Here is a 112514-nt window from a genome sequence, read left to right on the forward strand (position 1 = left end):
ATCAGGAATAGACCCAGAATAAACAACAGAATGATTGGTGACACCCCCAGACGCGCACTGCCGGTTGCGGTTGTTGCAATCCCGATCAACAACGGGGCCGCAAAAGCGGTCGCGCGCCCCGACAGACCATAAAGACCAAAGCTTTCGACCGGGGTTTCGAGGTCGGTGTGGCGCACCATCATCGAACGGCTGGCCGATTGCAGAATGCCTCCCATGCCACCGATCAGCACACCACAGCCAAAGAAGACGAGGTCAGGCAGGTTGGATCCGTCAGGCAGGCCGATGCCGTAGATCTGCGTCCGGTCCATCGACACCACTGTGACGCAGACAAAAATCAATACCCAGATCGCCACCAATATAACCGGCTTCGGGCCGTATTTCTTGTCTGCCTTCCCCCCGATCCACGCAAAAACGGCCGAGGCGAGAACGCTGACGATCCCGAATACTCCGATCTTGATCAGATCCCATTCCAACACCAGCCGCGCATAGACACCACCAAAACTGTACAGCCCGTTCAGCGCGTCGCGATAGAACATGGACGAACCGAGGTAACTGGCCAGACTGACGCGATAGCGCAAGTTAGACACTGATTTCGACAACAGGCGCAGCGCCTCACCCACGCTTCCTTTCCTGTCTATCGCCGCATCATCGCGGACCCACAGGAAGTACGGCACCATGAACAGAATGAACCAGATTGCGGTAAAGGGGCCGACAAAACGCGTGCCTTCCCGGGTGGCGGCATCCAGACCAAAGGCGGGCGTCATCCCGATCAGGGTTTTGCCGTTTGGCTGTTCCACAAACAGCGCCAGCATGATCGCCAGCGAAATCAGTCCGCCAAAATAGCCAAAGGCAAAGCCCGAGCCCGAGATCTCGCCCACTTCGCTGTCATCACCCAGATCGGGTAGCTGCGAGTTGATGAAGATCAGCGCATATTCCGCGCCGACGAAGCCAAAACCGAAAGCCGACAGCATCAACCACATGTTCGAGCCATCGGGCATCGTGTACCAAAGCGCCGCAGACCCGACCGCATACATGACCGAAAAGGCAAATATCCACGGGATGCGCCGCCCCGAGACATCCGCCATCGCCCCTAGAAGCGGCGCGCCAAAAGCGATGATCAACCCGGTGATCGTCAGACAGTTCGCCCAAACAGTCTGCGCGCGCGCCGCAGCCGCCTGCGCATCCAGCCCTTCAGCGGTGAAATACCCGGCGGCGACGCCTGCGAAGTATGGGCCAAAGACAAAGGTGACCAGAAGGGTGTGGTAGGGTTGGCTGGCCCAGTCGAAGAACCACCAGCCCCAGATGCGCCTGCGCTTGGATATTTCTGCCATCTCTGCCCCTGTTTATCGTTGCGATTATATGACTGAGCTTTAATTCAAATCGCAAGCGTTGAGTGCCAGACACTTGCTCTTTGTCGCCATGGTGCTTAGGTCTCGGCCAACAAGAATACGGAGAACCCATGCTGTCGCTGATCCAAATCCTGCTGCTGATCCTGGACATTGTCTGGTTCATCATCCTGGCCCATGTGATCATGAGCTGGCTGATCAACTTTCAGGTGCTTAACCTGCACCAACAGCTGGTCGCGCAAATCTGGTACGGGCTGAACCGCCTGTTAGAGCCTATCTATGGCCCGATCCGGCGCATCCTGCCCAATATGGGCGGTCTGGACCTGACGCCGCTGGTGGTGCTGATCGGGGTCTATGCGCTGCGGATCATCCTGATCAACAACGCGGTCTATTTCTACTGACCTCTTGTTCCCCGATTCCGACTGTGTGATTGTCCTTTCAAGAGCAGTCAAATCTTGAAACAGGGCACCCCCGCACATGTTCGACGCCGCGCCTTTGCTGCGAGATGTCTTTGGATTCGATGAATTCCGCCCCGGGCAGGAAGAGATTGTCGATGCCGTAACCGCCAGCCAGAACGTGCTGGCGATCATGCCCACGGGTGGCGGCAAATCCCTGTGTTTTCAACTGCCTGCCCTGCTGCGTGACGGGGTGACGGTGGTGATCTCGCCGCTGATCGCGCTGATGCGCGACCAGGTGCGCGGGTTGCAGGAGGCCGGGGTCGAGGCCGGTGCGCTGACCTCGGGCAACACCCCCGAGGAAACCGACGCCGTGTGGGAGGCACTCGAGGCCGGGCGGCTGAAACTGCTGTATATGGCGCCCGAGCGGCTGGCGGCGGGCTCGGCGCTGGGCATGTTGCGGCGGATCAATGTCAGCCTGATCGCGGTGGACGAGGCCCATTGCGTCAGCCAATGGGGCCATGATTTCCGGCCTGATTATTTACGGATCGGAGAGTTGCGGCGCGCCCTGAACGTGCCTCTGGCCGCCTTCACCGCGACCGCCGACGCCGAAACACAGGACGAGATCGTCGAGAAACTGTTCGACGGCACGCCTCCGCGCAAGTTCCTGCGCGGCTTCGACCGCCCGAACATCCACCTGGCCTTTGCCGCCAAGGACAGCCCGCGCAAGCAGATCCTGGATTTCGCCGATGCGCGCCGGGGCCAGTCGGGTATTGTCTATTGCGGCACCCGCAACAAGACAGAAGTGCTGGCGCAGGCGCTGCGCGAACAGGGCCACAGCGCCTGCCACTATCACGGCGGGATGGAGGCCGAGGACCGCCGCATCGTCGAAACCCGCTTCGCGCGCGAGGACGGGCTGATCGTGGTGGCGACCGTGGCCTTCGGCATGGGCATCGACAAGCCCGACATTCGCTGGGTCGCCCATGCGGACCTGCCGAAATCCATCGAGGCCTATTACCAGGAGGTCGGCCGCGCCGGCCGCGACGGCGGGCCGGCCGAGACCCTGACCCTGTTCGGCCCCGACGATATCCGCCTGCGGCGGTCCCAGATCGACGAGGGGCTGGCGCCACCCGAACGCCGCATGGCGGATCATGCCCGGTTGAATTCTCTACTTGGGCTGGCCGAGGCGCTGGAATGCCGCCGCCAGACCCTGCTGGGCTATTTCGGAGAACAGGCGGCACCCTGTGGCAAATGCGACCTGTGCGATACACCGCCCGAAGTGTTTGATGGCACAACACCCGTCCGAATGGCCTTGTCCGCGATTCTTCGTACCGATGAGTGGTTTGGCAGCGGTCACCTGATCGACATTCTTCTGGGGAACGAGACCGACAAGATCCGCGCGCGCCGTCATGATGGTCTGTCCACCTGGGGCATCGGCAAGGAATGGTCGCGCGCGCAATGGCAGGCGATATTCCGCCAGATGATGGGGCACGATCTGGTGCGCCCCGACCCCGAACGCCACGGGGCCTTGCGGATGACCGAGGCCGCCAAACCAATTCTCAAGGGCGAGGCAAAGATCAACCTGCGCAAGGACGCCCTGCGCAAGGCAACCCGTCGCCCCGCCGTGAAAGCCATGGTGTCCGATGAAGATGCGCCCTTGCTGTCGGCTCTCAAGGCCAAAAGACGCGCTTTGGCAGAATCCGCCCGGGTCCCGGCCTATGTCATTTTCCCGGATCGCACCCTGATCGAAATGGCGGAAAAGCGCCCCATGACGCTGGACGAGATGGCCCGGATTGGCGGCGTCGGCGCCAAGAAGCTGGAACGGTATGGCGACACCTTCCTTGAAGTGATCGCGGGCGAGGCCCAGGCGTTGCACCCGGCGCGCCGCAAGCTGGCCGGTCGCGATCAGGGCGACATCTATGACCGCTTGCTGGAAGTACAGTCCCAATTGTCCCGCGGTCCCGACGGGATAGACAAGCCTCTGACCTGCTCGGCCTCGCAACTGGCAAAGGTGGCACAGATGCGCCCGGATGACCTGCGCGGGCTTGAACAGGTGCTGGGCGACCGGCGTCACGAAAGGTTTGGCACCGCCTTTCTGGACGTGCTGCGTGGGGCGGGCTAGATACGTCAGAGCAGGTAAGAAAAGAGGGCAGGTATGCTGGTAGTGATTTCTCCGGCCAAACGGCTGGACTGGACAGAGCGGGACGTTGAAGTCACACAGCCCGATTTTCAGGATGATGCGATCAGACTGTCCAAAACCGCGCGCAATCTGACCCTTGGCGATCTGAAAAAGCTGATGGGTCTGAGCGATGATCTGGCGCGTCTGAACCGCGATCGCTATCGTGCTTTTTCCGACATGCCAGACGCCGAAGCAACGCGCCCGGCCGCGCTGGCCTTTGCGGGGGACACCTATCAGGGTCTGGAAGCAGCTTCGCTTGATCCTGACGAACTGGCATGGGCGCAGGATCATCTGCGCATCCTCTCAGGTCTTTATGGTGTCTTGCGGCCACTGGATGCGATACAGCCCTACAGGCTGGAGATGGGCAGCAAGCTGAAAACACGGCGCGGCAAGAACCTGTATGAGTATTGGCGCGACCAGCTGAGCAAAGCTCTGAACGCACAAGGCAACGTGATCGGCAGCGACGTTCTGATCAACTGCGCCAGTCAGGAGTATTTCGGCGCCGTGGACCCGAACGCTCTGAAATTGCGCGTCATCTCGCCGGTTTTCATGGAAGACAAAAACGGCACTCCGAAAATCGTGAGTTTCTTTGCCAAAAAGGCGCGTGGCGCAATGGCGCGATATGTCATTCAGCACCGCCTGACCGACCCCGATGCCCTGCTGGATTTCGAAACGGGCGGTTACGCGTATCGTGCTGACCTGTCGGAAAAGGACAAACCTGTCTTTGTTCGACCTTATTCGGCCTGAGACGCTGACAGCCTGATTGATGTTTCCTTCCACGGTTTCGGGCCGTGGGTCCGAGCGAGGGGCCAGCCCCTCGCGCTCCCCGGGATATTTTCAGCCAGATGAAGTGGGATTCTGGTGGTGGTCACTCATGGGTGCATGTTCCTGGGCGAGGTGATTGTCCATGACTTCGCTTACGCCATCCGGTTGGTGTTGCAGGATCATTTGATGAATATGGTTTTTGCGCAGCGGTTTCGTCATGTAGTGATCCAACCCCGCGGACAGGATACCCTGATCGTCACCGGCCATTGCATGAGCCGTCAAGGCCACGATCGGGACATGACGCCCTGTTTCGACCTCAAGCCTGCGGATTTCAGCAGTGGCCTGTTTGCCGTCCATTTTTGGCATGGAAATATCCATGAAGATCAAGTCCGGGTCAAACTCCTGAAAGATCTCAACGGCTTCAATTCCATTGGACGCAAATCGCAGGTCTATATGCAGGTCTTTGACCATCTTTTTCAGGATCAGCTGGTTGGTAAGATTGTCCTCGGCCGCAAGTACTTTCATGCGCCTTGTTTCCAAGACTTTGGTTTCTTGGCCGTCAGCGACGGGTTTTCGCTGCGTCGAGCGACGTTCCGGCGGCGGAGTGTCCTTGAGAGCCACGAGCCTGGAATACAACTCGGCCCTGGGGATCGGCTTCTGCAACACACCGTCGATCAGTTCGCGGGCTGGGTGCGTGTGGATCAGGGATGGATTTGCAGACATCACGATGACCGAGGCGTCGCCCCACCCACGGTCTTTGAGGGTGACGGCAAGATCCAAGCCATCCATATCCGGCAGATCATGGTCGCACAGGACAAGTTCAATCGCGTCATGCATTTCTGCCAGCGCCTCGGCCCCTGACGCGCAAACCGTCACTTCGGCTCCTAAACGGCCAAGTTGTTTCGCCAAGATGGCACGGTTTACGGCCAGATCCTCGACCACCATGACGTGTTTCACGCAATCCGCCAGTTTCGGAGGTTCGGGCTGTGGGCCTTCTGCCGTGGGCAGCGACACCCTGAACCCGAAACAGGACCCCTGACCCGGTTCGCTTTCGACCCAGACCGAACCGCCCATCATGGTGATCAGGCGCCTGCTGATGGCAAGACCCAATCCGGTACCTTCAAATTGGCGATTGCGTTCATCTTCGACTTGATTGAACTCACCAAAAACGTGGTTGATCTTGTCCGCATCGATACCGATGCCGGTATCTTCGATGGCAACATGGATGTCGCATGTCTGAGCCTGGGCATGCGGAACGCCTGTCACACGGACCAGGACATGCCCTTCCGTGGTGAATTTGACTGCGTTGCCGACCAGATTGGTCAGAACCTGCCGTATTCGGCCCGGATCGCCCACGAAAAGGGTGGGCAGGAACAGGTCGTAATCCACAAGCAACGTGAGCCCCTTGTCACGCACGCTTGGCTGCAACAGCATTGCGACTTCAAGAATGCAGCGCTCCAGATCGAAGGGTTCAGGGTGCAAAACCAATTTGTCCGCCTCGATCTTGGAGTAATCAAGCACGTCGTTGATGATAACCAACAATGCCTCACCCGAATTGCGGATGGTGTTGACATAGAGCCGCTGTTCTTCGTCCAGCGGAGATTCATCAAGCAGTTCGGCCATACCCACGATACCATTCATCGGCGTGCGGATTTCATGGCTCATATTGGCGAGAAAGGCTGATTTGGCCCTGTTGGCCGCTTCCGCCCGTTCGCGGGCAGCCTTCAGTTCTGATTCGTGCCGGACCGACGCGGTGATGTTGAGCGCCAGGCTGACCACGTCACCGCCGCTGCCACGCTGATCGATCAGGCGGATGTAGTGACCGTTCCACAGTTGCATGACGATCGGAGGTGGATTGGCCCGATTCCAGCGTGCCTGCATTCTGGCCTGCCATTCCTCGGCAGTTTCGTCACCGGTATCGACAATTCCTTCGGTGGTCAGCAATTGCAGAATGCGCTGGTAGGAAATCCCCGGCGCCACCTCATCCAGCCCTTCAAACACGCTGAGATATGCAGCGTTTGCGCTAATGAGCCTGCTGTCGCCGTCAAAGAATGCAAACCCGTCCTGAATCGTCTGGATCGAATGCCAAAGGCGGCGTTCGGCAATCTCGATCTTGGCATGAGCGACGGTGAGATCGGATTTGACCTTTTCGTTTTCGCCACGAACGGTTTCGACTTCGGCCTGAGTTTCACCAATGCGCCTGGTCAACGCCATGGCGTGTTGGCCCAGTTTGCGATTGGCAGCCGAAAGTTCGGCCTGTTTCAAGGCAAGCATTCGTTCGGCTGCCAGACGCGCACGCCGTTCCTGTGCCAGTTTGTTTGCAAGACTCATTTTGATCGATTCCGGGACGTTCGGATCTCAGCATCGCGACAGAGAATGAAAAACTGTTTAAGCCGTTGCGCTACAGGCGCGCGCCATGCAAGGTTGAGCGCAAAGAGGAGAGCACGATGCACCGCTTTGTTTTTATTTCAATAACTTACACAATTTGCCTTCTGATCCTTCCCGCTGCCGTTCTGGCGCAGAGTGCAGTGCCCGAGTTCCGCTATGTCACCTCTCGGGACACGGATTTTTACGGGTCGGATCTGGATCCGTTGTTCGACACCGATCTGAAGTCCTGTATTCAGGCCTGCTCGGCCAACGCGCAATGTACGGCGTTCACCTACAACACTCGATCCGATGCCTGCTTTCCCAAAAGTGGCGTGAACCGACAAGAGGCGTATCAAGGCGCATTGTCCGCGCAAAAGGTGCCAAGCAGCGAACAGACCCTAACCTTGGGAAAAACGCGCGCACAAGCGCTGAGCGTCCTGAGTTCTGGCGATCTGGGGCATGCAAGAAAACAAGCCCGCGGTCTGGGATTCCTGCACCCGGCAGGGGGGTATGATCTGCGGGCCGTTCTGGATGCGGCGCGCGACACGGGCAGTGTCGCACAAGCGATGCAGTGGACCGGTGTCGCCGTGTCGCTCAGCGACAGCGCGGATGTTTGGGTGGAATATGCGCGCCTGCTGCTGGCCATGAACCCTTCGGGTTGGAACGAGCGGCGCGACCTGCGCAACCGCGCGCTGAATGCGTCGATCAATGGCTATCTGCGCGCCGAAACCCCCGGCACCCAGATCGCTGCCCTGGTGACCCTTGCGGACGCCCTGGAAGAGGTTGAGCGCGGGCGCGACATGATTCCCGTTCTTCGGTTGGCCGAGCAGGTGCAGCCGCGCGAAGACGTGCTGACCGCATTGGACAAAGCGATCGGCAAATACGGTTTCCGCGTGGTCGACAGCTCGGTCGAAAGCGATGCGGCAGCCCCCAGGATCTGTATCGAATTCTCGGAATCACTGGTCAAGGCCGGGGTTGACTATGATCCCTTCGTTCAACGTGACGCCGACGGGCTGGTCGTGCAGGCCGAAGACAGCCAGCTTTGCATCGATGGGGTCGCGCATGGCCAGCGTTATCGCCTGACGCTGCGCGAAGGCTTGCCTGCCGCCTCGGGCGAAGCACTGAATCGCAGCATCGAACTGACCCATTATGTACGCGACCGGACGCCTTCGGTTCGGTTTCCCGGACGCAGCTATGTCCTTCCGAAATCTGCCGACGCAGCCTTGCCCGTCGAAACGGTCAATGTCACCGAACTTGACCTGACCCTGCGGCGGGTCAGCGACCGGAACCTGTTGCGGGCCGTGCAACAGGACTTTTTCGGCCGCCCGCTCAGCGAATGGCAGGAGGAAGAATTCTCGGACCAGATTGCCCAAGACATCTGGACGGGTACTGCCGAGGTTTCAAACCAGTTGAACCAAACCATGACGGCACGTCTTCCCATGGCCGAAGCGATCTCGGATCAACCTGCGGGTATCTATGCATTGACCGCCCGGGTTCCGGAGGCCGATCCCTATGACGATCCCGGCGCAACGCAATGGTTTGTGCTTTCTGATCTGGGGATCAGCACCGCCTTGGGCACTGACGGGCTGCACGTGACCGTGCGCGGGCTAAGCGACGCGGCACCGCGCGAAGGTGTCGAAGTTTCGCTGATCTCAGGGGCGAACGCCGTCATCTCATCGGCACAGACCGATGAAACCGGCTATGCAAGGTTCGATCCGGGCCTGACACGCGGCAAGGGGGCCAGCGCGCCTGCTCTGGTGACAGCGGCAATCGATGATAGGGATTTCAGCTTTCTCTCGCTGACCGATCCTGCCTTTGACCTGTCGGATCGCGGCGTTGAAGGGCGCGCACCGGCGGGGCCGGTCGATGTCTTTCTGACCACCGACCGAGGTGCCTATAGGGCCGGCGAAGTGATCCATGTCACCGCCCTGTCCCGCGATGGCAAGGCGCAGGCCATCGAGGGCCTGCCTCTGACGGCGATCCTGTATCGCCCGGACGGGGTGGAATACCGCCGGTCTGTCTCGGATGGCGGTGTTGCCGGGGGCCATGTCTTTGCCCTGCCCGTGGCCGCAGACGTACCGCGCGGCGCATGGAAAATTGAAATCAAATCCGATCCAAAAGGCGATGCGCTGGCGCGTCAGACCGTTCTTGTCGAGGATTTCCTGCCCGAACGGATCGATTTCGAACTGACCCTGCCCGACGCACCCCTGCGCCCCGGCGACAGCCCACCGCTCTCGATCGACGCGCGCTATCTGTTTGGAGCGCCGGGGTCGGACCTGAGCATCGACGGGCAGGTCATCGCACGCCCGGCGGACACGGTCCCGGGCTACGACGGATATCGCTTTGGTCGCTATGATGCAGAAACCTCGATCAAGAGCACATATTTCGGAGACACGCGCACAGACGCGACGGGGCACGCGACCGTAGCAGTCAAAATCCCCGTGTTAGAGACTGAGGGAAAGCCAATCGAGGCCGAAATCATCGCCCGGCTTGCCGATGGCTCAGGCCGCCCGGTCGAGCGTCGCCTGACCGCGCCCGTCCTGCCGCCGCACCCTGTTATTGGTGTCAAACCTCTGTTCGACGAAGTCATTCCGGAAGGCACCGAAGCTGCATTCGAGATCGTTGGCCTGTCTCCTGAGTTGACGCCCATTCCGATGCATCTCCGCTGGACGCTGAACAAGATAGAAACGCGCTATCAGTGGTACCAGCTTCACGGCGACTGGAACTGGGAACCGACAACGCGCCGCAGCCGTGTCGCCACCGGCGAAGTGGACGTCTCCTCTGACCCTCTGACACTGACCCAACCGGTGGAATGGGGGCGCTATGAACTGGTGGTGCAGCGAGTTGACGGAACATATACCGAAACCGCCGTCGATTTCTATGCGGGCTGGTATCAGGCCGCCGATGCATCGACCACGCCGGACCGGCTTGAAATGTCGTTGGATCGCGACAGTTATCGCATCGGGGATACGGCGAAGTTGCGGATCGTGCCCCGCATGGCCGGTGTCGCTCAGATCGAAGTCCTTTCGAACCGTCTGATCCACCGCCAGATCGTGGAGGTGCCCGAAGGGGAAACTCTGATCCCGATTGAGGTGACCCAGGATTGGGGCGCCGGGGCTTATGTCACCGCAACCGTGATCCGCCCAATGGATGTTGCAGCCGGTCGGAACCCGGCGCGGGCGATGGGCGTGGCCCATGCCAGCATCGATCCAGGGGACCGCAGACTTTCCGTAATTGTCGATGTGCCCGAGGTCACCGCACCTCGTCAGACGCAAAAAGCCCGTATCAGGGTCGAAAATACCGTGGACGACGAACCGGTCTGGCTGACGCTGGCCGCCGTCGACGTGGGCATTCTGAACCTCACCGGGTTCAAAAGCCCGGACCCGCAAGGATACTATTTCGGGCAACGCCGCCTGGGTGTTGATCTGCGGGATGTCTACGGGCGACTGATCGACGGCATGAACGGAGCCATGGGCACAGTGCGCTCGGGCGGCGACAATGACAGCGGGATGCGTCGCCAGTCTCCGCCACCGACACAAGACCTGATGGCCGTGTTCAGTGGCCCTGTCGAGATCGGCGCGGATGGAGAGTTTGAGATCGACATTCCCCTTCCTGCCTTCAACGGAACCGTCCGGCTGATGGCCGTCGCGTGGTCGCGCAAAGCCGTCGGTCAGGCCGAAGCTGAAATGATCGTCCGCGACCCGGTGGTTGCTACCGCCAGCCTTCCGCGCTTCCTTGCCCCGGGCGATCAAAGCCGGATGCGTATTGAGATCGTCCATGCGGATGGCACATCCGGAGAAATGGCACTTGGCCTGACCGCCTCCGATGGTTTGGAACTGGGCGCGGCACCGGCCAGCTTTGTGCTGGAGGACGGTGGCAAGGCGGTTTTCGAGACCCCGATCACGGCCAGCGCCATCGGCGATCCTGAAATCAGCGTATCGATCACCACACCTGATGGGCGCGACCTGTCGCAAACCCTGCGCATGCCGGTGCGGGCCAATGACCCGGTGATTGCACAGACGCGGCGTTTTGCCTTGGGCGCAGGCGATAGCTTCCTGTTTTCGCAGGATGTGTTTGACGGGTTCCAGCCGGGTTCGGCCAAGGCCATCCTGTCCGCCGGAGCGTTGGCCAAATTCGACACGCCCGGTCTGCTGGATCAGCTGAACCATTACCCCTATGGCTGCACCGAACAGATCACCAGCAAAGCGCTGCCGTTGCTGTACCTGTCATCCGTTGCGCAAGCCACGGGGCTGGGTGATGGCCCGGTTGTAGATCAACGCATCGCCGATTCGATCCGCAGTATCCTGACCCGTCAGGCCGCAAACGGCGCCTTTGGCCTGTGGCGCGCAGACAGCGGGGATTTCTGGCTGGACGCCTATGTGACCGATTTCCTGTCCCGTGCCCGCATTCAGGGGCATCCCGTGCCGGACCGGGCGTTTGCTCAGGCGATGGACAATCTTCGGAACAGGGTCAATTCCGCGCCTGATTTCGACAAAGGCGGTCAGGACATAGCCTATGCCCTGATGGTTCTTGCGCGGGAAGGCGCGGCCTCGATGGGCGATCTGCGCTATTACGCGGATGTCAAAGGGGATGCCTTCGACACCCCTCTGGCGGCGGCGCAACTGGGCGCAGCTCTGGCCTCTTACGGCGACCAGACCCGCGCGGATGCGATGTTCAACCGTGCCGCGCGGATGCTGGATCGGCAACAGAACCAGCAACAGAACGTCTGGCGCGCTGACTACGGCACCCACCTGCGGGATGCAGCGGGCTTGTTGAGCCTTGCCCTGGACGCGGGCAGCGAGGCGATTGACCGCGATGCTTTGATCCAACGGGTGAGCACGGGCCGCACGCCGCTGTCCACTCAGGAGGCCACGTGGTCATTGCTGGCGGCGCACGCGCTTGTGTCTGACCCAACGGGGTCGGGCTTGATGGTCAACGGGGCGCCGGTTTCCGGTCCGTTCGTGAAAGTTCTGCAATCCGGACAGGCGGACGAGATCAACGTCACGGCCGCCGACGGTCAGGCGACGGATATCACCTTGACGGTCACAGGCATCCCTGAGATTCCGCCCGAGGCAGGCGGCACCGGCTATGCAATCGAACGGCGGTATTACTCGATGGATGGCGATCTGATCGATTCAGACAGCTTTGCCGTGGGTGATCGGTTCGTCACTGTGCTGCAAGTTACACCGTTCGAAAACGGCGGTGCGCGGCTGATGGTGAACGATCCACTGGCCGCCGGGATCGAGATTGACAACCCAAGCCTGCTGCGCTCGGGCGATGTCCGCTCGCTGGACTGGCTGGATCTGTCCGACGCCACCCATACCGAGTTCCGCTCGGACCGGTTCCTGGCCGCCGTTGATTTGTCCGGTCGTGAAACCGTGACGCTGGCCTACGTGGCGCGCGCCGTGACACCTGGCGTGTTCCATCATCCGGCGGCCTCGGTCGAGGACATGTACCGCCCACAGAACCGGGCGCGGACATCTACCGGACGGGTCGAGATCCAGTGACCGGCCATGCGCCATACCCTTGTTTGGGTGGTCGTCATGCCTAAGCGGTCGCGGCTCTTGTTTGCGCTGGCCGGAGCACTCTACTTGACGGCACTGGCACGGGATGGTGTTGACCGCTGGGTCGATGCCACAACCCTGCCTTCCGTTCTGGCTGAAACTTCAGTCGAGATGCGGGACCGGAATGGCGAGCTTTTGCGTGCGTTTCCAGTCGAGGATGGCATCTGGAGGCTGCGGCCCGGCGCAGTTGACCCGGATTTCATCGCAATGCTGATCCGGTACGAGGATAAACGGTTCTGGACCCACGCCGGAGTGGACCTCATCGCGATGCTGCGGGCTGCGGGGCAAAGCCTGTGGAACGGGCGTAACGTGTCGGGCGGGTCCACCCTAACCATGCAGGTGGCGCGGTTGATCGAAGATGGCCCAACCGGGCGCTGGAGCGGGAAATTTCGCCAGATCAGAGTCGCATTGGCGTTGGAGCGGCGTCTGAGCAAACAGCAAATCCTGAACCTTTATCTGACCCATGCCCCCTATGGTGGCAATCTGGAAGGGCTCCGTGCCGGCGCCCGCGCGTGGTTTGGAAAGGACGCCACGCGGCTGACCCCCGCACAAAGCGCCCTGTTGGTTGCGTTGCCGCAATCCCCCGAGGCCCGGCGCCCGGATCGCAAGCCAGAAGCTGCCCGACAGGCCCGCGACCGGGTTCTGAACAGGCTGGTGCGCCACACCGTCCTGACCGATGCCCAAGCGCGCGCGGCCATGACCGAACCCCTTCCGGATCGGATGACTCCGTTTCCACGCTTTGCACCCCATCTGACTGACCGTGCAAGGCGGCAAGCACCCGCAATCCAGGCCTTCGATCTGACCCTGGATGCCGGATTGCAGGCCCGGCTGGAAACCTTGGTGGCCCAGGCCGCCACCCGCGTCGGACCACGCGTTTCCGGGGCTCTGATCGTGGCCGACCATCGCAGCGGCGCGGTTCTGGCATCGGTCGGATCTGCCGGGTATCAAGATGCCCGTCAGGGGTTCGTGGATATGACCCGGGCCGTACGATCGCCCGGATCGACCCTGAAACCTCTGGTCTACGGGCTGGCCTTCGATCAGGGGCTGGCCCATCCCGAGACCCTGATCAGCGACAGTCCAGTGATGTTTGGCCGATACGCACCGCGCAATTTCGACGGCGCCTTCCGTGGCGATGTCCGGGTGCGGGACGCCCTACAGCTGTCGCTGAACATCCCCGTCGTGCGCCTGACGAATGAGCTGGGGCCCGCTCGGTTGATGACGGCTTTGCGGTTGGCCGGGTCAGAGCCACGCCTGAATGGCGCAGCACCCGGATTGGCGATTTCTTTGGGTGGCGTGGGGTTGAGCCTGCACGATCTGGTACAGTTTTACACCACTCTGGCAGCTGGCGGAACAGGCCCGATCCTGCATCATGACGTTCTGGCAGACGCCCAGCGCACCCGGCGCGTTCTGTCAGAAAGCTCGGCCTGGCAGGTTTCCGACATTCTGGCCGGGATTGCGCCACCGGCAGGCGGTGCGACAGGGGCGCTGGCCTACAAGACCGGCACGTCTTATGGCCACCGCGATGCCTGGGCCATCGGCTTTGACGGGCACCACGTCGTAGGGGTCTGGCTGGGCCGCGCCGATGGAACGCCTGTTCCCGGTGCATTCGGGGGCGACCTTGCCGCACCCCTGTTGGCCGAGGCGTTCAACCTGTTTAAACCCGAGCTCACGCCCTTGCGCCCACCGCCGCCTTCGACTCTGCTTGTCGGCGCGGCCCAATTGCCTCAGCCGTTGCAGCGATTTCGCCCCCGCACGACAGCTTTCAAGGATGATCCCTCGGCGCCGGACCTGCTGTTCCCGCCCGATAACGCCGTGTTAGAGACATCAGGAGCACCTCTGACGGTCAAACTGCGTGGCGGCGTCGGGCCGTTTTCCGTACTGGCGGATGGCGTGCCGGTGCTGACCGGGCAGCGGCGACGAGAGTTCGAAATCCCCAATCCGGGGACCGGCTTCACCTCACTTGTCGTGGTGGATGCGCAAGGTCAATCCGACAGGGCGTCAATCAGGATCGATTAGCGCCGCCCCTCGCGCAGCCAACCGCCCAACAGGAAACCTCCTGCCAACAGCAAAACCAGCCAAGGTGGCAGCAGACCCGCCTGGGTAACATCCCGCGTCTCATAGGCATCGCGCGGGGTCAGGCCGATCCAGCCCCGACCAGCCGCCGGGCGCCCGGCGCGCACGTTGCGGATCGACGGCAACCCATCTTCCACCCGGATCACGCCGCCCCTCATGCCGGCCAGAACCGGTTCAAGAACATCCCCCGTTGCGATGGTGCGTTCAAACTCCTTCGGCGCGGCGGGACCAAGCCCGATCACGGCCATGTGGTCACCTTCCTGCAAACGGTAAAGACCAATCTCGGGACCATAGTATTGCGCTTCGAACCGCCCCGGAGAGACCTCTTGCAAGGTGATTTCCAGCGTTTCGCCGTTCGGGCGCGTCACAGTCACCGGACCCACATCATCCCCAAGCGTCTGTCGAATGATGCGCATGGACTGGCCGTTGGCTTCGGCCCACAGCGCCTCTTCCTCGAGTTCGGGTTCCTTCATCATCCAATGGGCCAGCCTGCGCAAAAGCTCCAGTTGCGGGCCGCCACCCTCAAAGCCACGGCTCCACAGCCAGGCATGGTCCGATGCCAGCATCGCAACACGCCCTTCTCCCACTCGGTCCAGAACCAGCAGGGGGCGTTCGTCAATGCCCGTCATCAGAACCTCGCCCGAGCGATGGTTCACATCGATCTGGCGCAACCAGGCCCCCCAATCCTCGGAATCGCCAAGATTTGTTGTCACCGGATGGCGCTGACCCAACGCGCTGACCTTCGGAACAAAGCGTTCCTCGAAGACACGCGCGGACGGTTGCGCCGGAAGGATCGGCGCCAGCGGCGACCGGAAAATGCTGTCAGCTCCGGCGAAATCGGGACCGGCCGCAATCAGAACGGCGCCGCCGTCATTGATATAACTGGTGACGTTGTCCAGATAGATCGCAGGCAGGATGCCGCGCCGCTTGTAGCGGTCGAATATGATCAGATCGAAATCGTTGATCTTTTCCAGAAACAACTCGCGTGTCGGGAAGGCGATCAAAGACAATTCGTCCACCGGCACGCCGTCCTGTTTCTCGGGCGGGCGCAGGATGGTGAAATGCACCAGATCGACCGAGCTGTCGGATTTCAAAAGATTGCGCCATGTGCGCCCGCCCGGATGCGGCTCGCCCGAGACCAGCAGAACGCGCAGGCGATCCCGAACGCCGTTCATCTGGATCAGCGTGGTGTTGTTGCGGTCGGTCAACTCGCCTTCGGCCAGGGGCACGGAAAACTGGATCACGTTGCGCCCGCCATGAGGCAAGGTGACAGGCAGTTCGACATCCCGACCGATTGGAATACTCAGCTGCTGAGGCTCACCACCGTCCACGGAAATCTCCAACGGCGCTGTCGCGGCACCCGCGGGGGCTGCTCCGCTGTCTTCAACGCGCAGGGTCAAAGTCACCGATTCACCGATGATGGCAAAAGCAGGCGCATTTCGGACGATAAGCCGGCGATCCCAGTCGTCCGCACGCCCGGTTTGCAGCAGATGCATCGGCGCCGGCAATTCCGGGGCCTGATCGGCATCGTGCACGATCCCGTCCGATACCACCAGAATGCCCGCGATGCGCGCACGCGGTTCTTCGGCCAGGGCCTCATTCAGGGTGGCCATGACCTGCGTGCCCTCATCACCTTCACCGTCGCCGACCCGAATGCGGCGCAGTTCCGTATTGTCCCGCGCCTCGATCTCGGCGGCCAGGTCTTCGGCGGCCTGCGCCGTTTGTTCGGCCCGGTCCGAAAGTGTCTGGCTGGCGCTTTCATCCTCGATCATCAAAACGATATCCGTCAGCGGCGCGCGGTCCTCGACTTGATAGACCGGACCGGACAGTGCCGCGATGACAACCAGGGCCGCCAATCCCCGCAGGGCCCAGCCCGACAAGCCGCGCCACAAGGCCAGAGCTACTCCGACAGCGGCAATCGCCCCCACAGCAGCCAAAAGCGGCCACGGGATCAGCGGGTCGAATATGACGGTTCCGGTCATTGTCCCAACCTGTCCAAAAGAGCGGGCACGTGGACCTGATCGGATTTGTAATTCCCGGTCAGCACGTGCATCACCAGATTGACGCCAAAACGATTGGCCAGTTCGCGTTGCCGTTCCCCGGCATACCCACGACCGACAGGCAAAAGGGCCTGGCCGTTGCGATCCACGGCCCAGGCCCCGGCCCAGTCATTGCCGCCGATAACCACCGGTGTCACGTTGTCATTGAGGTTTCGGAAAGGCATCCCTTCGATCTGTTCTGCATCCCCGGGTGCAGCTTCGACCCAGACTTCTGCGCCGGAATAGCGGCCCGGGAAATCCTGGAGCAAATAGAATGTTCTGGTCAGGACGTGATCGCGGGGAATCGGCTCTAATGCAGGGATATTCAACGGTCCGGCCAGTTGCTGCAACTTGCGGCCATTCGGACTGGATGCGCCGAAACCGGCAATATCCGCATCGCGCGTATCAAACAGGATCATCCCACCCGAACGCAAATAGGCGTTCAGTTTGATATACGCCTCGGCCGAAGGTTGCGGCTGGTTCGGCGTAATGGGCCAGTAGAGAAGCGGAAAGAATGCCAGCTCGTCTCGTTCCAGATCAACGCCGATTGGGTCCGCCGGTTCGACAGAGGTGCGAAAGAACAGGGTTTGCGCCAAGCCCCGCAATCCGGCCTCGGCAATATCGTCCACCTGCGTCTCACCGGTCAGCACATGCGCCAGCACAAGCTCGTGCGTTGCGGCAAGGGCAAATTCGGTATCTTCGGACGTCTGCGCCTGTACGTCCGGCACCAGCAGAAAAGCGGCCAGCGCGGCAGCCGCCGTTCGCGCCAGACCCAGCCTGCCCGACAAGGCCAGCGAGGCAATCACGTCAACCGTCAGCAAGATCAGTGCGAGGCTTAGTAACAGGCCACCAAGCGGGGTTTCCGTGCTGACCTCCTGCCCTTTGATCGGCACATTGGCGGGCCAGGTCACCGGGCGCAGCTCGGTTTCTTCCGAGACCACGTTCAATGCCAGCTTCTGCTTTCCGCTTTCATAGAGACCCGGACGCAAATCTGGCCCGATCCGGCCCGAGATCAGCTGAACGCCATCCACACCGGCCAGGGTTCCGGCATCTGACAGGGCGCCAAACCCGTCCATGATCTGAACCGGCTCCCACGTGGTGCCTTGCAGTTGCGATTCTTGCCGCGACTTGGCTGCCGAAGCCACGGCCAAACGATCCAGCATCTCGACGAACAGGCCCGACAACGGCAGGCTGGACCATTCGGCATCCGCAGTGACGTGAAACAGCACCACCTGCCCAAGCCCCAAAGCCTTGCGTGTCACCAACGGAGTCCCGTCGGACAGCGAAGCAATCACGCGATCCGCCAAGTTAGGGTCTGGTTGAGCCATGACTTGGGTCGAAACAACCACGTCCTTTGGGATATCCAGGCCGAAAAACGGAGAGCTTTCGGGGAATGGAGCCAGCGTCTTGGCTTCGCCCCAGCTCATCGCACCGCCGACGGATCGTCCACCGCTGCGCAGCCGCGCCGGCAACAGGGTGTCTTCGGTGTCCCTGCCCAGATCGCTGGCCGCCATGCGCGGACCGGCAAAACGCAGCAGAAGCCCGCCCTGTTCGACCCATTCGATCAAAGCGGCCTCTTCCGGCTCCGACATCTGCGCCACGTCCGACAGGACGATCACATCCGGGTTGGCGGGCAGAACCTCAAGCAGGCCGCCATCGACAAAATCCGCGGTCGGGACCAGGACCTGCGTCAGGTAATGCAGGGGTGACAACAGCTCCAGCCCTTCACGGTTGCGGGTTCCGGCAATCAGCGCAACCTCGCGCCGGCGCAGACTGTCATCGGTCAGAGTCACGGCTCCGGCGGACCTTTGGCCCTGTATTTCAAACCGCGTGATACGGGCGCGCAATTCCGACGGCAGCGCCAGATCGGCCTGCGCCGTGGTTTCGCCGGCTTCAAGGGTCAGCTCAACGGAATGCAGCACCCGGGCCGTACCCGCCGGATCACGGCCTTGCGCCAGTACCGTCACGCGGTCTTCCGGTCCGGGGCCCGCGCGCTGAACGGTCAATTGGATCAGCCCGTCCTGATAGGCCGCAGGCCGGATCGCAACGGGCCGGGAGGCCGCCTGATAGACCGTCACATCTCCGCGCGCCTGAAGGCTGGACACCAGTTCAGCGTGGTCTGCATAGTCCAGCCTGTCACTGAACCAATGGGTATCAAATCCGCCGTCAACGGCGTTCAACGCGGCAATGGTCTGAACAATCTGATCTGCATTCGGCTGCCAGGGGTTCGGGGTCAGCCCAGGCAAACGCCCGCGCCACGCTTCCGCAGCCTGAAATACCGGTGTTTCCGGTTCTGTCAGGCGCAAAATTGCAACCGTTCGGCCCGCGCGCCCGGCCTCCGACAGTTGCGTGTCGATTTGGTCAAGTGTCGCCGGCCAGCGCGCGGCTCCGGCCCAACTGGCGTCCAGCACCAGCAGCAGCGGCCCGGTTCCGGTTTCATCCCGTGACGGGTTCAGAACCGGCCCTGCCAGCCCGATGATGATCGCAGCCGCCGCCAGCATCCGCAGCAGCAGCAGCCACCATGGGGTGCGGTCGGATACGCTTTCGTCATCTTTCAGGCCCAACAGCAGCGTGACCGCCGGGAACAAGCGGCGGATCGGTGCCGGCGGAACCGCGCGCAGGATCAGCCACAGGATCGGCAGAGTCAGAAGACCCAGCAACACCCATGGCACGGTAAAGCCGATGCCCGCCAGAACCGTCATCGCGTGCCCCCATCCAAGGCCCGATAAAGCCATAAAAGAGCCGCTTGTGCGCTGTCGCCCGTGTGGTGCAGGCCCAGTTGCCAGCCCGTCGCTCGGCACAGTTGCCTCAGCGCGTCCTTGCGATGCGCCAGGCGTTCCAGATAACGGTCCCGCAGCTCGGCGGCCTTGAGCGTTTCGTGTCGGACAGACCCTCCGACGCTTTCGAAAATGGTGCGCCCGCGATAGGGAAACGACTCCTCACCCGGATCCAGCACTTGCAGAACCACGCCGCGCACGCCACGGTCGGCGGCTTTGGTCAAGGCAAGTTCAACCTCATCCATGGGGCCCAGAAAATCCGAGATGAACACGGCGCGGGCATGAGGGATCATGGCGCGGTGTTCGGGCGGGGCGTAATCCGCTTGATTATCCTCGGACCAGGCCTGCGCCAGCCGGATGATCTGCGCATTGCCGCGCCGGGGCGGCAAGGTGGTGCCGGTCAGACCTACGCGTTCACCGCCGCGCACCAGAAGGATGGATGTCGCCAGCCCCAACAGCCGCGCGCGATCCGCTTTGGTCGGCAGGGTCTTGTCGGACGCAAACCGCATCGAAGCCCCCTGATCGACCCATAACATCACGGATTGCGCGATCTGCCATTCCCGTTCACGTACGAACTGCTGATCCCCCCGCGCCGAGCGGCGGTGATCGATCATGCGACGGCTGTCGCCGACCTGCGCCGGGCGGTATTGCCAGAAATCATCCCCCATCCCGGACCGCCGTCGACCGTGGTCGCCCAGCAGAACGGTTCCGGCCAAGTGCTCGGCCCGCGCCAAGAGGGGCGGCAGCCGTGATGCCTCGGCTTCGGATCTCTCGCGAAGGGTCAGCTCGGCATTCACGCCGCGGCCTCGGTCCGGATCAGCCCGACAGCGGTCGAGTCAATCAGCTCTGCAAGGCTGTCACCACGCGCCCTTGCCGCAAAGTTCAGTGCCATCCGGTGGCTGAGCACCGGGCGCGCCATATCCAGAACATCCTCGGCATTTGGTGCCAGGCGTCCCTGCAACATGGCACGCGCCCGCACCGTCATCATCAGCGCCTGCGCGGCACGGGGGCCCGGACCCCAGGCCACGGTTTCGGCAACCCGTTCGGACACACCGGGTTCTTCGGGGCGGAAGGCCCGCACGAGATCAAGGATCAGTTCAACGACGGATTCTCCGACCGGCATCCGGCGCAACAAGACCTGCGCAGCCAGCAACTCTTCCTTGCTGAAAATCTGATGTGCCTCTTCCTCTTCAACCCCGGTCGTGGCCAGCAGGATATCCCGCTCGGTCTGGCGGTCGGGGTATTCGACGTCAATCTGTACCAGGAACCGGTCAAGCTGGGCTTCGGGCAGCGGATAGGTGCCTTCCTGCTCAATCGGGTTTTGCGTTGCCAGCACGTGGAACGGCGTACCCAATGAACGGTCCTCGCCCGCCACGGTAACGGTGCGTTCCTGCATCGCCTGCAACAGTGCCGATTGTGTACGCGGGCTTGCCCGGTTTATTTCATCCGCCATTAACAACTGACAGAAGATCGGGCCGGGAATGAACCGGAAATGCCGGCTGCCATCGTCGGCAGTGTCCAGAACCTCGGACCCAAGAATATCGGCGGGCATCAGATCGGGCGTGAACTGAATGCGGCTGCCATGCAGGCCCATCACCGTCGACAGAGTCTCGACCAAGCGTGTCTTGCCCAAACCCGGCAGACCGATCAACAGGGCATGGCCGCCGCACAAAAGTGCGGTCAGCGTCAGGTCCACGACCCTCTCCTGCCCGATGAAGCGGCGGGTGATCGAGGCCTTGGCCTCTTGCAGCTTGTTTTCCAGCGCTTCGATCTCGGCTACGAGGTCGGCAGGTTCGGTCATGACTTTCCCTTCCGTGGACTATTATGATTGAAGTGTATCGCGCTGAGAGGAAATGGCAAAAGCAATGAGCGGACAAAAACCTGTGAAACCGTCGCCAGATGGTCTGGCGGCATCGGTCAAAGCGGCCAAAACCAACGGTTTACCGCCCGTTCACCTCTGGAATCCTCCGTTTTGCGGCGATCTGGACATCAAGATCGCAAAAGATGGCACATGGAGTTATTTAGGCTCACCCATCAACCGTTTCGAGCTTGTGAAGCTTTTTTCCTCAATTCTTAAGAAGGAAGGCGGCAAATACTTCCTCGTCACCCCGGTCGAGAAGGTGGGAATCACTGTCGAAGACGCGCCGTTTGTCGCTGTGGATTTCGACCGGGACGGGGATGGAAAGGACCAGTCCTTGACCTTCACAACCCATGTTGGCGACAGGGCCGTGGCCGGAGTTGATCATCCGATCCGAATTGTAATCGACCCGGAGACAGACGAACCCTCACCCTACATATTGATCCGCGACAACCTCGAAGCCCGCATAGATCGCAAAAGCTTTTACCGCCTCGTCGAGATCGGAACGCACCATGACGGCTGGTTCGGTGTTTGGTCAGGCGGGCAGTTCTTTGGCCTGATCCCTTCAGCCGACCTGAGCTGACCGTGGCGCGCGATCCTGTGCCAGCACGACAGCCATTGCAACAATGCCCGCACCCAGTGCCCGGGTCCAGTTCCATTCGTCCCCCAGCATCAGCATGATCAGCATCACGTAGAACGGGGCGACATTGATGTGAAAAGAGGCCAGCGCCACGCCCAGCTTGCCGACGGAGGTGATGAAAAATACCTGGCTGAGACCCATGGAGATAAGCGCATAGATCATCAGCATGCCTGCCTGCTGCATGTCGAACGCAGTTGCAGGCATCACGTCCAGACCAAACTGCGCCGATCCGAAAACCAGCAGCGATGCCATGGCCAGCCCTCCGACAAAGGTGATCGTCGTGCGTCCAGTCTGGCTCAGTTCGGCGAAATCCCGGGCGGTTGCCATGCTGGCCCAGCAAAATAGCACCGTTGATCCAACCGCACAGGCCGCGCCCAGACCCAACTGGGCCGGGGCCAAGGCGCTGGTGGCGATCAACCCGCCGACAATCGATACAGCTACGCCCAGCGCAAAATTCCACTTAAGCCGGCGTGTGCCAGCAGCCAATTCAAGCAATGTGGCCACCAAAGGTGCGCAAGAGACGATGATTGCCACCGTTACCGGGTCGGTTAGCTTTTGCGCCAAGATCAACAGGAACATTCCTAACCCGATTCCAAGGCCGCCGACGGTCATTGCATGACCCCAGCGGGCTGAAACAACCCGGCGCGGCCCGTCCAGAATCACCCAGACCGGCACCATCACCAACACGGCCAGCGACAGTCGCGCGGCCAACAGGGCGACGGGCGGCCATGTTTGCAACAGCACTTCGGCCGCCGGAAACCCGGCCGCCCATGTCAGCATCGATGCCACGGCCAACCCGTTGCCCGACAAGGCAGAATGCTGTCCCGCCGGCGCAGAAAGGCTGTTCCCGCGGACGGGGTCTGGGCTCATCGCCATCGTTTTCAAACCTTCCATTGGCACGGCGTCAGAAAATTGATTCGCCGCAATGCAGGAAGCGTTTCCGATTTCATCGGGTCGATCTGGTCGAATTTCGACAAACTGTCGTTTTCTGTCACTTTCACAGAAATCAACGCGCGGATAAGGTCGGGCCACCAGAAATCCATGGGCCGCCTATGCCAAAATTCGCCGCGAATATCTCATTGCTCTTTGCCGAACTTCCGTATCTGGATCGGTTTCAGGCAGCGGCAGATGCCGGGTTCCAGGCGGTCGAGATCCTGTTTCCGTACGAACTTGCTGCAAAAGAAACCCGGCGTGCCTTGCTGGCCAACGGGCTCGAACTGGTTCTGATCAACGCGCCCCCGCCGAATTATACCGGTGGCGCACCGGGTTATGCCGCCATCCCCGGCGGTGCGTCCCGGTTTCAGTCTGATATCCGCCGCGTTCTGCGCTACGCTCAGGTGCTGCGGCCGGGCTTCATTCATATCATGTCCGGATACGCAGCCGGGACGGATGCGTTGGACTGCTTCGTGCAAAACTTGCAGTGGGCCGCCGATTTCGCACCGCAGCAGACTTTCACGATCGAACCCCTCAATCCGATGTCCCAACCCGGCTATTTCTTGAACGACTATGATCTGGCGACCGAGGTACTGGGCCGCGTGGATCGCCCGAATGTCGGTCTGCAATATGACAGTTTTCACGCACATATGATCCACGGCGACGCGCTGGCCGTCTGGGAGCGTTTTCACCCCAGTGTTGTCCACGCCCAGATTGGGGCCGCCCCCGAACGTTCTGAACCGGGGCGCGGGCCTACGGATTTCGCGCAGCTTTTCGCGGCAATGGATGATGCTGGTTACAGCGGTTGGGTCAGCGCCGAATACGCGCCTTCTACGGCTCGAACGGATGCGACCCTGGCTTGGATGCGACGTTGACGCCGTTCATCGGGCTGGAATTCGCTGCCCGGATGACGCACACAACAGGCAAACCGTTTTCGAGGATGCCCGATATGATTCCTGCCCGCTTTGCCCATGCCATCTTTGGACTGATCATGTCAGGGCTGATGTCGTGCATTGTCACCGGGATCGCTACGGTCAAGGCAGTTGGGTTCCATCCTGAAACGCTGGGTGACTGGATGGCGTCCTGGGCCTTTTGCTGGCCTATCGCGTTTACGGTGATCCTGGTCCTTGGACCTTCGGTCAAACGTATGGTCGAAGGGTGGGTCAGGCCACAGGGCTGACCCGGAAGGCCGACCTGGCGCTAGTGCGCCTCGGCCCAGTTCGCACCCTGGCCGGCATCCACGCTCAGCTTCACATCCAGTTTCACTGCCGGGTCCGAGGCACCCTCCATCACCGCGCGCGCCACGTCGATCAGCGGATCCACGGAATCCTCGGCGACTTCGAACAACAGTTCGTCATGGACCTGCAACAGCATCTTGGCGGGCAGCCCGTTGATCGCACCCGGCATCCGCACCATCGCGCGCCGGATCACATCCGCCGCCGTGCCCTGAATCGGCGCGTTGATCGCCGCCCGGCGCGAAAATCCTGCATGCGGCCCCTTGGCGTTGATCTCGGGCGTGTGGATCTTGCGCCCGAACAAGGTTTGGACATAGCCGTGCTCTTTGGCAAATGCCACCGTGTCATCCATATATTGGCGAATGCCCGGAAAGCGTTCAAAATAGCGGTCGATGAAACCCTGCGCCTCGGCCCGCGGTATGCGCAGGTTGCGCGCCAGGCCGAAGCCCGAGATGCCATAGATCACACCAAAGTTGATCGCCTTGGCCTGACGGCGGATGTCCGGCGTCATCTCGTCCAGTGGCACGTCGAACATTTCCGACGCGGTCATGGCGTGGATGTCCAGCCCATCGGCAAAGGCCTGTTTCAGGGTCGAAATGTCGGCGATATGCGCCAGGATGCGCAGCTCGATCTGGCTGTAGTCGAGGCTGACCAGAACATTGCCCGGCTCGGCGACAAAGGCCTCGCGGATGCGGCGGCCCTCCTCGGTGCGCACGGGGATATTCTGCAAATTGGGGTCGGTCGAGGCCAGACGCCCGGTATTCGCCCCGGTGATGGCATAAGACGTGTGCACCCGGCCCGTGTCGGGGTTGATATGGGTCTGAAGCGCATCGGTATAGGTCGATTTCAGCTTGGACAGCTGGCGCCAATCCAGCACACGGCGCGGCAGTTCATGCTCGGTCGCCAGATCTTCCAAGATATCGGCCCCGGTCGAGTACTTGCCGGTCTTGCCCTTCTTGCCGCCTTCCAGGCCCATCTTGTCGAACAGGATCTCACCCAACTGCGCGGGGGAACCGACATTGAAATTCTCACCCGCCAACTCGTGGATTTCAGCCTCTAAACCGGCCATTTTCTGGGCAAAGGCGTTCGACATACGGCTCAGCACATCACGGTCGACCTTGATGCCATGCATCTCCATCTCGGCCAGAACCGGCACAAGTGGTCGTTCGAGCGTCTCGTAGACAGTCGTCACCTGCACCCGGTGCAATTGTGGTTTGAACAGTTTCCACAGGCGCAGCGTTATATCCGCATCCTCGGCGGCATAGGCGGTGGCCTCGTCGATCGGCACCTTGTCGAAGGTGATCGCAGATTTGCCTGACCCCAGCAGCGGCTTTATCGGGATCGGCGTGTGGCTGAGATACCGTTCCGAGAGTGTATCCATACCGTGCCCGTGCTCACCGCCATGCATGGCATAGGACATCAGCATCGTATCATCGATGGGGGTCACATCGATACCGTGACGCCGGAAAATCTTGGCATCGTATTTCATGTTCTGCCCGATTTTGATGATCGACGGATCCTCAAGCACCGGCTTCAGCAGCGTCAGCGCCTCATCCAGCGGCATTTGCCCTTCAGCCAGCGCGTCCGACCCGAACAGATCATCCGCCGCGCCATCGTGGTGGGTCAGCGGGATGTAACAGGCTTCGCGGGCCTCGACACAGAGCGAAATACCGACCAGATCGGCGATCATTTCATTCAGACCGGTGGTTTCGGTATCAACCGCGATCCAGCCTCGTTCATGGGCCTGATCGATCCATTTTTGCAAAGCCGCTGCATCACGGACACATTCATACTTTGCCGCGTCAAACGGGATCGTCTCGGCCTCAACTTCCTTGGACGCAGGCGCCGGAGCGTCGGCGATGGCCGGTGCTTCGGCCCCCAGCTTGTCGGCGATCCGTTTGGTCAGTGTGCGGAATTCCATATCCGCCAGAAAACCCAGCAGGGTCTCGGCATCGGGCTCTCTCACTTCAAGGTCATCCAGCGTGAAATCCACCGGTGTGTTCTCGTCCAGCTGCACCAGTTTCTTCGACAGTTCGATCTGATCGCGCTTTTCGATCAGGGTCTGCCGGCGCTTGGGCTGTTTGATTTCTTCCGCGCGATCCAGCAGCGTTTCCAAATCGCCATATTCATTGATCAGGAGGGCCGCCGTTTTAACGCCAATGCCCGGAGCGCCCGGCACATTGTCAACGGAATCCCCGGCCAGCGCCTGAACATCCACAACGCGCTCGGGGCCAACTCCAAACTTCTCGATCACGCCGTCCCGGTCGATACGCTTGTTCTTCATCGCATCCAGCATCTCGACGCCGTCACCGACCAACTGCATCAGATCCTTGTCAGAGCTTACGATGGTCACGCGGCCCCCAGCCTCGCGCGCCTGCACGGTCAGGGTGGCGATGATGTCGTCGGCCTCATAGCCTTCGAGTTCCTTGCAGGCGATATTGAACGCTTTTGTCGCCTCGCGGGTCAGTGGAATTTGCGGGCGCAGGTCCTCGGGCATCGCTTCGCGGTTGGCCTTGTACAGGTCGTACAGATCATTCCGGAATGTGTGCGACCCCTTGTCGAAAATCACCGCCACATGGGTTGGCGCATCCGGCCCGGTGTTCCCTTCGACATATTTCTGAAGCATGTTGCAGAACCCGGACACCGCCCCAATCGGCAGACCATCCGACTTGCGGGTCAGCGGAGGCAGCGCGTGATAGGCCCTGAAAATAAAGGCCGATCCGTCGATAAGATGCAGGTGACATCCTTTTCCGAAATTGCTCATGCGCGCGCTCCCTGTCGGTCAGGGATGGTTCTGCCACAGGGTCGCGCGGGTGACCAGCCAAGAACGCAGCCTAACCGCCAAACAATCCCGAGAAGACGTCAGAGAAACTGTTCAGCAAAGCCATGATCACCAACACCCCCAGCAAGGCAAAAAACGCAAAGGCAAAGAACTGGAACAGGATTGCCCCCGTACCTATAACCATTCCGGCGATGGCAGGGCGCCGCTTTTCGTGACGCAGGATACCAACGGCTGATATGACGATCGCAAGCCCGCCAAGCATGGCGACACCGATCCGCAGGAAATCATCCAGATCGCGGGCGCGGGCAACGGGTTCGGGCTGTTCCATCCCCGCAGCGGCCCTCAGGGTCGATTTGCCGATCTCGGCCGCCAGTTCGCCCAGCGACACACCCGCAGTCTGCTGAGGTGCAAAGGGCCCCGCCCAGAATACGAACAACGCAGCAAACAACGCCAAAGACGCGATGCAGAACCCAACCCAGCCGAAAACCGGGTTCACATTGTCAGTGGCCGAAATTCCGGTCATCACGTATCCCTGCTTTGGTTGCGCCAAAGCACTAACATGAAAACCGAGGCAAGATTTGGGCAAAACCCGGTTGGTCGGGCAATCAGCCCTGTTCACGGCCCTTCAGCACATATTTGCAGTCGCAATAAGGGCATTCGACCCAGCCCGTATCCTCGGGGATTTGCAGCCAGACGCGCGGATGGCCCAATGCGCCTTCGCCGCCGTCACAGGCGACACGGGCGGTTTCGACGATCTTGGTTTCCGGCGCTTCGATGGTCACGGCTGGCGATCCTTCTTCGGTTGTCGGCCTCGCGGGCATGTATTAGGTGCGTTTATGAGCGATGAGCAATCCGGGGGCAAGAGCCACATGAGCGATGCGGCAATCAGGATCGAAGGTCTGCGCAAGACCTATCGAGGCGGCAAGGGTCAGCCTGAGAAACACGCGCTTAAAGGCATTGATTTGACTGTTCCCAAAGGTTCGGTTTTCGGACTGCTGGGCCCGAACGGCGCCGGGAAATCGACCCTGATCAATATTCTCGCCGGGTTGGTGGTGAAGTCCTCGGGCCGAGTGTCGATCTGGGGCTTCGATCAGGATCAGAATCCGCGACAGTCCCGCGCCGCCATCGGCGTTATGCCGCAGGAGCTGAACCTTGACCCGTTCTTCACCCCGCGCGGCGCGCTCGAGGTGCAGGCCGGGCTCTATGGCGTTCCCAAATCGCAGCGGCGCAGCGATGAAATCCTTGAACTGGTCGGCCTCAGCGACAAGGCCGAGGCCTATGCCCGCACGCTGTCGGGCGGGATGCGGCGGCGGCTGCTGCTGGCCAAGGCGCTGGTGCACCACCCGAAAATCCTGGTGCTGGACGAACCCACCGCCGGCGTGGACATCGAGCTGCGCCAGATGCTGTGGGCCAATGTGCGCAAGCTGAACCAGCAGGGCATGACCATCATCCTGACCACCCATTATCTGGAAGAAGCGCAGGAGATGTGCGACCAAATCGCCATCATCAACCACGGTGAAAAGATCGCGCAGGACAGTACCGCCAACCTGCTGGGCCGCATGGACAGCCGGACCATGGTCATTGTGCCGGACACCCCGGTGGTCGACCTGCCGGTGACCGAAGGCGTCGAGGCCAGCTTACGTGAAGACGGCAGCCTTATACTGCAATATCGCAGCGCCCGGACCAGCGCCGAGCAGGTTCTGGAATCCGTCCGGGCGGCGGGCATCCGCATCCGCGACGTGCGCACCGAAGAGGCCGATCTCGAGGATGTGTTCCTGGCCCTGACATCCTCGCGCACCGACGATGCCCCGGCCGACGATCAGGACCAGCCGCGCCGGGGCATGCACCGGGTCAAGCTCTAAGCCCGGTCTATCCGCGCTTGGTAGCAGTTGTTCCGTGCCGATCTGACGTGAATATAGGCCACGTCCGGGCGGGTAAAAATGTCGCTGACTTTTGCGTCGGTCTGATCTTTGGGCGTGATTGCCCCGGTGCCATAAACGATCCGGTCATCCGGTCCATACCCCTTGATCAGATAGTCGGGTGCACTGGTCAAAATCTCGGGCAGGGCGTCGCCTTCATAGCGCTCGCAAGGCGTTGCGCACAGAAAGATCGGCCCTGTTTCAGCGTATGGATGTGGCTCTAAAAAGGGGCGATGCGCCAATATCAGCATCTTTGCGCCTTCGGGAATGTTCTTCAGACAGTGGCGACAGGGATTGCCAGCCCCCGACGAAACGGCGCGCTCGGGCGCGGCGCCATATGCATCAGGCTGACCTGCCTGAAGGGCGCGGACTTCGTCAGTGGGCAGAGCGGTGATCTTGAACATATCAGGTCTCCTTTTTCTGCAAGCATGCGCGCCTGGCCTGGTCCAGACGACCCGTTTCCTGCGCAAAGGACTCGAAAAAGAACAAAACAAGAATATAATGACGAATCGCCATGTATGCCGAGCTGTCGATCACGTCGAACTTCACCTTTCTCACCGGGGCCTCGCACCCCGAGGAGTACATGGAGCGCGCCGTCACCCTGGGCCTGCCCGCCATCGCCATCGCCGATGACAACTCGGTGGCGGGCATCGTCCGCGCCCACACCCAGGCGCGCGAGATCGCCCGCAAGGTGCGTGAGCGCCGCGCGTGGGAGGAGCAGAACACGCCCATCGGCCCGCCCTGCCCCGATCACATCCCGAAACCGCCCTCGTTCCCGGTGCATGTGGTGCCGCGCCTGATCCCGGCGGCACGGCTGATTTTTACCGATGCCCCGCCCGTCACCGCCCTGCCCATCAACCGGCAGGGCTGGGCCAGCCTGTGCCGCCTCCTGTCCACCGGACGGCTGCGCGCGGCCAAGGGCGAGTGCATCCTGCACCTGTCCGACCTGCTGGAATTTTCCGACGGTCTGCACCTGCTGCTCTGGCCACAGGCGGGCCGTCCGACCGGCGGCGCGAGCGGGTGGCGGACACAGGCGCAACAGCTGACACGCCGCTTTGCCGGGCGCATGCATCTGCTGATGCATCCCCGCTATGACGGGGCGGACACGGCATTTTTCCATTTGTTAGAGGCTGAATCGCATCATCTGGGCCTGCCCACTCTCGCCAGCGCCGCACCGATGATGCATCACGGCTCGCGCCGCAAGCTGGGTGATGTGCTGACCGCGATCCGCCTGCGCCGCAAGGTGGACGATCTGGGCCGCCACGCGCTGGCCAATGGCGAACAGCGCCTGCGCTCGGAACCCGAGATGCTGCGCATCTTCAAGGGCTTTGAGGGCGCCGTGGCCCGCGCTTATGCGCTCAGCCAGGAACTCACATTCTCGCTGGACGAGCTGCGCTATGAATATCCCAGCGAGGGCAGCGACAAGGAAACCCCGACCCAGCGCCTGCATCGGCTGGCGCATGAAGGGTTGAAATGGCGTTATCCCGCCGGGGCGTCCGAGAAAGCCAAAAAGATGCTGGCGCATGAACTGACGCTGATCGGCAAGCTGAAATACGAACCCTACTTCCTGACCGTCCGCGACATCGTCCATTTCGCCCGCTCGCGCGGTATCCTGTGCCAAGGGCGCGGGTCTGCGGCCAATTCGGTGGTCTGTTTCTGTCTCGGCATCACCGAGGTCAGCCCGGAGATGGGCACCATGGTGTTCGAACGTTTCGTCTCCGAGGCGCGGGACGAGCCGCCCGACATCGACGTCGATTTCGAACATGAACGCCGCGAAGAGGTGATCCAGCACATCTATGAACGCTATGGCCGCCACCGCGCGGGGTTGTGCGCCACGGTGATCCACTATCGCGGCAAGCGCGCCATCCGCGAGGTGGGCCGCGCCATGGGCCTGACCGAAGACACGATTTCCGCCCTGTCCTCGCAGCTGTGGGGGTTCTTCTCGGCCTCGGGGCTCGAGGCGGAACGGATGCGCGAAATCGGCCTCGACCCCGAGGATCGGCGCCTGAAACAGACTCTAACACTGGTGCATCAGATCAACGGCTTCCCCCGCCACCTGTCCCAGCATGTGGGCGGATTCATCATCACCGAGGGTCGTCTGGACGAGCTGGTGCCCCTCGAGAATGCCACGATGGAGGACCGCACCGTCATCTGCTGGGACAAGGATGACATCGATTCCCTGGGCATCCTGAAGGTCGATGTTCTGAGCCTCGGCATGCTGACCTGCATCCGCAAGGCCTTTGACCTGATCGCCCAGCACCACCAGACGAGTTACACGCTCGCCACCCTGCCGCCCGAGGACCCGGCGGTCTATGACATGCTGTGCCGCGCGGATTCGGTGGGCGTGTTCCAGGTGGAATCACGTGCGCAGATGAACTTCCTGCCCCGGATGCGGCCGCGCAATTTCTATGATCTGGTGATCGAGGTCGCCATCATCCGCCCCGGCCCCATCCAGGGCGACATGGTGCATCCCTATATCCGCCGCCGTAATGGTGAGGAAGAGGTCAGCTTCCCCTCGGACGCACTGGGCGAGGTGCTGGGCAAGACGCTGGGCGTGCCGCTGTTTCAGGAACAGGCGATGCAGATCGCCATCGTCGGCGCGGGCTTCACCCCCGAACAGGCCGACCGGCTGCGGCGGTCGCTGGCGACTTTCAAGAAGCATGGGTCCGTCAGCGAATTCCGCACCCTGTTCCTGCGCGGGATGCAGCGCAACGGCTATGACGCCGAATTTGCCGAGCGGTGTTTCTCGCAGATCGAGGGGTTCGGCTCCTACGGCTTCCCCGAAAGCCACGCGGCCAGCTTTGCGCTGCTGGTCTATGCCAGTGCCTGGATCAAATGCCACCATCCGGGCATCTTCGCCTGCGCGCTGCTGAATTCGCAGCCGATGGGGTTCTATGCCCCCGCCCAGATCGTGCGCGATGCGCGCGAACATGGCGTGCAGGTGCGCCCGGTCTGCATCAATGCCAGCTTCTGGGACAACGTGATGGAGCCCGACGGCCATGGCGGGCTGGCCCTGCGGCTGGGCTTTCGCCAGATCAAGGGCCTCAGCGAAGAGGACGCCAGCTGGCTGACCGCCGCGCGCGGCAATGGCTATCATCAGGTTGATGACGTCTGGCGCCGCGCGGGCCTTGGCCCCTCGGTGATCGAGCGTCTGGCCGAGGCCGATGCCTTTGCCGCCTGCGGCCTGACCCGACGCGAGGCCTTATGGCAGGCCAAGGCGATCGCCACCGCCCGGCCTCTGCCGCTCTTCGCGCAGGATCTGGAAGGCGAGGCGCTGGACGAACCCGCCGCCCATCTGCCGCAGATGTCGCTGGACGAACAGGTGGTCGAGGATTACGTCGCCACCCGCCTGAGCCTGCGGGCACACCCGGTGGCCCTGTTGCGGCACCTGCTGACGCCGGGGCAGCGCGACAATACCACCTCTGTCACATAACGCCGGAACCGCCTATCTGCCAAAAAAACAGAGTCGAAAACAGGCCACCATGACCAGACCAACCCTTCCGCCGCGCTTTCCCGCGACGCCCGAGCAGATCAACGCACAGGTTCGCGCCTTTTACGCCCGTGTGCGGCAGGACGCGGTACTTGGCCCGGTATTCGCCAACCATGTCACCGACTGGCCCGCGCATGAGGAAAAGATCGCATCCTTCTGGCGCAACGCCATCCTGTTCGAGCGCAGCTATGACGGCAACCCGCAGCGGGTGCATATCGAACGACCGGACGTAAAGCCCGAGATGTTCGCCCATTGGCTGGACCTGTTCGAAGAGGTCGCCACCCAGACCCTGCCCCCGGAAACCGCCACACCCTGGGTCGCTCTGGCGCGCCGCATCGGTGTTGGGATGAAGGCCGGGGTGCAATCGGCCCGCCAGCCCAAGGACGCGCCACCGATCCTGCGTTGAGCCCACGTCATGGCTGCCTTGCTATGTTAGCGGTAAATTAGGGGCTATGCGGGTCGAGGAAATAGGGTTAGTCAGAGACAAGACAGCCCCTTTTGCGCTGCCCCTTCACATCGACACATCACCCGAGGCCGACCCATGAGCACTCAGAACACCACCCTCCGGGGTCTTGGCTATGCATTCGCGGGCTTTGCGGTCTTTGCCACCCATGACGCGCTGATCAAGACGCTGGGCGGGACCTACTCGGTGATGCAGATCATCTTTTTTGCCACGCTGTTTTCCTTTGTCCCGATGGCCGTGACGATCTTGACGGACCGGACCACGGGCAACTTTCGGCCGCATCACCCCTGGTTGGTGTTGCTGCGCTCGGGTCTGATGGTCACGGCCATGTCCTGCGCGTTCTATGCCTTTTCGGTCCTGCCCCTGGCCGAGGTCTATTCGTTGCTGTTTTCTTTCCCGCTGATCGTCACGGTCCTGTCGATTCCGATACTGGGCGAAGTCGTCCGGGCCCAGCGCTGGGCTGCGGTTGGCGTGGGTCTGATCGGGGTGCTGATCGTTCTGCGCCCCGGCGCAACGGATATCACGCTCGGCCATCTGGCCGCCCTGATGGCCGCATTCTGTAGCGCCTTCGCATCGGTGCTGGTTCGCAAGATCGGGAACGAGGAACGCTCGGCCGTCCTGATCCTGTATCCGATGCTGCTGGCGATCGTGGTCATGAGCCTGGCCCAACCGGCCGTTTATCAGCCGCCGTCCCTGTTGCATCTGGCCATGATGGCGCTGGTCGGCGTGTTTTCCGTGATCGCCCAACACCTGATCATTCTGGCCTATCGGGCTGCGCCTGCAGGCGTCATCGCCCCCAGCCAGTACAGCCAGATCATCTGGGCCACGATATTCGGCATGATGTTCTTTGGCGAAACGCCCGACATGTGGGTCGCAGTCGGAGCCAGCATTATCATCGCGTCCGGTGTGTTCGTTGTCTGGCGCGAGAGCCGGGCCAATGTATCGCCGAACAAGCCGGTTCTGCGCGTCCGCTCGCCGCGTTCCGACACCGGCGCCTCGGCGCGGCCGGGCTCGTAGGGCGGCCGCTACTGATCTTTAAGCCTGATCTTCCGGCCACCGTTTTCGCCTGTTTCCTCGAACTTCCCGGTGGCTCGTACCAAGTCGCTCAGCCGCTTGAAGCCATAGGTTCGCGTGTCGAAATCCGGATAGTTCATGCCGAGCTGACTGCCGACCCAGCCAAGGCCCGCCCATCCGTCCGGTTCCTCGGATTTGAGCACGACATTCCGGATCAACTGATAAGCATGGTTCAGCTCTTGTTTGGCAGAGGGCTTCTTAGCTTTCTCCGGGGAATCGTTCGCCTGCACCTCCTCCTTTTTGATATTCTCGATGTAGATGAACCGGTTGCAAGCCGCGACAAAGGCTTTGGGCGTCTTTTCTTCGCCGATCCCGAACACGCTCAACCCTTGTTCTCGTATCCGGCTGGCAAGCCGGGTAAAGTCGCTGTCTGACGACACCAGTACAAACCCACCGAACCGGCCGGAATGCAATATGTCCATGGCATCAATCACAAGGGCGATATCCCCGGCGTTCTTGCCAGTGGTATTGGCGAATTGCTGGTGCGGTACGATGGCGTATTCCGCCAGTTTCTCGGCGCTCCAACCCTGCGGCGTACCGCCCGAGAAATCTCCGTAGATCCGGCGCAGGCTTGCCTCACCCAATGTGGCAACTTCTTCGAAAATCTCGGCAACATGCTTTGCCGGAACGTTTTCGGCGTCAATCAGAACGGCCAAGCGTTCCGTTGCTTCAGTGGTCAATTTAGTCACTCTATTCAAATATTTATCAATATCCTGAAGATAGGAGACAAAAAGGGCGGGTTAAACCCCGCCCTTGCAATTTCTGGGTGTCAGTAAATCACCACCGACCGAATGCTTTCGCCCTTGTGCATCAGGTCAAAGCCGGTGTTGATGTCGTCCAGACCCATGGTGTGGGTGATCATCGGGTCGATCTCGATCTTCCCTTCCATGTACCAGTCGACGATCTTGGGCACGTCCGTGCGCCCACGTGCGCCGCCGAAAGCTGTACCGCGCCACGACCGGCCTGTGACCAGCTGGAACGGACGGGTCGAGATTTCGGCCCCCGCGGGCGCCACGCCGATGATGATCGACTCACCCCAGCCTTTATGCGCCGATTCCAGCGCCGCGCGCATCACGCCGACATTGCCTGTTGCATCAAAGGTGTAATCCGCGCCGCCCTTGGTCAGGTTCACCAGATAGGGCACCAGATCGCCCTCGACCTCGGACGGGTTGACGAAATCGGTCATGCCGAACTTGGTGGCCATCTCGACCTTGGCGGGGTTCAGGTCGACGCCGACGATCTGATCGGCCCCGGCCAGACGCAGGCCCTGGATCACGTTCAGACCGATCCCGCCCAGACCGAACACGATGGCGCGGCTGCCGATTTCAACCTTGGCAGTGTTGATCACCGCGCCGATGCCCGTGGTCACGCCGCAGCCGATATAGCAGATCTTGTCGAACGGCGCGTCTTCGCGCACCTTGGCCAGTGCAATCTCGGGCAGAACCGTGTGGTTCGAGAAGGTCGAGCAGCCCATGTAATGCAGGATCGGATCGCCATCCAGCGTCGAAAAGCGCGAGGTGCCGTCGGGCATCAGCCCCTGGCCCTGCGTCTCGCGGATGGCCTGGCACAGGTTGGTCTTGGGATGCAGACAGTATTCGCACTCGCGACATTCGGGGGTGTAGAGCGGGATCACGTGATCGCCTGGCTTCAGGCTGGTCACACCCGGGCCGACCTCGACCACCACGCCGGCGCCCTCGTGCCCCAGAATGGCCGGGAACAGGCCTTCGGGGTCGGCGCCCGACAGGGTGAATTCATCCGTATGACAGATGCCAGTGGCCTTGATTTCAACCAGAACCTCGCCCGCCTTTGGGCCTTCAAGGTTCACATCCATCACTTCCAAAGGTTTGCCCGCCTGTACGGCGACGGCAGCACGGGTACGCATGGTACTTATCTCCCTGTCACTTTTGCCCCGACCCTGCGTCAAATACAGGGTGTTTTCAACTGTGCTTTCTTGGCAGGTTGGCTAATTGTTTGATATTGCAGAAACGACATTGCCAGAATGAGGAACGCCAATGCACCGTTTTTTACCGATCTTTATCTTTCTGGCGGCCTGCGCAGACACAAGCGTTCCGCAGGATGTCGCCACCACCTCAGAAGACGCTCCTGTTGATCTGGCATTTTGCAAGGGCGAGCCCTTTGCCGAAACGGTCGGTCAGCCCGTGTCGACGATTCAGGCCGATCTTCCCGAACGGTCTCGTGTTTTGGGCCCGGATGACATCGCCACACAGGATTACCGTATCGACAGGCTGAACGTCTATGTGAACGACGCTGGTGTTATTCAGCGTCTGACCTGCGGGTAAGCGTGGACTCGGCAGGTGATTCTGGATTAAGAACAAAATAAGAACATCAATGATGCCTGCCGATGCCCAAACGCCGAATTCTTTCGCTGTGGTTTCCCCGTCTGGGGGCCGAACGGCTGGTCCGCGCCGCGCGGGGCCTGCATGCCGGGCCTTTGGCCGTTGTGGCCGAACAGTCGAACATGCAGATCGTCACGTCATTGAATGCCGAGGCACAGGCCGCCGGATTGCGCGTGGGTCAGCCGGTACGCGATGCCCATGCCATGTGCGCCAGCTTGATCACCCGCCCTCGCAACGCCCCGGTCGAGGCTGCGTTTCTGACCGCGCTGCGCCGCTGGGCGGGCAAGTTCAGCCCATGGGTGGCCGAAGAGGCCCCCGATGGCCTGATCGTTGACCTGTCGGGCTGTGCCCATCTGTTCGGCGGTGAAGAGACCTTGCTGAGCGTGCTTGAGACCGACTGCGCCGACATGGGCCTGAGCGTGCAGATGGGTATCGCCGACACGCTGGGCGCGGCCTGGGCGCTGGCCCGCTATGCCGGGCAAGAGGCCACGTCTTACCGCAACGGCGACGCCATCAACCAAGAGGCCCGCGCCACCCGCGCCCGGGCAAGCAAGCGGCGGCACTGGACCAGGGGCGGGGCCGCGCCACAGGTGATGGCGCTGGGCGGTGGCGCGCGGATTGCCACGCCGGGGCAGGCCTATGGCGCGCTCAGCCCCCTGCCCATCGCGGCGCTGCGGCTGGACGATCAGACCGTGGCGCAACTGAACCGCCTGGGCCTGCGCCGGATCGGTGATCTGCTGGGCCAGCCGCGTGCCAGTTTGGCACGGCGGTTCGGCCGCGGGCTGGTGTTGCGTCTGGATCAGGCGATGGGCAGCGCGCCCGAGCCGGTCTCGCCCGCCCGTCCGCCACATCACTTTGCGGTGCGGATGACTCTGCCCAACCCGATTGGCCTGGTCGAAGACGTGATGGCCGCTGTCGATCGGATTCTGCCAACGCTCTGCACCAAACTGGAAGAGAAGGGGCGCGGGGTCCGCACGCTGCGTCTGGAAGCCCACCGTGCGGATCAGGCCGCTGAAATCATCGAGATCGGCCTGGCCCGTCCGACCTATGACAAAAATCGCATTCGTCCTTTGTTAGAGATGAAAATTGACAAGATCGACGCAGGCTATGGCATCGACTTACTGCGGCTTGAAGCGATCCAGACAGAACCCATCCACGCCCGTACCATCGCCGGTCATGCCGAAGCGCGCCGCGCGGCCCGCAACCGGCTTGAGGGCAATACAGCCGTGGATGACCTTACGGCCAAGCTGGGCGCGCGGGTCGGGCTGGACGCGATCACCCGGCGGCATCCTGCGGCCTCTCATATCCCCGAGAAAACGGCGCAAACGCTGGCGGCGGCCTGGTCGGAACCCGCGCGCGACTGGCCTGCCCCGCCGCGCCCCCGCCCCTTGCAGATGTGGCAGCCCGAACCCGTGATGGCCCCGGAAACCCCGAATGTGCCCTGCACCTTTCGCTGGCGTGGACGAGATTGGCGACTGGCGCAGGCCACCGGCCCGGAACGCATCGCGCCGGAATGGTGGCTGGATGACCCCAACTGGCGCAGCGGAGTACGCGATTACTGGGTGGTGGTGACAGAACAGGGAGAGCGCCTGTGGTTGTTCTATGGCCACGGAGGCGCGATGTCCGCCGGCTGGTTCTGTCAGGGGCAGTTTTGTTAGAGTCTATTTTCCACGATAAACCAGCAGATCCGGCAGACAGTCGATCAGACGAATGCACCAGGAAAACGGTGCCGGAAAATCCGTACGGAAACGACGACGCGCCATCGCCTTGACCACGCGATCCGCCGCATCCTCGGGCGACATCAACATCGGCATCTTGAAACCGTTCTTCTCGGTCAGGCGGGTCTTGATGAAGCCCGGATTGACGATACGCACCGTCACGCCCGTACCTGCCAGATCATGCCGCATCGTCTCGGCCAGAGAAATCAGTGCGGCCTTGCTGGCGCCATACCCGATGGCGGCGGGTAGCCCGTGATACCCGGCCAGTGACCCGATCAAAGTAACCTCTCCCTGGCCTGCTCGGACAAAACCCGGAACGGTTTCACCCAGAACCCGCAGCGCACCCAGATAGTTCACATCGCTCATCCTGAGCGACGCCTCGGTGTCCCATTCGGCCGAACGCATGGGGTCATACGCACCTGCATTGTAAACCAGCCCGTCGACATGCCCCGCCTCGGCAACAGCCGAACGAACAGAGTCTAACTCGGTCACATCGCACCGGATCGCGCGCGCATCCGGCAGTTCAGAACACAGTTCGGACAACCGCTCAAGATTGCGCGCAGACAGGATCAGGGAAGCACCCTGTTGGCCGAGCGCATGCGCCAAAGCGCGACCCAGCCCTTCGCTTGCGCCGATGATCCAAATGGTTTTGCCGTCAAAGCTGCTCATGTGTGGGCCGATTCAGTTGTGTTTCACCATAATACGGCCTCGCATCCGCTTCGGATCAAAACGGTGGCGCAGGTCACGGAAGCTCAAACCAGAAGCCACAAGGTAGTGCATCTGTTAAAAACTTCTAATCGGATTGATCCACTTGTGCCTACCCTGCGTATCTTTTTGTAAACTGTCACATAAAGAGGCTTGAATGTTCGACGAACCCCGGGGTGTACGGAAGAAAATCGCGATTGTAGGTGCAGGCATTTCGGGACTTTCCGCCGCTTACTATCTTTCAGAAAACAACGACGTGACAGTCTATGAGGCCGAACCTCGGCTTGGTGGCCATGCCCGCACGGTGATGGCCGGAAAGAACGGGGATCAACCGGTCGATACGGGCTTCATCGTCTTCAACTATGCGACATATCCCTACCTGACCCGGCTGTTTGATGAGCTGGGCGTGCCCGTGATCGAAAGCGAGATGAGCTTTGGCGCGACAATCGACAATGGCCGCATTGAATACGGGTTGAACAATCTGCGCACACTGACCGCTCAAAAGCGCAATCTGGCGCGTCCGGCTTACTATAAAATGATCGCTGATATTCTGCGGTTTGGCAAAGAAGCCCCAGAAGCCGCCAAGGACGATGACACCACGATTGGCGAATTGGTGGACCAGCTGCGGCTGGGTCACTGGTTCCGGCACAATTATCTGATGCCGATGTGCGGTGCCATCTGGTCTACGCCGGTCGAGTTCGTGGATCAGTTCCCCGCACGCTCTTTGGTGCAGTTTTTCCGCAATCACGCTTTGCTGGCAAGTGGTCGCGCAAACCAGCATCAATGGTACACGGTCAAAGGCGGCAGCATAGAGTATGTCCGCCGGATCGACGCGGCCCTTCGTGCGCGGGGGGCAGAAATACGTCTGGCCAGCCCTGTTCAGAATGTATCCCGTGACGAGATGGGCGTCACCATCCACAGCCAGGGCGCCGTGGATCAGTTCGATGAAATCATCCTGGCCACCCATTCGGACCAGTCGCTTTCCATTTTGGGTGATGGCGCGACCCCCGCGGAAGCCGCTGCATTGGGCGCAATCCGCTACCAGCCCAATACGGCCATATTGCATTGTGACCCAGGTCAGATGCCAAAGCGGCGCGCCTGCTGGTCAAGCTGGACCTATCGTTCGCAAGCCGGAGATGTGGGGGTAACCTACTGGATGAACCGGCTTCAGAACATTCCGGACAGTGACCCGCTGTTTGTAACGCTGAACGCTTCATCAGAAATTCCCGCGGAAAAGATCTATGACCAGGTCGAATTTGCCCATCCGGTCTTCGACAAGGCCGCCCTGAAGGCGCAAGGGCAAATCCGCGAGATGCAGGGACAGAACCGAACTTGGTTTGCCGGTGCTTACAACCGGCACGGATTTCACGAAGACGGGATAGCCAGCGCGATGCATATCGTTGCTCGAATAAATGGTGCCCCGCAAACCATCGGAGCTGAAAATGGCATTCCTGGGAAAGACCCGGCCCTATCTGTTGCCGCTGAATAAGGCGATATGGCGCACAGCGTTTCTTGCACTTTCCTTGCTGATCCCCAATGGGCTGGTCGCGTCGCCGGTCACGGAAGAACTGAACGATGCCCAACTGCGCGGAACCGCGACGTTCCGCTATCTGGGTTTGCCAATCTATGACGCCAAACTCTACACGCCCAAAGGTGCGCCGTTCAGTTGGAGCGAAGATATCGCCCTGCAACTGACCTATCGCAAGAACATCAAGAAGAAAGCGCTGGTCAACTCGACACTTGACGAGATGGACCGCATCGGCCGTTCAGCACCCGTTCGCGACCAACTGAACCGGTGTTTCAAAGCCGTGGCAAAAGGGGACAGTTATCTGGCGGTTTCTGATGGTCCCGATAAGGTCAGTTTCTGGCTGAACGGGCAAAAGACCTGCACCATGGCGTATCCGGGCATCAAGCGCAGTTTCATGTCTGTGTTCCTGGGAGACAACACGCGGTCCGCGTCCTTCACGCGCAGGCTACAGGGGCGGTGATGCGCTATCCCCGGGTCAGTCTCTATGCGTTGATGCTCGCTGCGGCGGGTATCCCGCTTTATATCCACTTGCCGCGCTTTGCAGCCGTGAACCTGGGTATTGGCCTTGGGGTCATTGGTACGGTGCTGCTGGTGATCCGTTTGGTGGATCTGGTGCAGGATCCGCTGATCGGTTGGGCAATCGACCGATGGCCCGGCGGCCAGCTTGCATTTGCGGCGATGGCGGCTTTGGGGCTGGCAATCGGGTTTCCCCTGCTTTTCAATCTGCCGCAGGGTGCCAGCGTGCCGGAACTGGTCGCGATCCTGATCTTGCTGTTCTCGGCGTACAGCCTGGGAACCATTCTTCTGTATGGTCGCAGCGCAACTCTGGCGAAGCGAACCGATCCGAAAGAGCTGATGACACTGGCCGCCTATCGTGAAGGCGGGCAGTTGACCGGGGTGGTCATCGCAGCCAGCGCTCCGGCCCTGTTGGTTGCTTTCGGGGCACACTCCCAAGGCTACCCCGCATTCGGAGCGTTTCTGGGGCTGCTCTCCGTTCTGACCCTGATACTAACAATCCCGATCTGGCGGCGCAGACCGATCACCGGATCAGGCCTGTCCTTTGCAGGTCTGGGTCAGGCCGGTGGCTTGCGCCTTCTTGCGCTGGCTTTGGTCAACAGCCTCCCGGTTGCCATAACCTCCACCCTGTTTCTGTTTTTTGTGGAAGACCGGCTGCAACTGCCGGGCAAGGCGGGTCCTTTGTTGATCCTGTTCTTCCTGAGCGCAGGCGCGAGCGTCCCACTCTGGGCAAAGCTCAGCAACAAAATTGGCCCGAAACAGACTCTGATTATCGCCATGCCGCTCTCGATCGCCGGCTTTATCGGCGCCGCCACACTGAGTGCAGGAAATCTTGCGGGGTTTGCAATGATCTGTCTCGCCTCGGGCGCGGCGCTGGGCGCGGATATGGTCGTGTTGCCGGCCATGTTCTCGATCGTCCTTACCCGGGCCGGGCTGAACGCATCAGCTGCGTTTGGCATCTGGTCCTTCGCTGGCAAACTGGGCCTCGCCCTGGCTGCCTTTTTCACTCTGCCGCTGCTGGAACGCAGCGGTTTCACCCCCGGTCAAACCAATTCCGCACAGGCGCTGGATACACTCAATCTTGCCTATGCTGTGCTGCCCTGCATCCTGAAAGTCGGAGCGTTCGGGATGGTGTTGACCCTGCCCACCGAGGTCACAAGCAAATGAATGCTTTCACCGTCATCCTTCTGGTCCTTCTGACCGCTGTCTTCATCCGTGCAAGGCTGCTGAGCTTTCGCGCGCAATCGCCGTCCGATTACAGTGGCACCGGGCCAGATTTTTCCCTGAAAAAGCACCTGAACGGAGAGATCTTGTCCGAGGGCCTGATCTATGGCCCCAACGGCAAAATGTCGAACAGCTTTGTCGCGCGCATGTCCGGCGAATGGCAAGGCAACTCGGGCACGCTGACCGAATACTTCACCTATTCCAACGGAAAACAGATGACCCGCAAATGGTACCTGACGCTGGGAACCGGCAACACGTTCACGGCAATGGCGGATGATATCGTGGGCGAAGGTCGGGGCATCATCTCGGGGTCCACGGTGAAACTGACCTATCGTATCATTCTGCCAGATGACGCTGGTGGACATACGCTGGACGTCACCGATTGGATGTACCTGACAGAAACCGGCGTCATCATGAACCGGTCCGAGATGCGCAAGTTTGGCGTCAAGGTCGCGGAACTGATCGCCACAATGCGTCCAAGCCCCAGATCGAAACCGATTCATCCAAGTGGGTCAAACGGGTATGACGCGACTTCGGAAGGGAAACCGTTGCAATGATCACCTTTCGCTCTTTCATCGCCTGCATTGCCATCGCAAGCCTTGCAGTTTTGGCGGCCTGCTCCGGCAAACCGAAGGTACCAAAAACGTTTCTGTCGGACCGACAGTTGAACCTCGAGGAATTTTTCGAAGGCAAAACAGTGGCCTACGGTCAGTTTCAGGATGTTCTGGGAAATATCCCCCGCAGATTCACGGTTGATATCGACGGGACATGGGACGGCGAAACCCTGACCCTGGTCGAAGACTTCGTCTACGACGATGGCGCGACGGAACAACGCATCTGGACATTGACCAAAACCGGAGAGGATACGTGGACCGGTACGGCGCCTGGCGTACTGGGTACCGCCAGCGGGATTGAACGCGGGGATACGTTCAACTGGAAATACAAGATCGACCTGCCGATCAAGGACGGGACCATGCGTGTCAAATTCGACGATTGGATGTGGCTGCTGGATGACGACCGTCTGCTGAACCGCGCGTATGTCTCACGCTATGGCGTCCGTCTGGGTGAAGTCATTCTGTTCTTCGAGAAGAAATAGGGCCGCCAGGCCCGGTTTCATCACAAAAGTCAGTAGAAAATAAACTCGTCCACCAATGCTGTCGTCGATCCCTTGACCTCACCGGCCGTGTTTGCCCTTGGCCCGTCCGAGGCTGCGCCCTCGGCGCGTTCGCCGCCCTCGACCTTCAAGCGCGCGCGTTCTATCTGCCCCCAGAGGAAAAACAGACCATCCCGTTTTCCCATGAGGCGCGAAGGAACTGTTGTCCGCAAAACACCTGTTTTCGGTTTTGGCATCTGCTCTCTTACTGCCTCCGGTGTTTTCCACCATTTTCGGAAAACGTAATGGTTTTTCCCGAAAAAGACAATTTTTTATAGACAAAATGAGGTTTTCTACCGGCCGTTGACAGGGTGGACTGACAACTCTCGCATGACGGATATTCGCATTCTTCACCTGCCCCATTGAAAGCCAGCACTATCCCAAACGGATCAACTTTACGCAAAAGGGCCTGCTGCAAACCTCCTTCACTTGGCCCGACACTCTCTTTTTCAGCCATGCTCTGGCGACGCGCAGCGTTTGGTTTCTGATCAGAGCAGCCGGCCTTCGCCGTCGCGGTTGGGGGTCAATTTTACGGCGCGGATGTCAGACGTGGCCGCATCCATCGCAAGGCCATCGGCCACCGCAAAACGCCATGCTGGCGGGCCTGCCACGCCCCTGTGCCAAGGACTGTGGTCCCGGCGCCGTCCACTCTGCCGGAATATTTCTATGTCTGTTTTGAAACCGGAAATGTCGCAAGCATTTCAGCGCCCAAGCGGGTAAAAAGTAGGCTGCCATCGTGAGGTGCCGCTGTTTGATTCTCAGACAGCGGAGAATTGGGAAGCCGGTGGAATTCCGGCACTGCCCCCGCAACGGTAAGAAAGGTCAGGTTCGACAATCAACCACTGGGACGAGGATCCCGGGAAGGTGTCGCAACCGGGTGCAAGCCCCTTTCAAGTCCGGAAACCAGCCTTGCAGATATGTCAAACCGCGGGTGGCGGTGGGGGCACGGGTTTCGGACGTGGTCCTCGCGCGCCTCCGGACGGTTCCTCCCTGTCATCTGCCCAAGCAATGCCGCGGGGCGCGGCAGGAGAGCCAGAAGTGAACAATGTCCAAAACCTGTTGGCGCGTCGAATCCCGGGCTATGCTCTGGAACGGGCCTTTTATACCGACCCCGAGATTTTTCAGACCGACCTGGAAGCCATCCACTATCGTGAGTGGCTCTTTGCCATTCCGGCCTGTGAACTGGTGAAAGCCGGCGACTATGTAACATACAACGTGGGTGCCTATCGCATGATCATCGTGCGCGGCGCCGACAACCAGATCCGGGCGTTTCACAACACCTGCCGCCATCGCGGCTCGATCATATGCAAGGCGGCAAAAGGCAACGCGCCGAAGCTGGTTTGCCCGTATCACCAATGGACCTACGAACTTGACGGCTCATTGCTGTGGGCTCGCGACATGGGGCCGGAGTTTGATCCCAGACAGCATGGTTTGAAGACGGTTCATTGCCGCGAGCTGGCCGGGTTGGTTTACATCTGTCTGGCGGATGTCGCCCCGGATTTTGACACGTTCGCCAATATCGCGCGCCCGTATCTTGAGCCGCATGATCTTGCGAATGCCAAGGTCGCCTTCGAAAGCACGATCATCGAGAACGGCAACTGGAAACTGGTCTGGGAAAACAATCGCGAGTGCTATCACTGCGGCGGCAACCACCCTGCGCTGTGCCGGACCTTCCCTGATGATCCGGGCGTGACGGGGATCGAAGGCGGTGAAACCCCAGCCTACATGCAAGCCCATTTCGACAGGTGCCAGGCAGCGGGTATGCCATCGCAGTTCTACCTGCACGAGGACGGCCAATACCGTCTGGCGCGGATGCCGCTGAAAGAAGGCGCCGAGAGCTATACGATGGACGGGAAATCCGCCGTGCGCCGCTGGTTGGGCCGGTCGCCCTTTGCGGATGCGGGATCGCTTTTGAAGTTCCACTATCCGACCACGTGGAACCACTTTCTTGCCGACCACTCGATTGTTTTCCGCGTCACGCCGATCAGCCCGACAGAGACCGAGGTCACGACCAAATGGCTGGTCAACAAGGATGCCGTTGAAGGCGTTGACTATGACGTGAAACGTCTGACCGAAGTCTGGGTCGCCACGAATAACGAAGACCGTCAGGTGGTCGAGGACAACCAGCAGGGCATCAACAGCCCGGCCTATGTACCCGGCCCGTATTCAGCCATTCAGGAATCCGGCGTGCTGCAATTCGTGGATTGGTATTGCAACACAGTTTCGGCCCGCCTGGCGCCTGACTCCATGGCGGCGGAGTAAGGCTGATGAAAGACCTGAACACGCTTTCATCAGCCGTCTGGCAGGATGGAGAGATGCTGGAATGTGTCTCGGTCGTGCCCGAGATGCCGAACACCGCCAGCTTTTCGTTCCGTGCCCCCTCGGGGGCGCAGTTCGCCTATCACCCCGGTCAGTTCCTGACGCTCGAGATTCCGGCGCCCGGCCAGCCCGGAGGCGTTGTGCATCGCACCTACACGATCTCATCGTCGCCGTCGCGGCCGCGGTCGATCACCATCACCGCCAAAGCGCAACCCGACAGTATCGGCACGCGCTGGATGCTGGACAATCTTCAACCCGGCATGCGGATCAAGGCCATTGGGCCTGCGGGCCTGTTCACCAACGCATTGAGCGATGCGCGCAAGTTCCTGTTTATCTCGGCTGGCTCAGGCATCACGCCGATGACGTCGATGACCACCTGCATGTGGGACGAAGGCCGCGATCTGGACGTTGTCTTCATCAACTGCGCCAAAAGGCCATCCGAGATCATCTTCCGCCAGCGCTTGGAACAGATGGCCAGCCGCACGGATGGTTTGGACCTGAAGTTCGTGGTGGAAGAGCCGGACCGCTACCGCCCATGGACTGGATATCAGGGTCAGTTCAACCAATTGATGCTGGGCCTGATGGCGCCGGATTACCTTGAGCGCGAAGTCTATTGCTGCGGTCCTGAGCCCTTCATGCAAGCGGTGCGCGACGCGCTGGCCGGTCTTGGTTTTGATATGAACAACTACCATCAGGAAAGCTTCGGCGCGCCGGTGGAAACCAAGGCGGATCAGCCCGAGTTGGATGACGTTGTTCTGGACGACGACAGCAGCGCCGAGATCCTGTTCGCGACCTCGGGCGTGACGGCCAAGGTTGCCGAGACCGACACGGTCCTTGCCGCCGCCCGCTCGGTTGGCCTGAACATTCCGTCAGGCTGTACCTTCGGCGTATGCGGGACCTGCAAGGTCAAGAAAACTGCCGGCGAGGTCCATATGGTCCACAACGGAGGGATCTCGGAAGACGACATCGACGCGGGGTACATTCTGGCCTGCTGCTCGAACCCGATCGGCAAGGTCGAAGTCGAGGTTTAGGCGCTTCGCATCACGATCAAAGCCGCAGCGTGGCTGACACCCGCTGCGGTTTTCGGTGCGGTTTTTCAGTCCGTTGCGGAATCCGGGCCGGATTGGGTCGCCGGACGTCCGGCGCTTTCCCGCCATCTCACAGACGCGGCGCAAGCATCTGCCTTTGTCCTCGCCGGCCATCACGCTGTCATCGAAAACGCAAGAAGAGAGAGCCCCACAATGCCCGTGGCTGTTCCCTGCGGCCGATCCTGAGCACCCTTACAAGAGTTTGAAGAGGTTCTGGCGGTCAGTCAAAAAGACAGCACACCTGGAAAACCAACGAAAACATGATCACAGGCACGCGCCTCGTAGACGACCCCTTGCGGCGAGCAGCAGAAGCTGATGACTTCATCGTCCGCAGACCGGTTTATCAATCATGGCAGTGGATAATGTGTTCGTCGGCGCGGTGTCGAAGCTTGGGCCCGGAGCCAATACGCTAAGCTTGTCCGAGAGTAGGTGTAAGCGATTGGATGAGTGTCATCAGGCCAGAGAACCCATTCACTCAGACGCACCAAAGCAGCGTTGATTCAGTTGATCTATCAGAAACGGGTACTTTGCGCGCTGTCCAACTGTTGCTTGCCCATAGCAAGACGGACAGTACAGTGCGTTACCCGGAATGGACGCGAACAGCAGCCGAGACTTACATTTTATTGGTCAGAGGCTGCCCCTGATGTTCCTCGAATCGTCAGGGTTGCAGAATACTCGAAATGACGAACTGGCATTTCAGGTGTTCGCATGCGGTCCAGAAGGATCTCGGCCAATCGCGTACCCAATTTTTTTGGGTTGATCGCCATTGTTGTGAGGCCCGGCGTCGAGACGGCGGCATCTTCGATGTCGTCGAAGCCTACTACTGAAAAGTCACGCCCGGGTTTCAAATTGGATTGGATCAAGCCAAAGCATGCCCCAAGTGCAACAACATCGCCATTGCAAACAACGCCTGTTACCTCAGGGTGTCGCTGACGAAGTGCGGTGATTGCTTCAACACCAGAGCGTTTGGTTTCTTCGCATGGCCAGATAACCGGATGCACGCCGCCCAATTTTCCCAAGGCACTCAGATAACCGGCAATGCGCTCTTCGCGCACAGACGTCTGTTCGGTTCCACCTAAGTAGGCGATGTGCCTGTGCCCCAAATCAATCAAGTGTTGTGTCGCCTGCACGAGGGCCTCTTTGTTTAGAACACCAACGTGATCCAGAGACTGAGACACCTTTCGCATGAATGTGACAGCAGGAACACCGTGAGCATCCAGAAGCCCCATGGCGTCCCCGCTGGTGTTGAGTGCCGGAACCCAGATCAGACCACGTCGACCAAATCTGATGCAGGCTTCCAGAAGGCGGTCCTGGCGCTGAAGGTCTCCTTGAGCATCGAGGACCGAAACCATAAAGCCCTCGGCCTCCAGCAGGTTAACAGCGCCGCTAACGACCTCTGCGTTGAACGGGTTTGCCAACTTGTTAAGGATAAAGCCGATTTCGCGATTGTCGCCCGATCGCATTGTGGCCGCAGCGTGATTTGGAACGTATCGAAGCCGCTTAGCTGCGCTCAAAACTTTTTGACGCGTTTTTTCTGAAATTCGACCTGTGTCGCGCAAGACCTGACTAACAGTTGGTACTGACACGCCAGCTTCTTTGGCAACGCTGGAAAGGGTGGGTTTCTTCGCCATGGATGAGTTTTTACAGATATAACGTTTTGTCTATTTTGCAGTCGAAATCGAATACTTCAAGTAAAATATGGGAATATAAACGGGCTATCTGACTTGACTCATGATAAAACGATATATCATAGTGCCAACATTCGCCATAGACTGATCCAAGATTGTCGGCGAGGGAGGGAGGTTGCCAGATTTTGGCCAGCCTCAGACAAACGGAGGAAAACATGTCCATTCAATCGAAACTTGCGGGTGCCGTATCAGGTTTGGCTATTCTTGTTGGCGCAGCTGCCGTACAAGCCGAAACTCTGTTCTGGTCGACCCAAGCCCGTCCTGCTGAAGAGGCGCAAGCAATGCGGGCCGAGGTGCTTGGTGGATTTGATGGCGAAGTTGATTACCAGCCAAACGAAGATGGCCCTTGGTTGACCCGGCTCCAAGCCGAGTTGCAGGCGGGCTCGGGAAGTATTGATCTGCTGGGCTCTTTGCACGGCAACTTCTCGGCAATGAACCCCGATGATCTGATGGATCTCAGCGATCTGGGTGTGATGTCGGCGTCGGACACTTTCAACGATCTGGCTAAGCTGGGAACGGACAGCCTGCAATACATGCCGTGGATGCAAGCGAGCTATATCATGGCCGCCAACAAGGAAGCGCTGCAATACCTGCCAGAAGGTGCAGACATTAACGCGCTGACCTATGACCAGTTGATCGCATGGACAGCCAATGTCGAACAAGCGACTGGTCAGAAGAAATTCGGTTTTCCGGCTGGGCCCAAAGGGCTGAAACACCGTTTTTTCCAAGGCTATCTTTACCCGTCCTACACTAACGGTGTCGTGCGAACGTTTTCTTCGCCCGAGGCTGTGACCGCATGGGAGAAGTTCAAAGAGCTTTGGAGCCATACGAACCCTGCATCAACCAACTTCTCGTTTATGCAGGAACAGCTATTGAACGGAGATGCGTGGATCGTCTTCGATCACACCTCGCGCCTGGCGCAGGCATTCAATGAACGCCCCGATGATTTCGTCGCCTTCCCGGCACCTGCAGGTCCGACCGGCCGTGGCTTCATGCCTGTTCTGGCAGGTGTTGCCATCCCGCGCACCGCGCCGGATGCAGAAGGTGCCAAAGCTCTGGTAACTTATCTGATGCAGCCAGAGACCCAGATCGCAACTCTGAGAGCCACTAACTTCTTCCCTGTAGTTGACGTCGAGTTGCCAGACGATTTGCCGCCTTCGGTAAAAGCTGCCGGTGAAGCCGTTGCCAAGATGAGCGGTTCGGCAGATGCCAATCCTGGATTGTTGCCCGCAGGTCTGGGCAGCATGGGCGGTGATTTCAATCGTGTCTACGTAGATACGTTTGAACGCATTGTTCTGGCTGGCCAGCCCATCGAGCAAGTCTTGGATGATCAGAAGAAACAGCTTGAAAAAATCATGACTGAAACCGGCGCGCCCTGCTGGGCACCTGATGCGCCTTCGGAAGGCGCGTGCCCGGTTGAGTAAGACCTTTCCAACGTTCGGGCCGCTGAAATAGCGGCCCGGCTCCCCAGCATTTTCCCAACTTGAAGGAGCGGTCCGATGGAAGCGCGGCTATTGCCATACCTTCTGATCCTCCCGGTGACTCTGTTTCTCTGCCTGTTCTTTCTTTACCCGTTTGCGTTGGTGGCGCAGCAGGCTTTTGGAACCGAGAGCGGTTTCTCACTGGATAATTTTCGCGAGGTTGTGAACTACTGGAAGTTCCCGATTTCAATGAAGAACACTTTTCTTCTGGCAGCGGCTGTGGTGCCGATCCAGTTGGCCCTTTCGCTTCTGATGGCCACAATGGTCACGAAGATGCAAAGGGGACGCGATCTGGTTCTGTACATTTGGACCATCCCGCTGGGCATTTCGGACCTTGCAGCTGGTATCATCTGGTTGGCAATCTTCGAGCAGTCAGGCTTCCTGAATTCGATGATGGTGGGATTGGGTGTCACTGACCAACCTGTGAGTTTGCTGAGCTATCAGACCCCCTGGATTGTATTCCTTGCGATTATGCTGGCCGAGATTTGGCGCGCAACCGCGATTATGCTTGTGATCCTTGTCGCAGGCATCGGCTTGATACCCAAGGAATACTACGAGGCCGCAGACGTGTTTGGAGCCTCGCGCTGGAAGCAATTCACGCGGATCACCCTGCCACTTTTGCGCCCATCGCTGCAAACGGCCCTGGTCCTGCGCGTCATCCTTGCCTTTGAGGTTTTTGCCGTGGTCGCCGCCCTTGGGGGCACGATTTTCCCGGTGCTTATGGGCGAGATCTACGCCTATCAGTTTGATCTGCAAAATGGAGGTGCGGCAGCAGCACTCGCGATCATCGTTCTGATTATCTCGATCGTCTTCACTCTGATCATTATGCGCGCCTTGCGCGTCCCGAAAGGAGCCACGATATGACGGCTGTTGCAGACGTAGTTGCCCCCGACGCGCGTAAGGCGGGCAAAGGGCTTTACCGGGCCGGGGTTATCCTGCTGTGCGCCTGGGTGATCGTCCCGCTCTACCTGCTGTTTGTGAATACGATGTCCTCACCGGATACTGTGAACAGCTTCCCCAAGAGCTTCCTCCCGGAATTTGACATGGGATCCTTGGAATTCTTTGCGGGGTTCCAGGGAATGCTGGCGGCACTGTGGAATTCAGTTGTGGTTGCTTTGATGACGATGGTGATGTCCATCGCGATCGGAGCCCCGGCTGGGTACGCCCTGTCACGGTTCGACTTCCGGGGGAAGGAACTGTTCCGCCTGTTGATCCTGCTGACACGGGCTTTCCCACTGCCACTGCTGGCGTTGCCTCTGGCGGTTCTCTTTATCCGCACGGGTCTGGATGACACAGCCTTCGGTCTGGCCCTTGTCCACACCACACTGGCAATCCCCTTTGCGGTGCTCATAACCTTTTCGCTATTCTCAGGCATTCCGCTTGAGCTGGAAGAAGCGGCCTGGACATTGGGCTGCACGCGGCTGACCGCCTTTACCAAGGTGATCCTGCCGTTGGTCCTCCCGGGGATCACGGCCTCGGCTATCTTTGCCTTCGTAATCTCGTGGAACGAGGTTTTCGCGGCCGCCGTTCTGACCATCGAAAACCGGACGCTTCCCGCGTTCCTGTTGCAGACCCTGGGCGAAGCACCGCTGCATCTGAAATTTGCAGGCGGGTTCATTCTCGTGGTGCCTGCACTGATTTTCATCTTCGCCGTGCGCAAATATCTCTTTGCCATGTGGGGTATTGCCAACCGCTGAGCGGTGGCTGAAAGGAAACTGTTATGGCTGAAATACAGATCAAAAACATCGCCAAGAACTTTGGGTCCTACCAGGCTCTGCACGACATCAACCTAACCATCTCAGATCAGGAATTCATGGTGCTTTTGGGTGCTTCAGGCTGCGGCAAGTCCACGCTTTTGCGTATCATTGCGGGGCTCGAGACAGCGACCACCGGCGAGGTCTGGATCGGTGGTCGCCGGGTGGATCACCTGTCGCCAAAGGATCGCGGTATCTCGATGGTGTTCCAGAATTACGCGGTGTTCCCGCATCTGACTGTGTTCGAAAATATCGGCTTTGGTCTGCGGATGCAGAAACTGCCCGATGAGGAAGTCAAACGTCGGGTCGAACGCACCGCTGGATTGATGCATATCGAGCAGCTTCTGAAGCGCTATTCGGGCGAGCTGTCGGGTGGTCAGCGCCAACGGGTCGCCGTTGCCCGTGCATTGGCGATGGAACCGGATGTGATCCTGATGGACGAGCCGCTGTCTAACCTTGACGCATTGTTGCGGATGGAGATGCGGGCCGAGCTGAAGGGTGTTCTGGCTGAAAGTAAAACCACAGCAATCTACGTGACCCACGATCAGGTCGAAGCTATGTCCATGGCTGACCGGATCAGCGTCATGCATCAGGGAAAGATAGTTCAAGCCGCCTCGCCTATCGAGGTGTACCGGGATCCAGCGGCCGAGTTTGTGGCCAGCTTTATCGGCAATCCGCCAATGAACTTCCTTCCTGCCGAAGCAGCGGGTTCCGGGCGCTGGAATGTGGCGGGGCAAAACTTTGACGGGCCGGCAAACGGCAAAGAACTGAAATGGGCGATTCGACCGGAAGATCTGCGCATTGCAGATCAGGGTTTCGGAGCGCGGGCCAAAGTTGTGGAGCCTCTGGGCGCGCATTTGCTGGTGACTTGCGATGTGGACGGGCACCAATTCCGCGCTGTGCTGGATAGTGAGCTCGACGTGAAACCCGGTGACGTACTCACCTTGGCGCCGCAAGAGGGTCGCGGACGCTGGTTTGACCCCAAAACAACTCTGGCCGTTGCGTAAAGGAGAACCACGATGAGCCAAGCGCTGATCGATCAGGCCTGCAAAGTAATGGAAGGCAACGACCGTGGCAGTTATACCGTGCCTACCCACGGTCTCTATCCCTTTCAGTGGAACTGGGATAGCGCATTGTCTGCGCTAGGCTTTTCGCATTTTGACTTGGACAGGGCTTGGGTCGAGGTCGAGACCCTAATGGCCCATCAGTGGGAAGACGGTATGGTGCCCCATATCGTATTTCACGAACCCGATGACGGCTATTTCCCCGGTCCTGACGTCTGGCAAACCGGCCAATCTGTGCCGACGACCGGTATCACCCAGCCGGCGGTTGCGGGTCTTGCCCTGCGCAAACTCTATAATCGGGCCGAAGACAAAGCCGCCACCCGGACGCGGCTTGCTGAACTTCTGCCCAAGGTCCACGCATGGCATCAGTGGTTTTACCGCAACCGCGATCCAGAAAACACCGGGCTGGTGGCAATCATTCACCCGTGGGAATCCGGGCGAGACAACTCGGTGGACTGGGACGAAGGGCTGGATGCTGTACCGACTGAGGGCATAGCACCGTTCACGCGACGCGATACAACTCATGCCAATCCCGATCATCGCCCGACAGATGATCAGTACCAAAGGTATATCTGGTTGGTGGAACACTTCCGCGGATTGCGATGGGATAACACAAAACTACATGACGCCTCGCCTTTCCGACTGGTTGACCCAGGGTTCAATGCCATCCTTATTCGGTCTTGTGACGATGTTGCGGAATTGGCGGAGATTTTGGGTATTCCTGCTATGGCCTCTGAAGCACGCGAAATGGCCACCAAGGGCCGTGAAGCGTTGGAAAGCTTATGGAATGCAAATCTTGGACAATACACGTGTTACAATCGCGCCGCCGGGATTCTGCAAGACACGCCAACGGTCGGCGGGTTACTTGCGGCAATTGCTCAGGTGCCTCCCGAGCGCGCCCAAGCCCTGGTGCGAAGGATCGCCTTGCTGTCCGAGCGATGCGATTATCTGGTGCCAAGCCACGACCCGGCGGATGACGCCTTTGACAGTAAACGCTATTGGCGTGGACCGACATGGCTGGTCGTGAACTATATGATTGCCGAAGGGCTTATCCAATCAGGACAGGAAGCAATGGCACAACGTATCCTTGCTGGCAGCTTGCGCCTCATTGAGAAAAGCGGCTTTGCGGAATACTATGATCCCATCAGTGGTGAACCGTGTGGGGGTGGAGATTTCACTTGGACAGCTGCAATGGTGATTGAAATTCTCAAGATTCAAAAAGTGCCCGCATGAAACGTTCGCGCATCAACGAGATTATGGCTCAAGCAGATGAGTTAATTCGCTCTCACGGTTTCACATTGCCGCCGTTTGCCTATTGGACGCCGGAAGAATTTAAGGCTCGTGAAAGCGATGCCCGTCACGTGATTGACGCGCGTTGCGGTTGGGATATCACTGATTACGGCGACGGTGATTTTGATCGGATGGGCCTGTTTCTTTTCACTCTGCGCAACGGTCTGCAGAGCGACTTGGCGAAAGGCGGCGGCATGTGTTACGCTGAGAAGCTGTTGATTTCACGGCAGGATCAGCTTTCGCCGATGCACACGCATGTTCTGAAGGCAGAAGATATCATCAACCGTGGTGGCGCGACCCTAGTGGTCGAGCTTTTCGGCTCGGATGATGCCGGAGGTTTTGCAGAGGATCGCGGCGGCGTAGTCTGGCTGGATGGTATCCGCCGCGACTACGGCCCGGGCGAGAAACTGCGCCTGGCCCCTGGTGAAAGCGTCACCCTTCGCCCTGGTGATTGGCACGCGTTTTGGGGCGAAGGTGGCGATGTGCTAATCGGCGAGGTCTCGACCGTCAATGACGACGAGACCGACAATGTTTTTCGCGACCCAATTGGCCGATTTGCCGAGGTTCAGGAGGACGTCGCGCCAACACATCTTCTGGTCAGCGACTACTCAAAATGGCTAGGCTGATTGATGAAACCATTGAAGGAGTTCGCGGGGTTTTGACGCGAACTTAACCCTCTTTATCCGAGTTTGGGCGGTCAGCCTTCACAGAAAATTGGCAATATCTATGGGCCTTGTTTGCCCGTTCGCTGCGTTGTGCTTCAACAGCTGGAAACGCGGATAACGCAACTTTGTTAGTATCACCACAATATTCAATTCGCCTGAAAATTAGACGTTACTTACGACGACAGTATCAAATCGAGCCTGAACGACTTGAAAATTCTGATTTGAGCGTGAAACTTAACACATGAGTGAGTATTTTGATGAAATGTTCAACGGCGATGGATCACTCAGAGGTCCATATGAAGAGATCGGCCGCTGGTTCAATGCTGAAGACGTATCACGGCTGAGGGCGAAACAGCGTGAAGCCGAAGAAGTTTTTAGGCTGACGGGCATCACCTTTAATGTTTACGGCAAAGCAGAGGCAGAAGAACGACTGATACCGTTTGATATCGTGCCGCGTGTCATTTCGGCACGAGAGTGGCAGCGGCTGGAACGAGGTATCGAACAGCGAGTTCGAGCAATCAACGCGTTTCTTCATGACATATACCACCGTCAGGAAATTGTTCGCGCTGGCCGTGTGCCAGCTGAGATGATCGCCGCAAACGAAGCGTTCCTGCCGCAGATGTTGGGCATCACGCCACCTGGTAAGGTCTATACGCACATAGTCGGTGTTGATTTGGTGCGAACCGGGCCGGACGAGTTTTTCGTGCTGGAAGACAATGCGCGTACACCGTCCGGTGTGAGCTATATGCTCGAGAACCGGGAAACGATGCTCAAAATGTTCCCGGAACTGTTTAGCGCCACAAATGTCCGGAATGTTTCCGATTACCCGCGTAGTTTAAGACGGTCTCTGGCTGCATGCGCGCCAGCTTGCGCCGAGGGAGAACCCACTGTCGCCGTGTTGACGCCTGGCATCTACAATTCAGCCTACTACGAGCACGCCTTCTTGGCAGATCAGATGGCCGTGGAATTGGTCGAAGGTCACGACCTGCGGGTTGTAAACGGGCGTGTCTGCATGCGCACCACCAGAGGTTATAAACCCATTGACGTTCTCTATCGCAGAGTGGATGACGACTTTCTGGACCCGTTGAATTTCAACCCCGACAGCGCATTGGGTGTGCCGGGTATTCTGGACGTTTATCGCGCTGGCGGTATCACAATTGCGAACGCCCCGGGAACAGGCATAGCCGATGACAAGGCGATCTATTCATACATGCCTGAAATCGTTGAATTCTACACGGGTGAGAAGCCCCTGCTTCAAAATGTTCCCACGTGGCGTTGCAGCGATCCCGAATCTCTGTCCTACGTACTGGACAATCTGTCCGACCTTGTTGTGAAAGAAGTGCACGGGTCTGGCGGCTACGGGATGTTGATCGGCCCGACCGCCAGCAAGAAAGAGATTTCAGCTTTCCGCGACAAGCTCAAAGCGCGGCCAGCGAACTATATTGCTCAGCCGACACTGTCGCTTTCAACCGTTCCGATCTTCGCGCGCTCGGGGCTGGCCCCCAGACATGTCGATCTGCGGCCTTTCGTTTTAGTGTCGCCTGAGGGGATCAAGATCACTCCCGGCGGCCTGACCCGCGTGGCACTTAAGAAAGGGTCATTGGTCGTAAACTCGAGCCAGGGCGGTGGAACCAAAGACACCTGGGTTCTGGAGGACTGACCATGCTGGGAAAAACTGCTGGTGGGTTGTTCTGGATGTCCCGCTACCTGGAACGAGCGGAAAACACGGCCAGGCTGCTTGAAACAGGTCAGCGGATGGCGTTGACCCGCACCAAGAATTCGACCGAAGAATGGGGTTCTGTTCTGAAAACGGCCGGCGTTCTCGATGGTTACCACGCCAAATACGATGATGTTTCAAAAGACAACGCGGTGGATTGGATGCTGCGTGATGCGGATAATCCATCCTCGATCAAATCAGTCATCAAGCAGGCAAGGGACAATGCGCGTCTTGTTCGAACCGCACTGACACACGATGTTTGGAGCGCAGTAAACTCTACCTGGATGCAGATTGATGATGTCATGAAGCGCCGCGTGAATGAGCGGGACCTGCCAGCGACGCTGGAGCTTATTCGCCAACAGGCAGCTCTGGTTCGTGGCGCTACATTGGGCACGATGCTACGCAATGACATTTTCGACTTCACCCGCATTGGTACGTTCGTTGAACGAGCCGACAATACCGGGCGCATTCTGGACGTGAAATACTACGTTCTTCTGCCCACAGCTTTCTCAGTTGGCTCATCACTGGACAACATCCAATGGGAAAGCATTCTCCGTTCCGTCGGCGCTGGCGGAGGATATCGAATGACCCACGGTGAGAAAACCCAGCCGTCTGATATCGCACAGTTTTTGATCTTGGATCAGCGAATGCCGCGCAGCCTTCACTTTTGCTGCAGAAAAATTCAAGAAAACCTTTCTTACCTAAAGAAAGACTATGGCTTTGCCGGGCCTTCCTGCGAGGCCTCGAATGGCCTCTACGAGAAATACCTGGATCAAAAAATCTCTGATATCTTCGAAATTGGTCTGCATGAGTACATTCAGGATTTTCTGACAGATCTCGGCAGCTTAAGTCGACAGATCGAGGTTGATTACAGGTTCTACGAGTAGCCAATGAAACTGCACATTCGACACGAGACACGATACGATTTCGATGCACCCGTTCCCTTCGGGCTGCAACAGCTGAGAAAGACACCAAAGTCATTTCGCAATCAGAACATTGTAAGTTGGAGCACCCAAATCACTGGCGGGCGCAAAGAATTGACTTTTGAAGACTACCACCGCAACACCGTGGAATTGATCAGTTTCGACGTAAACACCCAAAGCATCTCGTTGATCTCAGAAGGCGTTGTAGAAGTGGAAGACACACATGGCGTCCTCGGGCGTCACGAAGGGTCGACTCCATTGTGGCTATTCAAAAGGAGCACCCCGCAGACAACGCCGGGGAAAGGGGTTGCCGAAGTAATAGGCGCGTTGCCCAAAGGCGAACCGCTGGAAAAGATGCATGCCCTTTCCGAAAGCATTCGCACTCAGGTCGCGTACGAGATTGGAAGTTCGCACCCGGGCTGGAGCGCAGAAGACGCACTCGAATCCGGGTGCGGCGTGTGTCAGGACCACGCGCATATTTTCATTGCCTGCGCGCGACAGATTGGAGTTCCTGCACGCTATGTATCGGGTTACCTGATGATGAACGAAACGGAACTACAGGACGCGACCCATGCCTGGGCCGAAGTGCACTTGGACGCGCTTGGGTGGGTCGGGTTCGACGTTTCAAACGGGATTTCACCTGACGATCGATACGTACGCGTCGCGACCGGTCTGGACTATTCCCAAGCTGCCCCAGTAATAGGGAACAGAATTGGGGCAGCGGGTGAGCAATTGACAGTGCAGTTGCAGGTCGCACAGCAATAACGGAGAACTTGATGACCTATGCTGTGGGTATGCGGCTGAATCGCGGGTTGGTGTTCATGTCCGACACGCGCACGAATGCAGGCGTCGATAATGTTTCGACCTTCAACAAGATGTTCAATTGGACAGTTGATGGCGATCGGTCGATCACTATCCTAACGGCCGGAAACCTTGCGACTACTCAGGCCACCATAAGCCTTCTGGAAGAGCGGACCAAAGCGCCAGAAGATCGCTCGCCGTCCATACTGGAAGCACCGACAATGTTCCAAGTCGCGCAACTGGTCGCGGCTACGTTGAACGACGTCATACAGGAGCATTCCCAATCCGGTCAGCAAGCCGACAGCGCCTTTCATGCGACACTCATTTTAGGTGGCCAGATCAAAGGCGGCCCGTCTCGCCTGTTTCTGATCTACCCCGAAGGCAACTTTATCGAGGCTGGCGCTGACACTCCGTTCTTTCAGATTGGAGAGACGAAATACGGGCGTCCAATTCTGGTGCGCGCCTATGATCCGGAGATGAGCTTTGCGGAAACTGTGAAACTCCTGCTTGTCAGCTTCGACTCCACGATCAAGGCCAATCTATCTGTCGGAGCTCCGCTTGACCTTCTTCTTTACGATGAAGACAGTCTTGAAGGCGGCACACGGTCCAGATTCGAACCCGACGATCAGTACTTTCGCACCATTTCCGAGGTGTGGGGCGACGCGTTGAAATCGGCCTTGTCCAAGCTTCCAGAATACAAACCAGAGCGAAAGCCAAACGATTGAGCGTCCGCTTTGTCCGCATCGCCGACTTTCGCTGAGCTTTGCTTGAGTGTCTACTTGGCGGGCTAGGCAGACGATGGTTTATACGATCGCACCCGTGTTTCCGCCGGCAATATAAGCGCGCCGTGTTTGCCAAATTCGGAAGAACAGTGTTGAATCTGAAAGGGATTAACCTGAGTTGTCGACGCGCGCTTGGATAGTAACACTGACTTCGAAGCACATTGTTCTTGTTGCTGGATTGGACGCCTGAAAGCTTTACTTCAGGCAACTCATGAAGCTTGCATTTCCCTCTCCGGCCAGAACTCGTCCACTATGACATAAGCGACAATCACGAAGAAAGCGGCCCCTGCAACTTGCAATACGCGCGTGATACTTTTGACGTCAGCTTCATCCGAAAACGGTGCAACCGACCCACCGTAAACGATCAGAACCGTTGTCAACGCCGAACCGGCTGCTGCTGCGAGTGCGACCTGAGATTTCCCAAGCGCTCCGAGGGTGAAGCAGAAAAACAGACATAATAAAATGGGCGTCAGAATAACCGGTGCGATCACGTTTACCTCGTAACAAATGATCGACACCGCTGCCCCAAGCAGGTTTGCCGTAAGCATAGCTTTGGCGACGGCTTTTCCCATCGACGGCATGGCGGCCAACTGCTGGCTCAAAAGAGCGACAAAGAACAAAACCAACAAAGCAGATGCCCCGGACACAAAAAACACCATGGCAAATGGAAGCGTCACAAGCGACATTCTGACGATCCGCCGGTACCGGTCAAAATCTGGTGGCGCGTCGGCTTTCTTTTGGGCGACTGTTTGAGGTTCCGCTGGGATCATCACAAACATCAGCGTGGATACGAAACCTGCAAATAGCAGGTTAATCGGTATCCAAAATACAAGCACAAGCGCCAGATCCTGCGATTGCAAAACGAGGTTCGGGATCATCAACGCCCCCATGAGTGCTATGACACCGGGTAGAACACCGGCCCCTGAAACTGACCACATGAAGGACAGGATGATCCCGATGGCAACCAGAATAAGGAATACCACGGGATAGGGTGCGAAAACGGACGACAATAGGAATGAGATGAACATCAATCCTATAGAGAAAACAAACAGCTTTGCGAATGCCGCCAACGGCAGCGCGGTGGGCGCTTGTAGGAACAGCGCGGTGAAAACTGCCCCCACAACCGCCAACGGCCACCCCAGAAACAAGCCTAAGGCGAAAACGCCGGTCACACCCAACGCAAGCCGGATAACGGATTTTCGATCCTCAATAGGCATAGGATAGTATTGAGACCAAACGGATATAGGTCCGGCCGACCACATTCAGCAGGGAATTGTCGCTCAAATACATGATCACGTCGGCCTGCCCGTTGAGTTGGAAGCGCAGTTCGTCTTCGGCGTTTCCGGCCTCGTATCCCGGCAGCACGATCCGAACGGGAAACCGTTCTGGTTCGCGCAGAAACCCCTTGGTACTTGGCGGGCTGGCCAACTGGCCAGGTTCATCGCCACCGCTCAAGGATACAGCCGCGCTGAAGCTCTCAATGACACCCGGGATAATTTGACCGGGGTGCATATCCAACACGACATCAACAGGAGAACCCACCCCTGCCCGGCCTAGGTTGTTTTCCGTAAAATACGCCTCTATCCATATGTCGGTTGCATCCAGGAACGTCAAAAGGTCCTGACCGGACCGTGCATACGTACCAGGTGCGATCAACAGATTGGATATGACACCCGTCGCCGGAGCACGCAGTTCAGTCCATTCCAGGTTTAGCTCTGCATCCGCCAAGGCAGCTAACGCGCGCTGAATTTTTGGATTTTCGATCCCGTCGTCACCCAGCCTCTGCTTTGCTTTTTCAAGATCCGCTTTGGCGTTCTCATAATTTGCCTCGGACTCTGCCAGTTGACCTCGGGCATCGTCGGCTTTTGAGACGGCGATCAATCCCTTTCTTTCCAGCGCAAAAACACGCTCTGTTTGAATGCGTATTGTGTCCAGATCGCTCTGGGCCCGCGCCAGTTTGGCTTGCGCGGCTCTTACCTCTGCCGAGGATGCACCCACCTCCTGCGTGGCCGCTTCTAGATCAGCTTCCGCCTTGTTGCGTTGAATTTCGTAGGGCCTGGGGTCGATCCGAACCAGAATATCACCTGCCGAGACGATCTGTCCGTTTTCGACAAGAACTTCGGTCACTGTACCGGTGACCTGTGGAACGATCTGGGTCGCAATGGCCTTTACTCTGGCATTCCCGGTAAACGGCGTTTTTCGGTCAGCGACAAGATACCAGATAAGAAAAACAAGAATGACGGCCAAAGTGGTCCAAATCGTCTTTCTCATTTCGTGGCTCCTTCAGCCGCGCTTTCAGCTTCTGCAGGGGCGTCGATCCAGACCTTGAACAGCTCATAAAACACGGCAAACAGAACAGGTCCCATAAAAATGCCGATCAAGCCATAGGCCATCATGCCGCCAAGAACACCAATGAGTATGACCAGCATTGGTGTTTCGAGGCCTTTTGAGATGAATACAGGCCTTAGGAAGCTGTCCATTATCGCAACGGGAATAGCCAGTATTGTGAAGATCAACGCGGCACCGCCGGACATGGTGCTCCAAGCGTAAATAATCACTGGCAAAAGAACCAAGCCGGGCCCGATCTGGATAATCGAGAGGATCAAACAGATAAACGCCAGCGTGGCGGCCGAGCCAATTCCGAACAGCGCCAACAATATCCAAACCACGACCGCCTGAATCGCAGCCACGCCAATCACACCTTTTGTCACGTTGCGGATCGTAGCGCCGGCAAGTGTAACGAACTCACCGCCACGGGGCGCAAAGACACGGTTGGCAAAGCGCTGCAGGCCTTGCACCAGACTTGGACCAGGGCTGAACAAAGCCCCCATGATCAAGACGGACAGGGCCAACGCCAAGAGCCCAAGCCCGATGCTTAGCACCTTTCCGAACAGTGATTTGGTGATCTCAAGAATCTGCGCGCCGTATTTGGCAAGCGCGCCGTCAAGGTTTCGTTCAAACAAGCCCCAGACTTCAGCAATTTTGTTTCCGACCAGCGGCAGCTCCTTTAAGCCATCGGGTGCCGGTGGGACTTTTAGCTCGCCGTTGTCAGCTTGTTCTGCAAATCCAGACCCAAGTTCGGCTGCTCCGGATACCGCTGTCGCGACCGGCCCCAAGGTCAGAACGAGGCCCAACAACACCAGTATCGTCGTCGCAAGCTTCTTTCTTCCGCCCAACCTGGACTGCAGCCAATCGAAAACCGGATAGAGTGCGACGCACAGGATCGTCGCCCAGATGACCACGCTTGCCAGCGGGGCGACCATTACCAAAGCGCTGTAAAGGAATAGCCCGAGAAACAGCAATCTAATCGCGAGATCGACAATCTTCGCGTCCTGAGTCTTTTCCATACCATCCCTCCAACATTTGTTTGTTCAAACTTTACACTCAAAAAAATTAATATGTATATTTAAAATACCAAAAAACCTGTAACCATTTGAAGTATATCGCAAATCTGGATTTCAGAGGGGCTATTCGGTCGACGTATTGCCTGCGTATGAAATCGCATTGGCTCGGCGGGGCAAAACTAGTTGTCCTCTTGCTTATCGTCCTGGGACAGGATTGTATCTGCCACCGTAGTCGCTGCAGTCACGAAGATACCGAGCCCAACGATGATGTAGAAAATTGTAAATATTTTCCCTGCCGCTGTTTCAGGGGAAAAGTCGCCAAACCCAACGGTCGAAATTGTCACAACAGAAAAATAGATAGAGTCAAGCCAGCTCCAACCTTCGACATAACGGTAAAACACTGACGCCCACAGGATCATGCCAGTTGTGAATGCTAGAAGGCCCTTCACCCTGCCGTCTTTAAAGGCGACGCCTATACCTCGCGTAATTCTCGTTAGTGAATTCATAACACGACAATACCAAGGGATTTATATATACATAGAATTTTTTGAATTTTCTTGCATTTTTCCAAAACCCTCTTGCGCTCCCACCGTGTGTGTCCGGCAGGAATGTTAACCAATTTCTCGCTCAATCGCTTCAGGACTACTCAAGTCAATTTTGTTTTCAATCACCCGGCAAAGTCGGCAATGGGCTCGGCAGAGTCATTCGGTGCACTCGGCGTGAACGACTACTTCGCGGACAAAGCCGCCGTTCATTCTCTCCCTTGGACTGCGCCAATTTTCAGTTCAAGGGGATGATTCGCGCGTTGAAATTCGACCGAATGTTGTCTTTGAATTCAAGCTCACTGGCTTTCGTCAGAGCTATTGATTGCCGGCACGGCTGGTGAGTTCCTCCATAACGTTGTCGAGGTTAAAGCTGCCGGGTTTTTGCCTTGGCGGAAACTCCTCGAAGCTTTGCAACCACTGCCCAACGTAGGCGGCAGCAGGAGCTATCGCGAACATATGTTCAAGGAACCAGCGCTGGTAACCCATAGCGTTCTCTTCCTCGGCTCTCTCGAACGGATCACTCCGTAAGTTTGAAAGCATCGGTGCGCGCAACACCTCGAAAGGTGAGAGCCAAACATCAAGTCCATGTGCGTTCTGTTTTAGGAATGTCACCTTGTACTGTTCATAGCGCAAGGCGGCGACGCTGCCATCGTCAGTCCAATAAATGAATTCACTGCGTGGCCAATCATCAGTTTCACCTGAGAGCGACGGAAGTAGATTGTAGCCGTCCAGATGTGCCTTGTATTGGCGACCGATCGCTTCAACGCCACCATCAAGTAGCCGCTCTTTGATGTCTGGCTCGCCGACAGAAGCCATAATGGTTGGCAACATGTCCGCATGTGAAGCTACGCCATTGATCTTCGATCCCGGCTCGATGACGCCCGGCCACTTGATGACAGTCGGAACACGATAGCCACCTTCCCATTGCGTGTTTTTCTCGCCGCGGAAAGGGGTAGTACCACCGTCCGGCCACGTGAAGGTCTCGGCTCCGTTGTCTGTTGAATACATTACGACAGTGTTTTCGGCGATCCCAAGCTCCTCAAGTTTATCAAGTAGTACACCGACGTGCCCATCATGCTCGACCATGCCGTCAGGATAAACACCAAGTCCCGTCACTCCGTCGGAGTCTTCCTTAAGATGCGTAAAAATGTGCATGCGAGTGGAATTCCACCAAAGGAAGAAAGGCTTGTCCTGTTCAACAGCTCTATCCATGAAATCCAACGCGCTTGCCGTGACTTCTTCGTCAACGGTTTCCATGCGTTTTTTCGTAAGCGGCCCGGTATCTTCGATCGAGCCATCTGCGGTCGATTTGATCACCCCGCGCGGGCCGAAATTCTCCCTAAAGGTTTCATCTTTGGGATAATCTGGATTTTCAGGCTCTTCTTCTGCGTTGAGGTGGTAGAGATTCCCGAAAAATTCATCGAAACCGTGATTGGTGGGGAGGTGCTCGTCACGATCACCCAAATGGTTTTTGCCAAACTGGCCTGTCATATACCCGTGGTTTTTGAGTAGTCCAGCGATGGTGGGGTCTTCCACGGGCATGCCCTCAGGTGCGCCAGGAAGGCCTACCTTTGTCAAACCCGTACGAATGGGAGATTGTCCGGTTATAAAAGCTGCTCGTCCTGCAGTACAGGACTGCTCTCCGTACCAGTCAGTAAATAGCGCGCCTTCTTTGGCTATACGGTCGATGTTGGGTGTCTGATAACCCATCATGCCATGGTTGTAGGCACTAATATTCCAAAACCCAATGTCATCTCCCCAAATAATCAGGAAGTTCATAGGAGGTTCATCTTGTGCGTAAACGGCCGTAGCGGTTGCGGCAAATAATGCCGCCACTATGGTGGATTTTGTTCTGTATTTCATTTTCGCCCTCCCAAAATTTCTTGTTAACTCCGAATAACCTACCACAAATTCGAAGTTTTTTGTTGGGACCCTTGTGGTTTCCAGGATTTCAGGCGGAAACGCGCAAGTGAATTAAAAAATCTGTCGACCTAAATGGCTTTACTAAACGAACTGGCCGATACCTTTTTCCAGCGCTTCAAACACGTAATTGGTCAAGACTGAATTCGCCGCATTTCGGAACCACGCCAAAGCGTTTGCTGGACCACTTTTTCTTCTGCTTGAGAATCGATGCTGACATTCGCCTGAATATCGCGAACGATCGCTATGCGGACAATGCTGCCACTCGCAGTCGCTTAATTAAATTGGAAACAGACCTTTTGTAACATCCGATCACTTGAGAATGGTTTATATAGAACACTGTGATGCAAAGATCATTTCAAAGGACGAAGCTGTACGAACTGGAGCTTCATGATTTTTGCGCGACAATATAACGACTCTGGAGCATCGAGGCTTGATCAGAAGTATAAATAACTTCGAAGCCTGCGGACGCAATTTTCCTCTCAAGTACCGATCCAGACACGAAATTCACAAATGGGGCTTTCCCAAAAGCCTGCATGATTGGGATTGCGATCCGACTGATCATCGCAAACTTGAAACCACCGCTCTCAGGCGCGCAAACGGTTTTGGATATGAAAAGCCCACCCGGTTTTGTCAGCGCAGCAATGTGCTCGAGCGCTTGGTCCAAATCGGGCAGAAGATGAAGCAAGTTATGCGCCAAGACGGCATCGTAAAAGCCTTCATCAAGACTGTGCTCAAGAACGTCGGCCACCTTGAAAGTGACATTCTCCAGCCCTTCTTTATCAAGCTTCTCATCGGCAATCTCGATCATGCCCGGAGCGAGATCCGTGGCAGTGACATGGGCGACATTCGGTGCAAGCAGCAGCGCAGTTGAACCTGTCCCGCACCCGATTTCGAGTACGTTGTCCTCCGCTTTCAGGTACGACTTGGTACGTTCCAGTGTTTTCAGGTACCCTTCCATGTTGCGGATTGGGTCTGCCGCATACTTTCGCGAGATTTTGCTCCAGAACGCGGCATCCTTAGACAAAGCAGCCATTTCAATACTCTCTAGTAAGGTTGTCGCCGTATCCTGTAGTACCAAACATTCATTTATGGAATTGCCCCAATTCGCAGAAGTGTTATGCATAAATGCATGAACTGGAAAGCCATCAATTTCGACTGGAATCAGGTGCGGTCCTTTCTTGCGACCGCCGAAGAAGGCTCGTTTTCCGCAGCGGCGCGCGTTCTTGAGCAAACTCAACCCACTGTGGGCCGGCAAGTTGCCGCGCTGGAAACGGCACTTGGCATCACCCTGTTCGAAAGAGTCGGCAAGTCGCTTAATTTGACGACTGCTGGCGCCGAGCTTTTGTTGCATGTCAGAGAAATGGCGGATGTGGCAAACAGGATTTCACTTACTGCGACAAGTCAGTCGCAAGCTGTTGAAGGGCAAGTCAGGATAACTGCGTCCGATGTGATGTCTGCCTATCAGCTGCCGCCAATTCTGAAAAAGATCCGACTTGCAGCACCGCGACTGGAGATAGACATCGTTGCTGCAAATGACATACGAGACATACAGCGACGTGAGGCTGATATCGCCATCCGACATGTACGTCCGACGCAGCCGGATCTAACGGCAAAGCTTGTCGCCGAGGCCACGGCACATTTCTACGCGGCACCTTCCTACCTTGATCAGGTTGGACGGCCAAAAAATGAATGCGAACTCGCTAAGTTGGACTTTGTCGGATTTGGTGACATTGACACGATGATCGGTTTTCTTGATCCGGCGGGCATTAAGGTCACTCGAAAAAGCTTCCGGGTCGGCTCACAAAGCGGGATTGTATCCTGGGAGCTGGTGCGCCAAGGGTTTGGCATATGTGTAATGTCGGATGACGTGGCTGCCCTAACACCCGGCGTCGAGCGCGTGCTCCCCGACCATGAGCCGTTTAAGTTCCCGATTTGGCTGGCGACGCACTCCGAGCTACATACCGCACGAAGAATCAGGTTGGTGTTTGATCAACTGGCGGACCAACTTAGCGCAGGGACCATCAGGTAATCCGGGAGTTCGCTCTATGTCACAGGCTATTCCAACGCTCCACTTGTTATGCGGCAAAGTTGCTTCTGGAAAATCAACTCTGGCAGCGAGACTTGCGAAAAGTGACGGGGCCGTGCTCATTTCAGAAGATGAATGGCTTAGCGCGCTGTTTGGGGATCAAATGAAGTCCTTGCAGGATTATGTGGACTGCGCTTTGAAACTGCGACTGGTCATGGGTCCTCACGTGGCTGCTCTGCTGAAGGCTGGCGTTTCGGTCGTTCTCGATTTTCCAGCGAACACAATTGAAAACAGGGCCTGGATGCGCGACCTGCTGGAAGACAATGCTGCGCAGCACCACCTTCACTTTTTGGATGTGTCAGATGAGGTTTGTCTGCACCGGCTGCACAAGCGCAACAGAGAAGGCGCACATGCATTTGCAGCAACGGAAGATCAATTTCGGCGTATTGCGCGGCATTTCGTACCACCATCACCCGAAGAGGGTTTTAGCATCATAACTCACCGTTAGTAGCACCAGACTTTCGAAATGTCGCGGCGGAGCTAAATGTTTTTCGGCCGCCTGCTCTGAGTCGACGAATGGCCAAATGTTACAGTCAACTTTCACTGGGCCTCAGGTACGGAGATTGCGTGAAAACAAAAGATGTATCCCGGTGCGTCCTACTTAAGTCATGGCAACGGCAACGCGGGCAGTGTCGTTCACGTCGATTATCGGTAGTGTAAGTCGCTGGCAGGCATGGGCAACACATCGGCAATTGCCGGCTCCAACAACAACCTCCAGAATAGTTTTGCGCTGACAATACAGCATGTGTGATGGGAAAAGGCACTGATTATTCTTCACATACGTTGTCAAACCAGTCCCGGCTTGGTTTCACCTGATCCAATCATTCAGCGACTCCACGGATCTGGCGCATGGCCTGGTCCATACCCCCTGAAATAAGTCTGTAAAATGTGTTAGAAGACACTGTCATAAGATCGTTATGCAATACCGGCAACTATTCTTATTGCCAGCCAACTCGAAAGGTGACCCATGTCTTTTTCCAACCGCTCGTCAATTTCGCGTCGCCAATTTCTTGCAACAACAGCCGGTGCAGCGGCCATCACCTTGCATCCTTTTTCAGTTTTGGCATCCAACAATCAAGCGCATCTGCGCATCATGGAAACAACGGACATCCATGTTCATGTGTTCCCCTATGACTACTATGCTGACAAACCCCGTGACACAGTGGGCTTGTCCCGTACGGCCTCAATCATCAACGAAATTCGCGCTGAGGCGACAAATTCGATCTTGGTCGACAACGGTGACTTTCTTCAAGGGAACCCAATGGGCGACTACATCGCCTATGAGCGTGGCATGAAAGAAGGGGACGCGCACCCCATCATCACCGCGTTCAACACGGTTGGCTATGATGCTGCAACTCTGGGCAATCACGAATTCAACTACGGGCTGGATTTCCTGGAAAAATCACTCGCGGGCGCAGAGTTCCCGGTCGTTTTGGCCAATGTTTCAAAGACACAAGGCGCAACTCCGCGTGACGACAAAACGCTGATAAAACCCTACACAATCATCGACCGTGAAATCGAAATGGGTGATGGGACCAAGCACTCAATCAAAATCGGTGTCATAGGCTTTACGCCGCCGCAGATCATGAACTGGGACCGAAAGCATCTGGAAGGCAATGTTCAGGCCCGCGATATCGTTGAAACCGCGCGGGCATACGTGCCAGAGATGAAGGAACGAGGATGTGAGCTAATCATCGCCCTTTCACATTCTGGGATCGGCGACGCCAATCATTTGGACGGTATGGAAAACGCCTCAGTCGTTTTGGCGGGTGTTGACGGGATCGACGCTCTGGTCACGGGGCACAATCACCTTGTCTTTCCCTCGCCGACATTTGCGGACCGACCCGGCATCGACGTCGAAAAGGGCACCCTGATGGGTAAACCTGCTGTTATGGGCGGCTTCTGGGGCTCACATCTTGGGTTGCTGGACCTGCTGCTGGAACGGGAAGGAAATGAGTGGCGCGTGGTTACCACCACGTCCGAGGCCCGCGCGATTTCCAAACGCAATGAAGACCGCTCAATCACCGCTTTGGTCGGAGACGATCAGAAGGTTCTCGACTCGGTTGCGAAGGATCACGACGAAACGCTCGCCTATGTCCGTCGAGCCGTTGGCAAAACATCTGCCCCGTTGCACAGCTATTTTGCATTGGTCGCTGATGATCCGTCTGTACAGATCGTTTCGATCGCACAGAAATGGTATGTCGAAGAAATGCTGAAAGGCACCGAGCACGAAGGATTGCCGATCCTGTCAGCGGCGGCGCCGTTCAAGGCGGGTGGTCGCGGGGGCCCGGACTATTACACCGACGTCCCGGTCGGGGATGTTGCTATCAAAAATGTGGCTGATCTGTATCTCTATCCCAACACAGTGCGCGCGGTGCGAGTGAACGGTGTGCAACTGCGTGGTTGGCTGGAGCGTTCGGCCGGTATGTTCAACCAGATCGAGCGAGGCTCAGAGGATGCGGTTCTTCTGAATCCAGAGTTTCCATCCTACAATTTCGATGTGATGGATGGCGTAACATACCAGATCGACCTGTCGCAGCCGTCGCGCTTTGGGCCAAAGGGGGAAGAGGTGAATCCCGATGCAGCCCGTATTGTGAACTTGTCCTTCCAAGGCGAACCGGTCACCGATGATATGGAGTTCATCATCGCCACAAACAATTATCGTGCATCGGGTGGCGGTTCATTCCCCGGCGCATTGGGTGATACAACCGTGTTCGAAGCCCCGGACACTAATCGCGACGTCATTGTGCGCTATATTGTCGAACAGGGAACGATCAACCCAAAAGCGGACGGCAACTGGTCATTTGCTCCTTTAGAGAACACGACCGTGCTATTCGAGACCGGCCCTAAGGCCCGAGACTACATCGCCGATGTCAAAGGCGTTTTTATCGAAGACGCCGGAGATGGTGCAGATGGCTTCGCGGCATTCCGCATCAAGCTCTAGTGCAATCGCATGTACGTACTTTGAGGAAGTCGGAAGTCAACGAAAGCAGCTACCATCAGGCTTAAGCTGAACGCCCGCATGCGACTTTCAAAGGCTATCAGCAGTTAGAAATGAACGTTTGATCTGGGCTCGGAGCAGTCTTCGTTGCGCAGTGCATCAGTGAAGGATCTGCGGACAAAGCCGCTGTTTGTTTCCGCAGTAAACGAGACTAAGACGCGGCGAGGGATTTGGGTAGTTACACACCAATTCAACCAAGTACAGACGCTCTTCGCGGAAACAAAAACGAGGTTGACAGCAAGCATATGAGAATGGTCGCATGAGCTATAATCTGATTTGCAGGGAATATAGCCATGAAAGTTCCTTTCAGTGCGACCTTATTCTTTTGTCTCTGTTTGTCCTCGACCTCTGCTTGGGCACAGGAAACCGCCGAGGGTGGACAAGTTGGTGAAATGACCATCTCGGGGGCCGACATGCATGCCCCTGCATCAGATGCGTTTTCGCCTTATGCAGGACGCGACTTTCCAACTAGACCTCTTTGGGGCGACACCCACTTGCATACATCGCTCTCACTCGACGCGCGTGCGTTTGGTGTACTTCTTTCGCCTTCAGACGCGTTTCGGTTTGCGCGTGGAGAAGAAGTAACTACTTCTCACGGCCTGCGGGCGAAGCTGTCTCGCCCGCTGGATTGGCTCGTTGTTTCAGACCATTCAGACGCGATGGGCGCGATGAACGAGATCGTCGCGGGGAACGCAACTTTGATGGGCGACCCAACGTTACGTGACTGGAACGACAGGTTGAACCAAGGAGGGAATGTTGCCCTTGGAGCGACAATGGAGGTTATCGAGACTTTCGCTGGAATTACCGGTGAAGCTTTGCCGGAGGCGATTGCTGACCGTCGTTTCGTACAGTCAGTTTGGGATGACTTTACGGAAACTGCGGATGCTTATGATCAACCGGGATCGTTTACCGCGTTTATCGGCTACGAATGGACCTCGACGGAAGGCGGCAACAACTTGCACCGCAATGTCATCTATAGGGACGACAGGATTCGGGCGCGGCAAATGTTGCCGTTTACGACTGCCGAGACATTCAATCCGGAAGATCTGTGGGATTGGATGGAAAGATACGAAGAAACGACAGGCGGGCGCGTCCTTGCATTGGCGCACAACGGAAATGTTTCTAATGGTTTGATGTTTCCTGTCGAGACAAACCCCGATACCGGCGAACCGCTCACAGGAGATTACGCGGAAAGACGCGCCAAATGGGAGCCACTGTACGAGATCACTCAGATCAAAGGCGACGGCGAGGCCCACCCGTTCCTGAGCCCAAATGACGAGTTTGCAGATTACGAAACATGGGACGTCGCAAACCTTGGCCCTGTTCCAAAAGAAGACTGGATGTTGCAGTACGAGTATGCTCGCGAGGCTTTAAAAAATGGCTTGAAGCTTGAGGCGCAACTTGGGACCAACCCTTACAAGTTCGGCGTCGTGGGATCCACAGACAGTCACACGGCTTTGGCGACAGCCCAGGAAGATAACTTTTTTGGTAAGCACTCGGGCGTGGAACCTGAGCCTGGGCGTTGGCAGCATGTTGTCGGCGAGTTTGAAGCGACCAAAATTCTGGGCTGGCAGATGGCTGCCTCTGGTTACGCGGCGGTTTGGGCCGAGGAAAATACACGAGCATCTATTTTCGACGCGATGGAACGTAAGGAAGTATATGGGACAACAGGTAGTCGGATCACGGTACGTTTCTTCGGGGGATGGGATTTCGAAGAAAACGACGCTCAATCGCGGCTTCCTGCGAAGATTGGTTATGACAAAGGCGTACCCATGGGGGCAGATCTACCGGAAGCGCCCGGTGATGCCTTAGCGCCAAATTTTCTCGTCGCTGCACTCAAGGATCCGTACTCGGGTAATCTGGATCGTATTCAGATAGTCAAGGGCTGGGTAACAGAAGACGGTGAGACACAAGAGAAGGTTTTTGATGTCGTCTGGTCCGGCGATCGGGATCTCAGTGCGGAAGGCAAGCTGCCGCCTGTCGGCAACACCGTGGACGTCGAAACCGGTACGTTCACGAACTCAATCGGATCGCCAGAATTGATAACCGTCTGGTCTGATCCCGAATTTGATCCGGAACAAAAGGCTTTTTACTACGCGCGCGTGCTGGAAATCCCCACGCCGCGATGGACGGTTTACGAAGCTATTAGGTTCGGCGACGAACTACCCGAAGAAGTACCGACATCCACACAAGAACGGGCTTATACTTCGCCCATTTGGTACACTCCGGAGGGATAGCACCTCACCAAAAAAGCGGTCATGTTTCAGGCGAAAATGGGTTCATTGTAGTCGTTCGCCCAAATTCATTGAACGTCTACTTTACGGACAAAGCAGACGTTAAATTTGAATTCAGAGCCTGTTTTGGATGATGCACTCGAGCCGACAACGGGATACACTATCGACTATTCTCCACCGATGCCATTCGGCGGAAGCACAGCATTGCTACCATAGATTGAATTAGTTTCATCCCAAATCTGCTTAAGCAAGTCTTCCATAAAAAGGTCACCCGACTTGGTAAACTCTGAAAGCTTTTCTCGGGGTTCATCCTCAGCGACTTTGGGTCGAGTTGGTGCTGAAGGCCAGATCTCCTCATCAACGACCGCCATTCGTACTTTAATGTCGTCCTTCGTAACGTTGAAGACCATATAATCCTGCGCCAAAGCGAGCGGCCCATCGTAGACTTTGCGGATTTCTTCAATTTGTTCTGGCAGAGTGTCGTGGTCGTTAAAGAAATGATACCCAACTGCAATACGCGGCTCTGTCATTGCCATGAGCTTGCCAAATTGACTCGGTGAAGTGTGCAGCAGTGTCCCAAGCAAAAGCGCAAACTCCAGGCCGTAGTTTTGCTTTTCAATTAGTGTCGTTGGTGGAGCAAAACTTTCATGCACTGAAATATCGACATCCTTGGTGTATTCTACCCACCAAGTAGTTGGGGAGGTATCGCTGGAATATGCGAACTTCATGTCGTTCCACTCAAGTATAAAACTTACGGCACCATCAATCGCATGGACCGCGGGTATCGTACGGATAACGACGTCATTTTCGTCGTAAATTACCTCGTTGATCCCTCTATAATCGAACTCGTTGACCTCAATCTGAAGTCCTCGATCATCAAGTTTTCCAATGACCGACGCAACCTCCCATGCATACATTTTCTGCATGTGTTCCATCGATGCCTTCGTGCCAAGTTCTGGTGTTCTACCGCTTGGCCCCCAAACTGTTAACGGAAAGGTTCGGTTAGCTTTAAGTCCACTGATCCAGAGTGAGGGCAAGTCAGCCATATGGTCCAGATGGAGGTGTCCGAGAAATACTTTATCGAGGTAGTCATAGGGAATCTTCATCGCCGATATCCTACTCATCGATTGCGCACCGATATCGAATAGAAATTTGTCACCATTTCCAAGCTCGACTAACCAGCAGGCTGCCGCCTGCTTTGGTCGAACTGTCGGCATCCCTGTGCCGCAGGCAGTAACACGCATTTCATCCGGAGCTAATGCCTCTGTTCCCGGGTAATAAACGTCGTGTTCTGGCAGCGGCTCGCTGGGCGACACCTGCGCCCAAGCCGAAACACTCCCGGCCAAAAGAACAAGCACAGAAATAGTGGTTCCAATGAATCCTTCTTTCATTTCTAGACCCTCCCCTAAAAGTTATCGATGTTCGTTCGGTTTGAACGCAATGCCCTGTGTTTGGAAACATCCATCTACATGTTCCCGAATTGGGTACGCATCCACAGCTCAGAATCTGAACTTGACGCCAAGAACCGGCCCGTGCTGTTTGACGTCGTATTCGAACGCCCCTGTTGAAAGCGTGTCGCTGTAGTCCATGCTGAAGTAACGCCATCCAAAGAACAGCGAAGTTGTCTCCCATGGTCGCCAATCTACACCAAGATTGGCTCCGACTTGCAGGTCGTTACCGCCTGCGCCAAAGCCGCCAAGTTCCAGGGATGCAATTGCGGTCTACCGCTCGTTAAGCACCCAAGTGCCGCGTGCGCCGACAACGGGTTCCCACCAGCCTTCATCGCCGCCCAATACCGGTATTGGTGCCGGAGATGTCACCGTTATCTCTTGGCGCAAAGAGTTGTAACGCACGCCTGCTTGCAGATCGATAGCGTAGCGATGCCCGTTACCCCCGATAGCGTCAACGGCCTTGTACGCCGCAAGTAAACCCAGCCATTCCTGTCGAATATCAGCGCTGAACGGAGCACTTCCAGGCGTGGGCAAACTGCCGTCGGCTTCAAGTGACACATAGTTGGCATCTATTATGAAACCCCAATCGCCGCGCCAGGCTTCGTATCGACCGGCCGCGGCGAAATCGAGGAGCTCCAGCGCGTCGCCAAAATCCAGGTCAAGCGGGACCGTCACTCCTGCAACCGTCGAGTCCCCGCTGGTTCTTGCTGGTAGGAGCGCATAGACCGAAAGTGTATGGCGCCATTCTGTTTCGCTTTGTCCGGCGCGTGGAATTGGTTCTGCGAAAGCAGTCGCCGGTACTAGGCCTATCGCAATAGCTGCTATCAAGCTTGAAAGATCATTTTTCATGGTCCACTGCTTCCTTTCGCTTCGCGTATCCTGCACCCGTAGATCTTATTTGGCCCACGAGAGCCCTTTCGCTGGTTAATTCGAGTTGCGCGCGAACCAGCCGCTCCCACGACGTTCAAATGGCAGAGACTACGTGCTTTTGTACGCTGGCGTCTATATATACTAAACGGTACCGTATAGTTGTTCTGTATAACACCATGCGTTACGTGTTGTACATGACCGAGATCAAAAGAGAACATCGCGTTAGCAAAGAAGACTGGTTACGTGCCGCGTTGGACTTGTTGAAATGCAGTGGGATCGAAGCTGTTCGCATAGAAAGGCTTGCCGCGGAGCTTAATGTATCGAAGAGCGGCTTCTACTATCACTTTGGTAGCAGGGACGGTTTGCACAATGCTCTGCTCAACTACTGGTTAGAGCTTGACCAAGAACCCATTGAAGATACCAAAACGCTAGTTGAGCAATCACCGGAAAGTCGACTTGCGTTTGTTTATGAACATGTAGACCGAGCTCAACTCGTCCAATTGGATACAGCTATCAGGCAATGGGCATATCAAAGCCCCAAGGTTCGTCGAGTTTGGCGCAGGCAGATGAAACACAGGCTAGCTGTCATTCGTCAGCTTTTTTCTGAGATAGGGTTTGCTGGTGACGAACTCGAAATGAGAACTCGTCTGTTTCTCGGCTACCAAGTCAGTGAGCGAGAGCTGTTCCCCGATCTGACCGCAATAAACCGAAAGAAACTCCGTGATCTGCGGCTAAAGCTCCTATCGAAGCCATGAAAGCTGCTTCCTCCAAGCAGTCTTGAACGACCGCTCAGGGCTCGTTGCAGCCGTTCGCTGCACTTGGGATGAACGCCCACTATGCGAACAAAGTAGACGCGTGAACTCAGCCGTGAGAAAAACTCCGCACACAACTGGCAAACTGGCTCAATGCTGTGGTCAGAACCTGACTCTGAACGCCAGCCCAACCAATGGCGCTGTTTCATAGCTCTGACGACTAATTTCCAATCCATTCGCATCATCTAGCGTCAGGCGGCCGTCAAATTCTGCGCCAGCAAAGACACTTAACGAAACCCCAGGGTTCGGGTTGTATCCAACAGATAGAACTACAGGGATACTTTTATCCTCACCCACCCCATTCGGGGCAAGGCCATCCCCATCCAACCTGAATCGAATTTTTTCCGATCGCGCGGTCAACGAAATGTCCAATGTGTCATTCAACGCGTAACTCAGTGTCAGTCCGGGACCTTGCGTCGCTCCTACACCAGAGCCAGTATTCAAGTTCCAGCGATCGTTTATGTCCCAGTCGATCAGCAGGGCTGGAAAAAAATCTGTGCCGCTTTCGTCAAATTGAGAAAACGCGCCAAAGGCCGGACCTATCGTCAAGCGCTCGCTCAGTTGCCAAGCAATTCCTGCAAAAATACCATGGGTTCTTCCTTCAGATGAGGAGGCCCCGCTTTGATAGTCCCATCTGATCTGTGGCGACACAAAAACTGTTGCTGTATCACTCACTCGAAGCCGCACAGGAACAGCGACGCGGAGGTCACGGATGTTTTCCCATGGCTGGTTGTTCGATTGGCTGAAGCGATAATCCAGTTTGCCAAAGCTGGTGGAAAGCCCAACTGAATTTCCTCCGTCCAAGTTGTAGAGTGCGGTCGCACGAAGAAATGTTCGACTTGCAGAGAATTCGCCACCGCCGCTCAAATCCGCATCCCCTTGAAAAGCGGCAAGCCCATCAACCTGATACGCCCAACCTAGCCGCGGCTGTGCAGTCAACGGAAACGCTGTGAAACATAGGGAAATAGTTCCAAAGCAACACGTTAGAATAAGGTTTTTCATATGACGTTTCCTAAGTGACGCTGGTTCCCTTTCGGGTTGCCACTCCTGAACCAGCGGTTCAAGTGCTTTCAAGTCTGTTATGCGGACAAAGCTGCTGTTCGAAGAGCGTGCATAATCGTCAAAGGTTCGAAAAAGTTAGCGGCGAACGGCTGATATGATGACAGACGGGGCCGGGACAAGAAAACCGCCATTGTGCATGTTGCCTAAAGAGCGAGTGCGTTCCGCCAGATCAGAGCGAATTGAATCTCGTTTCATAGCAGGTTGCGATCTTAATAGTGACGCCGCGCGAACGGCACCCTGGTCAAATGCATCAAACAAGTCCTCAGGGTGTTGTACGTGCAATTCAGAAGGCACATCGAACAACTGAAACTCTGCAAATCCCGCTTGAGTGACCATAGGCTCAGCAGAAGAACGGTCGGCAAGCATATGGGCATCCGGTCCTAACGGCAGTTCTACAGACGGATCGCCCAGTCGCCCAACCGCATCGAACAACCAACCGAAAGCACCATCTGATCCTTTCCCCTTCCAGATTGAAAACGCGATTCGCCCTCCTGGTCTCAAAACCCTTGCCGCCTCCGCCAAACCGCGTTCAGGATCGGGAAAGTGCGGGACACCAAAACCAATAGTGACGGCGTCAAAGCTGCTATCAGCAAAGTCCATTGACATCGCATCTCCTTGAATGAAGGAAGCGTCTGGCACAGCTGATTGAGCAAGAGATATCATAACTCCCGAGAAGTCGAGCCCCGTTACGGATGCCCCTCTTGCCGACAGTTCTGCAGCAACAACACCATGCCCGGTGCATAAATCAAGAACCGTTGACTTGGGTCCTGCGGAAACCGCATCCGAGAGCCTCTGCGCAACAAGGCGAGTGGCTTGGTGAAATCCATCTGCATAACCTTTGGCGATAGCTGGATTGGCCCAGCCTTCGCGCTCCATCTTTTCAAAATCACTTAGGCCGTTCATGCACCCTCCAAGCCGGGCCAGAGTAGCATCAACGTTTTTTTACACCAACAGAAGCGTTCTTTGCGCCAAATGGTAGCCTCGCCAAAGCGTCCGCACTGATCTCGATGGCTGCGTTCGCCATAGTTTTGCGAACGACCGAAATACGGACAAAGCTGCCATTCGGCCCGAGCGACTGGCCCGTCAGGATAGAGCTATCTCCAAACGGTCCAACGCATTGGGCGGCCACACCTCATCGAATTTGTAAAATTCCTCAAAGATAGGAATGTCTTTGCTGAGTGGCACCCAGGCCTGCTTGCTGTTGGTGAAAATCTGTACATCCGGAGGACATTGATCCGGGTTGTTCAATGTTCCGACGCGCACGTACCTTAGCTTGCCAAGGCGGATCATGTAGCTGCTAAAAACGGCGACGCCACAATCTCTACAGCGCGTAATGATCTGACCTTTCCCGCTTGGAGTAGAGAGCTCATGTTCAGTGATTGGCCCCTCAAACTGCACGCGATCTGCCTCAATGATGGCGTTCAAGACGTAGGCCGCTCCGGTTTGTCGCTGACATTCGCCGCAGTGGCAGCAATGCACGAACATGGGTGGTGACGTCATCTGATACGTTACGGCTCCGCAACCGCATTTCCCCTTGATCATTGTTTCCCCCCGAATTGCTTCTTTGCATTCAAGCCATCGCTCTTATTGAACCAGTTCATAATGCTTGATCGAACGCGACTCGACCAATTCGGCCTCCGCCGGATCGATATGCGGGCTCTGGTAGTTATCGCCGACAAAAGCCTTTAGTGACTCCAGGTTTTCCCAAATCATCACAAAGCTGAACTCTCGCGGTGTGTCAGCACGTGCGGCACCAGGAAACACTTGAACGATGCCCTTGGTACCTCTCATCAAGGGGATAGCTGTTTCATGGAAGAACTTGCTGAACTCTTCCTCTTTGCCTGGCCGTGTCACGACCTGAAAAATACGCATGATCATTCATCCGACCTCCGTAAAGTACGGTTCCTAAATGTATGAGCGCCTCTGGTTCTGCCACCATATCATTTCGTTCCGAGATTGTCTGCTTTGGGCTCAGAGCGGTCATCTGACCAATTCTGTTGGATGACTTCTTTCTACCAAATTGCCGTCGTCGCGTGACCGCAACCACGCCGGTGATTCAGTCGGGGAATCGATTCTCAAAGACCAGATCACGCATTGTCACGACCCTTCGGTCACACCTACCCTATACCATTTTTTTCAATGACTTACCAATCATGAGAGCCAAGTCTTCCCAGTGTCCGACTACGTGCTTTTGGTCTTCTGGCACTCAGATTTATCGCCGGAAGCGGCACGGAGTGTCGGCACTATTGCTGCTGATTTACACTGGATGTCGCATCCGCGAGATTCTGACGCTGCGCTGGGGCTATGTAACGTCGCACCATCTGGAATTGCAGGACAACAAGACCGGACGCCGCCGCATTCCTCTACCGAGAGAAGCCTATGACATCCTGATGGAATTGCCTCGTCAACCGGGAAATCCACGTCAAAAATTAAGCGCTTCTGACAGTGGACCGCGAAATGACCTGTAAAAATCGCGGCGGCGCATACGTAAATCGGCGGGCTTGGACGATGTCCGCATTTACACCCCCATTTGACCCTTCTGATGCGTCTCAAAGCTGCGTGTGGCGCGTTGCGGGGAACAGCTTGCCATAGATCGTTGGCAGATCAGGACGTGGTCCCAGTTCGATGCCTTGTTCGGCGATGCCATTGCTGAGGCTTTAAAGAAGGTACGATACTGCGAGCCTGATCTTGACGATGGAAACCACGCGCGGTGGTCTAACCATACAATGTAGGGCTTGGTTGCTGGATCATCCGAGGATGACCTACTGGAAATGCGCAGCCACATCGACACCACAAGCGTTAAGCGCGAGCATCGCCATCAGCATATTAGGTTGATAACGACGAAATTTGCAGGCCTTGGAGTTACATTGGCCGCACCTGAAAACATTCAGGAAAATGAGCTGAGTGATTCTATCGACAGTGTTAGAGCCAAGCTCGCAGAGAGCATTAAGGCGGATCCTCAGCGAGCCGCAAAGAAACTGCATGAAGCCAAGAGTAGGCATCGGTTTACTGCGTAAACCACTGAAGGTCGGCCGCATGCATTTGTGCCGTGTCCATTTGGGCAGTTTGAGTCCTATGCAGCGGTCGCCACGACAACAGGATGCTGCGAGTGCATTCGACAGCATCGAACCCAATTTCCGACTTAAAATTCAAGTCGTATCGTTCACCGCTTCTCTGGATTTCGTTGATCGTATTCAAACTGTTCCCAGAGATGCATCTTCCCTGTCTGACGCGCATTAGCCAACCACAACTTTTTGCGCACACCCGGAACTTCCAAATGCTTGTATTTACCTTCAGAAAACTTGGGCCAATCGATTGCCAATCCCATCTTCACAAGTTCAGCTGATAAATCTCGGCCATCAGGTAAAGTACAACGCGCAACAGTACGGCCGTAATGATCCACGTCAGTTACTACCGCTTTTACTCTGTGACCTTTGCAAAGTTTCACCATCGCCCATTTTGCCTTCTGCCCAAAAGGATGATCGATCTCGGGTGCGTCAATACCGAACAATCGTATCTGCGTTTTGTTGATGACGATTGTATCGCCATCCGTAACCCATGCTTTCCCTTGCAGAACTATTCTTACCGGTAAATGCTCTGCAATTTTGACATCAAATGGTGTGGGTTGCCGTCTTGAAGACTGCGTAACAGCCTTTGGCTTTTCGGGAGTTTGGCGATACTGAGCGGAGTTCTCGAATTTAGCCCCGCTATTTGAGCGAGGCGCAAAGCGAAATGCCAAATAAACGAGTCCGAAAAGTATCAAAGGGGCAAATGCAGCAAAGACTTCCAAGTCGATTGCACTGAACGGAAAATCAAATTGGTGCGTAGCTGTTTCCGATGTTGTTTGATCGGCGCGCAATTTGGGCCGCAAAGAGCTGGTGAGAGGTGGAAGGGTATTGGACATGTCGGTCACGATGAAACTCAAGTAAAAAGGCTTTGGGCTAAAATAGAGAGTATGACCGACGAGCACTTTTGATTTTATGCCATTTTTCTTCGTGTATTTGACTTTATTGGCGAGTGGGTTGTGCCGAGGCTTGACAACGCCCCAATGAGCAACACCCAAGCTGCCGGACAGCAGAAACGTTCGGAACTTAAAATGGGCGCTCAGCACAAACAGCAGTTCCGTTGGATAAGTTGTGGATAGCCTGAGCAGCCTCATCTGACTGGTCCAAATTGATTGTTAGTGCATCGTCGGCCTGCGATCCATTGGTATGATGGTTTCGGGCGCTGGCGGGCGATAGCCCAGTGCACTGTGGGGCCGCTTTGTGTTGTAGTATCTCCTCCATTGTTCGATCAGAATTTGAGCTTCGCGCAGGCTGTAGAAGATTTCACCGTTGAGCAACTCGTCCCTTAACCTGCCGTTGAAGCTTTCACAGTGTCCGTTCTCCCAAGGGCTGCCAGGTTCGATGTAAGCCGTCTTGGCGCCAACGGCGGCGATCCAGCCTTGGACAGCCTGGGCGACAAATTCCGGTCCATTGTCAGAACGTATGAAACTCGGCGCACCGCGAAGTATGAACAGACCCGTCGTCGCAACGCTGTACTCCGGGGAGGGCCGCTAATGGCCCTCATCACCCAAATCCCCAAGAACAGCCACGAGGAATACCGTGTCAGCCGGAATGACTTTCAGGGGCATGACCTCATCAATATCCGCGTGTTCTTCACCTCAAAAGACGGAGAGATGCTACCGGGCAAGCAAGGCGTCGCCTTCAAGGCGGAGTTGCTGCCGGAGTTCATAGACGCGCTCAACAAGGCGGAGGCGGCTTAGATGGGGCGCGACAAGAGAAACGAAAAGCGCGTCGAGCATTGGACCAAGCTTGTTCGCAACATGATGGAGGAGCCCGCCTGGCGGGCCCTCTCGTCCACCGCGCAGGCCTTGTATCCATGGCTTAGGCTGGAATGGCACGGAGCGGCCAACAATAACAACGGCAGGATTTGCTTGAGCGTCAGACAAGCCGCTGACCGGTTAGGCGTGTCGTACAACACAGCCGCCAAAGGGTTTCGTGAATTACAGGCGAAGGGCTTCATCGCCGTGACGCGTCCGCCCAAACTCGGCACCAGTGGCGTCGCATCATCTCCGCTGTTTGAACTGACCGAAATTTCGCTACCGACCGCACACAGGGAGGCAGGTCGCAGATTGTACAAGCAGTGGTCTGAAGGGGCAGATTTCCCGGTCGTAAAAGCTCCAGTTCACAATCCGACTGGCAAGGGCGGAAAAACAAAACCCTGTCTTAATAACTGCGACGAGACCGTCGTAGATTTTGCGACGAGAATGACGGAGGCGACGCAATAAATGCGACGGGCCGTATCAATATTTGCGACGAAAACGCCCGATTTCGGCAAGTCCCCCGTCGCAATATTTAAGACATCCTTAATCTACCAGGGGGTCTGGGGGAAACGGACACCTTCAACACTAACAATCTAACAAGCGAGGCATGAGCAATGACGGATGAACCCGACCGAAAAAACGGAACCAATACGGACGAACGAAACCCGGATGGGACCTTTGCGACTGGTAATCCCGGCAAGCCCAGAGGAACCCGAAACCGGGTCACTCGGGCAGTAGAGGAACTGCTTGAGGGGCAATCGGAGGCAATCACGCAAAAAGCGGTTGAGTTGGCGCTTGAGGGTGACAGCACGGCCCTCCGTCTTTGTCTGGAGCGGATTGCGCCCACCAGAAAGGACGCACCGGTCAGTTTTGACCTTCCCCCCATCAGATCCGCTGCCGACGCCTCAGAGGCCGCACAGGCGGTGCTACAAGCCGTTTCTCAGGGTGACGTGACACCTTTGGAGGGAGCGACGGTCATGGGGCTTATTGAGCAATACAGGCGGGTTCTGGAAACGACGGAACTAGAGAAACGAATAGCAGCTTTGGAGGCTTCAAAATGAGTGTTCGTAGCAGGGTGGAAAAACTGGAAAAGGACGCAGGAAACCAGTTCAAAGTCGTCGTCACTCAGGGCGAGTTCTTTGACAAGCACGGGAACCCAATTTCGACCGAAAACGGCTGGCCCCCCAGTCTAAGAGAGGACGTTCATCGTGCCATAGTGAGCGTTTCGGATTCAGAGGAAACTGTCACTTTGCAACGGAGACAAGACGAGTCGGGCGCTGAGTTTATGCGTCGCTTCGACCAGACAGGCATCGAGATAGGTAAGAAGGTTGGCGCGACCGTTAGCCTGCCCTGGGATGCCAAGTGGACTTAATTGCATGTTTGAGCTTCGAGCCAGCCGGAGTCTGAGCGTGAAAAGACTGATTAGGATCATATTGACCAGCTCTTGGCCTACCAAGACAGGTACTGCCGCTCAGGTTCTAGCCCAAGGATTACTATTCGTGACAATCTCCTCTGGCTTGTGTCTCTTCGTTGCCATGCTGATCTTCGGTTTTCCCAAGCATAATGGCGGACCACTTCATTGGGGGAGGATCAGGCCAACTCATTTTGGCGTTTCAGTCGCGGCAATCATTTTGGCGACTCAGGCCGATGACCGCACCTCCGTTGCTCAAACCCCTAATTTTGCCTGAAGAGTGCTGGCTTCAGGCACCTGGGGTCAACAGTCAAGGTTACTCTGCCGCGATCGCTTTTTCTCGCTGAGTCTTTTCGCCTTCAATCAACAGAGTGCGGGTCGGAAACGGAATATTGATATCGGCTTCGTCCAACGCCTCTTTGACTTTGCGCTTCATGTCCGCCTGGTATTGGAAGTAGTCCGAAGACTTGCACCACACGCGGACAAGAAAATCGACGCTGCTGCTGCCAAGATTGTTCACCTGGATGAACGGTTCGGGGTCAGCCAACGAACGGGCGTCCGACATGATCGTCTCGCGAATGACGCGCTCGGCCTCCGCCAAGTTGACGCCGTATCCAACGCCGAACGTCCACTCGGCACGACGGGTCTCGTAAACGGAATAGTTCTTGATGGTGTTTCCCCACACCTCGGCGTTGGGAACGATAACCTTGACGTTTCCCATATCGGCAATTTCGGTGTAGTTCAGAGTGATGTCTTTAACGGTTCCGAGCACGCCATTCACGTCGACGAAATCGCCGATCTTGAGCGGCCTGAACAGGATGATCATCACGCCGGCTGCAACGTTGGACAATGTGCCTTGCAACGCAAGACCAATGGCCAAACCGGCGGCACCGATCAGCGCAATGATCGACGTCGTCTGCACCCCGAACGTGTTCAGAATGAACAGCCCGGTAAACGCCAGGATCGTATAGCGCGCCAGATTGCCAAGAAAGTTGAACAACGTATCGTCCAGGCGTTCCGATTTTTCACCGACGCCCCGGATCTTCCGGCTGACATATCTTGAAATCACAAGCCCGAGAACAAGAAGGATCAGCGCGGCAATCGTGTTCGCGACGAGGCCAAGAAGGGCCTCGAGCGTCAACAGGTCGCTCAGCGATTTCCCGTCATACAGCTCGGCATTCAGAACTTGCGACAGTTCGGCCCAAACGGTGTTCGTCACGGTCTCTGCGGTCTGTGCAATCTCGTTTTCCATGGGGTTCCTCGTCGTGTCTAATCGCCTGAGTTTTCGTGTCTTGCAGCGCGGCCCTGCCGCGTCAGACCTCGATCACGGCGCTAGAGGCAAAGAACATGGCCTGGCTGACGGCCGATTTGACCTGTTCTTCGGTGTAGGGTTTGGAAATCAAAAAGGCCGGTTCGGGCCCTTTGCCCGTCAGAAGGCGCTCGGGGAATGCGGTAATGAAAATGACGGGACAATCGCCGTGCTGGGCAATGATGCGGTTCACTGCATCGATTCCACTGGATTTGTCCGCCAGTTGGATGTCCGACAGGATCAGGTCGAACGGCTCGCGCTCGGCCAGTTCGATGGCGGCCGTCTCGGTGCGTGCGACCCCTGTGACCCGGTGGCCCTGGTCGGTCACCATAGTTTCAAGATCCATCGCGATGATTGCCTCGTCTTCGATGATCAAAATGCGCCCAGAAGTGTGGCGGGCCATTTCCTCGTAGGCGATATCGATTAGCTTCTGAGCCTCGGCGGGTTCTATCTGCATGATTGCGGCGATATCGCTGACCGAGAACTCTTCGACCGTGCGCAGCAGCAAGGCCTCGCGCGTGTTCGGCGTAAGGCGTGCCAGCTGGGCGTGGGCGCGCGTTTGGATGTCAGAGCTGTGGCCATCTGCGTCAACAGGCATTCCCGATGTTGACCAGATGCTGTGAAACACACGAAACAGCGCGACCCGCGGCGCGAGATCGGCATCGAACTGGGCGGGATCTGCAAGGATCGCTTCAAGCGATGCTGCGGCGTAGGCGTCGCCACTGTCCTGTGAGCCGGTGAGGGCACGGGCATAACGGCGCAGAAACGGCAAGAGCGGGCCAATTTGATCTGCGACGGAAACTCCGGTCAGCTCGGTCATCTATGTTTTCCTCATTTTTTTCTCTAAACTCGGGAACCAAACGCATACTGGGGCGTTATGGTTCCAGCAAAAGTAAAAAATTTTTGATGATGCCATGACAAAACCACAGCCCAGCCGAAGCCATCGGCAAGAAATAGAGCAAAGGATCGACGAAAACCTCAAGCGGGCTTTCGATGAGGTAGCCAACGAACCGGTTCCGGATCGGTTCGTCGATCTTCTTGAAAAACTGCGCAATCAGACCAGTGTTCCCAAAAGCGGTGACACGGGAGGCTCGGATGGTTGATCCCCGAGAAGAGCTTGTCGAACATATTGGCGCGATGCGTGCCTTTGCGATCAGCTTGTGCCGAAACGGGGCCACGGCCGATGACATCGTGCAGGACGCATTGATAAAGGCATGGAGCAATATCGACTCGTTTCAGGAAGGCACCAACATGCGGGCTTGGTTGTTCACCATCGTCCGGAACACCTATTTTTCGCTGCACCGCAAGCGCAAGCGCGAGGTCGAGGATGTGGATGGCGCGATGGCCGAAAGCCTGTCGCAAAAGCCCGACCATGACGGACGGCTGGCGTTGAAGGATTTTGCTGTTGCATTTGACCAACTGACGGATGAACAGCGCGAAGCATTGGTGCTGGTCGGTGCACAGGGATTTTCCTATGAGGAAGCAGCCGAGATGTGCGGCGTCGCTCTTGGTACGATCAAAAGCCGGGTGAACCGTGCCCGCGCGCAACTGGCCGAACTGATGGGTTTGGAAGATGACGAACCCATCGAATTGACCGATGCGGTGACGGTGGCGATCGTTCAGACGCAACCGGCGGCCTGACGATCGATGGATGCGGAACCGCGCAGCCTGACCGTCTATCTTGCCGCGCTGGTCACCTTGGCGCTTTTGCCTTTGGGGCTGATTGCGGTATTGCAGACACGCGCTGTGATTACCGAGGCCGACGAAAGATCTCGGGCCTCGGTTTTGGCGCGCACCATCGAAGCTGCCACCCGGGAACGGGAGCTTCTGCAGAAAGCTGTTGGTGCCAGTTCGGGACTTACCGCCGCGCTTTCGGCTGGAGGTATGGACAAAGCCGCTTGCTCGGGCCTTATGCGCAGGTTCGTCGAACGACAGCCCGAGTTTGTATTTGCCGGGTTTATACAGCCGAACGGTGTTATGGCTTGCTCAACCGTCGAACGGACCATCGAATTGTCGGACGCGCCCGGTTTCGGGCAGATCTCGGAAAATCCGCAGCTTACTTTTTCTGTCAGTCGTGCCGGGGCGGCGACAGGGCAATCAGTGATCATCGTAACCCAGCCGGTCATGAACAAGACCGAGCTTATGGGGTTCGTCTCCATCTCGATACCTCATGCGCTGGCGCGCACGCCCTTGGATGTTGGCAACATTGGTAGTGACGTGGTCATCGCCCTGTTCGACGCGACCGGAGAAGTGCTGTCATCAAATGTGGGCTTGGATGAGGTCAAACCATTCCTACCGCCCGCGAAAGAAAACCTGTTGGTTCTGTCCAGTTCCGGTAAAACATTTTCGGCTAAAACGGCCGACGGAGAGGATCGGGTTTTTGCAGTTGCCAGCATCATTCCGGGCGAAGTCGCCGTGATTGGCAGTTGGCCACGCGAGGCGGCGCTGGCCTCAGTCGGTGCAGGCAGCACTGCTTTGACCATTGCTTTTCCGATCCTGATGTGGGTGACCGGTCTGGGAGTTGCCTTGTGGGGCCTGCATCGATTGGTGATCCGGCATCTCGACAGCTTGCGTTCGGCCGTGCGTCGTTTCGCGTTGGGCGAGCGCGACCCAATTGAAAGCCTCGCAGGCGCCCCGCAGGAGTTTCAGCAAATACAGACTGCATTCAACCGCATGGTCTTGTTGATCCGCGAGGCTGAGGCGCAGCACGAACGCGACCTTGTCGAAAAAACGCTGTTGTTGCGCGAGGTACACCATCGCGTCAAAAACAATCTTCAACTGATCGCTTCGATCATGAACATGCATTTGCGCAAGGCCGAAACCACCGAGGCCCGGCGCTTGCTGGAACAGTTGCAGCGTCGGGTTCGCGGCCTGGCCATGGTGCACCAGAGCTTGAACCAGAACTCGCAGATGACGACGATCAACACCGAGGCACTGATCGGACATTTGGTCGCCGAACTGGCGCATCGACCGCCAATTCTGGGTCAGGTGGTCGAGGTTGACTGCCGGATCGCGCCTGTCGAACTGGGGCAGGATCAGGCAGTCACGCTGTCGATGCTGGTGGCCGAGGCGCTGACGAACGCGGTCAAATACGTAGGCGTTCCGCAGAACGGACCGCCGACAATTTCGGTGGAATTGCCCCGACCCGAGGAGAACACCCTGCACCTGAAAGTCTCCAACACGCGCGGGCAGTCGGACGACGGTGCGGATCTGTTCCATAGCGGCGGGATCGGTCAGCGGCTGATGCAGGCCTTCCTCCGCCAATTGGACGGTTCCGAGACCATAACCGAGACGTCCTCGCATTATGTGTATGAGGTGACGTTCGAAATCTCCGAAGTAGAAGCGGATAGCGAACCACAGTCCGTTGCGGATGAGAGAGGCGGTGATGCCCGTGCCGCAGCAGAATGACTTTGAGGTCCTGATCACGGCCGAGCAAGCCTGGCCCGCCTTGGAAAAAGCGGTTCTGGAGGCCCGGCACCAGATCAAGGCAAGTTTTCGAATATTCGATTTCATGACACGGCTGCGCAGCGATCAGGCGCGCCAGATCGGCGATACCTGGTTTGACCTGATCGAGCATGTCATTCGCAAGGGTGTAACGTTTCATTTGGTCATCAGCGATTTCGATCCGATCTTCGCGACCGAGTTGCACGAACTGAGCTGGCGCACCAAACGGCAGGCGGTAGCGCTTGCGGAAGTCCTTGGTCCCGAACTGGCCTCGCAGTTGAGCGTTCGCGTGTCCATGCACCCCGCGCAGGCCGGCGCATTGCCTTGGGCCACGCTGTTGCCCGCGGTTCTGCGTAAAAAGGCGCAGCGAATGCAGGAGCTGTCCCGCGAACGACGCAAACGGCAGGCGGTACGGCTGGGGTCGGACACGCTGCCCCGACTTCACACCGTGTCGCACCATCAGAAAGTCGCCGTGATCGACAATGAGGTCTGCTACCTCGGCGGATTGGACTTGAACGAAAGGCGCTTTGACACACCGGATCACGATCGTCTGGCCAAAAACACATGGTCAGACATTCAATTGCTGGTCCGCGGACCCGAGGCCTCCGAGGCCGCGCGCCATATCGACCGGTTCGAACATGAAATCGCGACCGGACAACCGGACCCCCAGGCGAGCCATCTGCGCCGCACCCTGTCCAGCCCGCGCCGGTTTGCGTTCTGGCGGCTGTCGCCAAAGACTATCGCGCATGAGATCGAGGATGAGCACATAGCCGCCTTTCAAGCCGCGCGGCAACTTCTGCACATCGAGACCCAGTATTTCAGATCGACTCGATTGGCCGAGGCTTTGGCTGAGGCGGGCCTTAACAAGCAGGACCTGAAACTGGTGCTTGTTCTACCAGCCTTACCAGAGGAAGTGGCCTTTGGCGGGCATGACGGACTGGACGCGCAATTCGGTTTGGACCTGCAGGCCAAATGCCTGGAGATTATCCAGCAGGGGTTCCAAGACCGGGTTTCGGTGTCGACCCCGGTCCAACCGATTTCGGCCAGTGGGGCCGATGCCAGCGCTGAAGTTCTGAGCGGGTCTCCGATCATTCACGTTCACAACAAAGTTCTGGTGGTGGATGACCATCATGCTTTGGTCGGGTCCGCCAACCTGAACGGACGGTCTTTGCGGTGGGACACAGAAGTCGCCCTTCGGGTCACCGACCGGCAGCGGGTCGCGGTTCTGCGGCAGGCCCTGGTGGACCATTGGTGGTTCTCGGATGATCTGAGCAAACCGATCGAGCCCGATGCCATGTTCGCGTGGTGGGGGCGAGAGGTACAGGCCAACGGCGTGCGGCGCCCCGAAGCGCGCAGCGGCTTCCTGGTTCCGCATGACGCCGACGTTGCGCGCGACATGCGGCAACCGCTTCCGGGGGTAACTGAAAACATCGTTTAGGTGGGCGCGACCGGGCTCATGACCTTGGGGCGCAACAATACGCCGAACCACAGCAGGATCGGGAGTGCGACGATGGCGCCGACCGGCCCCCACAGCCAAAGCCCAAAGATGATGGCAATGAACACGACCAACGGGTTCACCTGCAGACGTTGGCCGACGAAGGCGGGTGTTACGAATTGTGCTTCAGAAAGATTGATCGCCAGGAAAACCAGGGGGGGCAACAGGGCCGCGGCTCCACCGAACTGGGTTAAACCGGCGATCAGAAGGCCGGTCAGGATCATCAGCGGGCCGAGATACAGCACAAAATTCAGAAGGCCGGCGGCCACTCCCCAGACCACGGCGTCATTGATGCCGATCAGCCCCAAGGCCACAGCCGTTACCGTCCCGAGGCCGATATTGACCAACGTCACGGCAGCGAAATAGCGATAGACCGCGCGGTCAGCCAGATACAGCCGCGCTTTCAGGGGACCGGCTGCGGCATAGAGCTCGGGCCGGGTCAAAACGAAAAAGAACAGCGTGCCGATGAAAATCAGGATCTTTGATCCAAAATTGGGCGCCAGCCACAAAGCATCCATCACCGACGGAAGGGCGGACTCCGTTTCCGCTGCCCCATCGGCGCCGACGGTTTCTTCGATCTCGCGTCCAAGCGTTTCGATACCCCGAATGAACTCGGACATCGCGGCGACCCAAGAGCGCAACTCGCGTTTGATTGCGGGCAACTGTTCGACCAGCGTGGACAGCAGTGGTTCAAGCAGAAGGAACGCCGCGACGATGACGGTGCTGGTCACGAATAGCAGTGCCGAGGCAGATATCACTCGTGGGCAACCGACCTTCTCAAGCTTGTCGGCAAGCGGGGCGACCACGACCCCCAAAACCAACGCAAAGGTGATCGGCGCGACGATCGACCGTGCCAGGTACAAAGCGGTGATGACGGCGATCCCGGTCAGGATCGCCATCATCGCACGCAAGGCTGATGCAGAGCTGAAAGCAGTGGGCATGGGCGCGCTTCACTGACTGCGCAAAGCGTGAGAGGCCCGATCAGCCGCCTCATCCAGCCGTACACTTGCCGCAGCATGCAGCTTGTCCAGTTCTTCGTTCAAAACCCTTTGGGCCTGTCGCATCAGCTGATCGCGCCGATGGCCCAGCAGCTCGTCCTCCTTACGAGTGTTGGGCAGCAGAGCGCCAGCCAGAATACCTACGCCCAGCGCCAATGCGCCGGCCGCCAGCGGCTGATCATGGACGAAGGTCTGCGAGGCCTTCGTCGCCTTCCACGCACGCTTCTCGACCGCTTGCTGCGCACCGATTGCGGCCTTGCGCGCTTCGATCACACGGGCACGGGCCTGGGGTGAGAGCTTGTCCAGACCACGATCCAAGGCGGCGGACAGCACACTGGCAGATTGGCTGTGTTCAGTCATTCCGGTCATTTCCTGTTTCATGCGGCTGTCGGCGTCGGCGACACGCCGATCAAACCCGTCGAAGGCCTGCTGCGGCGGTACGGCCTGGCGCGGGGATTGGGTGCTTTTTGAGCCAGACCCTGGACCCGCAACCCAAAGGGCTGCTCCTGCACCGAGCAGAGCAAAGGCGGCCGGGTTTTTTTGAGCCGCGGACCAGAGTTGCGCACCGATCTGCCCGCCATAGGCTTCGAGCGTCGATTTCGCCTCGTCTGCCAGGCGCGGCGGTGCCAGCGTATCCGACAGAGCATTCAGCGAGCGTGCAAGAGCGCTGCGTTCGTATGCGATCTGCGTTTCAAGAGGTGTCAGGTCAGACATGGGTCGACTCCTTCATCGCTTCGATGTCGCGCTGCAGGTTTTTCATGGCTTGCTCGGGGACCAGCGCGGTGGCGGACAAGCGGGACCGGCCAAAAAGCGCCAGGCACCCAGCAACCAGTGCCAAGCCCGCGCCAACGAGCAACGAGGCCATACCCACCGAAAAACCATTGGCGGCGATATACGCGACCAGGGATGTCGCCATGAGGTTCAGTGCGATCATCAAAAGGATCAGAGAAATGCCAAGGCAGGCCAGCCCTAAGCCCGCTCGCGTCAGGTTTCGGGACAACTCCTCCTTGGCAAGCTTTACCTCAGCCCGAAGCAAACCCGACAGATGTTTGAGCGCGTTTGCCAAAAGCCCCGGTGCAGATCGCAGATCGTTGGGGTTATGCATCGCGGCCACCATTCATTCGCGCCAACGCGCTGGTGTGGCCCGAAGTATCGACCGAGGTACCATGCAGCAGCGACGGATCAATATCCCAAGGATCTGCACCAAAAGATGCGGATTGGGCCGCGCCCGTATTGCGCGCGCTCAGGAAACGGGCTGCAGCAAACCCGGCCAAGGCAGCCGATCCGACGAACAACAGCGGGTTTTCGCGGGCGAAATCAGACACCTTTCGGCTCATACTGGCCAAGTCGGCAGAGCGGACTTGCCCAGCCACAGCTTCCATGTTGTCCGCAATCCTCGACAAGACCTGATGCTGTACCGATTGGTCGGGAAATGCATCGGCAGCTGCGTCGGCTGCATGAGCGGCGCTCTCAACCTCCTGCGCTGCGCTGTCCTTCAGGGATTCGGCCCGGGCCGAGACCTCGGCGGTCACGGTGTCCTTGACCTTGCCGGTCAGATCCTGGGCATGGGCTTTTGCTTTCTCCGTGGTCTCGGTTCGACGTGGCATGGTTCGATCTCCTGTGTTGAGGTCTCGGTCCTTCAACGCATGGAAGACGAGATTGTTCCCAAGACCAGTTCGAACGCCACGGTGGACCCAGTTCGGTATCTGTTCGATCCCCCCTTTTCGCCGACCAATGAAGAAATATCGCCGGTGCCCGGAACCAGTTCGAGTTTGGTGCGTTTCACTGACAGCGACGAAGCAATCGAAAGGAATTTACGATGAACTGGGACCAAATTCTTGGACGCTGGACCGAATTCAAAGGCAAGCTGATCGAGCGTTTCGGCGATTTGACCGATGATGAGATCGAGCAAGCCCGCGGCGATCGCGAGCAACTGGAAGGCATCATCCAAAAGAAATACGGAGATTCGAAAGAAGACGTTCGGGAAATCGTGGATCGCCTGATGAAGGACATGTAGCCCAAAGGTGGATGCGCACATCGCGTGGGGTGGCATCAAATCGATGGCGCCCCACAGACTCTCAAGACCGATCCCAACAGGTAATCTCCGAGACTATGAAACTGTCTGACCTCATCAACACGCCCGTTGTCCCATCTGGAACCGACCACGCAATTGGTCGCGTTTCCGATATCGCCATTCGCGCTGGGCAGACCGAGTTGGAGTACGTCTTAGTCAATCTGAGCGTGGCCGGAGGGAATGACCCGGTGGCGTTCACCGCCGATTCGCTCGAATTTGGTGCAAGCGAGGTAGTGTGCACGTTATCCCATCACCAAGTGAATCATCTTCGACAGAGCGAAGGAGGCGAAGACCCCCTCGCAGTAGACATTAAAGGCCTGCCGCCCCTGGTCGTAGGGCCGTTCGGCAACGCGATTGCGCCGGTTGTGATGGGGGCGATCCTGAATGACGCTCTCCGCCAACGCCCCCAGCCCAGGCCACCCGGAAGCAACTTCCGGTGGTTTGCGAAGTTGCAGGGCAACCCCGTGTTTGACGCGACTGGTGAGTTGGGAAGGTTTATGGATATTGAGCTCGACCCAAACACCAAGGCTCTGCGGTTTCTCTTGATCGACGGGCGACCAGATATCCTGAGTTTTCCGTTCGCTGAGTTACGCAATATTCCCGACGATGAACACTACATGGTTCTGTCCAGATCTTCCGATCCGCTGCACCCGGTCTGAGGGTCTGGCCACGGCTTGTCATACCGCGCAGATGCGCGGTTTTTTCTTTTTAAAACAAATATTTTTGCATTTTTCTGGGAACAAGTCGCGGCGTCATTCGTTTGTTCAACAAGACCGCGGGAAACGCGGTCAGAACAGACCAAAGGAGTGAGCTATGAAACGTTTTCTGACCACAACTTCGATCGTTCTGGTGATGTCGGCATCGGCCTATGCAGAAAGCTCGAATGTCGAAGAAGTCGGCAAGAACCTGGAAGAGGCAGCCGAGGCAGCCGGTGATGCGCTGTCCAATACCGCGCAGGATATCAAGAACGCTGCGCAGAACACGGCGCAAGACGTCGACCAAGCAGCCGAAGCAACCGGTGAGTACATCAGCGAAAAAGCCGGTCAGATGGCCGATGCGGTTGACCCAACCACCATCGACATAGAGGGTTATGTCCCCGTTGCCCAAGGCACCATCCCGGCCGAAGATCTGACCGGCATGCGCGTCTATGACGTCTCGCAAGAGTGGATCGGCGAGATCGAAGAGGTCGTCGTCGACATGGACGGATCGGTAGATGGGGCCGTGATCGGCGTTGGCGGGTTCCTCGGCTTGGGGGAAAAGGATGTTCTGATCGATTTCTCGCGCGTGTCGCTGATGCGTGAAGTCAATGGTGACAACACCTATGCCTTCGTTCACGCTGACAAGGAGATGCTGAAGGATATGCCGGCCTACGAAGGGTCGTAAAACGGCTCCTCAGTCGCAAAGCATGTGATCAAGCCGTCGGCCGATTTTTCGGTCGGCGGTTCTTTAATTCCTGTCCATCCGCCACGTTTAGATCAGCGGGCGCGGAACGGCTTCGGTGATTTCGACCAAGCCAAGCTCGGCTAGACCCTCAAGATCGTTAATCTGCAGCACATTGTTGGACCATTCGGCCAGACCGAGATCCTTCAGCCGGCGCAGGGTCTTGTTCGTGTGAACCAGCGACAAGCCCAACGCATCCGCAAGATCCTGCTGCCGGTAGGGCAGCGGACACTGCAAGCCTTTGGCCAATCCGACAGCCTGCGACCTTGTGTAGAAGCGGTGCAGGCTCCACGCGATCTTCTCGATCGCGCCGCGCTGGCCGACTGTTGTCAGGGCGTCGCCCAGAAAATGCTCTTCGACGGCGGCCAGGAATGTCAGGTCAAAGGCGCGATCAGGCTGGTTCTGATATAACTCGAACAGCCGCAAGCGATTGAAAACGCACAGCCGCATCGCGGTTGTCGCTTCGACCGAGTGCCGCATCTCGCCCATGACGCCAGCCTGCAGCCCGACGAGATCGCCTGGAAGCACAAAGCCTATGACCTGCCTGCGACCGTTTTCGAGCGTTTTGTAACGAACGCCCATCCCGCTCAGAACCGTGAACAGATGCGCGGATTTCGCGCCCTCGATGAACAGTTGTGTTCCGGGTTCGGCCTGCATCTCACCGGTTTTGAAACCCTGCATGAATCGCAGGTCGTCTTCCGAGAACGGCAGGAAGACGTCCATCTGCCTCAGCGGACAGTCCCTACATGCGATCAGAGAATTTTTTCGTTGCTGTGTCATAGTTTATTGCGGCGCTGTGGGACTGCCCTAGGGTGGCATCGAACAGATTTCAGGATGGTATTTATGGAAGCCTCTTCCCGCAGCGTAGCAGATGTTTTCATTGTTACGGAAAACTTTATCGAAGCAGCGGACATCAGTGACGCCATCCCCGCAGTTCCAACCGATCGCATTGTCCATATCCGCGAGCTGCACGCGGGCGGGCATTTCTGGCAGGATCCCAAATTCGCCCCGGCCTTGAGCGTTCTGAGCTATCGCAGAAGTGAGACGTCATTTGACGCCGTCGCGCGGCTGTTGGTCGAACGCGGCAGTGCACTGTTGCTGTTGGACCCGTCCCCCGAGGTGCAAGCGCAATTTGAATGCGCGGCACTGATACGGCCTTTCACGGCCGCAGATCTTGCACGCAAGATCGCAGCCATTGATTTCAGTGGGAACGGCTTGAAGATCGGCGCTGATCCTGGGTGAACTGGCACAAGGCCCATTTCACCATCTATACAATTGACTCAAAAAAGCGCGGCCGATGCCGCGCTTTTTTTGTACCGACAATTTCCGCGCTGATCAGATCGCGCTGCGCGCTGCCTTCGGGCCAAAGATCAGCCAGCAGATGAATCCGATGACCGGAAGCAACAGAACGAAAAGGACCCACAGAATTTTTGCACCGGTCGTCGCAGACGAGCCGATGATCGAAATAATGGCCCAGATCGACAAAACCAGGACGATCAGACCGCCAATACCATATACTTCCACCATACCGAAGTTCCTTTCGAATTACTTGTCGTTGTTCCTACAAGGACACAACGCGATAGGTGGCTAAAAGTTCCCGACAAAGATCTGGGCGTGATCCCAGTTCTTTCAGAAGGTTTGAGGAACTTTGTGGCTGACGGAACCAAAACGACCGGCAGAACGTTGGGTTTGAAGGTCGATACATGGGGTCAAAATGTCAGATATAAACGAAGCGCCGCGAAAAGATCTTGTCGAGAAGGAAAGTGAGCGCGAAGCGGTCGAAGAAGCGTCCGGCCTGTCTCCGCGCCTGATATTCGAGACCATCCGCCAAAACGGCGAGGAGGAACTGGATCGCCCGACCAAAGCGTTGTTCTGGTCCGGGATTGCCGCAGGCGTGCTGATCAGCTTTTCGGTGCTCGGCGAAGCGATCTTTCGGGCACATCTGCCCGAAACCAGCGCGCGCTTTCTGATCGAGAACCTGGGCTATTCCCTCGGCTTTGTTTTGGTCATCTTGGGGCGGATGCAGTTGTTTACCGAAAACACGATAACGACTGTCGTTCCAGCCATGATAAATCCGTCCGTTGCCTGCTTCACCAAAACCGCGCGGCTGTGGGCAATCGTACTGGGTGCCAATGTGCTGGGGGCGTTTGCGATATCTGCCTTCCTGATCCATACGCCGGTGTTGTCACCCGAACTCGTCTCGGTCATCAACGACCTGAGCCACCACGCCACCGGCATGGGCGCCTGGGTTGGCTTTCTGCGCGGAATACCGGCGGGGATCCTGATTGCGGCAATCGTTTGGATGCTGCCTTCGGCACAGAACAACGAGGTGCTGGTCATCGTGATCTTCACTTGGATGATTGCGGCCGGTGACTTTACCCACGTCGTTGCCGGTTCGGTGGAAATGGCGGTTCTGATGCTTCAGGGGCAGTTTCCAGTAGGCGCAGCCGTTTTCAGCTTTTTCCTGCCCGTCCTCGCCGGCAACATCATCGGAGGAACCGCTGTCTTCACGATGCTGGCCTACGCCCAGATCAAACCCGAAATAGAAGAAGACCCAAAGCGCGGCTGAGGCGCTTTGGGTCTTTGGGGTGGCGAGTTGGTTGGCGTGGCAGTGACGAACAGCGCTGTCAGCGATTCCTGATGAAAAACCAGATCAGTAGACCGGCCAAACCCAAGCCGAGCATGGCCGGCAATACGTATTCGATACCCATATCGGTCGCGGTGTACCGCGTGTTCTAACCGCGGTCCGCCTTGCGCAACGCGAGGCCCAGCAGGACACCCACGCCCAACGCTCCGACCATAGCCAGACCCGGGTTCTCGCGCACAAATGCGGCACTTTTCTCGGATGTCTGTGTCAGCTGCTTTTGCGCCTCGTCGCGCGCCGTTTTCAACGTGTCGCGCGTTGCGGTTACGCCATCTTCCAAGGCTGATTTGGCCTCCTTGGCCACTTCGTCGATCCGCGCCGCCATTTCCGCATGCGGAGTGTCCTGAGGGGCCTTTTTCGCCGTTTTCTGTGTCATGTCAGATCTCCTTTCATCGACCCAACGCGGGCGCTCGCCAAAGGTTCCACCAAAATGATCCGGAACCAATCTGGGGTTCCAAGCGTTGACCCGCCAGTAGTCACAGAAATGAAAGGAAATCCCATGTTGTCCTGGGCGCTGATCTTTTTCGCACTTGCAATCGTTGCTGGCATCTTCGGGTTTGGCGGCATCGCGTCGGCCTCGGCCGGTATCGCACAGATCCTTTTCGTGATCTTTCTGGTCCTGTTCATCGGTTCGCTGATCTTGCGGCTGATCCGTGGGTAAGCCCCCGCGCATCCGCACTCCCTGAAACAGTACCCCGAGGTTCAAAGCCCTATGAAAGATGCCGTCCATACCCAAACCGCTGCCGAATTGCTGATTGCCTGCCTGGAAGCCAACGGCGTGACCTGTGCATTCGGTGTTCCGGGTGAGGAAACAACCGATCTGATCGCCGCATTCGACAAGTCGAGCATCGACTTCGTCCTGTGCCGGCACGAGCAGTCGGCGGCGTTCATGGCATCGGTTCACGGTCGATTGACGGGGAACCCGGCGGTATGCCTCTCGACACTTGGACCTGGAGCGACCAATCTTGTCACCGGTGTGGCGGATGCAACGCTTGACCATGTGCCGCTGATCGCCCTCACGGGGCAGGGTGCGCGGTCCAGGCTGGGCCGCGAAAGCCATCAGATCATCGATCTCGAAGCGCTTTTCGCGCCAGTCACCAAGTTGAGCCGAACGCTGATGGTCGCGGATGAAATCCCCCAAGTCGTGGCCGAGGCCGTGCGATTGAGCAAGCTCGACAAACCCGGAGCCGTCCATCTTTCCCTGCCCGAGGATCTGGCCGAGGTCCCGATTCTGGCCGAACCTTTCGTGGCGCCGCCGCCAGCCGAGGTGCGACCGGCGGCAGATGCGGTCATCCGTTCCGCGCGCCTGCTGGCTGATGCGAAAAAGCCCTTGATCCTTGCAGGACACGGGGTGATCCGATCCGGCACCGCAAGCGACGTTCGGGAACTTGCGGAAAGCCTGTCGGCCCCGGTCGTCACGACGTTCATGGCCAAAGGCGTTCTGCCTCCGGGACACCCGCTCTCGCTGCATTCGATCGGTCAGCCGGGCAAAGAATTGGCATCAGAAGCCTTCGACCTGTGCGACCTGATCATTGCCATCGGGTTTGACCCGGTTGAATATCCACCCTCGAACATCTCGATCGGCGGTAAGAAGCCGGTTCTCGAGATCTCGGATGTGGCCTCGACCGTTGATGTGGACTGGCCGGTAAAGGCCGCTCTGACCGGGGACCTTCCGCACTGCATTGACGTTCTGGCCAAGGCCTCGGCCGAACGTCCCGCGCAAAGCTGGTTCAAAGGTCTCCAGCGGAGGATTGACGCCTCGCTGGAAGGTGTAGCAACAGCTTCCGATGCCGCCTGTGTCGCGCCGTCGAACATTTGTCAGGCGATTTCCGAAACGCTTCGCGAAAGCGACGTTCTGTTGTCTGGCGTGGGCCTGCACAAACTTTGGGTCGCCAGCAAGGTTCAAGCACGCCGAGCGGGGCAAATCATCATTCCGAACGGCTTGGCCGGTATGGGCCTTGCGCTGCCTGGAGCGATCGAGGCTGCCCGTCTGTTGGACGAGGGTCGGGTGATCGCCGTTTGCGGTGATGGGGACTTCCTGATGAATGTTCAGGAGATGGAGACGGCGGCCCGGTTGTGCGTGCCCGTGACTGTTCTGGTCTGGGAAGACAACGGCTATGGTCTGATCGACGAAAAACAGCCCGGTGCGCGCGAGTTTTGCTTCGGCAACCCCGATTGGGAGTCTCTGGCCCGATCCTTTGGCTGGATCTACCAAGATATCGAAAGTCTCGGCAATCTTGCTCCTGCGCTGCAGGCGGCGGCTGACGTCGCCATTCCAACCCTGCTGCGGGTGTCGGTCGACTATTCGGCTGATGGCGGGATGCCCACCGTCAACTGATTTTTCCGCCGAAAGTGGAACCAAATCCGGTTTTGGGCGTTTCTTCCCCAGTAGAAAAAAGGAGTTGTCATGACCGACGCATTGAACGTTGTCCCGAACGAAAACCCCGTTTCCACTGGCGTGCGCGACACCGCACCTTTGGCCAAAGGTCTGGCTGATGTTCTGGCCGACACCTACCGGCTGACCTTCAAGACACATGCGTATCACTGGAACGTGGAAGGCCCTCTGTTCTATTCGATCCACAAGCTGACCGAAGAACAGTACGAAAACATGTTCGCCGCCGCTGATGAGATCGCGGAACGCATCCGCGCGCTGGGACACCTGGCGCCCTCGCGCATGTCCGACATCCTGGATTTCTCGGCCATCAAGGATCGCGAAGGGGACCTGTCCGCCGCCGACATGATCGAAGATCTGGCTGCTGATCACGAGCGGGTGGCGCACCGCCTGCACACCCTGACCGAGCTTGCAGGAAGCCGCAAAGACGTCGTGACTGAAGATCTGGCGACCGAACGTTCGGCATTTCATGAGCAGGCAGCTTGGATGCTGCGGGCGATCTCGAAATCAAGCTGACGCGGTGACCGGGCGCGTGTGTCGTTTTGCGACCCAACTGTGCGCGTTTAAGGTCTTGGGCAGGCTTGCCGAAAAACCGGCAAGCCTGCACATTCCGATCTGGTGACTAGTCCAAAGGGCGGCAATGTCTGAAAAAAACACGAAAAGCCAAAACTTGGCCGAGGAGCGGACCGACTGGGCCGAAGACCGCACCATTTTGGCAAATGAGCGCACATTTGCGGGATGGATGAGAACCGGAATGGCATGCGTGGCCATCGCCCTTGGCCTTAAGGCCGTATTTTCCGCCGTCGAACCCGAGTGGCTGGCGAAGGCTGCAGCCACCCTTTTTGTGTTGATCTCGCTGCTAATCTACTGTGGAGCGTGGATGAACGCCCGCCGCGTGTATTCCCGATTGGAAGCGCACAGCGCCCAACCGGCATCTCGCTTCCACTTGCAATTGGTTGTTGGAAGCCTGTCCCTCGGATCAATCGCATGTTGCCTTGTGTTGTGGCTTGTCTAAGCGGGCTTGCGCCGACATCGCCTTCCAGCCAGTCAAGACCGGACTCCTGAATCTCGTGTCGATCGCGGACTAGGCGTCGTACAGGGCTCTGAGCTGTCATTCCAACGACATGACGCATGTTGACTTGTGTGTCGAGGCCCGGAACGAGGCCATCATTGCACATAGCCCGCCCGCGCAAATCAATAAACACTCGCCGATGAAAGCTGGTCAGCGTTTTTGACGAAAGATGATGCAGACGCACCTCCTTTGAAGAAATGCTTAAAAAACCTGACATCAGCTAGGCTGGCTACGGGTTTGAACTAGGGTTAGAAATCAGCGGATTTTCTCCCCCATAAGTCCCCCATTCAAAGCAGATGTTCTTGCTGAGCAAGTAGCAACACAATCGCTACAGCGCATAACACATTATTTTAACTTAGAAAAAAGTGGTGAGCCGTGCAGGATTCGAACCTGCGACCCACTGATTAAAAGACTGTTAATGATAGCATTGTATCAGTGGCTTAAAGAAAATTTTTCCAGGCTAGACCAATGCTAAAGTGAGATACCCTGCATGCAACAACCTCGCCTTAACCCAATGTCCGAATCCTCCAACCGCGGTCGTTGAGGTGTGAAAGCGGGCGTTACGCTCGCGCAAGTCGCTTCTGAAGGGCTAGTTTACGTCGCTCAGCTAAAATTTTACAGAAAGGTTCAGATGACAGCTTCGAGCCCAAAGGCGACATCGTTTTTTTTGCAGCATCGGTCATTGGATCAACTTTTGGGTCTACTCGCTATTCGATAATTTCGATCAAAGTGCCGTCAGGTGACCGCACGACGGCTTCATAGTAGCCATCGCCCGTTCTTCGCGGACCAGACACGAGCAGCCCCTCATGGCTAAACCGATTTGCAAGAGCATCGACCTGGTCGCTTGTGCCGACAGAGAATGCGACATGCGCCCAACCGCAAGCTTCGATTGAATGCGGTGTGACCCACGGACCCTCCATGATTTCGATGTGCGTATCGCTACCCGGGATCTTTATGAAGCGGGACGCAAAGCCCCGACGGTTTTGGCTGTCGTATCGATCACCCACTTCGGCATCAAAATAGTCTCTCCAGAATGTGGCCGCGGTTTCGAGGTCTTGGGTCCAAATGGCCAGATGCGCTAGTTTCATATTCGCTTTGCCTTGTTCAATTGACGTGTTGACCGTGGTGGAAAAACACACTATGCGGCTTTTTGCAATAAGATGCAGGAAATTGCATGAAACTTAATGTTCCAGATACAAGACAAGCAGAACTTGCCGAACGACTAAGCAACGGTCATCAGATCGTGGCGGCAAGTGTAGCAGACGAATATGGAGTTTCTGTCGATACGATCCGACGCGACATTCTCGAGCTGGAGGCCAAAGGCAAAGCGCAGCGTGTGCGAGGTGGGGCAGTTCCTGTCTCAGTTCCGGCAATGCCAATGCACACTCGCCTTGAAGAGGGGACCACTGTCAGTCGGGGTGTGGTCACAGCAGCCATCCAAGAAATCGGCGATGTCCAGACCCTTTTGGTGGATGGCGGGCGCACGGTTTTGGCCGTTGTCGAGGCCTTGCCAGCGCAAGACGGTCGACTGGTCATGACACCATCGCCCTGGATTGCCATTGCGTGTCAAAACAAGGGGATCGCTGTCTTCCTGCTAGGAGGCACCTTGCGCTCGCAAGGCGGAATTGCAACTGGCGAAACCGCGCTGGAGCGTGTTGTGGATGTCGCTGCAGATGTCGCAGTGCTGGGGGCTTGCGGTTTGGATCAGGAATTTGGCCTGAGTTCCGACGATCACGATGAATCGCAAATGAAGCGGGCCATGCATCAGTCGGCAAACCGCACGATTGTCGTCACTGAAAAGACCAAAATAGGTCGGCGAGCAAGACATCGCACGCTGGCTCTGGCAGAGATCGACACGATTGTTTCGGATGCGGCGCCGGAAGCGGCCAATGCCCTGAAAACAACAACCACAAGACTGGTTCTGACCCAATGATATCAACAACGGACAGCGCTGATGCAGCTCTCGCATTCACGACGCCGGACCTTGCTAAAACAACTCCAGCGCGTGTGGCTACACGCCTTTCGTTCTTTGCGGCAGGGTTCGTCATGGCGTGTTGTGCACCGCTGTTTCCTTTCTTCAAGGCAAACGTTGGAGCGGACAAGGCGGAGTTCGGTATCCTGCTGCTTTGCCTTGGGCTGGGATCAATCATGGCTATGCCCGCAACCGGCGTAATGGCGGCACGCCGTGGCGCGCGCCCTTTGATCCTTTGGGGCGGGTTCGGGCTGATCGTCATGCTGCCACTTTTGGCGTTGGCTGGATCCCCTCTGATATTGGGGATTGTGCTCTTTATCTTTGGTGCATCACTGGGAACCATCGACGTGGCGATGAACGTCCATGGAGCCGAAGTTGAAGGCATTGAGAAACGACCGCTCATGTCGAATTTCCATGCCCATTGGAGCATCGGAGGCTTTTTCGGGGCTGGTCTTATCACGCTTCTCTTGTCGTTTTCTGTGCCGGTTCCGGTCTGTGCCGCACTTGGCGCCGCAACCGCACTCGTTGCTATGATGGTTGCGCGACCAAGGTTCCTTAGTGTCACGGGAAGAGAACCCGAACCCTTTGCTATGCCGCGTGGTATCGTTCTCCTTCTGGCGGTGTTGGCTGGTATCGTTTTTCTAGTCGAGGGCGCGGTTCTTGACTGGGGCGCACTTTTGCTCATCGACAGAGAACTCGCCTCGGCCGAAAACGCTGGTGTCGGCTATATTCTTTTCTCGGTCGCAATGCTCGTTGCCCGGCTAACTGGGGATCGCCTGGTGGCTATGATCGGTGGTTTCGCAACACTTGTTCTGGGCGGTTTGATCACGATGGCAGGAATTTCAACGGTCTTGGTGTCAACGTTTGCACCTTTTGCAACTATGGGCTTCATCCTGATTGGTCTGGGTGCTGCAAACCTCGTGCCGGTACTGTTCAGCGCTGCGGGTCGCCAGACAATCATGCCGCCCGGCATTGCGATCGCTGCGGTTACAACAACCGGCTATGCAGGGATCCTCATCGGACCGGCCGCGATCGGCTTTATTTCGAATGCAACTTCGCTGGTTACCGCGTTCTGGGTTCTCGCACTTATCATACTGGCCGTGCCATTGTCGGCACGGCAGATCGCTCGCGTGCGGTAGTCGCAGTCGTCAGTTCCAATGTTCGGTTTGTGAAAGCCGCACTACTGCGCATGCGATCATCTTCTAGATGCCCTGTGGCCCTGTACTATCATTTAAACAAACTGAATCATTGGCATTTTTGTCCGCGAAAGAGTCGTTCATGCGAAATGCAGCGGATGACCGCGTTGAGCCCTGAGCAGGCAGTTCTTCATGGCATTTTGTTAGCATGAATTACCCAAGTTAAGCTTGGGTAAATTCAGGTTTCGGACTTCGCGACCGACGTTGGATTATTGGTGCGATTGACATCGGTATGGGGAAAAAACTCTGCCCAGACGTGCCAGAAGAGACCGGCCTTCACATCTGCGGAACGTTCGAGCTGTTTGCCGTCGACGGTGTTCCCAAAGAAGTCGATGCTCTGCACCGGAGCACCCGTATTATTGATCCAAACATTCAAGCTTTCATAAGTCGGGCTCCAAGCCACTACCAGCGGCTGTCCACCCACCTCGGCGTTCACCAAATTGCCCTGCGAGACGATGAAATCATCGGTCCAACATGTCGCATCCGACCCGATATTCACGCCCCAGACATACGTCTTTGTGGGCAAGCGCGGATCAATCGGCCGCTCCAAGTTTTGCATGATTGGTTTGGCTTCAGTGTGATGCTTCTGGATCGTCGCGGTAAAGGCCAGGTCCATCGCGCTGTCCAGCAGGAACAAAAACGGATTTGAAGGTAACTTGTTAAGGAAGACCGTACCTTCAGGATAGGCCTTTTGAAAACCGCGAAACGTCATGCGAAATGTCGGCCATGCACGCATCGCCAGTTCTGGACGCAATGGGCAGACGGGTCCCTCGACGCTGTTGTCCTCGTCCATCGCGCGAAAGCCATAAATCTGCTGCAAAGGCTCACCCGTAGTATTGTCGCGCATAACAAGATTGTTGCCATGCTGGGCAAGAACCTCCAGATCAAGCTTTTGGTCTTCCACCGACGGAACGTAGCCTAGACCTAGATTGGCTATAGCGCAGAACGTCATGATAACGGGTTCACCGTCCAGACCGTCATGAGTACCAACCAGATGAGGGCGCATGATTTGCGGTTGCGGATGCGCGCGGGCGACGCCATTGTTTTCTAGAATAACCACTTGAGTGGTCGGGCTGACGAACTCCTGTGCCTCTTCGATGCTGTAGAATTTTGCCGTTTCTTTCTGGTTCCGCAGCCCCACATGGACATACACCCAGGTAAAGGCAACAAGACCGAGGCTCAGCGCGGTCAAGACCCAGAATACCCATGCCGCACCGCCGCCAAACGCAAAATGTGTAACTGCGGAGACAACCCACGCCGCCATTCCAAATCCGACAAACTGGTATTCATTGCGAATAAACCGGTCCACGTTGGCTCGCTTCGTTTTCATAAAAAGCTGCGGTATGTCGCCGAGATCGCGGAAATAAAGCAATGCAACAATCACAGAAGCAAAGCTTGCCAAGAAAAATATCGCGTCCGCCATAATAAACACTTCCTGTTTTGGAACTTCTTGACCAAGCGTTTTTCAAAAAAGAGCCTAACCTATTTAGAAAACAAGTCTCAACTCGGTTTCTAGCTTCGCGTACCTTCATTCATTTCCGCCAAATTCGTCTAAGACACGTAATAAATAAACGTAGGTTCAGCCTCAGATTTCTGGGCCAGTAATTGTCGGCTTTGTCCGCATTTGCAGCCGTTGATGACATTTCGGCCAACATCCGCTTTGAGTCCGAAGCGAGCACTCAGGCGCATCTGTTGGAATGAACGCGAAACAAGCCACTACCAAACCAGTCAATAAGCCACCAAGCCACTGCAGTGTTTAAACGCTCAGACGTCTCAAAAAGATGAATTTTGTTAGATGTAGTTCAGGTGCTTTGTGATCCAGAACAGGATCTCAGCCAAGGCTGAAATAGCACCAGCTTGCTCAGTAATAATCAACGCCGTCCCCGAAGCTCCTAGTCTCGCTTTCTGTGCGGGAATACTATCCGGAACACGCATGGTCACGATGTAATCTGAAACGCCGCTTAAATCTCGGAGGGTAGGGAGCCCACCTCTTGCGTCCACCGTGCCTTCGCGCGTTCCTGGCGGAATATCGAGAATAGCCGCGTCAAACTCTTGCCCGGGCAGCGTGCCAAGAGCCACCCTTATTGTATCACCAACAGCCACGTTGCCTAAACTGCTTTGGGGTAGTCGTGCAATCAGTATCCGGTCCTGCGGGATTACAAAGTTGATTGCTCCTTGAAGTGTTGTGACACGATTACCAACCCGCAGCGACAGTCCCGTTACGATACCGTCTGCTGGCGCACGGACGACAGTTTGTTCGAGTGCCCATTCCGCCTGCGCAAGGGCTTCTTGAACTTCGACAATGCCAACGTCAACACCATCAACCTGAGCTGCAATCCGTCGCTCTAGACTGGCTTTCCGGGCCTCGGCCGCGCGGAGATTCGCTTCCAATTGTTCAATCGTAGAGACCGCTTCCTGCAATTGAAATTCAGCCGATGCGCCGCGTGTTGTGAGTTCAATTATGTCATCGCGTCGTTTTATTCCGAAAGCCAGTTGAGCGTTAAGCGAGGCGATCTCGGCCGTCGAAGCTTGCAGATCGGTAATGAGCTGATCAGCAGACGCTTCAGCAGAGGCCAAAGACGCCTTTAAGCGCGCGACCTCTGCGGCCTGCGTGGTGTCATCGATACGGAAGAGCACATCGCCTTCTGAGACGCTTTGGTTGGCTTCGACCGCGACTTCGACAACCGGACCCGCCACATTCGGAGCAATATTGATGACCGGACTTTGAACCGAGACAGGACCTGAGGGAGTTGTGTGGTTCAATGCTCCAATCACCACAAGGGCGATAACAAGTGCGCCGCCATAGATAATGGTTTTGAAAAATCCGTTCCACGGCAGGAGCTTGAGCTTTGAAAACACAAGCCAGGCTAGGCCGAAGTACAGTCCAAGTACGATGAGCATTTACGGGTTCCTTACGCTAACAGACTTTCCAACAATCATTTTGGAAAGAGAAATGTTGCACCGATTGTGGCGCCCCAGTCTTCAGGGCCGTTGTCAGGCGCAGTAACCCACCTTCTTACGCCAGCCGAAAAACTGACCCTTTGCGCGCCGAATGAGACCACCTTTTTGACTTGTAGGTTGATCGGGACTGACCATTCGTCTTCTTCCCAATCGTACGTACTTTCAGTGTTAATAACGAAAGTCCACGCATTTGGGGTTGTGTAGTTGATAAAGGGTTGGAGGAACGTATCGCTTTGCTCCGTCTCCGCTTTTGCGATGTCCCATGTGTGACTAGCAAGTAACCCAATTGTCCATGGACCGGGTTGTTTGAGCGCGAGGCCTGTAATGCCAGCCCCCCATTCGTTTCGCCCGATGCCGTTAGAGGAAGAAGTCGGGATTTGTAAAATTGGGCCCAGCCCCCAGATGATCCCGGCAGGCGTCGGTTCCTTTGGAGAAAAAAAGAAACTTGCTTGGATATCGCTAAACCCGCTGCCAGAACCCCCGGTAGCGACATCGTCGAGACTAACGTACGGAATAATCGTGCGCGTGATGAGGTTCCATTCATTGTTCAGACTGAATGGAATGACGGGCTTTATAGTGAACGTGTCCCGCGTGCCTTTACCATCTGATCCCAAATTTTCATCGTATTTGTATTCAAATGGTACGGAAATCAAAGCAGCAACGGGATTAGCTAGTTGCTTGGCCAGTTCCTCGTCCGTTTCCGCTACAGACGCCGTTGCCGAAAAGATCAGCAAAATCGATCCAGTACGGATAGATTGAAATCTCATATTGGTTTTTCTCATTTGATTTTTCGGGAATCGACTGAAATGGCTGCAGTTCCGTACCCTTCTGCCCGCCTGCACAGCGTCTGCTTGCGCGGCGTCGGCTCAGACATCGTCATACCCCAGTGAAGCCTCCAGAAACACTTCGTCTGACGCGAGTACCCGTGACGCCAATCCTTGGCGATGCGAATAGGCAAACATAGTTTCGAACGTTTTGCGGTTCGCCTCGAACCCATAAGGATAATAGTTGCGCCCCATTAGAGCCCGCGTATCTTCGACCTCGGCGGCGTACCAAGGAAGCATATCCGTGACCCATGTGAGACGATCTTGTGTGCGATATGCAACTTGCTTCGCTTCCACATAGGCGTCGAATACTGCCTTTGGGAGCCATGGATGATCAATCGCCACATCGCGCCTGATCGCAAGCACATGCATGATCGGGAAAATGCCTGTGCGTTGGAAATAGTCCTGTTCCACGGCACGGGTGTCGTCAAAGAGTCGAACGACCCGCGGGTCGCCTTCGATAAATGCCGCAGGTGCTGCTGCATGGATCAGAGCATCCACCTCCCCGGTAAGCAGCAACTCGGATTCATCTAAACCAGAGGTGCCTGACTCGATTGAAATACCCTCAGGATTGACTTGCTCCTGTGCCGAAATTGCCCCGGCTTCGGCGGCAGAACTATCCTTGTTGGCGATCACCCAAGTCATATCTGACGGTGCTATGCGGTATTCGTCTTCTAGGATGCCACGGATCCACGTAAGTGATGTCGAAGAGTATCCGGGCGTTCCAACGCGCCGGCCTTTGAGATCTTCCGGCTTTTCAATACCTGCACCTGCCCGGACGAAAATACTCTTGTGTCTGAACTGGCGCAGTAGCGGAATAGGCAAAAGCGCGTAATCCCTGAAGTCATCATTCGCATGTGCCAGAATAAACGGGTGCAGTCCCAACTCGGTAACTGCGCGATCACCTTGTCCGGAAAACGCACGCGTGTTCATGTCACCAATCGCATCCTGAACAAACGTCGCCGTAATGCCTTCGATTTGCACTCGCCCGTCGAAAAGTGCCGCCGTGCGATCCAGCAGATAGCTGGACACTGTGATTGGCAGATCAGCGGCCTGTGCTTTCGCAATCCAAGGTGTCGCGAGCGCAGTCGCGCCATATTGCAAAAACTTGCGTCGATACATTCCAGGTAACTCCGTTTAGAGCCCCGGCGCAGCAACACGCCGGGGCGGGTACCTTTTATTCACCCAAGCTGGGATCACCTGCCGGGTCGAAGGGCAATTCATCCAAGTGCTCGATGTACTCGAGCGGATCGAATGGAAGATCGCCAAGCACCAATTGCGGGTCCTGCTCGCGCTTCAACTGCTCGGACGCATTTGCAATGCCGGTCCACGGAATACCGTGCGTTTCCGGACGATCAGGATAACGTTCTTTCCACAGATCGTGACGCAAACGTATACGGTTAAACGGCCGCTTGAGGTGGATGAGGTTGGTCAGCATTGGCTGCACTTCGCGCGGATCGGACGGCAGGAAGTAGAAGGCTGCTGGAATGCCACTGGCGTCCCCAACCGGGTCGGGCGAAATGAAGTGCCGCTTGTAGTCACCTTTCACAATCGCTCCAAGCATTGGCCCGGCATAGGTGAAGGTGTAGTCGCGACGACTGTGGCCATCTCCATTCAGCAACAGGGATGTCTGATCCAACCCATCGATCACGCGATCCGTCGGGATGTTGTCGATCGCGCCGCCTAGGCTGGCGAAGGTTGTGAATAGATCAGTGATATGGATCATGTCGCCAGGCAAGGAACCTGGTTCGATCATGCCGGGCCAGACTGCAAAAGCCGGAACCCGAACACCACCTTCGAGGAAATCACCCTTGCCGCCACGGAAGATTGTTTCGGCGAAGCCGGTGCCCGGAGGCGGGTTGTGCGACATTGGCCCGTTGTCGGCCATCGCGACAATCAGCGTATTTTCGGCGATCCCCAGCTCTTCGAGCTTAGAACGAATATCAGCGATCATCGGATCGACTGTGCATTGCAACCCGTTTTGCAAAAGTGCGCGCGCGCGTGTGCACTTGGGGCGGATCGGCATGAAGTTCGCCATAATCGGCCAATTCGCAACATAGAACGGTTCCCCAGCTTCTACACTGCTTTCCATAAAGGCAAACATACGATCGAGCCCTTCGGCATCGATCATTTCGTAGGTTTCGGTGGTATTATCCCGCCATTGAAGAGTTTCCCCACCTTTGGTGCCCTCGGCGACCATCACCCAGTCCTTGGTGACGAAGGTATCGTCAAGTTTGTAGGGGTTTTCTACCAGCATGTCCTCAAACAAGCCGATGGAGGCGTTGCCCTGCTCTGCCTCACGAGTGTTGAGCGACAGGATTTGGTTGTAGCCAGTGAAAAGCGCCTCGTCGAAGCCTTGATTGTGCGGGTAGCTTTGCTCAATGTCTCCAAGGTGCCACTTGCCGTAGAAAGCAGTTTTGTAGCCGGCGTCGCCAAGCACTTCCGCCATCGTCACTTCATCAGCATGCAAACCGTGGCTCTCCTGCAGCATCCCGATGTTGTACATACCTGACCGGATTGCCATCCGGCCTGTGGCGGCGGCAGCCCGACTGGGTGTGCAGCCCACTTCGGTGTACATGCGCGTGAACATCATGCCTTCTTCGGCAAGCGCGTTGATGTTCGGCGTGTCTAAGCCCCTCACGGCTTGAATTGCCGGGATGCCAAGATCGCCGTAAGCTGTATCGTCCCACATGATATGGATAAGGTTGGGCTTCGTGCCAAAGCGCCGTTCAAGTTCTGCAAGGCGCGCTTGCAGTTGCTCGTCTTCGGCAGCCCAACGCTCACCATTTTGCGCCTCAAGAACATAAAACTCCGCATCATGCACGATCTCGCCAGCAGCTTCTTGCGCAACGGCGGGAAAGGCCATTGCGGCGCCGACGGCCAGCGCTGCACTCGATCGCAGCGCAGCGCGGCTCCATTGGTTCACATCTCGCTTGAATATCAAAGGTTTTCTCCCATTTTGGATTAGTTATTTGTCGTGGAGTCGAAGGCATTCACCTCACGCAGCTTGTGCTCAATTTCCAGCCTCACCTCTTCAAGGCTTTGTTGAGCTAGTTTGGCTGCCCATGAGTCGCTGTCTTTCATGGCGCAGGCCTGAAGTTCAGCTAGTTCTTCAAAGTCGTGGCAGGCCGCATCCAAACCTGGATGAACATGACGTAACCTAGCCAATTCATCGGAGGCCAACGAGAATGTTTTTGCAATAACGTCGTGGCTCACTAAGTTACCTTTCAAACGACAATAGCAGTGACAGCCACACATTCACACGGAGTAGTATTGAATTCTATGCATTACACGGTGAAACGGGGTGAAACGTGAGACTGTCGAATGGAAGTCAACCAGTGCTTGGTGGAATGTATGGCGGCAAAGGCTGACCCAAGAACAGTAGATGACCGCGATATCAACAGAGCGGTTGCCACATTCTTAAAAACGGATCGAATGAGCCGATCTGAGCGGCTGAGCGCGTTTCTTTCCTATGTCACCTTGGAAACGCTTTCCGGTAGAGGCCAAGACATACGCGCAAAAACCATCGCCCAGGATGTCTACGGGCGCGATCCCTCCAGCAAGGATTACAGCGAAAACGTCGTTCGTGTGGATGCCCGACGACTGCGACGATTGTTGGAGGAGTATTATTCCGGTGAAGGTTCAGGTGCCGAAATCCGCATTAAGATGCCCACCGGCAGTTACGCACCGAAATTCGAGTATCAAAAGACTTTAACGGTTGCGGCCAATGAGACCCTCGGTGACAGCATCGTGCGACGAAAAGATGTCGTAAAGTTTGGTTCGGCTGGTGCTGCCTTGGCTGTTACATTGGGCATCGGCATTTATGCGATCCAGAACGCCCCCAAAGTCGCATCACCGCTGCCTTCGTCAGCAAAAGCTGAACGCGTTGCGCTACTCAATCTTTCCGGCGCTAGCCTTCAGGCTGAAAACCTATGCCGTCAGGGTCGCAACTTACTGTTCCCCATCGCGGATGCGGAGCAACAAAACTTGGCCACCGGCCTGTTCTACCGGGCGGTCGATTTGGATGCCGGTTATGCGTGCGGTTACGCAGGAGCTGCGCACAGCCTCGCCACGCAGTCCATGTTGGTTGGCGATAGTGCGGCAAAGAGAAACTTGCTCTTGGAAGCCCAACAGATAGCGGATAAAGCGCAGGCCATCAGCCCGACAGACGGTTGGGTCGTGTCAGGATTAGCTTGGGTTGCAGTTGCAGACGGCGATATAGAAAAAGCGTTCGAGCTATCGCGGCTGTCGGCTGAGTTGAGCCCAAACGACGGAAATGTTCTGGATTTTCACGGGGTCATTTCAATCTTTGCAGGTGATTATCAAGAAGCGCGCCGCGCCGCCGATCCCGCGCGCGAGAGAGATACTAGAGGCCTGGAGCACGCAAACCTTAACGTTTTTGGTGTCGCGAGCTATCACAATGGTAACTACTCAGAAGCAGTTGCCGCGTTTGAGAATGCCGTCCGACTAGGCGAACCGGTGAGCGCGTTGACACTCGTTTATCTCGCTGTGTCGCATCAAGCCAACGGTGATAATGCGGAAGCAAACAATTATGTAAGAGAACTAGCGGATGATTTTCCCGCTTTTCCTGTGAGAGCTGTATTGCAACGCCTTTATCCGGATAAGAATGTTTCGAATGGGGTCATCAGGCACTTGCTTGAGGCCGGATGGACGGAGCAACAGGCTCAACGGCAAGAAACGAACGACGGCTAAGTGTTGCCGGCAAAGCTGGAAACACATACGGTGATCGGCTAAATCTCAGATATCGGCATCGAACACTACACGAAACCCTTGGTGGGTGGTGGCGCTGTCTGGCGAGTTTCCTGAACGCGCTGCGATTCTATATCGCCAACAATAGGTCGCGTGGCAAAGAAAGGATCCGCCTTTCAAAAGCCGGAAACCTTTCTTTCGGCTCATTTTCTCGCGCACACTTTTTTTCAAGGAAGGAATGCGGAAAGGATCTGCAGTCCATTCCCAGACATTGCCAACGACGTTGTAGAGACCGTATCCGTTCGGTTCAAAGGAGACTGCTGGGGCTGTTGTTTCATAGCCATCGGCAACCGTATTTCGGCGCGGAAATTTTCCCTGCCATATGTTGCACGGGAAGAAGTTATCATCGTTTGGATCTTCGTCTCCCCATGGGTATTTTACGTCCTGTAAACCGCCACGGGCCGCATGTTCCCATTCGACTTCTGTCGGCAGTCTGCCACCGGCCCAGCGCGCGTACGCACTCGCATCATTCCATGAAACTTGAACCACAGGGTGATCCGGGAACCAAGCCGTTTCAAAGGTACCCGGTCCATTCACATTGCGCCAGTTTGCCCCTTCAATATGTCGCCACCACTCGGTGCCTTCCACACCAAGCGGGCTGTCGACACCCTTTGGCACATTGAGCCAAAAAACAAAGGACCAACCAATGCGTTCGGCTTCGGTAACATATCCAGTGTCCTCGACGAATTCTTGAAACTGCGCATTCGTGACGGCTGTTTCACCGATCCGAAATTCTCTCAGGGGCTTTGCTTTCCCCTTGCGCAGTTCCTCGCCGTCGTCAGGCATCAGTGGCCGCACAGTTCCAGTAATTGGAATGCCACTTGGTATCAGCGATGCCCCTTCAAATCTTGGCGCCTTCGCCTTCGCCACATTGGGCGTTGCAACCTTGCTGTACGTGCCCTTAGAATTCGGAACGCAACACCCCTGATTTTCCATGGGCATAAATCTCCTTTCTATGCGCCGTGTATGCGCAAGCTATATCGCGCAGTGTTTGAAACAATACTCAGGTCTGAACAATTTCGACTTTAATCGAATTGCTTGTGTGCAAACCAACTCGCAACTGCCTCTAATATTCTCGCACAAGGAAAAAAGATGCACGATTTCAATTATCCAACTGGGCCTCACCAAAAATATATGCTTCCTCCCGTATCCGCGACTTTGGAGCCAGCCGGTTGCACAGCGAAAGCGCAGCTTGGACGATAAGGGAATAGCAGCGCGTCAATGGCTGCTTTTTGGTAAATCACACTGCATAACCGCGATCGTATCTGCGATCTGGCTGGCGCCTTGTAGCGAAGTTCGCAGTATCAGCCTCAGGCTGCTTTGTCCGAAAGTAGAAGGTTAAAGGATCATCTTTTCTGACCCTTGGTAGCCGGTGGAAGCAGATGCTGGTATTCAGAGCATTAGGTAGTCCTATGAGGTCATAGATGCAGCGATCACTGGCGTTAGTCTCAACTCTCCTTCTATCAATTTCCACGACGGCAGCCAGTGCGACGGAAGACATCAGGCTTGTTGTACAAATTACAGTTGATGGACTACGCGGAGACTTGATCTCTCGCTATCAGGCCGCCTTCGGGGGATCAGGCTTCAATAGACTAACAGAAAACGGCGTCTGGTATACCGACGCTCATCATCGTCACGCCAACACCGAAACCATTGTTGGTCACGCGACCCTCGCTACAGGAGCCAA

General features: G+C 57.0%; 107 protein-coding genes, 1 pseudogene and 1 riboswitch (2 of these 109 only partly in view). Of the genes and pseudogenes, 58 read left to right on the top strand and 50 right to left on the bottom strand.

Annotated elements, in window-relative coordinates; all coding sequences use genetic code 11:
• A protein-coding gene (locus ACR0A2_RS10080; protein ID WP_480834921.1) for an MFS transporter crosses the window boundary here: on the bottom strand, positions 1–1331 show its 5' portion. Its footprint begins 37 nt before the window's first position; 1331 of the gene's 1368 nt are visible here — the first part of the coding sequence; the start codon lies at positions 1329–1331; its stop codon lies off the left edge, out of view.
• A gap of 128 nt (positions 1332–1459) precedes the next feature.
• On the opposite strand from ACR0A2_RS10080, the gene ACR0A2_RS10085 reads away from it, so the two are divergent.
• The 3 genes from ACR0A2_RS10085 to yaaA all read left to right on the top strand — a co-directional run bounded on the left by ACR0A2_RS10085 (position 1460) and on the right by yaaA (position 4667).
• Complete coding sequence (locus ACR0A2_RS10085) at positions 1460–1747, top strand: YggT family protein (protein ID WP_005980077.1); 288 nt, start codon at positions 1460–1462, stop codon at positions 1745–1747.
• Between the two features lie 76 nt (positions 1748–1823).
• Complete coding sequence (gene recQ, locus ACR0A2_RS10090) at positions 1824–3863, top strand: DNA helicase RecQ (protein ID WP_480834922.1); 2040 nt, start codon at positions 1824–1826, stop codon at positions 3861–3863.
• Positions 3864–3896: 33 nt separating this feature from the next.
• On the top strand, positions 3897–4667 hold the full coding sequence (gene yaaA / locus ACR0A2_RS10095; protein ID WP_480834923.1) for a peroxide stress protein YaaA: 771 nt from the start codon (positions 3897–3899) through the stop codon (positions 4665–4667).
• 90 nt (positions 4668–4757) lie between these two features.
• On the opposite strand, the gene ACR0A2_RS10100 is transcribed toward yaaA, so the two are convergent.
• Positions 4758–7016 carry a response regulator gene (locus tag ACR0A2_RS10100; protein ID WP_480834924.1) on the bottom strand — a complete coding sequence of 753 codons (2259 nt, stop codon included), beginning with the start codon at positions 7014–7016 and terminating at the stop codon, positions 4758–4760.
• Positions 7017–7132: 116 nt separating this feature from the next.
• Here ACR0A2_RS10100 and ACR0A2_RS10105 point away from each other — a divergent pair, with 116 nt between their 5' ends.
• Positions 7133–12559 carry an alpha-2-macroglobulin family protein gene (locus ACR0A2_RS10105; protein WP_480834925.1) on the top strand — a complete coding sequence of 1809 codons (5427 nt, stop codon included), beginning with the start codon at positions 7133–7135 and terminating at the stop codon, positions 12557–12559.
• Between the two features lie 36 nt (positions 12560–12595).
• The gene (gene pbpC / locus ACR0A2_RS10110; RefSeq protein ID WP_480834926.1) at positions 12596–14632 is read left to right on the top strand and encodes a penicillin-binding protein 1C; all 2037 of its coding nucleotides are present in this window, start codon (positions 12596–12598) and stop codon (positions 14630–14632) included.
• Here the strand turns inward: pbpC and ACR0A2_RS10115 are convergent.
• From ACR0A2_RS10115 to ACR0A2_RS10130, 4 genes are read right to left on the bottom strand one after another with little or no spacing between them, the layout of a single operon-like run.
• Entirely contained in the window at positions 14629–16671 is a 2043-nt protein-coding gene (locus ACR0A2_RS10115; protein ID WP_480834927.1) for a hypothetical protein, read from the bottom strand. The two genes, pbpC and ACR0A2_RS10115, sit on opposite strands and share 4 nt — an antisense overlap.
• Positions 16668–19430 carry a DUF4159 domain-containing protein gene (locus tag ACR0A2_RS10120; protein WP_480834928.1) on the bottom strand — a complete coding sequence of 921 codons (2763 nt, stop codon included), beginning with the start codon at positions 19428–19430 and terminating at the stop codon, positions 16668–16670. The genes ACR0A2_RS10115 and ACR0A2_RS10120 overlap by 4 nt, the downstream gene beginning before the upstream one ends.
• Complete coding sequence (locus ACR0A2_RS10125; RefSeq protein WP_171172113.1) at positions 19427–20302, bottom strand: DUF58 domain-containing protein; 876 nt, start codon at positions 20300–20302, stop codon at positions 19427–19429. Before ACR0A2_RS10125 ends, ACR0A2_RS10120 begins: the two co-directional genes overlap by 4 nt.
• Positions 20299–21306, bottom strand: a complete 1008-nt coding sequence (locus ACR0A2_RS10130) for an AAA family ATPase (RefSeq protein WP_152459465.1) — start codon at positions 21304–21306, stop codon at positions 20299–20301. Before ACR0A2_RS10130 ends, ACR0A2_RS10125 begins: the two co-directional genes overlap by 4 nt.
• A 64-nt stretch (positions 21307–21370) precedes the next feature.
• Between ACR0A2_RS10130 and ACR0A2_RS10135 the strand changes: the two genes are divergently transcribed.
• Positions 21371–21946 carry a DUF1285 domain-containing protein gene (locus ACR0A2_RS10135; RefSeq protein ID WP_171229985.1) on the top strand — a complete coding sequence of 192 codons (576 nt, stop codon included), beginning with the start codon at positions 21371–21373 and terminating at the stop codon, positions 21944–21946.
• Here the strand turns inward: ACR0A2_RS10135 and ACR0A2_RS10140 are convergent.
• Positions 21929–22897 (bottom strand): DMT family transporter, encoded by a 969-nt coding sequence (locus tag ACR0A2_RS10140; protein ID WP_480834929.1) that lies wholly within the window; start codon positions 22895–22897, stop codon positions 21929–21931. The genes ACR0A2_RS10135 and ACR0A2_RS10140 overlap by 18 nt on opposite strands.
• Positions 22885–23046 (bottom strand): hypothetical protein, encoded by a 162-nt coding sequence (locus ACR0A2_RS10145; RefSeq protein ID WP_171172119.1) that lies wholly within the window; start codon positions 23044–23046, stop codon positions 22885–22887. The genes ACR0A2_RS10140 and ACR0A2_RS10145 overlap by 13 nt, the downstream gene beginning before the upstream one ends.
• Before the next feature lie 9 nt (positions 23047–23055).
• Here ACR0A2_RS10145 and ACR0A2_RS10150 point away from each other — a divergent pair, with 9 nt between their 5' ends.
• The gene (locus ACR0A2_RS10150) at positions 23056–23811 is read left to right on the top strand and encodes a hydroxypyruvate isomerase family protein (RefSeq protein WP_480834930.1); all 756 of its coding nucleotides are present in this window, start codon (positions 23056–23058) and stop codon (positions 23809–23811) included.
• A gap of 74 nt (positions 23812–23885) precedes the next feature.
• On the top strand, positions 23886–24116 hold the full coding sequence (locus ACR0A2_RS10155; protein WP_171117031.1) for a DUF2798 domain-containing protein: 231 nt from the start codon (positions 23886–23888) through the stop codon (positions 24114–24116).
• A 20-nt stretch (positions 24117–24136) separates the two neighbouring features.
• Here ACR0A2_RS10155 and polA read toward each other — a convergent pair whose 3' ends face one another.
• The 3 genes from polA to ACR0A2_RS10170 all read right to left on the bottom strand — a co-directional run bounded on the left by polA (position 24137) and on the right by ACR0A2_RS10170 (position 27735).
• Positions 24137–26935 carry a DNA polymerase I gene (gene polA, locus ACR0A2_RS10160; RefSeq protein ID WP_480834931.1) on the bottom strand — a complete coding sequence of 933 codons (2799 nt, stop codon included), beginning with the start codon at positions 26933–26935 and terminating at the stop codon, positions 24137–24139.
• A 70-nt stretch (positions 26936–27005) separates the two neighbouring features.
• Positions 27006–27503 (bottom strand): hypothetical protein, encoded by a 498-nt coding sequence (locus tag ACR0A2_RS10165; RefSeq protein WP_171726035.1) that lies wholly within the window; start codon positions 27501–27503, stop codon positions 27006–27008.
• A 55-nt stretch (positions 27504–27558) separates the two neighbouring features.
• Positions 27559–27735, bottom strand: coding sequence for a zinc-finger domain-containing protein (locus ACR0A2_RS10170; RefSeq protein ID WP_152459472.1), 177 nt, complete (start codon positions 27733–27735; stop codon positions 27559–27561).
• 87 nt (positions 27736–27822) lie between these two features.
• Here ACR0A2_RS10170 and ACR0A2_RS10175 point away from each other — a divergent pair, with 87 nt between their 5' ends.
• Positions 27823–28815, top strand: a complete 993-nt coding sequence (locus ACR0A2_RS10175) for an ABC transporter ATP-binding protein (protein ID WP_480835070.1) — start codon at positions 27823–27825, stop codon at positions 28813–28815.
• On the opposite strand, the gene ACR0A2_RS10180 is transcribed toward ACR0A2_RS10175, so the two are convergent.
• Positions 28812–29276 (bottom strand): DUF1203 domain-containing protein, encoded by a 465-nt coding sequence (locus tag ACR0A2_RS10180; RefSeq protein ID WP_480834932.1) that lies wholly within the window; start codon positions 29274–29276, stop codon positions 28812–28814. The genes ACR0A2_RS10175 and ACR0A2_RS10180 overlap by 4 nt on opposite strands.
• Before the next feature lie 110 nt (positions 29277–29386).
• Between ACR0A2_RS10180 and ACR0A2_RS10185 the strand changes: the two genes are divergently transcribed.
• The 3 genes from ACR0A2_RS10185 (at position 29387) to ACR0A2_RS10195 (ending at position 33842) form a co-directional block, all read left to right on the top strand.
• On the top strand, positions 29387–32305 hold the full coding sequence (locus tag ACR0A2_RS10185; protein ID WP_480834933.1) for an error-prone DNA polymerase: 2919 nt from the start codon (positions 29387–29389) through the stop codon (positions 32303–32305).
• Positions 32306–32354: 49 nt separating this feature from the next.
• Positions 32355–32768 (top strand): group III truncated hemoglobin, encoded by a 414-nt coding sequence (locus ACR0A2_RS10190; protein ID WP_171206665.1) that lies wholly within the window; start codon positions 32355–32357, stop codon positions 32766–32768.
• A 135-nt stretch (positions 32769–32903) separates the two neighbouring features.
• Positions 32904–33842 carry a DMT family transporter gene (locus tag ACR0A2_RS10195; RefSeq protein ID WP_152459476.1) on the top strand — a complete coding sequence of 313 codons (939 nt, stop codon included), beginning with the start codon at positions 32904–32906 and terminating at the stop codon, positions 33840–33842.
• Between the two features lie 8 nt (positions 33843–33850).
• Here the strand turns inward: ACR0A2_RS10195 and ACR0A2_RS10200 are convergent, their stop codons facing one another.
• Positions 33851–34579, bottom strand: a complete 729-nt coding sequence (locus ACR0A2_RS10200; RefSeq protein ID WP_480446623.1) for an NYN domain-containing protein — start codon at positions 34577–34579, stop codon at positions 33851–33853.
• 89 nt (positions 34580–34668) lie between these two features.
• Positions 34669–35781 carry an S-(hydroxymethyl)glutathione dehydrogenase/class III alcohol dehydrogenase gene (locus ACR0A2_RS10205; protein WP_171233384.1) on the bottom strand — a complete coding sequence of 371 codons (1113 nt, stop codon included), beginning with the start codon at positions 35779–35781 and terminating at the stop codon, positions 34669–34671.
• 130 nt (positions 35782–35911) lie between these two features.
• Here ACR0A2_RS10205 and ACR0A2_RS10210 point away from each other — a divergent pair, with 130 nt between their 5' ends.
• Together ACR0A2_RS10210 and ACR0A2_RS10215 are read left to right on the top strand one after the other, a co-directional pair.
• On the top strand, positions 35912–36199 hold the full coding sequence (locus ACR0A2_RS10210; protein WP_171117012.1) for an I78 family peptidase inhibitor: 288 nt from the start codon (positions 35912–35914) through the stop codon (positions 36197–36199).
• 62 nt (positions 36200–36261) lie between these two features.
• Positions 36262–37914 (top strand): Y-family DNA polymerase, encoded by a 1653-nt coding sequence (locus ACR0A2_RS10215; RefSeq protein ID WP_480834934.1) that lies wholly within the window; start codon positions 36262–36264, stop codon positions 37912–37914.
• Positions 37915–37917: 3 nt separating this feature from the next.
• Here ACR0A2_RS10215 and ACR0A2_RS10220 read toward each other — a convergent pair whose 3' ends face one another.
• Complete coding sequence (locus ACR0A2_RS10220; RefSeq protein ID WP_480834935.1) at positions 37918–38643, bottom strand: SDR family NAD(P)-dependent oxidoreductase; 726 nt, start codon at positions 38641–38643, stop codon at positions 37918–37920.
• 193 nt (positions 38644–38836) lie between these two features.
• Here ACR0A2_RS10220 and ACR0A2_RS10225 point away from each other — a divergent pair, with 193 nt between their 5' ends.
• From ACR0A2_RS10225 to ACR0A2_RS10245, 5 genes are read left to right on the top strand one after another with little or no spacing between them, the layout of a single operon-like run.
• The gene (locus ACR0A2_RS10225; RefSeq protein ID WP_480834936.1) at positions 38837–40168 is read left to right on the top strand and encodes an NAD(P)/FAD-dependent oxidoreductase; all 1332 of its coding nucleotides are present in this window, start codon (positions 38837–38839) and stop codon (positions 40166–40168) included.
• Positions 40122–40667, top strand: a complete 546-nt coding sequence (locus tag ACR0A2_RS10230) for a hypothetical protein (protein ID WP_253283522.1) — start codon at positions 40122–40124, stop codon at positions 40665–40667. Before ACR0A2_RS10225 ends, ACR0A2_RS10230 begins: the two co-directional genes overlap by 47 nt.
• Positions 40667–41890, top strand: coding sequence for an MFS transporter (locus ACR0A2_RS10235; protein WP_480834937.1), 1224 nt, complete (start codon positions 40667–40669; stop codon positions 41888–41890). The genes ACR0A2_RS10230 and ACR0A2_RS10235 overlap by 1 nt, the downstream gene beginning before the upstream one ends.
• Entirely contained in the window at positions 41887–42504 is a 618-nt protein-coding gene (locus ACR0A2_RS10240; protein ID WP_480834938.1) for a DUF3833 domain-containing protein, read from the top strand. The genes ACR0A2_RS10235 and ACR0A2_RS10240 overlap by 4 nt, the downstream gene beginning before the upstream one ends.
• Positions 42501–43043, top strand: coding sequence for a DUF3833 family protein (locus ACR0A2_RS10245; protein ID WP_171617150.1), 543 nt, complete (start codon positions 42501–42503; stop codon positions 43041–43043). Before ACR0A2_RS10240 ends, ACR0A2_RS10245 begins: the two co-directional genes overlap by 4 nt.
• A 29-nt stretch (positions 43044–43072) precedes the next feature.
• On the opposite strand, the gene ACR0A2_RS10250 is transcribed toward ACR0A2_RS10245, so the two are convergent.
• Genes ACR0A2_RS10250 through ACR0A2_RS10260 form a run of 3 tightly spaced genes read right to left on the bottom strand, consistent with a single transcriptional unit; the run spans position 43073 to position 43711 of the window.
• On the bottom strand, positions 43073–43246 hold the full coding sequence (locus ACR0A2_RS10250; protein WP_171640249.1) for a hypothetical protein: 174 nt from the start codon (positions 43244–43246) through the stop codon (positions 43073–43075).
• A gap of 59 nt (positions 43247–43305) precedes the next feature.
• Positions 43306–43557, bottom strand: a complete 252-nt coding sequence (locus ACR0A2_RS10255; protein ID WP_171617153.1) for a hypothetical protein — start codon at positions 43555–43557, stop codon at positions 43306–43308.
• Positions 43558–43588: 31 nt separating this feature from the next.
• On the bottom strand, positions 43589–43711 hold the full coding sequence (locus tag ACR0A2_RS10260) for a hypothetical protein (RefSeq protein WP_371814415.1): 123 nt from the start codon (positions 43709–43711) through the stop codon (positions 43589–43591).
• Between the two features lie 111 nt (positions 43712–43822).
• A riboswitch (cobalamin riboswitch) is annotated at positions 43823–44026 on the top strand.
• Positions 44027–44108: 82 nt separating this feature from the next.
• Here ACR0A2_RS10260 and ACR0A2_RS10265 point away from each other — a divergent pair.
• Positions 44109–45362, top strand: coding sequence for an aromatic ring-hydroxylating oxygenase subunit alpha (locus ACR0A2_RS10265; protein ID WP_480834939.1), 1254 nt, complete (start codon positions 44109–44111; stop codon positions 45360–45362).
• A gap of 5 nt (positions 45363–45367) precedes the next feature.
• Entirely contained in the window at positions 45368–46450 is a 1083-nt protein-coding gene (locus ACR0A2_RS10270; RefSeq protein WP_480834940.1) for an FAD-binding oxidoreductase, read from the top strand.
• Positions 46451–47127: 677 nt separating this feature from the next.
• Here the strand turns inward: ACR0A2_RS10270 and ACR0A2_RS10275 are convergent.
• The gene (locus tag ACR0A2_RS10275) at positions 47128–48138 is read right to left on the bottom strand and encodes a LacI family DNA-binding transcriptional regulator (protein WP_171363618.1); all 1011 of its coding nucleotides are present in this window, start codon (positions 48136–48138) and stop codon (positions 47128–47130) included.
• 212 nt (positions 48139–48350) lie between these two features.
• Between ACR0A2_RS10275 and ACR0A2_RS10280 the strand changes: the two genes are divergently transcribed.
• From ACR0A2_RS10280 to ACR0A2_RS10325, 10 genes are all read left to right on the top strand, one after another.
• Complete coding sequence (locus tag ACR0A2_RS10280) at positions 48351–49619, top strand: ABC transporter substrate-binding protein (protein WP_480834941.1); 1269 nt, start codon at positions 48351–48353, stop codon at positions 49617–49619.
• A gap of 75 nt (positions 49620–49694) precedes the next feature.
• Positions 49695–50540: a carbohydrate ABC transporter permease gene (locus tag ACR0A2_RS10285; RefSeq protein ID WP_152459492.1), complete on the top strand. Its 846-nt coding sequence runs from the start codon at positions 49695–49697 to the stop codon at positions 50538–50540.
• A complete protein-coding gene (locus ACR0A2_RS10290; RefSeq protein WP_152459493.1) occupies positions 50537–51373 on the top strand; it encodes a carbohydrate ABC transporter permease in 837 nt (278 codons plus the stop codon). The genes ACR0A2_RS10285 and ACR0A2_RS10290 overlap by 4 nt, the downstream gene beginning before the upstream one ends.
• A 23-nt stretch (positions 51374–51396) precedes the next feature.
• On the top strand, positions 51397–52437 hold the full coding sequence (locus tag ACR0A2_RS10295; RefSeq protein WP_152459494.1) for an ABC transporter ATP-binding protein: 1041 nt from the start codon (positions 51397–51399) through the stop codon (positions 52435–52437).
• 12 nt (positions 52438–52449) lie between these two features.
• Complete coding sequence (locus ACR0A2_RS10300) at positions 52450–53727, top strand: amylo-alpha-1,6-glucosidase (RefSeq protein ID WP_480834942.1); 1278 nt, start codon at positions 52450–52452, stop codon at positions 53725–53727.
• Positions 53724–54410, top strand: a complete 687-nt coding sequence (locus tag ACR0A2_RS10305; RefSeq protein ID WP_171230006.1) for a D-lyxose/D-mannose family sugar isomerase — start codon at positions 53724–53726, stop codon at positions 54408–54410. Before ACR0A2_RS10300 ends, ACR0A2_RS10305 begins: the two co-directional genes overlap by 4 nt.
• A 280-nt stretch (positions 54411–54690) precedes the next feature.
• On the top strand, positions 54691–56109 hold the full coding sequence (locus ACR0A2_RS10310; RefSeq protein ID WP_171172167.1) for a circularly permuted type 2 ATP-grasp protein: 1419 nt from the start codon (positions 54691–54693) through the stop codon (positions 56107–56109).
• Between the two features lie 2 nt (positions 56110–56111).
• Positions 56112–57053 (top strand): alpha-E domain-containing protein, encoded by a 942-nt coding sequence (locus tag ACR0A2_RS10315; RefSeq protein ID WP_152459498.1) that lies wholly within the window; start codon positions 56112–56114, stop codon positions 57051–57053.
• 3 nt (positions 57054–57056) lie between these two features.
• Positions 57057–57854 (top strand): transglutaminase family protein, encoded by a 798-nt coding sequence (locus ACR0A2_RS10320; protein ID WP_480834943.1) that lies wholly within the window; start codon positions 57057–57059, stop codon positions 57852–57854.
• Positions 57855–57865: 11 nt separating this feature from the next.
• Positions 57866–58615 (top strand): proteasome-type protease, encoded by a 750-nt coding sequence (locus ACR0A2_RS10325; protein ID WP_152459500.1) that lies wholly within the window; start codon positions 57866–57868, stop codon positions 58613–58615.
• A 266-nt stretch (positions 58616–58881) separates the two neighbouring features.
• Here the strand turns inward: ACR0A2_RS10325 and ACR0A2_RS10330 are convergent, their stop codons facing one another.
• The 6 genes from ACR0A2_RS10330 to ACR0A2_RS10355 form a co-directional block, all read right to left on the bottom strand.
• Entirely contained in the window at positions 58882–59889 is a 1008-nt protein-coding gene (locus ACR0A2_RS10330; RefSeq protein WP_171207152.1) for a DUF2955 domain-containing protein, read from the bottom strand.
• Entirely contained in the window at positions 59879–60943 is a 1065-nt protein-coding gene (locus tag ACR0A2_RS10335) for an HlyD family secretion protein (protein WP_152459502.1), read from the bottom strand. Before ACR0A2_RS10335 ends, ACR0A2_RS10330 begins: the two co-directional genes overlap by 11 nt.
• The gene (locus tag ACR0A2_RS10340; protein WP_171230012.1) at positions 60940–62019 is read right to left on the bottom strand and encodes an AI-2E family transporter; all 1080 of its coding nucleotides are present in this window, start codon (positions 62017–62019) and stop codon (positions 60940–60942) included. The genes ACR0A2_RS10335 and ACR0A2_RS10340 overlap by 4 nt, the downstream gene beginning before the upstream one ends.
• Positions 62020–62195: 176 nt before the next feature.
• Positions 62196–62435, bottom strand: coding sequence for a potassium channel family protein (locus ACR0A2_RS10345; protein ID WP_253282527.1), 240 nt, complete (start codon positions 62433–62435; stop codon positions 62196–62198).
• A gap of 441 nt (positions 62436–62876) precedes the next feature.
• Positions 62877–64424, bottom strand: coding sequence for an arylsulfatase (locus ACR0A2_RS10350; protein WP_171230014.1), 1548 nt, complete (start codon positions 64422–64424; stop codon positions 62877–62879).
• A 445-nt stretch (positions 64425–64869) separates the two neighbouring features.
• On the bottom strand, positions 64870–65517 hold the full coding sequence (locus tag ACR0A2_RS10355) for a class I SAM-dependent methyltransferase (RefSeq protein ID WP_480834944.1): 648 nt from the start codon (positions 65515–65517) through the stop codon (positions 64870–64872).
• A gap of 96 nt (positions 65518–65613) precedes the next feature.
• Between ACR0A2_RS10355 and ACR0A2_RS10360 the strand changes: the two genes are divergently transcribed.
• From ACR0A2_RS10360 to ACR0A2_RS10375, 4 genes are all read left to right on the top strand, one after another.
• The gene (locus ACR0A2_RS10360; RefSeq protein WP_480834945.1) at positions 65614–66513 is read left to right on the top strand and encodes a LysR family transcriptional regulator; all 900 of its coding nucleotides are present in this window, start codon (positions 65614–65616) and stop codon (positions 66511–66513) included.
• Between the two features lie 16 nt (positions 66514–66529).
• Positions 66530–67018, top strand: a complete 489-nt coding sequence (locus tag ACR0A2_RS10365; protein ID WP_480834946.1) for a P-loop nucleotide/nucleoside kinase family protein — start codon at positions 66530–66532, stop codon at positions 67016–67018.
• A gap of 519 nt (positions 67019–67537) precedes the next feature.
• Entirely contained in the window at positions 67538–69514 is a 1977-nt protein-coding gene (locus ACR0A2_RS10370) for a bifunctional 2',3'-cyclic-nucleotide 2'-phosphodiesterase/3'-nucleotidase (RefSeq protein ID WP_480834947.1), read from the top strand.
• Between the two features lie 350 nt (positions 69515–69864).
• Positions 69865–71808, top strand: a complete 1944-nt coding sequence (locus ACR0A2_RS10375) for a DUF3604 domain-containing protein (RefSeq protein WP_152458460.1) — start codon at positions 69865–69867, stop codon at positions 71806–71808.
• A 164-nt stretch (positions 71809–71972) separates the two neighbouring features.
• Here the strand turns inward: ACR0A2_RS10375 and gntH are convergent, their stop codons facing one another.
• Together gntH and ACR0A2_RS10385 are read right to left on the bottom strand one after the other, a co-directional pair.
• Positions 71973–73196, bottom strand: coding sequence for a guanitoxin biosynthesis MBL fold metallo-hydrolase GntH (gntH, locus tag ACR0A2_RS10380; RefSeq protein ID WP_480834948.1), 1224 nt, complete (start codon positions 73194–73196; stop codon positions 71973–71975).
• 330 nt (positions 73197–73526) lie between these two features.
• On the bottom strand, positions 73527–74105 hold the full coding sequence (locus tag ACR0A2_RS10385; protein ID WP_480834949.1) for a hypothetical protein: 579 nt from the start codon (positions 74103–74105) through the stop codon (positions 73527–73529).
• 215 nt (positions 74106–74320) lie between these two features.
• On the opposite strand from ACR0A2_RS10385, the gene ACR0A2_RS10390 reads away from it, so the two are divergent.
• On the top strand, positions 74321–74881 hold the full coding sequence (locus tag ACR0A2_RS10390; protein WP_480834950.1) for a TetR/AcrR family transcriptional regulator: 561 nt from the start codon (positions 74321–74323) through the stop codon (positions 74879–74881).
• A 159-nt stretch (positions 74882–75040) separates the two neighbouring features.
• On the opposite strand, the gene ACR0A2_RS10395 is transcribed toward ACR0A2_RS10390, so the two are convergent.
• From ACR0A2_RS10395 to ACR0A2_RS10410, 4 genes are all read right to left on the bottom strand, one after another.
• Entirely contained in the window at positions 75041–75940 is a 900-nt protein-coding gene (locus ACR0A2_RS10395) for a hypothetical protein (RefSeq protein ID WP_254705290.1), read from the bottom strand.
• A gap of 135 nt (positions 75941–76075) precedes the next feature.
• On the bottom strand, positions 76076–76903 hold the full coding sequence (locus ACR0A2_RS10400; protein WP_254705291.1) for a class I SAM-dependent methyltransferase: 828 nt from the start codon (positions 76901–76903) through the stop codon (positions 76076–76078).
• Between the two features lie 180 nt (positions 76904–77083).
• On the bottom strand, positions 77084–77542 hold the full coding sequence (locus ACR0A2_RS10405) for a GFA family protein (RefSeq protein WP_152456702.1): 459 nt from the start codon (positions 77540–77542) through the stop codon (positions 77084–77086).
• Between the two features lie 42 nt (positions 77543–77584).
• Positions 77585–77878: a putative quinol monooxygenase gene (locus ACR0A2_RS10410; protein WP_152456701.1), complete on the bottom strand. Its 294-nt coding sequence runs from the start codon at positions 77876–77878 to the stop codon at positions 77585–77587.
• Positions 77879–78234: 356 nt separating this feature from the next.
• Between ACR0A2_RS10410 and ACR0A2_RS10415 the strand changes: the two genes are divergently transcribed.
• A complete protein-coding gene (locus tag ACR0A2_RS10415; RefSeq protein ID WP_480834951.1) occupies positions 78235–78468 on the top strand; it encodes a site-specific integrase in 234 nt (77 codons plus the stop codon).
• Between the two features lie 695 nt (positions 78469–79163).
• Here the strand turns inward: ACR0A2_RS10415 and ACR0A2_RS10420 are convergent.
• Both ACR0A2_RS10420 and ACR0A2_RS10425 read right to left on the bottom strand, forming a co-directional pair.
• The gene (locus tag ACR0A2_RS10420) at positions 79164–80159 is read right to left on the bottom strand and encodes a thermonuclease family protein (RefSeq protein WP_480834952.1); all 996 of its coding nucleotides are present in this window, start codon (positions 80157–80159) and stop codon (positions 79164–79166) included.
• Positions 80160–80180: 21 nt separating this feature from the next.
• Positions 80181–80519, bottom strand: a pseudogene (locus ACR0A2_RS10425) (integrase core domain-containing protein); the annotation flags it as partial.
• 39 nt (positions 80520–80558) lie between these two features.
• Here ACR0A2_RS10425 and ACR0A2_RS10430 point away from each other — a divergent pair.
• The 4 genes from ACR0A2_RS10430 (at position 80559) to ACR0A2_RS10445 (ending at position 82197) form a co-directional block, all read left to right on the top strand.
• The gene (locus ACR0A2_RS10430; protein ID WP_480446595.1) at positions 80559–80765 is read left to right on the top strand and encodes a transcriptional coactivator p15/PC4 family protein; all 207 of its coding nucleotides are present in this window, start codon (positions 80559–80561) and stop codon (positions 80763–80765) included.
• Positions 80766–81290, top strand: a complete 525-nt coding sequence (locus ACR0A2_RS10435) for a hypothetical protein (RefSeq protein ID WP_480446594.1) — start codon at positions 80766–80768, stop codon at positions 81288–81290.
• A gap of 149 nt (positions 81291–81439) precedes the next feature.
• The gene (locus ACR0A2_RS10440) at positions 81440–81886 is read left to right on the top strand and encodes a DUF5681 domain-containing protein (RefSeq protein WP_480446593.1); all 447 of its coding nucleotides are present in this window, start codon (positions 81440–81442) and stop codon (positions 81884–81886) included.
• Positions 81883–82197: a hypothetical protein gene (locus tag ACR0A2_RS10445; protein ID WP_480446592.1), complete on the top strand. Its 315-nt coding sequence runs from the start codon at positions 81883–81885 to the stop codon at positions 82195–82197. Before ACR0A2_RS10440 ends, ACR0A2_RS10445 begins: the two co-directional genes overlap by 4 nt.
• Before the next feature lie 355 nt (positions 82198–82552).
• Here ACR0A2_RS10445 and ACR0A2_RS10450 read toward each other — a convergent pair whose 3' ends face one another.
• Positions 82553–83488, bottom strand: coding sequence for a mechanosensitive ion channel family protein (locus ACR0A2_RS10450; protein ID WP_171725980.1), 936 nt, complete (start codon positions 83486–83488; stop codon positions 82553–82555).
• Between the two features lie 61 nt (positions 83489–83549).
• The gene (locus tag ACR0A2_RS10455; protein WP_480834953.1) at positions 83550–84365 is read right to left on the bottom strand and encodes a response regulator; all 816 of its coding nucleotides are present in this window, start codon (positions 84363–84365) and stop codon (positions 83550–83552) included.
• A 94-nt stretch (positions 84366–84459) separates the two neighbouring features.
• Between ACR0A2_RS10455 and ACR0A2_RS10460 the strand changes: the two genes are divergently transcribed.
• Genes ACR0A2_RS10460 through ACR0A2_RS10475 form a run of 4 tightly spaced genes read left to right on the top strand, consistent with a single transcriptional unit; the run spans position 84460 to position 88427 of the window.
• A complete protein-coding gene (locus ACR0A2_RS10460; RefSeq protein WP_170452416.1) occupies positions 84460–84648 on the top strand; it encodes a NepR family anti-sigma factor in 189 nt (62 codons plus the stop codon).
• Positions 84641–85186, top strand: coding sequence for an RNA polymerase sigma factor (locus ACR0A2_RS10465; RefSeq protein WP_480834954.1), 546 nt, complete (start codon positions 84641–84643; stop codon positions 85184–85186). The genes ACR0A2_RS10460 and ACR0A2_RS10465 overlap by 8 nt, the downstream gene beginning before the upstream one ends.
• A 6-nt stretch (positions 85187–85192) precedes the next feature.
• Complete coding sequence (locus tag ACR0A2_RS10470) at positions 85193–86953, top strand: sensor histidine kinase (protein WP_480834955.1); 1761 nt, start codon at positions 85193–85195, stop codon at positions 86951–86953.
• Positions 86931–88427, top strand: coding sequence for a phospholipase D family protein (locus tag ACR0A2_RS10475; protein WP_480834956.1), 1497 nt, complete (start codon positions 86931–86933; stop codon positions 88425–88427). Before ACR0A2_RS10470 ends, ACR0A2_RS10475 begins: the two co-directional genes overlap by 23 nt.
• On the opposite strand, the gene ACR0A2_RS10480 is transcribed toward ACR0A2_RS10475, so the two are convergent.
• The 4 genes from ACR0A2_RS10480 to ACR0A2_RS10495 are packed head-to-tail and all read right to left on the bottom strand — an operon-like array spanning position 88424 to position 91089.
• Positions 88424–89425, bottom strand: coding sequence for an AI-2E family transporter (locus tag ACR0A2_RS10480; RefSeq protein ID WP_480834957.1), 1002 nt, complete (start codon positions 89423–89425; stop codon positions 88424–88426). The two genes, ACR0A2_RS10475 and ACR0A2_RS10480, sit on opposite strands and share 4 nt — an antisense overlap.
• 9 nt (positions 89426–89434) lie before the next feature.
• Entirely contained in the window at positions 89435–90196 is a 762-nt protein-coding gene (locus ACR0A2_RS10485) for a hypothetical protein (protein WP_480834958.1), read from the bottom strand.
• Positions 90189–90587, bottom strand: coding sequence for a phage holin family protein (locus ACR0A2_RS10490; RefSeq protein ID WP_171642437.1), 399 nt, complete (start codon positions 90585–90587; stop codon positions 90189–90191). The genes ACR0A2_RS10485 and ACR0A2_RS10490 overlap by 8 nt, the downstream gene beginning before the upstream one ends.
• On the bottom strand, positions 90580–91089 hold the full coding sequence (locus ACR0A2_RS10495; RefSeq protein WP_480834959.1) for a hypothetical protein: 510 nt from the start codon (positions 91087–91089) through the stop codon (positions 90580–90582). The genes ACR0A2_RS10490 and ACR0A2_RS10495 overlap by 8 nt, the downstream gene beginning before the upstream one ends.
• A gap of 212 nt (positions 91090–91301) precedes the next feature.
• On the opposite strand from ACR0A2_RS10495, the gene ACR0A2_RS10500 reads away from it, so the two are divergent.
• The 3 genes from ACR0A2_RS10500 (at position 91302) to ACR0A2_RS10510 (ending at position 92939) form a co-directional block, all read left to right on the top strand.
• Entirely contained in the window at positions 91302–91499 is a 198-nt protein-coding gene (locus ACR0A2_RS10500) for a CsbD family protein (RefSeq protein ID WP_093961665.1), read from the top strand.
• Positions 91500–91594: 95 nt separating this feature from the next.
• Positions 91595–92215, top strand: coding sequence for a PRC-barrel domain-containing protein (locus ACR0A2_RS10505; protein WP_480834960.1), 621 nt, complete (start codon positions 91595–91597; stop codon positions 92213–92215).
• Positions 92216–92369: 154 nt separating this feature from the next.
• Complete coding sequence (locus ACR0A2_RS10510; protein ID WP_480834961.1) at positions 92370–92939, top strand: PRC-barrel domain-containing protein; 570 nt, start codon at positions 92370–92372, stop codon at positions 92937–92939.
• Between the two features lie 87 nt (positions 92940–93026).
• On the opposite strand, the gene ACR0A2_RS10515 is transcribed toward ACR0A2_RS10510, so the two are convergent.
• Entirely contained in the window at positions 93027–93776 is a 750-nt protein-coding gene (locus ACR0A2_RS10515) for a Crp/Fnr family transcriptional regulator (protein ID WP_480834962.1), read from the bottom strand.
• Positions 93777–93839: 63 nt separating this feature from the next.
• Between ACR0A2_RS10515 and ACR0A2_RS10520 the strand changes: the two genes are divergently transcribed.
• Positions 93840–94238 carry a hypothetical protein gene (locus ACR0A2_RS10520; protein ID WP_480834963.1) on the top strand — a complete coding sequence of 133 codons (399 nt, stop codon included), beginning with the start codon at positions 93840–93842 and terminating at the stop codon, positions 94236–94238.
• A 93-nt stretch (positions 94239–94331) separates the two neighbouring features.
• Here the strand turns inward: ACR0A2_RS10520 and ACR0A2_RS10525 are convergent, their stop codons facing one another.
• Entirely contained in the window at positions 94332–94523 is a 192-nt protein-coding gene (locus ACR0A2_RS10525) for a PLD nuclease N-terminal domain-containing protein (protein WP_093961670.1), read from the bottom strand.
• Between the two features lie 187 nt (positions 94524–94710).
• Between ACR0A2_RS10525 and ACR0A2_RS10530 the strand changes: the two genes are divergently transcribed.
• Positions 94711–95565: a formate/nitrite transporter family protein gene (locus ACR0A2_RS10530; protein ID WP_480834964.1), complete on the top strand. Its 855-nt coding sequence runs from the start codon at positions 94711–94713 to the stop codon at positions 95563–95565.
• A gap of 166 nt (positions 95566–95731) precedes the next feature.
• Here the strand turns inward: ACR0A2_RS10530 and ACR0A2_RS10535 are convergent, their stop codons facing one another.
• A complete protein-coding gene (locus tag ACR0A2_RS10535) occupies positions 95732–96016 on the bottom strand; it encodes a hypothetical protein (protein ID WP_480446580.1) in 285 nt (94 codons plus the stop codon).
• Positions 96017–96139: 123 nt separating this feature from the next.
• On the opposite strand from ACR0A2_RS10535, the gene ACR0A2_RS10540 reads away from it, so the two are divergent.
• The 4 genes from ACR0A2_RS10540 to ACR0A2_RS10555 all read left to right on the top strand — a co-directional run bounded on the left by ACR0A2_RS10540 (position 96140) and on the right by ACR0A2_RS10555 (position 99047).
• Entirely contained in the window at positions 96140–96301 is a 162-nt protein-coding gene (locus ACR0A2_RS10540; RefSeq protein WP_093961673.1) for a DUF1328 domain-containing protein, read from the top strand.
• Positions 96302–96352: 51 nt separating this feature from the next.
• Entirely contained in the window at positions 96353–97978 is a 1626-nt protein-coding gene (locus ACR0A2_RS10545) for an acetolactate synthase large subunit (protein WP_480446579.1), read from the top strand.
• Between the two features lie 69 nt (positions 97979–98047).
• Positions 98048–98548, top strand: a complete 501-nt coding sequence (locus ACR0A2_RS10550) for a Dps family protein (RefSeq protein WP_480446578.1) — start codon at positions 98048–98050, stop codon at positions 98546–98548.
• 124 nt (positions 98549–98672) lie between these two features.
• Positions 98673–99047, top strand: a complete 375-nt coding sequence (locus ACR0A2_RS10555; RefSeq protein WP_480446577.1) for a YidH family protein — start codon at positions 98673–98675, stop codon at positions 99045–99047.
• A gap of 764 nt (positions 99048–99811) precedes the next feature.
• Here ACR0A2_RS10555 and ACR0A2_RS10560 read toward each other — a convergent pair.
• On the bottom strand, positions 99812–100192 hold the full coding sequence (locus tag ACR0A2_RS10560) for a VOC family protein (RefSeq protein ID WP_480834965.1): 381 nt from the start codon (positions 100190–100192) through the stop codon (positions 99812–99814).
• A gap of 86 nt (positions 100193–100278) precedes the next feature.
• Between ACR0A2_RS10560 and ACR0A2_RS10565 the strand changes: the two genes are divergently transcribed.
• Both ACR0A2_RS10565 and ACR0A2_RS10570 read left to right on the top strand, forming a co-directional pair.
• Positions 100279–101037 carry a DeoR/GlpR family DNA-binding transcription regulator gene (locus ACR0A2_RS10565; RefSeq protein ID WP_480834966.1) on the top strand — a complete coding sequence of 253 codons (759 nt, stop codon included), beginning with the start codon at positions 100279–100281 and terminating at the stop codon, positions 101035–101037.
• Positions 101038–101111: 74 nt separating this feature from the next.
• Positions 101112–102215, top strand: coding sequence for an MFS transporter (locus tag ACR0A2_RS10570; protein ID WP_480834967.1), 1104 nt, complete (start codon positions 101112–101114; stop codon positions 102213–102215).
• 235 nt (positions 102216–102450) lie between these two features.
• On the opposite strand, the gene ACR0A2_RS10575 is transcribed toward ACR0A2_RS10570, so the two are convergent.
• The 6 genes from ACR0A2_RS10575 to ACR0A2_RS10600 form a co-directional block, all read right to left on the bottom strand.
• Positions 102451–103695 carry a DUF3179 domain-containing (seleno)protein gene (locus ACR0A2_RS10575; protein ID WP_480834968.1) on the bottom strand — a complete coding sequence of 415 codons (1245 nt, stop codon included), beginning with the start codon at positions 103693–103695 and terminating at the stop codon, positions 102451–102453.
• A gap of 368 nt (positions 103696–104063) precedes the next feature.
• Positions 104064–105173 (bottom strand): HlyD family secretion protein, encoded by a 1110-nt coding sequence (locus ACR0A2_RS10580; protein WP_480834969.1) that lies wholly within the window; start codon positions 105171–105173, stop codon positions 104064–104066.
• A gap of 35 nt (positions 105174–105208) precedes the next feature.
• Positions 105209–106015 (bottom strand): transporter family protein, encoded by an 807-nt coding sequence (locus tag ACR0A2_RS10585; RefSeq protein ID WP_480834970.1) that lies wholly within the window; start codon positions 106013–106015, stop codon positions 105209–105211.
• Positions 106016–106099: 84 nt separating this feature from the next.
• Positions 106100–107179 carry an ABC transporter substrate-binding protein gene (locus tag ACR0A2_RS10590; protein ID WP_480834971.1) on the bottom strand — a complete coding sequence of 360 codons (1080 nt, stop codon included), beginning with the start codon at positions 107177–107179 and terminating at the stop codon, positions 106100–106102.
• 55 nt (positions 107180–107234) lie between these two features.
• On the bottom strand, positions 107235–109001 hold the full coding sequence (locus tag ACR0A2_RS10595; RefSeq protein WP_480834972.1) for a sulfatase-like hydrolase/transferase: 1767 nt from the start codon (positions 108999–109001) through the stop codon (positions 107235–107237).
• A 20-nt stretch (positions 109002–109021) separates the two neighbouring features.
• Positions 109022–109273: a hypothetical protein gene (locus ACR0A2_RS10600; RefSeq protein ID WP_480834973.1), complete on the bottom strand. Its 252-nt coding sequence runs from the start codon at positions 109271–109273 to the stop codon at positions 109022–109024.
• Between the two features lie 108 nt (positions 109274–109381).
• Between ACR0A2_RS10600 and ACR0A2_RS10605 the strand changes: the two genes are divergently transcribed.
• Positions 109382–110770, top strand: coding sequence for a tetratricopeptide repeat protein (locus tag ACR0A2_RS10605; RefSeq protein ID WP_480834974.1), 1389 nt, complete (start codon positions 109382–109384; stop codon positions 110768–110770).
• 45 nt (positions 110771–110815) lie between these two features.
• Here ACR0A2_RS10605 and ACR0A2_RS10610 read toward each other — a convergent pair whose 3' ends face one another.
• Entirely contained in the window at positions 110816–111763 is a 948-nt protein-coding gene (locus ACR0A2_RS10610) for a formylglycine-generating enzyme family protein (protein WP_480834975.1), read from the bottom strand.
• Between the two features lie 488 nt (positions 111764–112251).
• Here ACR0A2_RS10610 and ACR0A2_RS10615 point away from each other — a divergent pair, with 488 nt between their 5' ends.
• Positions 112252–112514, top strand: the 5' end (the start) of a protein-coding gene (locus tag ACR0A2_RS10615; protein ID WP_480834976.1) for an alkaline phosphatase family protein. The gene runs 1411 nt beyond the window's last position; only the first 263 of its 1674 coding nucleotides appear in the window; it begins with the start codon at positions 112252–112254; its stop codon lies beyond the right edge, outside the window.

The sequence above is a fragment of the Ruegeria sp. H8 genome (assembly GCF_056532905.1).

What these genes read in the sequence shown, in the direction of transcription:
- ACR0A2_RS10300 (WP_480834942.1), top strand. Translation starts at nt 52,450, where the DNA reads ATGAGCCAAGCGCTGATCGATCAGGCCTGCAAAGTAATGGAAGGCAAC.
- ACR0A2_RS10565 (WP_480834966.1), top strand. Translation starts at nt 100,279, where the DNA reads ATGAAACTTAATGTTCCAGATACAAGACAAGCAGAACTTGCCGAACGA.
- ACR0A2_RS10465 (WP_480834954.1), top strand. Translation starts at nt 84,641, where the DNA reads ATGGTTGATCCCCGAGAAGAGCTTGTCGAACATATTGGCGCGATGCGT.
- ACR0A2_RS10455 (WP_480834953.1), bottom strand. Translation starts at nt 84,365, where the DNA reads ATGACCGAGCTGACCGGAGTTTCCGTCGCAGATCAAATTGGCCCGCTC.
- ACR0A2_RS10405 (WP_152456702.1), bottom strand. Translation starts at nt 77,542, where the DNA reads ATGATCAAGGGGAAATGCGGTTGCGGAGCCGTAACGTATCAGATGACG.
- ACR0A2_RS10325 (WP_152459500.1), top strand. Translation starts at nt 57,866, where the DNA reads ATGACCTATGCTGTGGGTATGCGGCTGAATCGCGGGTTGGTGTTCATG.
- ACR0A2_RS10360 (WP_480834945.1), top strand. Translation starts at nt 65,614, where the DNA reads ATGAACTGGAAAGCCATCAATTTCGACTGGAATCAGGTGCGGTCCTTT.
- ACR0A2_RS10545 (WP_480446579.1), top strand. Translation starts at nt 96,353, where the DNA reads ATGAAAGATGCCGTCCATACCCAAACCGCTGCCGAATTGCTGATTGCC.
- ACR0A2_RS10295 (WP_152459494.1), top strand. Translation starts at nt 51,397, where the DNA reads ATGGCTGAAATACAGATCAAAAACATCGCCAAGAACTTTGGGTCCTAC.
- ACR0A2_RS10345 (WP_253282527.1), bottom strand. Translation starts at nt 62,435, where the DNA reads ATGATCCTGTGGGCGTCAGTGTTTTACCGTTATGTCGAAGGTTGGAGC.
- ACR0A2_RS10265 (WP_480834939.1), top strand. Translation starts at nt 44,109, where the DNA reads ATGCCGCGGGGCGCGGCAGGAGAGCCAGAAGTGAACAATGTCCAAAAC.
- ACR0A2_RS10150 (WP_480834930.1), top strand. Translation starts at nt 23,056, where the DNA reads ATGCCAAAATTCGCCGCGAATATCTCATTGCTCTTTGCCGAACTTCCG.
- ACR0A2_RS10210 (WP_171117012.1), top strand. Translation starts at nt 35,912, where the DNA reads ATGCACCGTTTTTTACCGATCTTTATCTTTCTGGCGGCCTGCGCAGAC.
- ACR0A2_RS10500 (WP_093961665.1), top strand. Translation starts at nt 91,302, where the DNA reads ATGAACTGGGACCAAATTCTTGGACGCTGGACCGAATTCAAAGGCAAG.
- ACR0A2_RS10310 (WP_171172167.1), top strand. Translation starts at nt 54,691, where the DNA reads ATGAGTGAGTATTTTGATGAAATGTTCAACGGCGATGGATCACTCAGA.
- gntH (WP_480834948.1), bottom strand. Translation starts at nt 73,196, where the DNA reads ATGAAAGAAGGATTCATTGGAACCACTATTTCTGTGCTTGTTCTTTTG.
- ACR0A2_RS10350 (WP_171230014.1), bottom strand. Translation starts at nt 64,424, where the DNA reads ATGAAATACAGAACAAAATCCACCATAGTGGCGGCATTATTTGCCGCA.
- ACR0A2_RS10290 (WP_152459493.1), top strand. Translation starts at nt 50,537, where the DNA reads ATGACGGCTGTTGCAGACGTAGTTGCCCCCGACGCGCGTAAGGCGGGC.
- ACR0A2_RS10530 (WP_480834964.1), top strand. Translation starts at nt 94,711, where the DNA reads ATGTCAGATATAAACGAAGCGCCGCGAAAAGATCTTGTCGAGAAGGAA.
- ACR0A2_RS10085 (WP_005980077.1), top strand. Translation starts at nt 1,460, where the DNA reads ATGCTGTCGCTGATCCAAATCCTGCTGCTGATCCTGGACATTGTCTGG.
- ACR0A2_RS10490 (WP_171642437.1), bottom strand. Translation starts at nt 90,587, where the DNA reads ATGCATAACCCCAACGATCTGCGATCTGCACCGGGGCTTTTGGCAAAC.
- ACR0A2_RS10370 (WP_480834947.1), top strand. Translation starts at nt 67,538, where the DNA reads ATGTCTTTTTCCAACCGCTCGTCAATTTCGCGTCGCCAATTTCTTGCA.
- ACR0A2_RS10240 (WP_480834938.1), top strand. Translation starts at nt 41,887, where the DNA reads ATGAATGCTTTCACCGTCATCCTTCTGGTCCTTCTGACCGCTGTCTTC.
- ACR0A2_RS10505 (WP_480834960.1), top strand. Translation starts at nt 91,595, where the DNA reads ATGAAACTGTCTGACCTCATCAACACGCCCGTTGTCCCATCTGGAACC.
- ACR0A2_RS10220 (WP_480834935.1), bottom strand. Translation starts at nt 38,643, where the DNA reads ATGAGCAGCTTTGACGGCAAAACCATTTGGATCATCGGCGCAAGCGAA.
- ACR0A2_RS10575 (WP_480834968.1), bottom strand. Translation starts at nt 103,695, where the DNA reads ATGGCGGACGCGATATTTTTCTTGGCAAGCTTTGCTTCTGTGATTGTT.
- ACR0A2_RS10450 (WP_171725980.1), bottom strand. Translation starts at nt 83,488, where the DNA reads ATGGAAAACGAGATTGCACAGACCGCAGAGACCGTGACGAACACCGTT.
- ACR0A2_RS10195 (WP_152459476.1), top strand. Translation starts at nt 32,904, where the DNA reads ATGAGCACTCAGAACACCACCCTCCGGGGTCTTGGCTATGCATTCGCG.
- ACR0A2_RS10355 (WP_480834944.1), bottom strand. Translation starts at nt 65,517, where the DNA reads ATGGCTGCTTTGTCTAAGGATGCCGCGTTCTGGAGCAAAATCTCGCGA.
- ACR0A2_RS10480 (WP_480834957.1), bottom strand. Translation starts at nt 89,425, where the DNA reads ATGCCCACTGCTTTCAGCTCTGCATCAGCCTTGCGTGCGATGATGGCG.
- ACR0A2_RS10115 (WP_480834927.1), bottom strand. Translation starts at nt 16,671, where the DNA reads ATGACCGGAACCGTCATATTCGACCCGCTGATCCCGTGGCCGCTTTTG.
- ACR0A2_RS10430 (WP_480446595.1), top strand. Translation starts at nt 80,559, where the DNA reads ATGGCCCTCATCACCCAAATCCCCAAGAACAGCCACGAGGAATACCGT.
- ACR0A2_RS10445 (WP_480446592.1), top strand. Translation starts at nt 81,883, where the DNA reads ATGAGTGTTCGTAGCAGGGTGGAAAAACTGGAAAAGGACGCAGGAAAC.
- ACR0A2_RS10155 (WP_171117031.1), top strand. Translation starts at nt 23,886, where the DNA reads ATGATTCCTGCCCGCTTTGCCCATGCCATCTTTGGACTGATCATGTCA.
- recQ (WP_480834922.1), top strand. Translation starts at nt 1,824, where the DNA reads ATGTTCGACGCCGCGCCTTTGCTGCGAGATGTCTTTGGATTCGATGAA.
- ACR0A2_RS10130 (WP_152459465.1), bottom strand. Translation starts at nt 21,306, where the DNA reads ATGACCGAACCTGCCGACCTCGTAGCCGAGATCGAAGCGCTGGAAAAC.
- ACR0A2_RS10335 (WP_152459502.1), bottom strand. Translation starts at nt 60,943, where the DNA reads ATGAGAAAGACGATTTGGACCACTTTGGCCGTCATTCTTGTTTTTCTT.
- ACR0A2_RS10280 (WP_480834941.1), top strand. Translation starts at nt 48,351, where the DNA reads ATGTCCATTCAATCGAAACTTGCGGGTGCCGTATCAGGTTTGGCTATT.
- ACR0A2_RS10440 (WP_480446593.1), top strand. Translation starts at nt 81,440, where the DNA reads ATGACGGATGAACCCGACCGAAAAAACGGAACCAATACGGACGAACGA.
- ACR0A2_RS10605 (WP_480834974.1), top strand. Translation starts at nt 109,382, where the DNA reads ATGGAAGTCAACCAGTGCTTGGTGGAATGTATGGCGGCAAAGGCTGAC.
- ACR0A2_RS10120 (WP_480834928.1), bottom strand. Translation starts at nt 19,430, where the DNA reads ATGACGGTTCTGGCGGGCATCGGCTTTACCGTGCCATGGGTGTTGCTG.
- ACR0A2_RS10285 (WP_152459492.1), top strand. Translation starts at nt 49,695, where the DNA reads ATGGAAGCGCGGCTATTGCCATACCTTCTGATCCTCCCGGTGACTCTG.
- ACR0A2_RS10520 (WP_480834963.1), top strand. Translation starts at nt 93,840, where the DNA reads ATGGAAGCCTCTTCCCGCAGCGTAGCAGATGTTTTCATTGTTACGGAA.
- ACR0A2_RS10390 (WP_480834950.1), top strand. Translation starts at nt 74,321, where the DNA reads ATGACCGAGATCAAAAGAGAACATCGCGTTAGCAAAGAAGACTGGTTA.
- ACR0A2_RS10105 (WP_480834925.1), top strand. Translation starts at nt 7,133, where the DNA reads ATGCACCGCTTTGTTTTTATTTCAATAACTTACACAATTTGCCTTCTG.
- ACR0A2_RS10410 (WP_152456701.1), bottom strand. Translation starts at nt 77,878, where the DNA reads ATGATCATGCGTATTTTTCAGGTCGTGACACGGCCAGGCAAAGAGGAA.
- ACR0A2_RS10400 (WP_254705291.1), bottom strand. Translation starts at nt 76,903, where the DNA reads ATGAACGGCCTAAGTGATTTTGAAAAGATGGAGCGCGAAGGCTGGGCC.
- ACR0A2_RS10245 (WP_171617150.1), top strand. Translation starts at nt 42,501, where the DNA reads ATGATCACCTTTCGCTCTTTCATCGCCTGCATTGCCATCGCAAGCCTT.
- ACR0A2_RS10485 (WP_480834958.1), bottom strand. Translation starts at nt 90,196, where the DNA reads ATGTCTGACCTGACACCTCTTGAAACGCAGATCGCATACGAACGCAGC.
- ACR0A2_RS10100 (WP_480834924.1), bottom strand. Translation starts at nt 7,016, where the DNA reads ATGAGTCTTGCAAACAAACTGGCACAGGAACGGCGTGCGCGTCTGGCA.
- ACR0A2_RS10560 (WP_480834965.1), bottom strand. Translation starts at nt 100,192, where the DNA reads ATGAAACTAGCGCATCTGGCCATTTGGACCCAAGACCTCGAAACCGCG.
- ACR0A2_RS10315 (WP_152459498.1), top strand. Translation starts at nt 56,112, where the DNA reads ATGCTGGGAAAAACTGCTGGTGGGTTGTTCTGGATGTCCCGCTACCTG.
- ACR0A2_RS10550 (WP_480446578.1), top strand. Translation starts at nt 98,048, where the DNA reads ATGACCGACGCATTGAACGTTGTCCCGAACGAAAACCCCGTTTCCACT.
- ACR0A2_RS10225 (WP_480834936.1), top strand. Translation starts at nt 38,837, where the DNA reads ATGTTCGACGAACCCCGGGGTGTACGGAAGAAAATCGCGATTGTAGGT.
- ACR0A2_RS10555 (WP_480446577.1), top strand. Translation starts at nt 98,673, where the DNA reads ATGTCTGAAAAAAACACGAAAAGCCAAAACTTGGCCGAGGAGCGGACC.
- ACR0A2_RS10340 (WP_171230012.1), bottom strand. Translation starts at nt 62,019, where the DNA reads ATGGAAAAGACTCAGGACGCGAAGATTGTCGATCTCGCGATTAGATTG.
- ACR0A2_RS10305 (WP_171230006.1), top strand. Translation starts at nt 53,724, where the DNA reads ATGAAACGTTCGCGCATCAACGAGATTATGGCTCAAGCAGATGAGTTA.
- ACR0A2_RS10275 (WP_171363618.1), bottom strand. Translation starts at nt 48,138, where the DNA reads ATGGCGAAGAAACCCACCCTTTCCAGCGTTGCCAAAGAAGCTGGCGTG.
- ACR0A2_RS10515 (WP_480834962.1), bottom strand. Translation starts at nt 93,776, where the DNA reads ATGACACAGCAACGAAAAAATTCTCTGATCGCATGTAGGGACTGTCCG.
- ACR0A2_RS10375 (WP_152458460.1), top strand. Translation starts at nt 69,865, where the DNA reads ATGAAAGTTCCTTTCAGTGCGACCTTATTCTTTTGTCTCTGTTTGTCC.
- ACR0A2_RS10230 (WP_253283522.1), top strand. Translation starts at nt 40,122, where the DNA reads ATGGCATTCCTGGGAAAGACCCGGCCCTATCTGTTGCCGCTGAATAAG.
- ACR0A2_RS10395 (WP_254705290.1), bottom strand. Translation starts at nt 75,940, where the DNA reads ATGAAAAACCTTATTCTAACGTGTTGCTTTGGAACTATTTCCCTATGT.
- ACR0A2_RS10470 (WP_480834955.1), top strand. Translation starts at nt 85,193, where the DNA reads ATGGATGCGGAACCGCGCAGCCTGACCGTCTATCTTGCCGCGCTGGTC.
- ACR0A2_RS10460 (WP_170452416.1), top strand. Translation starts at nt 84,460, where the DNA reads ATGACAAAACCACAGCCCAGCCGAAGCCATCGGCAAGAAATAGAGCAA.
- ACR0A2_RS10420 (WP_480834952.1), bottom strand. Translation starts at nt 80,159, where the DNA reads ATGAGGCTGCTCAGGCTATCCACAACTTATCCAACGGAACTGCTGTTT.
- ACR0A2_RS10190 (WP_171206665.1), top strand. Translation starts at nt 32,355, where the DNA reads ATGACCAGACCAACCCTTCCGCCGCGCTTTCCCGCGACGCCCGAGCAG.
- ACR0A2_RS10140 (WP_480834929.1), bottom strand. Translation starts at nt 22,897, where the DNA reads ATGGAAGGTTTGAAAACGATGGCGATGAGCCCAGACCCCGTCCGCGGG.
- ACR0A2_RS10185 (WP_480834933.1), top strand. Translation starts at nt 29,387, where the DNA reads ATGTATGCCGAGCTGTCGATCACGTCGAACTTCACCTTTCTCACCGGG.
- yaaA (WP_480834923.1), top strand. Translation starts at nt 3,897, where the DNA reads ATGCTGGTAGTGATTTCTCCGGCCAAACGGCTGGACTGGACAGAGCGG.
- ACR0A2_RS10180 (WP_480834932.1), bottom strand. Translation starts at nt 29,276, where the DNA reads ATGTTCAAGATCACCGCTCTGCCCACTGACGAAGTCCGCGCCCTTCAG.
- ACR0A2_RS10135 (WP_171229985.1), top strand. Translation starts at nt 21,371, where the DNA reads ATGAGCGGACAAAAACCTGTGAAACCGTCGCCAGATGGTCTGGCGGCA.
- ACR0A2_RS10475 (WP_480834956.1), top strand. Translation starts at nt 86,931, where the DNA reads ATGCCCGTGCCGCAGCAGAATGACTTTGAGGTCCTGATCACGGCCGAG.
- ACR0A2_RS10270 (WP_480834940.1), top strand. Translation starts at nt 45,368, where the DNA reads ATGAAAGACCTGAACACGCTTTCATCAGCCGTCTGGCAGGATGGAGAG.
- ACR0A2_RS10510 (WP_480834961.1), top strand. Translation starts at nt 92,370, where the DNA reads ATGAAACGTTTTCTGACCACAACTTCGATCGTTCTGGTGATGTCGGCA.
- ACR0A2_RS10250 (WP_171640249.1), bottom strand. Translation starts at nt 43,246, where the DNA reads ATGGGAAAACGGGATGGTCTGTTTTTCCTCTGGGGGCAGATAGAACGC.
- polA (WP_480834931.1), bottom strand. Translation starts at nt 26,935, where the DNA reads ATGAGCAATTTCGGAAAAGGATGTCACCTGCATCTTATCGACGGATCG.
- ACR0A2_RS10330 (WP_171207152.1), bottom strand. Translation starts at nt 59,889, where the DNA reads ATGCCTATTGAGGATCGAAAATCCGTTATCCGGCTTGCGTTGGGTGTG.
- ACR0A2_RS10525 (WP_093961670.1), bottom strand. Translation starts at nt 94,523, where the DNA reads ATGGTGGAAGTATATGGTATTGGCGGTCTGATCGTCCTGGTTTTGTCG.
- ACR0A2_RS10585 (WP_480834970.1), bottom strand. Translation starts at nt 106,015, where the DNA reads ATGAGAAAAACCAATATGAGATTTCAATCTATCCGTACTGGATCGATT.
- pbpC (WP_480834926.1), top strand. Translation starts at nt 12,596, where the DNA reads ATGCCTAAGCGGTCGCGGCTCTTGTTTGCGCTGGCCGGAGCACTCTAC.
- ACR0A2_RS10385 (WP_480834949.1), bottom strand. Translation starts at nt 74,105, where the DNA reads ATGAAAAATGATCTTTCAAGCTTGATAGCAGCTATTGCGATAGGCCTA.
- ACR0A2_RS10255 (WP_171617153.1), bottom strand. Translation starts at nt 43,557, where the DNA reads ATGGCTGAAAAAGAGAGTGTCGGGCCAAGTGAAGGAGGTTTGCAGCAG.
- ACR0A2_RS10535 (WP_480446580.1), bottom strand. Translation starts at nt 96,016, where the DNA reads ATGACACAGAAAACGGCGAAAAAGGCCCCTCAGGACACTCCGCATGCG.
- ACR0A2_RS10235 (WP_480834937.1), top strand. Translation starts at nt 40,667, where the DNA reads ATGCGCTATCCCCGGGTCAGTCTCTATGCGTTGATGCTCGCTGCGGCG.
- ACR0A2_RS10365 (WP_480834946.1), top strand. Translation starts at nt 66,530, where the DNA reads ATGTCACAGGCTATTCCAACGCTCCACTTGTTATGCGGCAAAGTTGCT.
- ACR0A2_RS10215 (WP_480834934.1), top strand. Translation starts at nt 36,262, where the DNA reads ATGCCCAAACGCCGAATTCTTTCGCTGTGGTTTCCCCGTCTGGGGGCC.
- ACR0A2_RS10145 (WP_171172119.1), bottom strand. Translation starts at nt 23,046, where the DNA reads ATGGATTTCTGGTGGCCCGACCTTATCCGCGCGTTGATTTCTGTGAAA.
- ACR0A2_RS10580 (WP_480834969.1), bottom strand. Translation starts at nt 105,173, where the DNA reads ATGCTCATCGTACTTGGACTGTACTTCGGCCTAGCCTGGCTTGTGTTT.
- ACR0A2_RS10205 (WP_171233384.1), bottom strand. Translation starts at nt 35,781, where the DNA reads ATGCGTACCCGTGCTGCCGTCGCCGTACAGGCGGGCAAACCTTTGGAA.
- ACR0A2_RS10590 (WP_480834971.1), bottom strand. Translation starts at nt 107,179, where the DNA reads ATGTATCGACGCAAGTTTTTGCAATATGGCGCGACTGCGCTCGCGACA.
- ACR0A2_RS10495 (WP_480834959.1), bottom strand. Translation starts at nt 91,089, where the DNA reads ATGCCACGTCGAACCGAGACCACGGAGAAAGCAAAAGCCCATGCCCAG.
- ACR0A2_RS10175 (WP_480835070.1), top strand. Translation starts at nt 27,823, where the DNA reads ATGAGCGATGCGGCAATCAGGATCGAAGGTCTGCGCAAGACCTATCGA.
- ACR0A2_RS10435 (WP_480446594.1), top strand. Translation starts at nt 80,766, where the DNA reads ATGGGGCGCGACAAGAGAAACGAAAAGCGCGTCGAGCATTGGACCAAG.
- ACR0A2_RS10540 (WP_093961673.1), top strand. Translation starts at nt 96,140, where the DNA reads ATGTTGTCCTGGGCGCTGATCTTTTTCGCACTTGCAATCGTTGCTGGC.
- ACR0A2_RS10610 (WP_480834975.1), bottom strand. Translation starts at nt 111,763, where the DNA reads ATGGAAAATCAGGGGTGTTGCGTTCCGAATTCTAAGGGCACGTACAGC.
- ACR0A2_RS10320 (WP_480834943.1), top strand. Translation starts at nt 57,057, where the DNA reads ATGAAACTGCACATTCGACACGAGACACGATACGATTTCGATGCACCC.